The sequence below is a fragment of the Micromonospora sp. RHAY321 genome, assembly GCF_023896955.1.
GTDB lineage: Bacteria > Actinomycetota > Actinomycetes > Mycobacteriales > Micromonosporaceae > Micromonospora.
Genome location: NZ_JAMHIW010000006.1, coordinates 1 through 111,554 on the forward strand (window position 1 = coordinate 1; position 111,554 = coordinate 111,554).

General features: G+C 73.0%; 114 protein-coding genes, 2 pseudogenes and 2 riboswitches. Of the genes and pseudogenes, 52 read left to right on the forward strand and 64 right to left on the reverse strand.

Annotated features, from left to right (window positions below; genetic code table 11):
• A partial coding sequence (locus M8C17_RS15455) for a UDP-N-acetylmuramate dehydrogenase (protein WP_308209436.1) occupies positions 1–1,046 on the reverse strand: 1,046 nt, incomplete at its 3' end.
• Positions 1,047–1,116: 70 nt separating this feature from the next.
• On the opposite strand from M8C17_RS15455, the gene M8C17_RS15460 reads away from it, so the two are divergent.
• From M8C17_RS15460 to M8C17_RS15485, 6 genes are all read left to right on the forward strand, one after another.
• Positions 1,117–1,875, forward strand: a complete 759-nt coding sequence (locus M8C17_RS15460) for a maleylpyruvate isomerase family mycothiol-dependent enzyme (RefSeq protein WP_252417162.1) — start codon at positions 1,117–1,119, stop codon at positions 1,873–1,875.
• A 197-nt stretch (positions 1,876–2,072) separates the two neighbouring features.
• A complete protein-coding gene (locus M8C17_RS15465) occupies positions 2,073–3,377 on the forward strand; it encodes an ABC transporter substrate-binding protein (protein WP_252417163.1) in 1,305 nt (434 codons plus the stop codon).
• 109 nt (positions 3,378–3,486) lie between these two features.
• Positions 3,487–4,482, forward strand: a complete 996-nt coding sequence (locus M8C17_RS15470; RefSeq protein ID WP_252417164.1) for a carbohydrate ABC transporter permease — start codon at positions 3,487–3,489, stop codon at positions 4,480–4,482.
• The gene (locus M8C17_RS15475) at positions 4,479–5,312 is read left to right on the forward strand and encodes a carbohydrate ABC transporter permease (RefSeq protein WP_252417165.1); all 834 of its coding nucleotides are present in this window, start codon (positions 4,479–4,481) and stop codon (positions 5,310–5,312) included. The genes M8C17_RS15470 and M8C17_RS15475 overlap by 4 nt, the downstream gene beginning before the upstream one ends.
• Complete coding sequence (locus M8C17_RS15480; protein WP_252417166.1) at positions 5,309–6,691, forward strand: GH1 family beta-glucosidase; 1,383 nt, start codon at positions 5,309–5,311, stop codon at positions 6,689–6,691. Before M8C17_RS15475 ends, M8C17_RS15480 begins: the two co-directional genes overlap by 4 nt.
• Before the next feature lie 19 nt (positions 6,692–6,710).
• Positions 6,711–7,718, forward strand: a complete 1,008-nt coding sequence (locus M8C17_RS15485) for a LacI family DNA-binding transcriptional regulator (protein ID WP_252417167.1) — start codon at positions 6,711–6,713, stop codon at positions 7,716–7,718.
• A 73-nt stretch (positions 7,719–7,791) separates the two neighbouring features.
• Here the strand turns inward: M8C17_RS15485 and M8C17_RS15490 are convergent, their stop codons facing one another.
• On the reverse strand, positions 7,792–8,469 hold the full coding sequence (locus M8C17_RS15490) for an LPXTG cell wall anchor domain-containing protein (protein ID WP_252417168.1): 678 nt from the start codon (positions 8,467–8,469) through the stop codon (positions 7,792–7,794).
• A gap of 175 nt (positions 8,470–8,644) precedes the next feature.
• Here M8C17_RS15490 and M8C17_RS15495 point away from each other — a divergent pair, with 175 nt between their 5' ends.
• A complete protein-coding gene (locus tag M8C17_RS15495; RefSeq protein ID WP_252417169.1) occupies positions 8,645–9,058 on the forward strand; it encodes a RidA family protein in 414 nt (137 codons plus the stop codon).
• A gap of 1 nt (position 9,059) precedes the next feature.
• Complete coding sequence (locus M8C17_RS15500) at positions 9,060–9,956, forward strand: GNAT family N-acetyltransferase (protein WP_252417170.1); 897 nt, start codon at positions 9,060–9,062, stop codon at positions 9,954–9,956.
• Between the two features lie 21 nt (positions 9,957–9,977).
• Here M8C17_RS15500 and M8C17_RS15505 read toward each other — a convergent pair whose 3' ends face one another.
• A complete protein-coding gene (locus M8C17_RS15505) occupies positions 9,978–10,493 on the reverse strand; it encodes an O-acetyl-ADP-ribose deacetylase (RefSeq protein WP_252417171.1) in 516 nt (171 codons plus the stop codon).
• Between the two features lies 1 nt (position 10,494).
• Complete coding sequence (locus M8C17_RS15510) at positions 10,495–11,286, reverse strand: EI24 domain-containing protein (protein ID WP_252417172.1); 792 nt, start codon at positions 11,284–11,286, stop codon at positions 10,495–10,497.
• Between the two features lie 198 nt (positions 11,287–11,484).
• Here M8C17_RS15510 and M8C17_RS15515 point away from each other — a divergent pair, with 198 nt between their 5' ends.
• From M8C17_RS15515 to M8C17_RS15535, 5 genes are read left to right on the forward strand one after another with little or no spacing between them, the layout of a single operon-like run.
• Positions 11,485–12,393: an ABC transporter ATP-binding protein gene (locus M8C17_RS15515; RefSeq protein WP_252417173.1), complete on the forward strand. Its 909-nt coding sequence runs from the start codon at positions 11,485–11,487 to the stop codon at positions 12,391–12,393.
• A gap of 11 nt (positions 12,394–12,404) precedes the next feature.
• On the forward strand, positions 12,405–13,139 hold the full coding sequence (locus M8C17_RS15520; protein WP_252417174.1) for an ABC transporter permease: 735 nt from the start codon (positions 12,405–12,407) through the stop codon (positions 13,137–13,139).
• Positions 13,140–13,149: 10 nt separating this feature from the next.
• Positions 13,150–14,421, forward strand: coding sequence for a sensor histidine kinase (locus M8C17_RS15525; protein ID WP_252417175.1), 1,272 nt, complete (start codon positions 13,150–13,152; stop codon positions 14,419–14,421).
• Positions 14,418–15,059, forward strand: coding sequence for a response regulator transcription factor (locus M8C17_RS15530; RefSeq protein ID WP_305884697.1), 642 nt, complete (start codon positions 14,418–14,420; stop codon positions 15,057–15,059). Before M8C17_RS15525 ends, M8C17_RS15530 begins: the two co-directional genes overlap by 4 nt.
• A 23-nt stretch (positions 15,060–15,082) precedes the next feature.
• A complete protein-coding gene (locus tag M8C17_RS15535) occupies positions 15,083–16,051 on the forward strand; it encodes a YafY family protein (RefSeq protein ID WP_252417176.1) in 969 nt (322 codons plus the stop codon).
• On the opposite strand, the gene M8C17_RS15540 is transcribed toward M8C17_RS15535, so the two are convergent.
• Positions 16,042–16,956, reverse strand: a complete 915-nt coding sequence (locus M8C17_RS15540; RefSeq protein WP_252417177.1) for an SDR family oxidoreductase — start codon at positions 16,954–16,956, stop codon at positions 16,042–16,044. The two genes, M8C17_RS15535 and M8C17_RS15540, sit on opposite strands and share 10 nt — an antisense overlap.
• An 84-nt stretch (positions 16,957–17,040) precedes the next feature.
• The gene (locus M8C17_RS15545; protein WP_252417178.1) at positions 17,041–17,490 is read right to left on the reverse strand and encodes a VOC family protein; all 450 of its coding nucleotides are present in this window, start codon (positions 17,488–17,490) and stop codon (positions 17,041–17,043) included.
• Positions 17,491–17,557: 67 nt separating this feature from the next.
• On the opposite strand from M8C17_RS15545, the gene M8C17_RS15550 reads away from it, so the two are divergent.
• Complete coding sequence (locus M8C17_RS15550) at positions 17,558–18,181, forward strand: ABATE domain-containing protein (protein ID WP_252417179.1); 624 nt, start codon at positions 17,558–17,560, stop codon at positions 18,179–18,181.
• Positions 18,182–18,227: 46 nt separating this feature from the next.
• Here the strand turns inward: M8C17_RS15550 and M8C17_RS15555 are convergent, their stop codons facing one another.
• The 5 genes from M8C17_RS15555 to M8C17_RS15575 form a co-directional block, all read right to left on the reverse strand.
• Entirely contained in the window at positions 18,228–18,965 is a 738-nt protein-coding gene (locus M8C17_RS15555) for an alanyl-tRNA editing protein (protein ID WP_252417180.1), read from the reverse strand.
• Between the two features lie 11 nt (positions 18,966–18,976).
• Positions 18,977–19,864, reverse strand: a complete 888-nt coding sequence (locus tag M8C17_RS15560; protein ID WP_252417181.1) for an alpha/beta fold hydrolase — start codon at positions 19,862–19,864, stop codon at positions 18,977–18,979.
• Positions 19,861–20,175: a DUF2516 family protein gene (locus tag M8C17_RS15565; RefSeq protein WP_030327754.1), complete on the reverse strand. Its 315-nt coding sequence runs from the start codon at positions 20,173–20,175 to the stop codon at positions 19,861–19,863. Before M8C17_RS15565 ends, M8C17_RS15560 begins: the two co-directional genes overlap by 4 nt.
• Positions 20,176–20,246: 71 nt before the next feature.
• Positions 20,247–20,966 (reverse strand): hypothetical protein, encoded by a 720-nt coding sequence (locus M8C17_RS15570; protein ID WP_252417182.1) that lies wholly within the window; start codon positions 20,964–20,966, stop codon positions 20,247–20,249.
• Positions 20,963–21,589 carry a helix-turn-helix domain-containing protein gene (locus M8C17_RS15575; RefSeq protein ID WP_252417183.1) on the reverse strand — a complete coding sequence of 209 codons (627 nt, stop codon included), beginning with the start codon at positions 21,587–21,589 and terminating at the stop codon, positions 20,963–20,965. The genes M8C17_RS15570 and M8C17_RS15575 overlap by 4 nt, the downstream gene beginning before the upstream one ends.
• A 112-nt stretch (positions 21,590–21,701) precedes the next feature.
• Here M8C17_RS15575 and M8C17_RS15580 point away from each other — a divergent pair, with 112 nt between their 5' ends.
• Complete coding sequence (locus tag M8C17_RS15580; RefSeq protein ID WP_252417184.1) at positions 21,702–22,499, forward strand: alpha/beta fold hydrolase; 798 nt, start codon at positions 21,702–21,704, stop codon at positions 22,497–22,499.
• Between the two features lie 55 nt (positions 22,500–22,554).
• Here M8C17_RS15580 and M8C17_RS15585 read toward each other — a convergent pair whose 3' ends face one another.
• The 4 genes from M8C17_RS15585 to M8C17_RS15600 all read right to left on the reverse strand — a co-directional run bounded on the left by M8C17_RS15585 (position 22,555) and on the right by M8C17_RS15600 (position 25,997).
• The gene (locus M8C17_RS15585; RefSeq protein ID WP_252417185.1) at positions 22,555–23,514 is read right to left on the reverse strand and encodes an asparaginase; all 960 of its coding nucleotides are present in this window, start codon (positions 23,512–23,514) and stop codon (positions 22,555–22,557) included.
• Between the two features lie 94 nt (positions 23,515–23,608).
• Positions 23,609–24,436 (reverse strand): 3-keto-5-aminohexanoate cleavage protein, encoded by an 828-nt coding sequence (locus tag M8C17_RS15590; RefSeq protein ID WP_252417186.1) that lies wholly within the window; start codon positions 24,434–24,436, stop codon positions 23,609–23,611.
• A 23-nt stretch (positions 24,437–24,459) separates the two neighbouring features.
• On the reverse strand, positions 24,460–25,572 hold the full coding sequence (locus tag M8C17_RS15595) for a folate-binding protein YgfZ (protein WP_252417187.1): 1,113 nt from the start codon (positions 25,570–25,572) through the stop codon (positions 24,460–24,462).
• Positions 25,569–25,997 (reverse strand): Fur family transcriptional regulator, encoded by a 429-nt coding sequence (locus M8C17_RS15600; RefSeq protein ID WP_252417188.1) that lies wholly within the window; start codon positions 25,995–25,997, stop codon positions 25,569–25,571. The genes M8C17_RS15595 and M8C17_RS15600 overlap by 4 nt, the downstream gene beginning before the upstream one ends.
• Before the next feature lie 74 nt (positions 25,998–26,071).
• Here M8C17_RS15600 and M8C17_RS15605 point away from each other — a divergent pair, with 74 nt between their 5' ends.
• Positions 26,072–26,947 carry an aminotransferase class IV gene (locus tag M8C17_RS15605; RefSeq protein ID WP_252417189.1) on the forward strand — a complete coding sequence of 292 codons (876 nt, stop codon included), beginning with the start codon at positions 26,072–26,074 and terminating at the stop codon, positions 26,945–26,947.
• Positions 26,948–26,950: 3 nt separating this feature from the next.
• Here the strand turns inward: M8C17_RS15605 and M8C17_RS15610 are convergent, their stop codons facing one another.
• Both M8C17_RS15610 and mtfM read right to left on the reverse strand, forming a co-directional pair.
• Positions 26,951–27,541: an FABP family protein gene (locus tag M8C17_RS15610; RefSeq protein ID WP_252417471.1), complete on the reverse strand. Its 591-nt coding sequence runs from the start codon at positions 27,539–27,541 to the stop codon at positions 26,951–26,953.
• Between the two features lie 5 nt (positions 27,542–27,546).
• Positions 27,547–27,651, reverse strand: coding sequence for a small membrane protein MtfM (mtfM, locus tag M8C17_RS32035; RefSeq protein WP_030327764.1), 105 nt, complete (start codon positions 27,649–27,651; stop codon positions 27,547–27,549).
• A 12-nt stretch (positions 27,652–27,663) separates the two neighbouring features.
• Here mtfM and M8C17_RS15615 point away from each other — a divergent pair, with 12 nt between their 5' ends.
• From M8C17_RS15615 to M8C17_RS15625, 3 genes are all read left to right on the forward strand, one after another.
• Entirely contained in the window at positions 27,664–28,038 is a 375-nt protein-coding gene (locus tag M8C17_RS15615) for a DsrE family protein (protein WP_252417190.1), read from the forward strand.
• A gap of 81 nt (positions 28,039–28,119) precedes the next feature.
• Positions 28,120–28,503: an SCP2 sterol-binding domain-containing protein gene (locus tag M8C17_RS15620; RefSeq protein ID WP_252417191.1), complete on the forward strand. Its 384-nt coding sequence runs from the start codon at positions 28,120–28,122 to the stop codon at positions 28,501–28,503.
• Positions 28,500–30,551, forward strand: a complete 2,052-nt coding sequence (locus M8C17_RS15625; RefSeq protein WP_252417192.1) for a glycogen debranching N-terminal domain-containing protein — start codon at positions 28,500–28,502, stop codon at positions 30,549–30,551. The genes M8C17_RS15620 and M8C17_RS15625 overlap by 4 nt, the downstream gene beginning before the upstream one ends.
• 12 nt (positions 30,552–30,563) lie before the next feature.
• Here M8C17_RS15625 and M8C17_RS15630 read toward each other — a convergent pair whose 3' ends face one another.
• The 7 genes from M8C17_RS15630 to M8C17_RS15655 all read right to left on the reverse strand — a co-directional run bounded on the left by M8C17_RS15630 (position 30,564) and on the right by M8C17_RS15655 (position 35,696).
• Positions 30,564–31,427, reverse strand: a complete 864-nt coding sequence (locus M8C17_RS15630) for a hypothetical protein (protein WP_252417193.1) — start codon at positions 31,425–31,427, stop codon at positions 30,564–30,566.
• Positions 31,428–31,515: 88 nt separating this feature from the next.
• Positions 31,516–31,974 (reverse strand): winged helix-turn-helix domain-containing protein, encoded by a 459-nt coding sequence (locus tag M8C17_RS15635; protein WP_252417194.1) that lies wholly within the window; start codon positions 31,972–31,974, stop codon positions 31,516–31,518.
• Positions 31,975–32,185: 211 nt separating this feature from the next.
• On the reverse strand, positions 32,186–32,506 hold the full coding sequence (locus M8C17_RS15640; protein WP_252417195.1) for a DUF1416 domain-containing protein: 321 nt from the start codon (positions 32,504–32,506) through the stop codon (positions 32,186–32,188).
• Between the two features lie 2 nt (positions 32,507–32,508).
• Positions 32,509–33,357: a sulfurtransferase gene (locus M8C17_RS15645; protein ID WP_252417196.1), complete on the reverse strand. Its 849-nt coding sequence runs from the start codon at positions 33,355–33,357 to the stop codon at positions 32,509–32,511.
• A gap of 208 nt (positions 33,358–33,565) precedes the next feature.
• The gene (locus tag M8C17_RS32295; RefSeq protein ID WP_310503780.1) at positions 33,566–33,643 is read right to left on the reverse strand and encodes an Ms5788A family Cys-rich leader peptide; all 78 of its coding nucleotides are present in this window, start codon (positions 33,641–33,643) and stop codon (positions 33,566–33,568) included.
• A gap of 106 nt (positions 33,644–33,749) precedes the next feature.
• Positions 33,750–34,538, reverse strand: coding sequence for a DUF2993 domain-containing protein (locus M8C17_RS15650; protein ID WP_252417197.1), 789 nt, complete (start codon positions 34,536–34,538; stop codon positions 33,750–33,752).
• Positions 34,539–34,640: 102 nt separating this feature from the next.
• Complete coding sequence (locus M8C17_RS15655) at positions 34,641–35,696, reverse strand: hypothetical protein (RefSeq protein ID WP_252417198.1); 1,056 nt, start codon at positions 35,694–35,696, stop codon at positions 34,641–34,643.
• Between the two features lie 243 nt (positions 35,697–35,939).
• Between M8C17_RS15655 and M8C17_RS15660 the strand changes: the two genes are divergently transcribed.
• The 7 genes from M8C17_RS15660 to pstB all read left to right on the forward strand — a co-directional run bounded on the left by M8C17_RS15660 (position 35,940) and on the right by pstB (position 43,094).
• Positions 35,940–36,659, forward strand: coding sequence for a response regulator transcription factor (locus M8C17_RS15660; protein ID WP_179781168.1), 720 nt, complete (start codon positions 35,940–35,942; stop codon positions 36,657–36,659).
• Positions 36,660–36,812: 153 nt separating this feature from the next.
• A complete protein-coding gene (locus M8C17_RS15665; RefSeq protein WP_252417199.1) occupies positions 36,813–37,679 on the forward strand; it encodes a polysaccharide deacetylase family protein in 867 nt (288 codons plus the stop codon).
• A gap of 51 nt (positions 37,680–37,730) precedes the next feature.
• Positions 37,731–38,657 carry a mycothiol synthase gene (mshD, locus tag M8C17_RS15670; protein WP_252417200.1) on the forward strand — a complete coding sequence of 309 codons (927 nt, stop codon included), beginning with the start codon at positions 37,731–37,733 and terminating at the stop codon, positions 38,655–38,657.
• Between the two features lie 320 nt (positions 38,658–38,977).
• Positions 38,978–40,084, forward strand: coding sequence for a phosphate ABC transporter substrate-binding protein PstS (gene pstS / locus M8C17_RS15675; RefSeq protein ID WP_252417201.1), 1,107 nt, complete (start codon positions 38,978–38,980; stop codon positions 40,082–40,084).
• 39 nt (positions 40,085–40,123) lie between these two features.
• Positions 40,124–41,215 carry a phosphate ABC transporter permease subunit PstC gene (gene pstC / locus M8C17_RS15680; protein ID WP_252417202.1) on the forward strand — a complete coding sequence of 364 codons (1,092 nt, stop codon included), beginning with the start codon at positions 40,124–40,126 and terminating at the stop codon, positions 41,213–41,215.
• Entirely contained in the window at positions 41,212–42,300 is a 1,089-nt protein-coding gene (gene pstA, locus M8C17_RS15685) for a phosphate ABC transporter permease PstA (protein WP_252417203.1), read from the forward strand. The genes pstC and pstA overlap by 4 nt, the downstream gene beginning before the upstream one ends.
• A 17-nt stretch (positions 42,301–42,317) precedes the next feature.
• Positions 42,318–43,094, forward strand: coding sequence for a phosphate ABC transporter ATP-binding protein PstB (gene pstB / locus M8C17_RS15690; RefSeq protein ID WP_252417204.1), 777 nt, complete (start codon positions 42,318–42,320; stop codon positions 43,092–43,094).
• A gap of 69 nt (positions 43,095–43,163) precedes the next feature.
• Here the strand turns inward: pstB and M8C17_RS15695 are convergent, their stop codons facing one another.
• Positions 43,164–43,997 carry an NUDIX domain-containing protein gene (locus M8C17_RS15695; protein ID WP_252417205.1) on the reverse strand — a complete coding sequence of 278 codons (834 nt, stop codon included), beginning with the start codon at positions 43,995–43,997 and terminating at the stop codon, positions 43,164–43,166.
• A 189-nt stretch (positions 43,998–44,186) separates the two neighbouring features.
• Between M8C17_RS15695 and M8C17_RS15700 the strand changes: the two genes are divergently transcribed.
• Entirely contained in the window at positions 44,187–45,155 is a 969-nt protein-coding gene (locus M8C17_RS15700; RefSeq protein WP_252417206.1) for a Gfo/Idh/MocA family protein, read from the forward strand.
• A gap of 70 nt (positions 45,156–45,225) precedes the next feature.
• On the opposite strand, the gene M8C17_RS15705 is transcribed toward M8C17_RS15700, so the two are convergent.
• From M8C17_RS15705 to M8C17_RS15715, 3 genes are all read right to left on the reverse strand, one after another.
• Entirely contained in the window at positions 45,226–46,233 is a 1,008-nt protein-coding gene (locus M8C17_RS15705) for an inorganic phosphate transporter (RefSeq protein WP_252417472.1), read from the reverse strand.
• 10 nt (positions 46,234–46,243) lie between these two features.
• A complete protein-coding gene (locus M8C17_RS15710; protein ID WP_030327784.1) occupies positions 46,244–46,870 on the reverse strand; it encodes a DUF47 domain-containing protein in 627 nt (208 codons plus the stop codon).
• A 129-nt stretch (positions 46,871–46,999) separates the two neighbouring features.
• Complete coding sequence (locus M8C17_RS15715) at positions 47,000–47,941, reverse strand: PPK2 family polyphosphate kinase (RefSeq protein WP_252417207.1); 942 nt, start codon at positions 47,939–47,941, stop codon at positions 47,000–47,002.
• A 144-nt stretch (positions 47,942–48,085) separates the two neighbouring features.
• Here M8C17_RS15715 and sigJ point away from each other — a divergent pair, with 144 nt between their 5' ends.
• A complete protein-coding gene (sigJ, locus tag M8C17_RS15720) occupies positions 48,086–49,051 on the forward strand; it encodes an RNA polymerase sigma factor SigJ (RefSeq protein WP_252417208.1) in 966 nt (321 codons plus the stop codon).
• 22 nt (positions 49,052–49,073) lie between these two features.
• Here the strand turns inward: sigJ and M8C17_RS15725 are convergent, their stop codons facing one another.
• Positions 49,074–49,580 carry a DUF402 domain-containing protein gene (locus M8C17_RS15725; protein ID WP_252417209.1) on the reverse strand — a complete coding sequence of 169 codons (507 nt, stop codon included), beginning with the start codon at positions 49,578–49,580 and terminating at the stop codon, positions 49,074–49,076.
• Positions 49,581–49,683: 103 nt separating this feature from the next.
• On the opposite strand from M8C17_RS15725, the gene M8C17_RS15730 reads away from it, so the two are divergent.
• Positions 49,684–51,873: an ATP-dependent DNA helicase gene (locus tag M8C17_RS15730; RefSeq protein WP_252417210.1), complete on the forward strand. Its 2,190-nt coding sequence runs from the start codon at positions 49,684–49,686 to the stop codon at positions 51,871–51,873.
• 4 nt (positions 51,874–51,877) lie between these two features.
• Here the strand turns inward: M8C17_RS15730 and M8C17_RS15735 are convergent, their stop codons facing one another.
• Complete coding sequence (locus M8C17_RS15735; protein ID WP_252417211.1) at positions 51,878–53,230, reverse strand: AI-2E family transporter; 1,353 nt, start codon at positions 53,228–53,230, stop codon at positions 51,878–51,880.
• A gap of 105 nt (positions 53,231–53,335) precedes the next feature.
• Here M8C17_RS15735 and M8C17_RS15740 point away from each other — a divergent pair, with 105 nt between their 5' ends.
• Complete coding sequence (locus M8C17_RS15740) at positions 53,336–53,674, forward strand: co-chaperone GroES (RefSeq protein ID WP_089018760.1); 339 nt, start codon at positions 53,336–53,338, stop codon at positions 53,672–53,674.
• A 93-nt stretch (positions 53,675–53,767) separates the two neighbouring features.
• Positions 53,768–53,935, forward strand: coding sequence for a hypothetical protein (locus tag M8C17_RS15745; protein ID WP_210912563.1), 168 nt, complete (start codon positions 53,768–53,770; stop codon positions 53,933–53,935).
• Between the two features lie 12 nt (positions 53,936–53,947).
• Here the strand turns inward: M8C17_RS15745 and M8C17_RS15750 are convergent, their stop codons facing one another.
• Entirely contained in the window at positions 53,948–55,429 is a 1,482-nt protein-coding gene (locus M8C17_RS15750; protein WP_252417212.1) for a PrsW family intramembrane metalloprotease, read from the reverse strand.
• 22 nt (positions 55,430–55,451) lie between these two features.
• Positions 55,452–55,572: riboswitch (SAM riboswitch) on the forward strand.
• Positions 55,573–55,618: 46 nt separating this feature from the next.
• Here M8C17_RS15750 and M8C17_RS15755 point away from each other — a divergent pair.
• Entirely contained in the window at positions 55,619–56,884 is a 1,266-nt protein-coding gene (locus tag M8C17_RS15755) for an aminotransferase class V-fold PLP-dependent enzyme (RefSeq protein ID WP_374558460.1), read from the forward strand.
• A 21-nt stretch (positions 56,885–56,905) separates the two neighbouring features.
• Here the strand turns inward: M8C17_RS15755 and M8C17_RS15760 are convergent, their stop codons facing one another.
• Positions 56,906–58,141: an aromatic acid exporter family protein gene (locus tag M8C17_RS15760; protein ID WP_252417213.1), complete on the reverse strand. Its 1,236-nt coding sequence runs from the start codon at positions 58,139–58,141 to the stop codon at positions 56,906–56,908.
• A gap of 105 nt (positions 58,142–58,246) precedes the next feature.
• Between M8C17_RS15760 and M8C17_RS15765 the strand changes: the two genes are divergently transcribed.
• On the forward strand, positions 58,247–58,903 hold the full coding sequence (locus M8C17_RS15765) for a metal-dependent phosphohydrolase (protein ID WP_252417214.1): 657 nt from the start codon (positions 58,247–58,249) through the stop codon (positions 58,901–58,903).
• On the opposite strand, the gene M8C17_RS15770 is transcribed toward M8C17_RS15765, so the two are convergent.
• Positions 58,875–59,159 carry a DUF4031 domain-containing protein gene (locus tag M8C17_RS15770; RefSeq protein ID WP_252417216.1) on the reverse strand — a complete coding sequence of 95 codons (285 nt, stop codon included), beginning with the start codon at positions 59,157–59,159 and terminating at the stop codon, positions 58,875–58,877. The two genes, M8C17_RS15765 and M8C17_RS15770, sit on opposite strands and share 29 nt — an antisense overlap.
• A gap of 69 nt (positions 59,160–59,228) precedes the next feature.
• Between M8C17_RS15770 and M8C17_RS15775 the strand changes: the two genes are divergently transcribed.
• On the forward strand, positions 59,229–60,629 hold the full coding sequence (locus tag M8C17_RS15775) for an FAD-binding oxidoreductase (RefSeq protein ID WP_252417217.1): 1,401 nt from the start codon (positions 59,229–59,231) through the stop codon (positions 60,627–60,629).
• Positions 60,630–60,662: 33 nt separating this feature from the next.
• On the opposite strand, the gene M8C17_RS15780 is transcribed toward M8C17_RS15775, so the two are convergent.
• Both M8C17_RS15780 and M8C17_RS15785 read right to left on the reverse strand, forming a co-directional pair.
• On the reverse strand, positions 60,663–61,202 hold the full coding sequence (locus tag M8C17_RS15780; protein ID WP_252417218.1) for a hypothetical protein: 540 nt from the start codon (positions 61,200–61,202) through the stop codon (positions 60,663–60,665).
• A gap of 88 nt (positions 61,203–61,290) precedes the next feature.
• Positions 61,291–63,108 (reverse strand): glycerol-3-phosphate dehydrogenase/oxidase, encoded by a 1,818-nt coding sequence (locus M8C17_RS15785; protein WP_252417474.1) that lies wholly within the window; start codon positions 63,106–63,108, stop codon positions 61,291–61,293.
• An 80-nt stretch (positions 63,109–63,188) separates the two neighbouring features.
• Between M8C17_RS15785 and M8C17_RS15790 the strand changes: the two genes are divergently transcribed.
• From M8C17_RS15790 to M8C17_RS15800, 3 genes are all read left to right on the forward strand, one after another.
• Positions 63,189–65,759: a S8 family serine peptidase gene (locus tag M8C17_RS15790; RefSeq protein ID WP_252417219.1), complete on the forward strand. Its 2,571-nt coding sequence runs from the start codon at positions 63,189–63,191 to the stop codon at positions 65,757–65,759.
• 15 nt (positions 65,760–65,774) lie between these two features.
• Complete coding sequence (locus tag M8C17_RS15795) at positions 65,775–66,710, forward strand: GNAT family N-acetyltransferase (RefSeq protein WP_252417220.1); 936 nt, start codon at positions 65,775–65,777, stop codon at positions 66,708–66,710.
• A gap of 86 nt (positions 66,711–66,796) precedes the next feature.
• On the forward strand, positions 66,797–67,039 hold the full coding sequence (locus M8C17_RS15800; RefSeq protein WP_252417221.1) for a hypothetical protein: 243 nt from the start codon (positions 66,797–66,799) through the stop codon (positions 67,037–67,039).
• Positions 67,040–67,095: 56 nt separating this feature from the next.
• Here the strand turns inward: M8C17_RS15800 and groL are convergent, their stop codons facing one another.
• From groL to M8C17_RS15815, 3 genes are all read right to left on the reverse strand, one after another.
• A complete protein-coding gene (groL, locus tag M8C17_RS15805; RefSeq protein WP_089018750.1) occupies positions 67,096–68,718 on the reverse strand; it encodes a chaperonin GroEL in 1,623 nt (540 codons plus the stop codon).
• Between the two features lie 268 nt (positions 68,719–68,986).
• The gene (locus M8C17_RS15810; RefSeq protein WP_252417222.1) at positions 68,987–70,060 is read right to left on the reverse strand and encodes a hypothetical protein; all 1,074 of its coding nucleotides are present in this window, start codon (positions 70,058–70,060) and stop codon (positions 68,987–68,989) included.
• Positions 70,061–70,160: 100 nt separating this feature from the next.
• Positions 70,161–70,364, reverse strand: a complete 204-nt coding sequence (locus M8C17_RS15815; protein WP_007073263.1) for a cold-shock protein — start codon at positions 70,362–70,364, stop codon at positions 70,161–70,163.
• A 223-nt stretch (positions 70,365–70,587) separates the two neighbouring features.
• Between M8C17_RS15815 and M8C17_RS15820 the strand changes: the two genes are divergently transcribed.
• The gene (locus M8C17_RS15820; RefSeq protein WP_252417223.1) at positions 70,588–71,181 is read left to right on the forward strand and encodes a GNAT family N-acetyltransferase; all 594 of its coding nucleotides are present in this window, start codon (positions 70,588–70,590) and stop codon (positions 71,179–71,181) included.
• 171 nt (positions 71,182–71,352) lie between these two features.
• Here the strand turns inward: M8C17_RS15820 and paaN are convergent, their stop codons facing one another.
• On the reverse strand, positions 71,353–73,026 hold the full coding sequence (gene paaN, locus M8C17_RS15825) for a phenylacetic acid degradation protein PaaN (protein WP_252417224.1): 1,674 nt from the start codon (positions 73,024–73,026) through the stop codon (positions 71,353–71,355).
• Between the two features lie 123 nt (positions 73,027–73,149).
• Between paaN and M8C17_RS15830 the strand changes: the two genes are divergently transcribed.
• Complete coding sequence (locus M8C17_RS15830) at positions 73,150–75,342, forward strand: hypothetical protein (protein WP_252417225.1); 2,193 nt, start codon at positions 73,150–73,152, stop codon at positions 75,340–75,342.
• Positions 75,343–75,350: 8 nt separating this feature from the next.
• Here the strand turns inward: M8C17_RS15830 and M8C17_RS15835 are convergent, their stop codons facing one another.
• From M8C17_RS15835 to M8C17_RS15845, 3 genes are all read right to left on the reverse strand, one after another.
• On the reverse strand, positions 75,351–76,370 hold the full coding sequence (locus M8C17_RS15835) for a GNAT family N-acetyltransferase (protein WP_252417226.1): 1,020 nt from the start codon (positions 76,368–76,370) through the stop codon (positions 75,351–75,353).
• 310 nt (positions 76,371–76,680) lie between these two features.
• Positions 76,681–77,967: a threonine synthase gene (gene thrC / locus M8C17_RS15840; RefSeq protein ID WP_252417227.1), complete on the reverse strand. Its 1,287-nt coding sequence runs from the start codon at positions 77,965–77,967 to the stop codon at positions 76,681–76,683.
• An 11-nt stretch (positions 77,968–77,978) separates the two neighbouring features.
• A riboswitch (SAM riboswitch) is annotated at positions 77,979–78,114 on the reverse strand.
• Positions 78,115–78,134: 20 nt separating this feature from the next.
• Positions 78,135–79,118 (reverse strand): DMT family transporter, encoded by a 984-nt coding sequence (locus M8C17_RS15845; RefSeq protein ID WP_252417228.1) that lies wholly within the window; start codon positions 79,116–79,118, stop codon positions 78,135–78,137.
• A 91-nt stretch (positions 79,119–79,209) separates the two neighbouring features.
• Here M8C17_RS15845 and M8C17_RS15850 point away from each other — a divergent pair, with 91 nt between their 5' ends.
• Both M8C17_RS15850 and M8C17_RS15855 read left to right on the forward strand, forming a co-directional pair.
• Entirely contained in the window at positions 79,210–79,515 is a 306-nt protein-coding gene (locus M8C17_RS15850) for a helix-turn-helix transcriptional regulator (RefSeq protein ID WP_252417229.1), read from the forward strand.
• A 316-nt stretch (positions 79,516–79,831) separates the two neighbouring features.
• Positions 79,832–80,524: a DUF4232 domain-containing protein gene (locus M8C17_RS15855; protein ID WP_252417230.1), complete on the forward strand. Its 693-nt coding sequence runs from the start codon at positions 79,832–79,834 to the stop codon at positions 80,522–80,524.
• Between the two features lie 9 nt (positions 80,525–80,533).
• Here M8C17_RS15855 and M8C17_RS15860 read toward each other — a convergent pair whose 3' ends face one another.
• Both M8C17_RS15860 and M8C17_RS15865 read right to left on the reverse strand, forming a co-directional pair.
• On the reverse strand, positions 80,534–81,430 hold the full coding sequence (locus M8C17_RS15860) for an ABC transporter permease (protein WP_252417231.1): 897 nt from the start codon (positions 81,428–81,430) through the stop codon (positions 80,534–80,536).
• Positions 81,430–84,294: an alpha/beta fold hydrolase gene (locus M8C17_RS15865; RefSeq protein ID WP_252417232.1), complete on the reverse strand. Its 2,865-nt coding sequence runs from the start codon at positions 84,292–84,294 to the stop codon at positions 81,430–81,432. Before M8C17_RS15865 ends, M8C17_RS15860 begins: the two co-directional genes overlap by 1 nt.
• 373 nt (positions 84,295–84,667) lie before the next feature.
• On the opposite strand from M8C17_RS15865, the gene M8C17_RS15870 reads away from it, so the two are divergent.
• The 8 genes from M8C17_RS15870 to M8C17_RS15905 all read left to right on the forward strand — a co-directional run bounded on the left by M8C17_RS15870 (position 84,668) and on the right by M8C17_RS15905 (position 94,137).
• Positions 84,668–85,855, forward strand: a complete 1,188-nt coding sequence (locus M8C17_RS15870; protein ID WP_252417233.1) for a hypothetical protein — start codon at positions 84,668–84,670, stop codon at positions 85,853–85,855.
• Positions 85,842–88,562, forward strand: a complete 2,721-nt coding sequence (locus M8C17_RS15875) for a nitrate- and nitrite sensing domain-containing protein (RefSeq protein ID WP_252417234.1) — start codon at positions 85,842–85,844, stop codon at positions 88,560–88,562. Before M8C17_RS15870 ends, M8C17_RS15875 begins: the two co-directional genes overlap by 14 nt.
• The gene (locus M8C17_RS15880) at positions 88,559–89,035 is read left to right on the forward strand and encodes a roadblock/LC7 domain-containing protein (protein ID WP_252417235.1); all 477 of its coding nucleotides are present in this window, start codon (positions 88,559–88,561) and stop codon (positions 89,033–89,035) included. The genes M8C17_RS15875 and M8C17_RS15880 overlap by 4 nt, the downstream gene beginning before the upstream one ends.
• Positions 89,032–89,505: a DUF742 domain-containing protein gene (locus M8C17_RS15885; RefSeq protein WP_252417236.1), complete on the forward strand. Its 474-nt coding sequence runs from the start codon at positions 89,032–89,034 to the stop codon at positions 89,503–89,505. Before M8C17_RS15880 ends, M8C17_RS15885 begins: the two co-directional genes overlap by 4 nt.
• Positions 89,483–90,244 (forward strand): ATP/GTP-binding protein, encoded by a 762-nt coding sequence (locus M8C17_RS15890; protein ID WP_252417237.1) that lies wholly within the window; start codon positions 89,483–89,485, stop codon positions 90,242–90,244. Before M8C17_RS15885 ends, M8C17_RS15890 begins: the two co-directional genes overlap by 23 nt.
• 38 nt (positions 90,245–90,282) lie before the next feature.
• Positions 90,283–90,813: a hypothetical protein gene (locus M8C17_RS15895; RefSeq protein WP_252417238.1), complete on the forward strand. Its 531-nt coding sequence runs from the start codon at positions 90,283–90,285 to the stop codon at positions 90,811–90,813.
• A gap of 36 nt (positions 90,814–90,849) precedes the next feature.
• Positions 90,850–93,096, forward strand: a complete 2,247-nt coding sequence (locus tag M8C17_RS15900) for an AAA family ATPase (RefSeq protein WP_252417239.1) — start codon at positions 90,850–90,852, stop codon at positions 93,094–93,096.
• Positions 93,097–93,201: 105 nt separating this feature from the next.
• Positions 93,202–94,137 carry an SMP-30/gluconolactonase/LRE family protein gene (locus M8C17_RS15905; protein WP_252417240.1) on the forward strand — a complete coding sequence of 312 codons (936 nt, stop codon included), beginning with the start codon at positions 93,202–93,204 and terminating at the stop codon, positions 94,135–94,137.
• A gap of 49 nt (positions 94,138–94,186) precedes the next feature.
• Here the strand turns inward: M8C17_RS15905 and M8C17_RS31875 are convergent, their stop codons facing one another.
• The 19 genes and pseudogenes from M8C17_RS31875 to M8C17_RS16000 all read right to left on the reverse strand — a co-directional run bounded on the left by M8C17_RS31875 (position 94,187) and on the right by M8C17_RS16000 (position 106,628).
• Positions 94,187–94,540 carry a gas vesicle protein K gene (locus M8C17_RS31875; RefSeq protein ID WP_252417241.1) on the reverse strand — a complete coding sequence of 118 codons (354 nt, stop codon included), beginning with the start codon at positions 94,538–94,540 and terminating at the stop codon, positions 94,187–94,189.
• Positions 94,537–94,749, reverse strand: a complete 213-nt coding sequence (locus M8C17_RS15915; RefSeq protein WP_252417242.1) for a gas vesicle protein — start codon at positions 94,747–94,749, stop codon at positions 94,537–94,539. The genes M8C17_RS31875 and M8C17_RS15915 overlap by 4 nt, the downstream gene beginning before the upstream one ends.
• Positions 94,746–95,573, reverse strand: coding sequence for a GvpL/GvpF family gas vesicle protein (locus tag M8C17_RS15920; protein ID WP_252417243.1), 828 nt, complete (start codon positions 95,571–95,573; stop codon positions 94,746–94,748). The genes M8C17_RS15915 and M8C17_RS15920 overlap by 4 nt, the downstream gene beginning before the upstream one ends.
• 166 nt (positions 95,574–95,739) lie before the next feature.
• Positions 95,740–95,892 (reverse strand): annotated as a pseudogene (gvpJ, locus tag M8C17_RS32300) (gas vesicle protein GvpJ); the annotation flags it as partial.
• Between the two features lie 49 nt (positions 95,893–95,941).
• Complete coding sequence (locus M8C17_RS31880) at positions 95,942–96,289, reverse strand: gas vesicle protein (RefSeq protein ID WP_252417245.1); 348 nt, start codon at positions 96,287–96,289, stop codon at positions 95,942–95,944.
• 5 nt (positions 96,290–96,294) lie between these two features.
• Positions 96,295–96,654: a gas vesicle protein GvpG gene (locus M8C17_RS15935; protein WP_252417246.1), complete on the reverse strand. Its 360-nt coding sequence runs from the start codon at positions 96,652–96,654 to the stop codon at positions 96,295–96,297.
• Between the two features lie 3 nt (positions 96,655–96,657).
• Positions 96,658–97,434, reverse strand: coding sequence for a GvpL/GvpF family gas vesicle protein (locus M8C17_RS15940; protein ID WP_252417247.1), 777 nt, complete (start codon positions 97,432–97,434; stop codon positions 96,658–96,660).
• Between the two features lie 209 nt (positions 97,435–97,643).
• A pseudogene (gene gvpJ / locus M8C17_RS32305) lies at positions 97,644–97,829 on the reverse strand (gas vesicle protein GvpJ); the annotation flags it as partial.
• A 35-nt stretch (positions 97,830–97,864) separates the two neighbouring features.
• Positions 97,865–99,118 (reverse strand): SRPBCC family protein, encoded by a 1,254-nt coding sequence (locus tag M8C17_RS32040; protein WP_305884698.1) that lies wholly within the window; start codon positions 99,116–99,118, stop codon positions 97,865–97,867.
• Positions 99,119–99,120: 2 nt separating this feature from the next.
• Positions 99,121–99,540 (reverse strand): hypothetical protein, encoded by a 420-nt coding sequence (locus tag M8C17_RS15955; RefSeq protein WP_252417249.1) that lies wholly within the window; start codon positions 99,538–99,540, stop codon positions 99,121–99,123.
• A gap of 276 nt (positions 99,541–99,816) precedes the next feature.
• On the reverse strand, positions 99,817–100,326 hold the full coding sequence (locus tag M8C17_RS15960) for a GNAT family N-acetyltransferase (RefSeq protein ID WP_252417250.1): 510 nt from the start codon (positions 100,324–100,326) through the stop codon (positions 99,817–99,819).
• Between the two features lie 141 nt (positions 100,327–100,467).
• Entirely contained in the window at positions 100,468–101,301 is an 834-nt protein-coding gene (locus M8C17_RS15965) for a hypothetical protein (protein WP_252417251.1), read from the reverse strand.
• Positions 101,302–101,325: 24 nt separating this feature from the next.
• On the reverse strand, positions 101,326–101,979 hold the full coding sequence (locus M8C17_RS15970) for a DUF3618 domain-containing protein (RefSeq protein ID WP_252417252.1): 654 nt from the start codon (positions 101,977–101,979) through the stop codon (positions 101,326–101,328).
• A 20-nt stretch (positions 101,980–101,999) separates the two neighbouring features.
• Positions 102,000–102,395: a phage holin family protein gene (locus M8C17_RS15975; RefSeq protein ID WP_252417253.1), complete on the reverse strand. Its 396-nt coding sequence runs from the start codon at positions 102,393–102,395 to the stop codon at positions 102,000–102,002.
• Positions 102,392–103,054, reverse strand: coding sequence for a hypothetical protein (locus tag M8C17_RS15980; RefSeq protein ID WP_252417254.1), 663 nt, complete (start codon positions 103,052–103,054; stop codon positions 102,392–102,394). Before M8C17_RS15980 ends, M8C17_RS15975 begins: the two co-directional genes overlap by 4 nt.
• Before the next feature lie 135 nt (positions 103,055–103,189).
• The gene (locus M8C17_RS15985; RefSeq protein ID WP_252417255.1) at positions 103,190–103,594 is read right to left on the reverse strand and encodes a DUF3263 domain-containing protein; all 405 of its coding nucleotides are present in this window, start codon (positions 103,592–103,594) and stop codon (positions 103,190–103,192) included.
• Positions 103,595–103,698: 104 nt separating this feature from the next.
• Positions 103,699–104,715 (reverse strand): ABC transporter permease subunit, encoded by a 1,017-nt coding sequence (locus M8C17_RS15990; RefSeq protein ID WP_252417256.1) that lies wholly within the window; start codon positions 104,713–104,715, stop codon positions 103,699–103,701.
• Positions 104,712–105,722 (reverse strand): ABC transporter ATP-binding protein, encoded by a 1,011-nt coding sequence (locus M8C17_RS15995; RefSeq protein ID WP_256482782.1) that lies wholly within the window; start codon positions 105,720–105,722, stop codon positions 104,712–104,714. Before M8C17_RS15995 ends, M8C17_RS15990 begins: the two co-directional genes overlap by 4 nt.
• Before the next feature lie 120 nt (positions 105,723–105,842).
• The gene (locus M8C17_RS16000; RefSeq protein ID WP_252417257.1) at positions 105,843–106,628 is read right to left on the reverse strand and encodes a DeoR/GlpR family DNA-binding transcription regulator; all 786 of its coding nucleotides are present in this window, start codon (positions 106,626–106,628) and stop codon (positions 105,843–105,845) included.
• Between the two features lie 200 nt (positions 106,629–106,828).
• On the opposite strand from M8C17_RS16000, the gene M8C17_RS16005 reads away from it, so the two are divergent.
• From M8C17_RS16005 to nagA, 3 genes are read left to right on the forward strand one after another with little or no spacing between them, the layout of a single operon-like run.
• Complete coding sequence (locus M8C17_RS16005) at positions 106,829–107,758, forward strand: SIS domain-containing protein (protein ID WP_252417258.1); 930 nt, start codon at positions 106,829–106,831, stop codon at positions 107,756–107,758.
• Positions 107,755–108,726, forward strand: a complete 972-nt coding sequence (locus M8C17_RS16010) for an ROK family protein (protein WP_308209441.1) — start codon at positions 107,755–107,757, stop codon at positions 108,724–108,726. The genes M8C17_RS16005 and M8C17_RS16010 overlap by 4 nt, the downstream gene beginning before the upstream one ends.
• Complete coding sequence (nagA, locus tag M8C17_RS16015; protein WP_252417259.1) at positions 108,723–109,832, forward strand: N-acetylglucosamine-6-phosphate deacetylase; 1,110 nt, start codon at positions 108,723–108,725, stop codon at positions 109,830–109,832. The genes M8C17_RS16010 and nagA overlap by 4 nt, the downstream gene beginning before the upstream one ends.
• Before the next feature lie 416 nt (positions 109,833–110,248).
• Here the strand turns inward: nagA and M8C17_RS16020 are convergent, their stop codons facing one another.
• Positions 110,249–111,460 (reverse strand): DUF4032 domain-containing protein, encoded by a 1,212-nt coding sequence (locus M8C17_RS16020; protein WP_374558480.1) that lies wholly within the window; start codon positions 111,458–111,460, stop codon positions 110,249–110,251.
• Between the last annotated feature and the right edge of the window lie 94 nt (positions 111,461–111,554).

Below are 111,554 nucleotides of genomic sequence, written 5' to 3' on the forward strand. Positions count from 1 at the left end.
AGGGTCACGCCGAACCGGGCGTGCACGGTGTCGCGGATGTCGGCGGCGAGGGCGAGCAGGTCGGCGGTGCGGGCCGTGCCGCTGCGGTTGGTGAGGGCGAGGGTGTGCTTGCTGGAGATGGCCACTCCGTCCGGGCCCGGGTGACCCTTGGCGAAGCCGGCCTTGTCGATCAGCCAGGCCGCGCTCACCTTCACCGTGTCGTCGACCCCCGGCCAGGCCGGTGGCTCGCCCAGCTCGGCGGCGCGCTCGAGGAGCAACTCGTACGTCGCCCGGTCGAGCACCGGGTTGGTGAAGAAGGAGCCGACCGAGCGGGTGTCGGGGTCGGTGGCATCGAGCACCATGCCCTTACCGGCGCGCAGCCGCAGCACCGCCGAGCGGGCGTCGGCCAGCGGGACCCGCTCCCCCACCTCGACGCCGAGCGCCCGCGCCAACTCGGCGTAGCGCACCGGACCGGACAGCGGGGACCGGGCGAGCCGGAAGTCGACGGAGAGCACCACCCAGCGGTCCCGGTACTTGAAGATGCTGCCCCGGTAGGCGAACCCGCAGTCGGTGGCGGGAACGACCTGGCGGGTGCCCTCGACCCGGTCGTACACCTCGACCCCGGTGATGGTCTCGGCGACCTCCTGGCCGTACGCGCCGACGTTCTGGATGGGGGTGGCACCGGTCGAGCCGGGGATGCCGGAGAGGCACTCCACGCCGGCCCAGCCGTTGGCCACCGTGGCGGCGACCAGGTCGTCCCACGGCTCGCCGGCCTCGACCCGTACGGTGACCGACCCGGCGTCCTCGGCGACGACCCGCAGGCCACGGGAGCGGACCAGGACGACGGTGCCGGGGAAGCCGGCGTCGCCGATCACCACGTTGCTGCCGCCCGCGAGGATCAGGACCGGCTCGTCCCCGGCCTGGACCGCTCGAATGATCTCGTCGGCACTGTTCGCGGCCACGATCCGCCCGGCCGGCCCGCCCATCCGCAGCGTGGTGTAGCTGGCCAGTGGACCAGGGATGGCACGATCGGCTTCGGTTGTCGACTGGGCGTAGGCGTCTGACACGTCTTTCACCTTAGGCTGAGGGGTAGCCGTGGCACCCACTGGTCGCCCGGCACCCCCGGGAGGATGGCAGATGAGCAGACTGCAGGGCAGCAAGGATTTCTGGATCGGTGCGCTCCGGACGGAGGGTCCGGCCTTCGCCGCAGCGGTGGCCGAGGCGCCGCCGGAGACACCGGTGCTGTCCTGTCCGGGCTGGACGGTCAACGATCTCACGCTGCACCTCGCCGGCATCTACCACTGGGTTTATTCGTTCGCCGGCTCCGGTGTGACCACCGCGCCGGCCCCCCGGGACCGGTCCGGGGCGGGCACGGGTGTCAGTGCTCTCCAGTTCTGGCAGCAGGGGTACGACAAGCTGATGGTCCTCCTCGACGGGCTCGACCCGGAGGCCCCGGCGTGGAACTGGGCCCCGCAGCCGAAGAGGGCCGGCTTCTGGCCGCGTCGGATGGCGCACGAGACGGCGGTGCACCGCTGGGACGCCCAGCTCGCCATCGCCGCCGGTGACCCGGTGGAGTCCAAGCTGGCGGCCGACGGGGTGAGCGAGGTGCTGGACACCTGGCTGCCCGCAGGCAGGCGGCAGGTGGCGGGCGACTGGCACGGGGTGGTGCAGCTGTCGGCGACCGACGCGGCCCAGGACTGGTACCTGCGGCTGCGCGGCCAGGGTGTCGCGCTGCTCGACACCGCGACGATCTTCGACCACGACGACCACCACGCCCGGGCACAGGTGAGCGGCACGGCGAGCGACCTGCTGCTGGCGCTCTGGGGCCGGATCAGCTTCGAGACGCTGGACGTCGCCGGCGACCGCACCCTGCTCGGCGGCCTGCGTACCGGCTGACCGCCAACCGGACATTCGTCGAGGGCGTCACCCCACCGGGGTGGCGCCCTCGTTTCGCGTCGATGTCCGACGGCCAAGAACGAAAACGAGAGAGCGCTCTCTTGACAGCGCGGAAGCGACCGGACACCCTGTCGTGAGAGCGCTCTCCCAGCCACTCCGAACACCACCCGACCACCTTGAGAGGGGTCCGAATTCCCATGGCTGTCTTCCCGCGCCGCCGCCTCGCCGCGGTGGCTCTCGCCGCCGCCACCGCCCTGCTCGTCACCGCCTGCGGCGGCGCCGACGAGGCGGACGGGGACGGACCGGTCACGCTGACCGTCGACGTCTTCGGCCAGTTCGGCTACGAGCAGCTCTACCAGGAGTACATGACCGCGCACCCCGACGTGAAGATCGTCGAGCGCGGCACCGGCACCAACCTCGACGAGTACTCACCGAAGCTCACACAGTGGCTGGCCGCCGGCCGGGGCGCCGGCGACGTGGTGGCCATCGAGGAAGGGCTGATGGTCGAGTACAAGGCCAACCCCGGCAACTTCGTCAACCTGCTCGACCACGGCGCCGCCGACCTCAAGGGCAACTTCCTCGAATGGAAGTGGAACGCCGGGCTGACCGCCGACGGCAAACAGCTGATCGGCCTCGGCACCGACGTCGGCGGCATCGCCATCTGCTACCGCAAGGACCTCTTCGAGAAGGCCGGCCTGCCCACCGCGCGGGACGAGGTCTCCAAGCTCTGGCCGACGTGGCAGGACTACATCGCCACCGGAGAACGGTTCGTCGCTGCGAAGACCGGGGCGTCCTTCCTCGACGCGGCCACCAACACCTTCAACACCATCCTGCTCCAGACCGCCGGCAACACGACCGGCTACAGCTACTACGACACCAGCGGCAACCTGGTCGTCGACAGCAACCCGGCGGTACGGCAGGCCTATGACACCACCATGGACATCATCGACTCGGGCCTCTCCGGGAAGTACGGCTCCTGGTCCGAGGAGTGGGTCTCCGCCTTCAAGCAGTCGAAGTTCGCCACCATCGCCTGCCCCGCCTGGATGACCGGCGTCATCGAGGGCAACGCCGGCCCGGCCGCCCAGGGCAAGTGGGACATCGCCCGGGTGCCCGGCGACGGCGGCAACTGGGGTGGGTCGCACCTCGCCGTGCCCAAGCAGAGCAAGCACCAGGCCGAGGCGATCGAGCTGGCCAAGTTCCTGACCAGCGCCAAGGGCCAGATCGGCGCGTTCAAGGCCAAGGGCCCGCTGCCCTCCTCGCCCCAGGCGCTCGACGACCCGGCGATCGCCGGCGCGACCAACGCGTACTTCTCCGGGGCACCTGTCGGCGCGATCTTCGGCACCGGCGCGAAGAGCCTGAAGCCGGTCTACATGGGCCCGAAGAACCAGGCCGTCCGCACCGAGGTGGAGAACGCCGTACGGACCGTCGAGCTGGGCCAGCGCAACCCCGAGCAGGGCTGGGCCGACGCGGTGGCCAACGCGAAGAAGGCCGCCGCCAAGTAGCCCCTTCCCACCCCGCCGATCCAGGGCGAACCGTCGTGACCGGAGATGAGCTGGCCGCGACACGCCCTGGATCGGCGCGGGACGGGAGGCCGGAAAGGAGCTCTCGGGCATGACCGTTCAGCTTGACGCCCGGCCGCCGGTCGCACCGGCGGCCGGTGGCCATCGCCGATCGTCGGGGCGGCTCAGCCGGCTCGACACGCGCTACTCGCCTTACCTCTTCGTCGCACCGTTCTTTCTGCTCTTCGCGGTGTTCGGGGTCTACCCGCTGATCTACACGTTCTGGGTCTCGCTGCACGACTGGGACCTGCTCGGCACCGACCATCCGTTCGTCGGCGCGGCCAACTACACCCAACTGCTCGCGGACGGCGACTTCTGGCACGCGGTGGTCAACACGCTGGGCATCTTCGTGATCTCCACCGTCCCGCAGCTGCTGGCCGCGCTCTGGCTGGCCAACCTGCTCAACCGGGGGCTGCGGGCCCGCACCGGCTGGCGGATGGCGGTGCTGGTGCCCAACGTGACCTCCACCGCCGCCGTGGCGATCGTGTTCGGGGTGATCTTCGGCCGCGAGTTCGGCATGGCGAACTGGCTGCTCGACATGGTCGGCCTGGACCCGATCGCCTGGAAATCCGACCGGGTCGCCTCCTGGGTGGCCATCTCCGCCATGGTCGACTGGCGGTGGACCGGCTACAACGCCCTGATCCTGCTGGCCGCGATGCAGGCCATCCCCCGCGACCTCTACGAGTCGGCCTCGATTGACGGCGCCAACCGGGTCCGGCAGTTCTGGTCGATCACCGTGCCGCTGCTCAAGCCAACGATCATCTTCTGCGTCATCATCGCCACCATCGGCGGGTTGCAGCTCTTCACCGAGCCCCGGCTGTTCCACTCCGGCACCAACCCAATCCGCGGCGGATCGCTGCGGGAGTCGCAGACCGTGACGATGTACATGTTCGAGAACGCCTTCGCACCGCACTACAACTTCGGGTACGGCTCGGCCGTGGCCTGGCTGCTCTTCGCGCTCATCGCGCTCGTGGCGGCGGTCAACGTGCTGGTCCTGCGGCGGCTGGGCGGGTCGGGCATGGGGCCCGGGAAGGGAGCGGACCGATGAGCCGGCTCTGGCGGGCGAGCCCGCTGACGTACCTGGCCCTGGTGGTCGCCGCAGGGATGTCGATCTTTCCGATCTGGTGGATGTTCGTGGTGGCCAGTCGGTCCAGCGACGCGATGGGTCAACTGCCGCCACCGGTGACCCCCGGCGGCAACCTGGGGGCCAACATCGCCCGGCTGTTCGACAACACCGACGCGTACTTCCTGACCGGACTGATCAACTCGACGATCGTGGCGGTCACGGTGACCGTGTCCGTGGTGTTCTTCGCCAGCCTGGCCGGGTTCGCCTTCGCCAAGCTCCGGTTCCGTGGCCGCAACGCGCTGCTGCTGACGGTCATCGCGACGATGATGGTGCCGACCCAGCTCGGCGTGATCCCGCTGTACATGCTGATGACCCGGCTGCAGTGGAACGACCGGCTGCCCGCGGTGATCGTGCCGGCGCTGGTCACCGGGTTCGGGGTGTTCATGATGCGGCAGTACGCCGGCCAGGCGGTCAGCGACGAGCTGATCGAGGCCGCTCGGATGGACGGCTGCGGCACCCCCCGGATCTGGTGGCACGTGGTGGTGCCCGCCCTGCGGCCGGCCGCCGCTGTGCTCGGCCTGCTCACGTTCATGACCACCTGGAACGACTTCCTGTGGCCGTACGCTGTGTTGAACGACCCGGCGAACCCGACCGTGCAGCTCTCCCTGCGAGCGCTGTCGGACGGGTACTACCAGGACATGTCGCAGGTGTTCACCGGGACGGCCATCGCGACGCTGCCCCTGCTGCTGGTCTTCGTCCTGTTCGGTCGGCAGATCATCGGCGGGATCATGGAAGGTGCGGTCAAGGCGTGAATGAACTGCGGTTTCCCGAGCACTTCCTCTGGGGAGCGGCCACCGCCGCTTACCAGATCGAGGGCGCGGCCAGCGACGACGGACGCGGCCCATCCATCTGGGACACCTTCAGCCGCACACCGGGGAAGGTGTACCAGGGCCACACCGGCGACGTCGCCTGCGACCACTACCACCGCTACGGCGACGACGTCGCGCTGATGGCCGAGCTGGGGCTGCGGGCGTACCGGTTCTCGGTCGCCTGGCCCCGGATCCAGCCGGACGGCACCGGCCCGGTCAACCCGCGTGGGCTGGACTTCTACGACCGGCTCACCGACACACTGCTCGACCGGGGGATCGACCCGATCGTCACCCTCTACCACTGGGACCTGCCGCAGGCCCTGGGCGACCGGGGCGGCTGGACCAACCGGGACACCGCCGAGCACTTCGCCACGTACGCCACGGCGGTGTACGCCCGGCTCGGCGACCGGGTGGACGTCTGGACCACGCTCAACGAGCCGTGGTGCTCGGCCTACCTCGGCTACGGCAACGGGGTGCACGCCCCGGGTGAGCAGGATCCGGCGGCCGCCTTCACCGCCGTACACCATCTGCTGCTCGCGCACGGCCTCGCGGCGCGGGCGTTGCGGTCGGCCGGCGCAGGCAGCGTGGGCATCACCCTCAACCCCGCGGACGTGCAGCCGGCCGATCCGCAGAGCGCGGCCGACGCCGCCGCGGTCCGCCTGGTCGACGGCCTGCACAACCGGATCTTCCTCGACCCGCTGCTGGCCGGTGGCTACCCGGACGACGTGCGGGAGCACGTGGCGCGCATGGTCGAACCGACGTTCATCCGGGACGGCGACGAGAAGCTGATCGCCGCCCCGATCGACCTGCTCGGCATCAACTACTACCAGCCCAGCTACGTCGCCGGGCGCCCCGACGGCGCGGGTGGCGGTGGCGCCTACCCGGGCACCGAGGGTGCGGTGCAGTTCCTGCCGCCGACCGGGCCGCTCACCGACATGGAGTGGATGATCGAGCCGGCCGGGCTGACCCGGCTGCTGGAGCGGATCGCCACGGACTACCCCGGGGTGCCGCTGCTGATCACCGAGAACGGCGCGGCGTTCCCCGACAAGCCGGGCGCCGAGTCGGCCGACGGGCCGGGGCAGGTGATCGACACCGACCGGATCGCCTACCTCGACGGGCACCTGCGGGCCGCACACGAGGCGATCTCCCGGGGCGTGGACCTGCGCGGCTATCTCGTATGGTCATTCCTGGACAACTTCGAGTGGGCGGAGGGCTACCGCAAGCGGTTCGGGATCGTGCACGTCGACTACCTGACCCAGCGGCGCACACCGAAGGCCAGCGCCCGGTGGTACCAGGAGGTGATCTCCCGGAACGGGCTGTGACGAGCGGGGGGAGGGCGCGATGACGACGGCGCAACGGCCGACGCTCGAGGCGGTGGCGGCGCGGGCCGGGGTGTCCCGGGCCACCGTGTCACGCGTGGTCAACGGCTCCACCACCGTCGCCGAGCCGATCCGGGAGGCGGTCAACCGGGCGGTCGCCGAGCTGGGGTACGTGCCCAACCTCGCCGCCCGCAGCCTGGTCACCCAGCGCACCGACTCGATCGCCCTGGTCATGCCGGAGGCGGCCACCCGGGTCTTCTCCGACGACCAGGTCTTCCCCGGCATCATCCGGGGCGTCAGCCAGGAGTTGGAGGCCGCCGACAAGCAGTTGGTGCTGATGCTGGCCGGCTCACCGGCCGGGCACGACCGGGTCGAGCGGTTCACCACGGGCCGGCACGTCGACGGGGTGCTCTTCGCCTCGCTGCACGGCGCCGACCCGTTGCCCGGAACGCTGGCCCGCCTCGGCATCCCGGTGGTGTGCAGCGGCCGTCCGCTCGGCGACGTGCCCGTGCCGTACGTGGACGTCGACCACGTCGGCGGGGTGACGGCGGCCGTACGGCACCTGATCGACAGCGGTCGCCGACGGATCGCCAGCATCGCCGGCCCGCAGGACATGGTGGCCGGGATCGAACGGCTCGCCGGCTACCGCAGCACGGTGGCCGCCGCCGGGCTGCCCGAGTTGGTCGCGGTCGGCGACTTCACCCGAGAGTCCGGAGCCGCGGCGATGCACCGGCTGCTCACCGAGCATCCCGACCTGGACGCCGTCTTCGCCGCCTCCGACCTGATGGCGCACGCCGCTCTGCGGACGCTGCGCGAGGCCGGCCGGCGTGTGCCGGAGGACGTCGCGGTGGTCGGCTTCGACGACATCGAGACCGCCGCGTACACCGAGCCGCCGCTGACAACGGTCCGGCAGCCGATCGTGGAGATCGGCCGACGGATGACCCGGCAGCTGCTCCGGCTGGCCGCCGGCGAGTCCATCGAGCCGGCGGTCATGCTCCCCACCGAACTGATCCTGCGCGACTCGGCGTAGCCCGGGGCCCTCCTCGACGAGGAGGGCCCCGGGGACACGGCCGGAGGGTCCGTGTCCGCTGCGGTGCTGACGATCAGCCCTCCGCGTCCCGGCGACGGCGTACGGCAATGAACGCGGCACCGAGCGCCACCGCACCCAGGCCGAAGATGGCCATGGGCAGCAGACTGCCCGCCGACGTGCCGGTGATCGGCAACTCGCTCTTCGTCGGGGTGGCCGTGGGCGGCGCGGTGGTGGTGGGCGGCGCGCTCGTCGGCGGCTGGGTGGTGGGCGGCGGCGTGGTCGGCTGACCGCTGGCGGCACAGGTTTGGGTCAGCACGAAGAACCCGGCCTCCCCGGTGATCACCGCACTGGCGTCGGTCAGCGTCCAGCCGGCAGGCAACCGGATCCACGCCTTGCTGGTGCCCATGTCGTTGACGATCGCACCGCCGTCGACCGGTATGGTCCGGCTCACGGTGCCGTTGTTCGGGATGCTCCAGGTGCCCGTGACCGTGAGGAACTGACCGGAGGTCTGCGGGTTGCCCGGCAGGTTGAAGACCCACACGTCCTGGTTCGGGAACGGCCCGCCCCCGAGGTTCGGATCGCAGTTCTGCGTGAAGGCGGCCGCTGTCGTGGGGACGTTGCCGGGGTTGATGTCGATCGTGCTGGGCGGGGGCGGCTGGGTCGGCTGGGCCTGGGCGGCGCTTGCCGCCCCGGTCAGGAACGCACCGGCTGCTACACCTGTGGCGACGAGCTTGACGAGTGCTGCTCTCATGTCTCCTCCATGATTTGTTGCTGATAGAGACGTTCGTACCGACTATGAAAGTTAGTCAGGACCTGGCCGATAAGTGCGTGATTCGGCTGTTTTGCGTAGGTCGACCGCATCACGGCTAGGCTCCCGGCCGGTTAATGCGTCGCCCAGGCACCCGATCGTCGCTAGCGTCGCCGGCATGCCGGATCCCGTCGCGCTGCTGCATGTCCCTGCCCTCTCCGATGTCGCCGAGTACGCGTACGCGGCCACCGTCGAGCCACCCGCCCGGCTGGTGTTCACCGCCGGCGCGTGCCCGCTCGACGCGGAGGGGCGAACCGTTGCGCCGGGCGACCACGCCGCGCAGGCCCGGCAGGTGATGGCGAATCTGGAGACCGCACTCGGGGCCGCCGGTGCCCGGCTGACCGACGTGGTCAAGACCACGGTGTACGTGGCGTCGTCCGACCAGGCCGATCTCGTGAAGGTCTGGGAGGTGGTCCGGGACTCCTTCGGCGACCACGACCCGCCGAGCACCCTGCTCGGGGTGGCCGTGCTCGGCTACACCGACCAGCTCGTCGAGGTCGAGGCCGTGGCCGCCGTACGGATGGCGGCCTGACATGCGGATCCGTGTGGCGCAGCCCGACGACGCCCCGGCCGTGGTGGCGCTGCGGGCACTGGTGTACCCGTACCTGGTGCGCGGGGTCGAGTCGACCCGGAAGATGATCGCCGAACCGCCACCGGAGGAGGGGTGGACCGCCTTCGTGGCCGAGGTCGACGCCCAGGTGGTCGGCTGGGTGTCGGCTCAGCGCGTCGGCTGGACCTCGACCGCGGACGTCGGCGACATCTCCCTGCTGCACGTGCACCCGGAGCACCGGCGACGCGGAATCGGCACCGCGCTGCTGACGGCCGCGACCGGTCACCTCGCCCCGCTGGGGATCCATCGACTGCGCACCTGGGCGCAGCCGGACGCCTTGCCGTTCGCCCACAGGCACGGCTTCCAGTCCAGCCGCGAGGTGCGCTACTCGGCGCTCGACCTGGATCCGGCGCCCGCGTCACCCGAGCCGCCGCCGGGCGTACGGCTGCGTCCGATCGCCGAGCTGGACCCGCACCTGCTGTACGAGGCGGACGCCGCCTCGGCGGTCGACGAGCCCGGCGACGTGCCGGTCGACTCGATCAGTTACGAGAGCTGGCAGTACGACGTCTGGGACAACCTCGGCCTGGACAAGCAGGCCAGCACGGCCGCCGAGGTCGACGGGCAGATCGCCGCGTTCAGCCTCGTGAAGCGCGACGGGGAGCGGATGTGGTCGGACTACACCGGCACCGTCCCCGCGTACCGGGGTCGTGGGCTGGCCCGACTGGTCAAGACGGCGGCGCTGCACCGGGCCGCCGCCGGCGGCGTCCGAGTCGCGTACACGTCGAACGACGAGGCCAACGCGCCGATGCTGGCGATCAACGCGCGGCTCGGCTACCGGCCGGTCGCGGCACAGTGGTCCTGCCTGGCCGAGCTGACCTGATCAGCCGGGCGTCGGGTCGGGTCAACCGGCGTCGAGGACCTGGCGCGCCGTGGCGTGGGTGTCCGCCCCGAAGAGCACCAGCCGGGCCTCGGTGACGGCGGCCGGCGAGGCCGCGCGCAACACCGACAGTGCCTGACGGACCGCGTCGTCGACCGGCCAGCCGTAGACGCCGGCCGAGATCAGCGGGAACGCCACGGTGGCCACGCCCAGCTCGTCGGCCACCCGGAGGCTGTTGGCGTAGCAGTCGCGCAGCAGCGGCGAGCGGTCCTCGGTGGCCGACCAGACCGGCCCGACGGTGTGGATCACCCAGCGGGCCGACAGGTCTCCAGCCGTGGTCGCCACGGCCTGCCCGGTGGGCAGGCCCCGGCCGTACCGCGATGCCCGCAACGCCCGGCACTCCGCGAGGATGGCCGGCCCGCCGCGCCGGTGGATCGCCCCGTCGACTCCGCCGCCGCCGAGCAGGGACGAGTTGGCCGCGTTGACGATCGCGTCCGCCCGCTGCGCGGTGATGTCCCCCTCGACCAGGGTGATATCCATGTCAGCGCTCCTCGATCGGCTGGCCGAGCGAGCGGCGGGCCAGCAGGGTGGCACCGGCCACCGCCGCCGGCATGACCAGCACGGCGCCGAGCGGGATCAGGAAGCAGAGGAACACCGCCACCCCGAAGCCCAGCGCGGCGGGCCGGTCGGCCTTGAGGATCGACCGGCGCTCCGGCAGCCGCATGCCGCGCCGGTAGAACGGGGCGCCGACCAGCTCCACGGCCAGGAACCAGCCGCCCACCGCCGCCCCGATCACCGGGACCACCGTCTGGCCGACCACCGGGATGAAGCCGGCGAGGAAGAGCGGGATGCCGACCAACGCCGTGAGGGCCACCAGCCGTACCGAGTCGGCGAGGCTGCGGCGCAACGACGACCAGAAGGAGACCTCCACAGCGCCGGGAGTGCCCCCCAGCCGTTCCTCTACCCGCTCGGAGATCTTCTCGTAAAACGGGTCGCCGATGACCAGGGTGACGGCGGTGAAGCTGACCACGGCGAGCAGGCCGCCGAGGCCCAGGAAGGCCAGCCCGGCGATCACCCGGAGCAGGTTGCGGGCGGTGGTCGACCAGTCGTCGGCGAACGGGGTGACCAGGGCGGCGATGTCGTCCACGAAGTACACCAGGGTCGCGAACGCGGCCACGAAGAGCACACCGGAGATCAACGCCGGCACGATGCCGAACAGCATCAGCTTCGGGCTGCGCACGTAGAGGCCGAGCCCGCGCAGGAGCAGGCCGACCCCGGCGAAGAAGCGTCCGACGACCCCGGTCACCGGGCTGGCGATTCTGCTGGCGTCCACGACCGAGCAGCCTAGCGATCACCGCGGACCGCCGCCGGGCGGCGCGTCAACAGCAGTGCCATCCCCGGCACATCAACCGGTTGGTGGATCGCCGGGGTCAGCCGCCGCCGCGAACGATCATCAACGGCTGGTCGATCCGCCGCCGAGCCGACACCCCCAGGCTGAGGAGGCACAGCTACGACGGCGGAGGGCGGCACCATGCCGGTCATTGAGGTGACCAGTCTGCACAAGCGGTACGGCGACCTGGTAGCCGTGGACGACGTGTCGTTCACGGTGGCGGAGGGGGAGATCTTCGGGGTCCTCGGCCCCAACGGCGCCGGTAAGACCACGACCGTCGAGTGTGTCGCCGGGCTCCGCGTCCCGGACGGGGGCGGGGTGTCGGTCCTCGGGCTCGACCCCCGCCGGGACGCGGCCCAGCTCCGCCAGCGGGTTGGCGTGCAGCTCCAGGAGAGCCAACTGCCGGACCAGCTACGGGTCGCCGAGGCCCTGGATCTGTACGCCTCGTTCTACCGCGACCCGGCCGACCCGGCGCACCTGATCGACACGCTGGGTCTGGGCGACAAGCGGAACACCGCGTACAAGAAGCTCTCGGGCGGCCAGAAGCAGCGGCTGTCGATCGCGCTGGCGCTGGTCGGCAACCCGAGGGTGGCGATCCTGGACGAGCTGACCACCGGGCTGGACCCGCAGTCCCGGCGGGACACCTGGACCCTCATCGAGCAGGTCCGGGACAGCGGCGTGACGATCGTGCTGGTCACCCACTTCATGGAGGAGGCCGAGCGGCTCTGCGACAGGGTCGCCGTGATCGACCGGGGACGGGTCGTCGCACTGGACAGCCCGGCCGGCCTGGTGTCGACGGTGGCTCCGGAGCAGCGGATCCGGTTCCGGCCGTCCGCCTCGATGGACGACCGGCTCCTCACCGACCTGCCCGAGGTGACCGCCGTGCAGCGCACCGGCAGCCAGGTGGTGGTGACCGGCACCGGTGACGTGCTGCACGCGGTCACGTCGGTGCTCGCCCGCAACCAGATCGTCGCCGCCGACCTGCGGCTGGAGCAGTCCACCCTCGACGACGCGTTCGTCGAGCTGACCGGGCGCCGGCCCGCCGAGTGAGAGGGAGCGACATGCACGCCTTCGGGCAGATCCTCAAGATCGAAACGAGACTCTTCCTGCGGGACTTCGGCTCGCCGCTCACCACCGTCGTGTTGCCGCTCGCGCTGCTGGTGGTGTTCGGGCTGATCCCGGCGGGGCGCCAGCCAGAGGAGCAGTTCGGCGACCTGTCGTTCATCCAGTACTTCGCCCCCTCGCTGCTGGTGATCACGCTCGCCATGTCGGCGGTGAACATCCTGCCCACGGTGCTGGCCACCTACCGGGAACGTGGGGTGCTCCGCAGGCTCGCCACCACCCCGGCCAGCCCGGCCGCCCTGCTGGCCGCCCAACTGGTCATCTCGCTCGCCACCATCCTGGTCAGCGCCGTGCTGCTCATCGTGGTCGGCCGGTTGGCGTTCGACGTGCCACTGCCCCGGCGTCCGCTGGGCTTCACGCTGGCCCTCGTCCTCGGTACGGCCGCCCTGCTGGCGCTGGGCCTGCTGGTGGCGGCGGTGGCGCGGACGGCCAAGTCGGCGCAGGGGTTGGCCGTGCCGTTGTTCATGGCGGTCATGTTCTTCGGCGGCGTCTACGTGCCCCGGTTCCTCCTGCCGGACTTCCTGGTGCGGATCGGCGACTACACGCCACCCGGGGTGCAGGCGCTGCTCGACGCCTGGACCGGGACGTCACCACACCCACTGCACCTCGGGATAATGGCCGTGGTCGCGTTGGCCGCCGGTGCGACCGCCTCGAAACTCTTCCGTTGGGAGTGAGCGAAGACCGATGACCAGCATCGCCGAACAGGTCGACCGGCTGGCCGTGTGGGAGGCGCGCGAGGCGAGCGTCTACCGGGTCGCGCCCTTCCTCGGGCTGCTGGTCGGGACGGTGCTGGCACGCTTCGCCCCGGCCCCGGGCAGCCTGCCGTTCCCGCCGACCCTGGCCGTCGCCGTGGTGGCCGGCTGTTGGGTCGCCTGGTTCATCACCCTGCACCCCGGGTGGATCACGCGGCAGGCGTTGATGGCGGTCTACTACGTCGGGCTGCTCGTCTCCAGCGCCGTGCTGGTGGTCGCCAGCCCGTGGTACGGCTTCTTCGCCTGGGTCGGCTTCGTGCACGCGTTCCTCGTGCTTCCCGGCCGATGGCGGTTCGCCGGGGTGGCCGTGACCGGCGTGCTGGTCGCCACCGCGCAGAGCGCGGGCCCACCGTCCTCGGCGGCGCACTGGCTGCTCTGGTCGGTGCTGGTGCTGTTCAACGCCGGAGCGGCCGGCGCCGTGAGCTGGTTCGGCACAGTCACCGAGCGGCAGAACGCCAACCGCAAACTGCTGGTGGAGGAACTGGCCGAGGCCAACCGGAGGCTCGCCGACACCGCCCGGGAGAACGTGGGGCTGCACGCCCAACTGCTCACCCAGGCCCGGGAGGCCGGCATCCTGGACGAGCGCCAGCGGATGGCCCGGGAGATCCACGACACCCTGGCCCAGGGGTTGACCGGCATCATCACCCAACTGGAGGCGGCCGAGCAGACCCGCGACCGTTCCGCCGACTGGCGCCGGCACGTGGACAACGCCATCGCCCTCGCCCGGGAGAGCCTCACCGAGGCCCGCCGCTCGGTGCGCGCGGTCCGCCCGGAGCCGCTGGAGACGGCCCGGCTGCCGGACGCCCTCGCCGAGCTGGGTGGCCGCTGGTCGGCCCTCAACGGTGTACGCGCCGAGGTGGCCACCACCGGCACGCCCCGTCCGCTGCACCCGGAGGTCGAGGTGACCCTGCTGCGGGCCGCCCAGGAGGCGCTGGCCAACGTGGCCCGGCACGCCGCCGCGTCGCGGGTGGGGCTGACCCTGTCGTACATGGAGGACGTGGTCACCCTGGACGTCCGCGACGACGGGACGGGATTCGACGTCACCAACCAGCCGGCGTCCCGGGAGCCGGGCGGCGGGTACGGGCTGACCGCAATGCGGCAACGGGTGACCCGGGTTGGCGGTGAACTGGCCGTCGAGTCCGAGCCGGGCGGCGGCACGGCGGTCTCGGCGTCCGTCCCGGCGCTTGCCGGGGGTGCCGGTTGACCACCCCGGTCCGGCTGCTGATCGTGGACGACCATCCGGTGGTGCGGGACGGGCTGCGGGGGATGTTCACCGGCGACCCGGGGTTCGACGTGGTGGGCGAGGCCGCGGACGGGGCCGAGGCGTTGGCCCTGGTCGAGACGCTGCGTCCGGACGTGGTGCTGATGGACCTGCGGATGCCCGGGATGGACGGGGTGACGGCCATCGGCCGGTTGGCCCGTTCCGGCAGCGCTGCCCGGGTGCTGGTGCTCACCACGTACGACACGGACGCCGACGTGCTGCCGGCGATCGAGGCCGGCGCGACCGGCTACCTGCTGAAGGACGCGCCCCGCGAGGACCTCGTCCGAGCGGTACGGGCCGCCGCCCGGGGTGAGTCGGTGCTCGCGCCGAGCGTGGCCGGCCGGCTGATGGGACGGCTGCGCGCCCCGGCCGAGGAGCCGCTCAGCCACCGCGAGTTGGAGGTGCTGACCCTGGTGGCCCGGGGCGCCTCGAACCGGGAGGCGGCGGCCCGCCTGTTCATCAGCGAGGCCACGGTCAAGACGCACCTGCTGCACGTGTACGCCAAGCTCGGGGTCAACGACCGGGCCGCGGCCGTGGCCACCGCGTACGACCGGGGCCTGCTCACCCCCGGCGGGCGGTGAGTGGGACCGGGCAGGATGGGCGGGTGCGCGCCTCCCGACTGATCTCGCTGCTGTTGCTGTTGCAGGCGCGCGGGTCGATGACGGCGGCTGAGCTGGCGCGGGAGCTGGAGGTCTCCGAGCGCACCGTCTACCGGGACGTGCTGGCGCTCTCCGCCGCCGGGGTGCCGGTCTACGCCGACCGGGGTCGGGCCGGCGGTTACCGACTGCTCGGCGGCTACCGGACCCGGCTGACCGGGCTGACCCGGGACGAGGCGGAGGCGCTCTTCCTCGCCGGACTGCCCGGTCCGGCCGGTGACATGGGGCTCGCCGACGCGGTCGCCGCCGCCGAGTTGAAGGTCCTCGCCGCGCTGCCGCCCGCACTGCGGGACGCGCCGGCCCGCGCCGGACAGCGGTTCCACCTGGACGTGCCGGGCTGGTTCCGGGAGACCGGACCGCCGCCCTGGCTGGCCGAGCTGGCCCGGGCGGTCTGGCGGGACCGGGTGGTGCACCTGCGCTACCGGCGCGGCGACCGGGAGGTGACCCGCCAGGTCCGGCCGTACGGGCTGGTGCTCAAGAACGCGGTCTGGTACCTGGTCGGCCTGGTCGGCGACGACGCGCGCACCTACCGCGTGGACCGGGTGACCGGGGTCGAGGTGGGCGAGGAGAGCTTCAACCGGGACGAGGACTTCGACCTGGCCGGATACTGGCGTGAGCAGGCCGGGTCGTTCCTGCGGACCATGCTGCGGGCCGAGGTCACCGTCCGGTTCAGCCCGGCCGGCCTGCGCCAGCTCCGGCACCTGGTGGACGCCCCCTTCGTGTACGACGAGGTGGTCGCCGCCGCCACCCAGCCCGACGGGCAGGGCTGGGTGACGGCCCGACTGCCGGTCGAATCCGTCGCGGTGGCGTACCACCAACTGCTCGGACTCGGCCCCGAGGTGGAGGCCCTCGACCCGCCGGAGCTGCGGGAGATGTTCGCCGAGGCGGCCGAGCGGTTCCGCGCGCTCTACCGGTAGCCGGTGACGTCGGCCGGCTTACCGGCGTCGACCACCTCCGTGATGTACCGGAATGCCTCCGGCTGGCTGCCGTCGACGTCGGTGAACCCGTACACCTTGGACAAAGTGCCGGCGTCGACGGACATGCCGTTCCAGCGGGCCTTCTCCTCGTCCGCGGCGAGCGCGGCCACCGCGCGTCCGACGAAGGCCGGGGTCTCCGAGATGAGGAAGTGCGGGTCGGTTGCGGCCCCGTCGCGCCAGTTCTCCTCGGTCACGCCGAAGTGCTCCAGCATGGCCTCCGAACGGATCCAGCCGGGGGTCAGCGCGACGGCGGTGCCGCCGTGCGGCTTCAGCTCGTGCCCCTGGCTGAAGCCGAGCCGGTTGACCGAGGTCTTGGCCAGGTCGTAGAAGACCGAGAGACGGTAGTTCTGGTCGTTGTACGCCTTGGTGCCGTCGCCGATCTCCACGACCAGGCCGCCGGGCCTGCGGATCAGCAACGGCAGCGCGAAGTGGCTCGTGATGATGTGCGTGTCGATGGCCAGCCGCAGGGTGCGGAAGCCGGCGTCGAGCGGCTGCTCCCAGACCGGCTTCTCCCAGGTGACCAGCGGGTCGCCGCCCCAGATGTCGTTGACCAGCACGTCGAGGCGCCCCTGCTCGGAGTCGATGCGGGCGACCAGGTCGCGGACCTGCTCGGGCACCAGGTGGTCGACCCGGACCCCGATGCCGGTGCCGCCGGCGGCGGTGACCAACTCGGCGGTCTCCTCGATGGTCTCCGGCCGGTCCATCTCCGAGCGGCCGGCCCGGCTGCTGCGGCCGGTGGCGTAGACGGTGGCCCCGGCCGCGCCGAGCTGGACCGCGATCTGCCGCCCCGCGCCCCGGGTGGCGCCGGCGACGAGCGCGATCTTTCCTGTCAGCGGTTGTGTCATGCCTCCGAGGCTGTCAGCCATACCTGACAGCCCCCGTCCGATTTTACGAATCCGGTGCTGCCCGGCCCGGTGGCCGCCCGGGTGTCACTGCACGTCGAACTCGTTGCCCTCCGGGTCGACCATCGTGGTGTGCCGGCTGCCCCGGTCGGCGACCTCGCGCAGCACGGTCGCACCGAGCCCGACCAGCCGCTGCACGGTCGCCTCCCGCTCGTCCGGGCCGGCGTGCAGGTCGATGTGCAGCCGGTTCTTGACCTGCTTGGGCTCCGGCACCGCCTGAAACAGCAGCCGGCGGCCGAGACCGATGCCGCTGACCGGCTGGACCGGGTCCTCGGGGTGACGGACCGCCGCGAGCTCCCGGAACGCGAGGCGACCGTCGGTCTCGACGTACGCCTCCGGCCCGATCGCCCCGGACGTGGCCAGCTGATCGATCAGGGCGCTGTTGTCCTCGACCTCGTAACCGAGCGCGGCCGCCCAGAACCGGGCCAACGCGATCGGCTCCGCGCAGTCGACGACGAGCTTCCATTCCAGAGCCATCGGGTTTCCTCACCTTCGTGACGACCGCGCCATGCGGACGGGTCCTGTAACCGTTTATAGTGGTTACGTGACCGACGTCGCAAGTGGAATCACCCTGGTGTCGCTGAGAGGGACCAGCTTTCTCTTCGATCCCGGCGCACTCTGCCTGGAATTCCTCACCACCGGCGGGCCGGGCATCGGCGCCCGCTACGAGGTGATGCACGCTCCGGCGGATCTCGCCGACTGGTTGGCGCGGTCCCGCCTGCGCCTGGACCCGGCTCAGGTCGACGTCCAACCGGCGGAGCTGGCCGACGCCCGGCGGCTGCGGGACGCGCTGTGGCGACTGGTCTGCGCCCGCACCGGCACCCGGCCACCCGCCGAGACACCCACCGACTTCGACGCGACGCCCGACGACCTCGACATCCTCAACGAAGCGGCGGCCGCCGCGCCGCTGGCCCCCCGGCTCGACCCGGACGGCACGCGGCGCTGGGTGCTCCCGGCCAGCGGCCGACAGGCCCTGGCCAGCATCGCCCGGGACGCGGTCGAGCTCTTCAGCGGGCCGTACGCCGACCGGATCCGGGAGTGCGGCGCGCACAACTGCTACCTGGTCTTCGTGGACACCTCACGCCCCGGGCGGCGCCGCTGGTGCTCGATGGAGCGCTGCGGCAACCGGCACAAGATCCGATCGCTGCGCGCCCGCCAGGAGAGCTAGTCCGCCAGGCGACAGCGCCGCCTAGTCCGCCAGGCGACAGCGCTACCTAGTCCGCCAGGCGGACGCGGACCCGGCGATTGGCCCGGCCCTTGCTCTCGACCTTGACCACCTGCACCTTGCCGATCTGGGCGGTGGACGCGACGTGGGTGCCGCCGTCGGCCTGCACGTCCAGGCCGACGATGTCGACGATCCGGACCTCCTGCTCGTCCGGCGGAATGAGGTTGGACTGGGTGCGGATGATGTCCGGCAGGGACAGCGCCTCGGCGCGCGGCAGCACCCGGACGGCGACCGACCGGTCGGCGGCCACCTCGGCGTTGACCAGCTCCTCGATCCGGCTCTTGAAGTCGGCCGGCACCTCGGGGAGGTTGAAGTCCATCCGGGCCTCGCCCGGTTCCATCGAGTTGCCCGTGACGAGTGCGCCGAAGTCGCGGAACACCACCCCGCAGAGCACGTGCAGCCCGGAGTGGGTGCGCATCAGTCGGGTGCGGCGCTCGTCCTCCACCGCGCCGACGACCTCGGTGCCGGCCGGCGGCAGTGGATCACCCTCGGCGGGGATCAGGTACGGGTCGTCGCCCTTGCGGGTGCCGACGATCCGGGTCTGCACGCCCTGCCAGAGCAGCACGCCGTGATCCGGCGGCTGACCGCCCCCGCCCGGGTAGAAGGCCGACCGGTCCAGCACGATGCCCTGCTCCGGGTCGGCGTGCAGAACCGTGCAGGTCCACTCGCGCAGGGTCGGGTCGGCGAGGTCCAGCCGGTGCGTCCGGCCATGCTGTGTGACACCCATGGCAGGGGACGTTACTCGTTGAGGAAGCTGGACACGCGCTCCCGCAGGTCGGCGCGTTCCGTCCAGAGCACGCCGGGCCGGTCGTACACGTGCAGGGTGGCCTGGGGCAGCGCGGAGGCGAGCTGCTCGGCGACCTCGACCGGGTGCAGGTCGTCGCCCGCACAGCCGATCACCAACGCCGGTGCGGTGACCGCCGCCAGGGCGGAGGCGTCGCGCAGCGGCGCCTGCTCCGGGAGAGTGGCCAGCCCTTCGGCCAGACCGTCGCGGAGCAACTGGTCGAGCCGCTGCCGCAGGTACGCCCAACCGGCCGGGGTGTTGCGGACCGCCGTCGGCAGCTCGAGCGAGACGACGTCGGCGACCGCCGAGGCGTCACCGCTCTCCACCGCCTCCAGCAGGGCCGTGACGCGTTCCCGGGCCACCGGCCCGCGCGGCTGGTCGAGCACCGCCGGCAGGAAGAAGACCAGCTTCTCGAAGCGGTCCGGGCTCTCGACCAGCAGCCGGCACAGCGCGCCGGCGCCGAGGCTCGCCCCGAACGCCCGGCTGGCACCGCCGAGATCCGCCACGGCGCGCAGATCCCGGGCCAGGTCGAGATAGCTCCACGGCCCGGCCGGCGCGTCGGATCGGCCGTGCCCGCGGAACTGGAAGAACACCTTGCGACCGGTCACCCCGCTGCCGAACGGGCGGGTGGTGGCGATGCCGTTGCCCAGCCCGTGCGCGAAGACGGTGACCGGCTCACCGGTGCCGGTGACCAGCCGCTCCAACCGCACGCCGTGCGGCGTGGTGATCAGCTCGGTCTCCGGTTCCGGCAGCGCCGGCCGGCCGGTACGCGGACCACCCGGACCGGGCCCCCAGGTGCGGGGCCCGCCGTCCGGTGGAGGCGGCCAGCGGAAACCCCTCACCAGAACCCTTTGCCGTCACTCAGGTCGCGCAGGCCGACCCGGACGTCGAGCAGGTAGATGAGGGCGGCGGCGATGCCGATCAGTCCGAAGAGGCTGATCGGACCGAAGCCCAGCAGGGTGAGCACGAGGCAGACCGCCAGGATGGCGATCCAGCCACCCTTCGGCAGCGTCCCGATGGCGGGGAAGGCGTCGGAGCGCTGCGTGACGGCGTGCACCAGCGCGACACCCTGGATGATCAGCGCGAAGACGAGCAGGATCAGCTCGATCACGTAGCGGACTTCGAACGCGAAGATCGGCGCGGCGTTGGCCATGCCGGCAAGCTTATGTCCACGACCCCGACTACGTCCGACAAGGACGCCGCCGGGGTCGTGGACAGCACGAACTACTCGGCCGCCGGGCGGGTCCGCTTGGTGGCCCGGGGCAGCTTCGCCGACGGGGTCGAAGCCGGCTTGGCGGCCTTCGGCGCCCGGGCGGCCTTCTTGACGGCGACCGGCTTGGCCTCGGCGATCTCGGCGACCTCGGCCGGGCTCGGCACGTCGGCCGGGCTGGCCGGGGCGGTGGCCTCGGTCGGAGCGGCCGGGGTGGCGGCCTCGGTCGGGGCGGCGGCCGGCGTGACAGCCTGGGTCGCCTCGATGTCGGCGTTGACCGTCTCGGCGGCCTCCAGCACGCCAGCGCCGACGACCCGCTCACCGCGGGCGACCAGCGCGCCGTACGCGGCGAACGCCCGCTCCTGGGCGGCCTGGGCACCGGCGACCACCACGGCGGCGTTACGGGTCGCGGCGGCGCGCAGCCGGTCCAGGTCGGCGACCTCGCGGAGCTTGGCCAGGTCGGCCGACTCGCGGAGCTTGGCCAGGTCCAGCTCGGCCTGGGCCCGGCCGCGCAGGCTCTCGGCGGTCTCGTTCGCGGTACGCAGGGTCTCGGTGGCCTTCTGGCGCAGCTCGAAGCCGGTCAGCACGGCCCGGCCACCCAGATCGGCGACGACCCGGGTGCCGAGGACGCCGACCACGCTCGGCAGCTTGCGCAGCTGCTGGAGGGCCAGCTCCCCGGCGCCGGCGGCGGCGTAGATCGGGGCGGGGATGCGGTTGGTCTTCGGCTCGGTCATGAGGTTTCCTCCTCGGCCGCATCGGCGGCCTTCCGGACCGCCGGACCGGCGGCCTTCTTCTCGGGGGTGTTGGTGCTGGTCGGGGCGGGGGTGGAGCCCGCCTCGGTGACGGCCACCGACTCGAGTACGGCCTCGGTCGGGGTGCCGCCCGCGGTGGTGGGGCCGGTCGCGGCCAGGTTGGCCACATCGGCCGGCTCGTCGGCGACGTCGGTCGGGGTGGTGATCCGGGCCCCGCCGCCGGTGGTGTCGATGTCGGTGTTGGTGCCCTCGGCCTCGGCCAGGCGGACGTTCTCCCGGCGGAAGGTCTCGTAGATCTGGCTGAGCGACTGCTTCTGGGCCATCGTCAGGTCGGCGTCGACCGCGATGGCGGCGAGCACACCGTGCCCCTCCTTGTCGTCGAGCAGCCCGGCCCGCAGGTACATCGCCGGGGTGGACACCCGCAGGGCGCTGGCGAGCTGCTGGAGCACCTCGGCACTCGGCTTGCGCAGGCCGCGCTCGATCTGGCTGAGGTACGGGTTGCTGACCCCTGCCTGCTCGGCGAGCTGCCGCAGCGAGATTTTCGCGTTGCGCCGCAGATCGCGGATGAACCCGCCGACGTCGGGGAGGTCCTTCGGTGTGGCCATGACGCTGACGCTAACCGGCGTTGCTAACTCCTGCAAGCAAAACGCTAGCCAGAGTTAGCAAGGTCTCAGCATCCTGTTTGCGCGTCGCCCGCTCGATCCGTACCGTCCGTCCGTGCACAAGATCGCAGTCAATGGAGCAGTCATCGCGTACGACGAGGCCGGCACCGGATCGCCCGTCGTGCTGCTGCACGCCGGCATCGCCGACCGACGGATGTGGCGGGGGCAACTGCCCGCGCTCGCCGCCCGGCACCGGGTGATCGTCCCGGACCTGCGCGGCTACGGCGACTCGGAACTGCCCCCGGCCCCGTTCGCGCACCACGACGACGTGGCCGGCCTGCTGGACGCGCTCGACATTCCCCGAGCCGCCCTGGTCGGCTGCTCCTTCGGCGGGTCCGTCGCCATCGACACCGCGCTGGCCCACCCCGACCGGGTGAGCGCGCTCGCGCTGTTCGACACGGCCGTCTCCGGCAACGAGTGGTCCGAGGAGGCCAACGACCTCTGGGACGATCTGGTCGGCGAGGTGGACCCGGACGACTTCACCGCCGGGGCGGCCGGTGAGGTGCGGTTCTGGGTGGTCGGCCCGGGCCGCCAGCCGGCCGACGTCGACCCCGGCCTGATCGCGTTCGCGCAGGAGATGGACCAGCGCGCGCTCGCCGCCGAACTGGCCCTGGGTGCCGTCGAGGTGGGCGAGCTGACGCCACCGGCGATCGAGCGCCTCGGCGAGCTGCGGGTGCCCGTCCTGGTCACCGCCGGCGCCGCCGACGTGCCGGACATCCGCCGGCTCGCCGACCGGATCGCCGCCGAGGTGCCCGGCGCGGTACGGCTGCCCGACGTGCCGGACGCCGCGCACCTGCTGCCGCTGGAGCGTCCCGAGCCGGTGAACGCCGCCCTGCTCGACTTCCTGAGCTGACCCTGCCGAGAAGCCCCTCAGTGGTGTCGGGCGGACGATCGGGGCCAGCCGCCACTCACCAGAGCGGACGGACCGCGCCGACCGGAACGCCGCCGCCGAAGAGCGGCACCTCGGCGTACTCGGCCAGCACCGGGGCGTCGACGCCGAGCCGGCGCAGCGCGGAGACCAGCACCGGCATCCGGGCGCGGTCCGCGCCGTCGTCGATCTTCAGTGCCACCGCGCCGACGCCCGGCAGTCCCACCGCGATCACGCCCTCGGCGCCGACCTTCGCCAGCAGTCCCGGAACGCCGCGCATCAGCCGGGTGTCGTCGGCCCGCGTGCCGCCCACGATCTCCGGGTTGGCGCGCATGGCGTCGGCCACCGTGCGCGGCACCGAACCGGGCTCGGCGTCGACCAGCCGGAGGTACGCCCCGGCCAGGCCGGTCAGCGACACCGCGAGCACCGGGGCGCCGCAGCCGTCCACGCCCACCGCCGCCGCCTGTTCGCCGGTGAACTCCTCGATGGCCGCCCGCAACCGCTGCTGCAACGGGTGCTCCGGCCGCCAGTAGCCGTCCAGCGGCCACCCGGCGGCCTGGCAGGTGAGCAGCATCCCGCTGTGCTTGCCGGAGCAGTTCATCTGCACCCGGGTCGGACCGCCCCCGGAGCGCAGCACGGCCTCGCGTGCCGCCGCGCCCACCGGCAGGTCGGGCGGGCAGTGCAGGGCCGAGGCGTCCAACCCGGCCCGCCCCAGCAGCGCGCCCACCCGGGCCAGGTGGAAGTCCTCACCCGCGTGGCTCGCCGACACCAGTGCAAGGTCGGCCGGGTCGGTCAGCGGCAGGCCGGCGCGGAGCATCCCGATCGCCTGCATCGGCTTGCTGGCCGAGCGGGGAAAGATCGGAGAGGTCACATCCCCGGCGGCGGCCACCGGCGCACCGGTCGCGTCCAGCACCACCACCGAGCCGCGGTGCGCACCCTCCACGAAACCGGACCGGACCACCTCGGCGAGCGGCGCGCCGCCCTCGTACGTCTTTCCCACGTGCTGGACGGTACCCACGCCCCTGGGCTGCCCGACGGCGGGGTGACCAGGTCGTCCACCGCCCGGGTGACAGGGGCGCCGGACAGAGCCGGCCTTACAGCCCGAGCAGCTCGCGCGCCTCGGTGGTGGTCAGCGGCGGACGCTGGGCGAGCTGCGCGAAGCCGACCGCGCGGGCGACCAGCTGCATGTTGGACTCCACCGGCCGCCCCTTGGCGTAGGTCACGGTGTCCTCCATGCCGACCCGCAGGTGCCCACCGGTCGACAGCGAGGCCAGCATGACCGGAATGGTGCTGCGGCCGATGCCGGTTGCCGAGAAGGTGGTGCCGTCCGGCAGGTCCCGCAGCATGCGGTGCGCCGCAACCAGCGTCTCGGTGGTGCCCGGCATGCCGCCCGGCACACCCATCACGAAATCGACGTGCACGTGCCCGCCGGCCGGCAGCCCGTACTTGCCGAGCAGCCGCTGCAACGCGGCCAGGTGGCCGAGATCGAAGATCTCGTACTCCGGCACGATCCCGCGTTCCTGCATCCGGGTGTGCAGGTCGACGATGAACTCCCAGCGGTTGAGGAAGACGTCGTCGCCGAAGTTGACCGTGCCCATGGTGCACGAGGCCATGTCCGGCTGGGCGTCGAGCACGGCCAGCCGGGACGCCTCCGGGTCGGTCACCGCGCCGCCGGAGGAGAGCTGCACGATCAGGTCGGTGCCCTCCCGCAGCGCCGCCACCGTCTCCCGCAGGCGCACCGGGTCGAGGCTGGGCCGCGCCGCGTCGTCGCGGATGTGAACGTGGATCACGGCGGCGCCGAGCGCCTCGCACTCCTTGGCGGTGAGCAGCAGCTCGTCGAGCGTCACCGGCAGCGCCGGCACCTCCGCCTTGGCCGACTCAGCGCCGGTCGGGGCCACCGTGATCAACGTCCCTGTCGTCATGCCGGCGATCCTAGACGGCCCGGTCAGGACGGGTCGATCGCCGCCGCGGTCTCGCCGATCAGCAGCACGGCGTCCTCCGGGACGTTGCGCTTCAGCACCGCCAGGGCGATCTGGCCCAACTCGTGGTGCAGCACGGCGGTGCCGACGAAGCCCACCGTCCGGCCGTCGAGGGTCACCGGCGTACCGGCGGTCGGCGGCTGGTCGGTGGTCACCCCGTCCAGGTGCAGCAGCACCAGACGACGCGGCGGCCGGCCCATGTTGTGCACCCGGGCGACCGTCTCCTGCCCCCGGTAGCAACCCTTGTCCAGGTGCACGGCCGGGCCGATCAGGTCCACCTCGGCCGGGATGGTCCGGTGGTCGGTGTCCACCCCGACCCGGGGCCGCCGGGCGGCCACCCGGATCGCCTCGTACGCCCAGAGACCGGCGACCGGCACACCCGCGCCGCGCAGCTCCGCGACCACCTGCTCCATCGCGCTCCGGGGCACGAGCAGGTCGATCCCGAGCGGGCCACGGCGAGCCCAGCCGCCGGTCGGCAGTGGCCGTACGTCGTACCGAACGGTCGCCCGGGGCGGCACGGCGCCGGCGGCGAACTTCGGACCCGGCACGGCGATCAGGTCCGGTGCGGCCAGCCCGGTCACGCCGAGCGTGCCCAGCGCGTCCGTCGCCGCCGGCCCGACCAGCGACAGCAGCGCCCGCTCGGCGGTGGCGTCGCGCGGCTCGACCTTGCTGAAGAACCGCATCTTCTCCAGGTACGCCAGCAGGCCGGTGGTCGCTCCGGGCTCGGTGTCCAGCCAGGTGGTCTCGCCGTCCTCGGCGACCACGGCGTGCTGCTCGACGTGCCCGTGCGGGGAGAGCACCAGCAGCTCGGTGCCCTCGTCGGCGGCCAGCGTCGCCAGGTGCTGCGAGGTGATGGTGTGCAGCCAGCCGGCCCGCTCCTCCCCCGGCACCGCGATGACGCCCCGGTGCGACCGGTCGACCAGGCCGACCTCGGTGTCCAGGATGCGCTGCTCGCGCAGCGGGTCGCCGTAGTGCGCGGCGACCCCCCGCACCCCGGCCGCGACGTGCGCCGGCTCCGGCTGGTCCCGGCTGGCCTCGTCGATGCTTTCGACGGCCACCGCACCCGCGATGTCGATCATTTGTGGTCCCCGTTCTGGCAGCGTTCGCAGACACCGAAGAGCGACACGTGCCCGATGTCCACCCGGAACCCCCGCTGGGCGGCCAACTGGTCGGCGAGCGGGCGGAGCAGCTCCGGATCGATCTCGTCGATCGCGCCGCACTCCCGGCAGACCAGGTGGACGTGCTGGTGTTCACCGGCCGCGTGGTAGGTCGGCGAGCCGTGCGAGAGGTGGGTGTGGGTCACCAGGCCGAGCCGTTCGAGCAGCTCCAGCGTGCGATAGATGGTGGTGATGTTGACGCCGGCGGCGACCTCCCGGACCGCGGTGTGCACCTGCTCCGGGGTGGCGTGGCCCAGATCGAGCACCGCCTGGAGGACAAGCTGCCGCTGGGCCGTCAGCCGCAGCCCACGGGCCCGGAGCATTTCCGCGAGGGAGGATTCGGACACCGTCCGATCATAGTTCGACAACCGTGCCGGTCTCCGCGCGCTGCGGACCGCCGCTACGCTCGACGGTCATGGTGATGTCGTCCGTCGAAAAGGTCGCGGCCCATCCGACCGCGCGGATCGCCGTGCTCGGGCGCGGCCCGGTGCCAGCCGGCGAGCCCGTCCTCCGCGCTGACGACCTCGGCGTTCTGCGCGGCGACGGCCTCTTCGAGACCATGCACCTGCGCCACGGCCGGCCGTGGCTGCGCGACGAGCACCTGGCCCGGCTGGCCGCGGCGGCCACCGCCTTCGAGCTGACCCTGCCCCCCACGGCCACGCTGATCGAGCTGCTCGACAACCTGTGCGAGGGCTGGCCGGCGCAGGTGGAGGGGGCGCTGCGGCTGGTCTGCACCCGGGGCCCGGAGGTCGGCGGCCCGCCGACCGTCTACGCCACGCTGACCGAGGTGCCCGCGTCGTCCCGGGCGGCCCGCCGCGACGGCATCACCGTGGCCACGCTGCCGCTGGGGGTGCCCGCCGACGCGCGGACCGGGCTGGACTGGCTGCCCGCCGGAATCAAATCCACCTCGTACGCGGTCAACAGCGCCGCCCGCCGCTGGGCCGGCCGCGCCGGGGTCGACGACGTGCTCTGGATCTCCTCCGACGGGTACGCGCTGGAGGGCCCGACCGCCAACGTGGTGTGGCTCACCGGCGGCACGCTCTGCACCGTGCCCGCCGCCACCACCGGCATCCTGCCCGGCACCACCGTCGCGTGGCTGCTCGGTCACGCGGGCGAGCTGGGCCTGACCGCCGACGAGCGGATGGTCACCCCGGCCGAGTTGCACGCGGCGGACGGCGTCTGGTTCAGCTCGTCAATGCGGGGGATCATCGAGGTCCACACCCTGGACGGGGTGCGCCGCGACCGAAGCCCGCGCACCCCCGTCCTGCAAGCGCTGCTGGGCTTCCCCGTCGTCTGAACGTCAGCCGCCGACCCGGACGAGCCGGGCGGAGAGGTGCGGGCTGAGCGGGTGCCCCATCGCGGCCATCTCCTGGGCGTAGAGCAGCGCGCCCTCGACGATGCCGAAGAGCCGGTGCCCGCCGGTGACCTCCTTGGCCGTCGCGGGCCGGACCACCGCGTCGGTGGCGAACTCCACCTGGGTGCCGGTGCGCTTGCCGAGATGCAGCTCCATGATCCCGGTCGGGGTGGTCAGCAGGGCCTCCAGCTCGTCGGTGGCCCGGCCGTCGACCAGCACCGGCCGCCACCAGCCGACCTCACGCCCGGCGGGGCGGACCGGCTTGCTCTCCTCGTCGAGGATCCAGGCACGGGACTCGTAGTGCAGAAACGGTCGGCCGTCGTGGCTGATCCGGATCTCCTGGGCGTAGTCGAAGTCCTCGATGGTGGGGAAACCACCCTTGCCCCGGCCACGCCACAGCCCGATGTACGGCAGCAGGCCGTCCAGCGCCGGGTGCAGCTTCGGCCCGACCCGCAGGTCGTGGCTCTCCTCGAACGGGTACGGCTCGACCGGCGGCGCGTTCAGCCACGGGGGCTGCAGCGGGTTCTCGTCGCTCACCAGCGTCACCAACGTCCTCTCGATATGCGTACGGCGAGGTAGACCAGGCCACCGGCGAGCCCGCCCAGGCCGGCGACCAGCAGGCTGACGAACCCGATCTCGGTAACCATCCGGACCATCCTATGCTGGGCCCCATGGCCCGCAATCTCGTCGTCAAGGCCACCGCGGGGGCGGACGCCCCGGAGCGGTGCGCGCAGGCGTTCACGGTCGCCGCCACGGCGGTCGCGGCCGGTGTCGACGTGTCGCTCTGGCTGACCGGCGAGTCGACCTGGTTCGCGCTGCCCGGCCGTGCCCAGGAGTTCGAGCTGCCGCACTCCGCGCCGCTGGCCGAGCTGCTGCACGTCATCCTGACCAGTGGCCGGGTGACCGCCTGCACCCAGTGCGCGGCCCGGCGGGATATCGGCCCCGACGACGTGCTGCCCGGCGTCCGGATCGCGGGCGCCGCAGCCTTCGTCGAGGAGGCGCTGGCCGACGGCGCGCAGGCCCTCGTCTACTGAGGCGACGGCGGTTGCCGCGGCCGGTACGGGCGGAGTACCGATACCGACCCGACATCTCGGACGACTGCCTACGATTCGGATGTGACCGAGGCGGCGGAGAGGTTCTTCGAATCACTGCCGGCGCGCGCCCCGGAGGTCCTGCGCGGCCTGGTCGCCGGAACCCTGCAGATCGACCTCGCCACCGATGAGCAGACGACCGAGCACTGGCTGGTCCGGATGCGCCCGGGGACGGTGGAGGTCAGCCGCAACCGCGGGCCGGCCGACGCCATCTGGTACAGCAGCGCCGCCCTGTTCGACCGGCTGGTGACCGGCGAGGCCCAGGGGGTCGCGGCGGTGCTGCGCAACGAGAGCACGTTCAGCGGCAACGTGGTGCTCTTCCTGGCCTTCCGCCGGTTCTTCCCGAACCCGCCGGGCACCCGCGACCCTCGTGAGGTCGCCCGGAGGCAGGCCGGGCGGCCGACGTGAACGACCTGGTCAGCATCCTGGACGGCAACACCTTCCTGGTCAGCGACCGTACGGGCGACATCGAACCGTCCTACGACTTCCCGACCGGGCTGTTCTCCTTCGACACCCGCTTCCTGTCCAACTGGGTGCTCAGCCTCAACGGCAAGCGGCTGCACGCCCTGTCGATGGACACCTCCGAGTCGTACCGGACCAAGTTCTTCCTGGCCCCCGGAGAGCCGACGCACTACCTGGACGCCAAGGCGTCGGTGATCCGCAGCCGCGCGATCGTGGGCAGCTTCGAGGAAGAGCTGACCGTGCTCAACCACAGCGGCGAGGACGTCGAGTTCACCGTCCGGATCGAGATGGCGGCCGACTTCGCCGACCTGTTCGAGATCAAGGACGCCCTGCAGAAGCGGGGGCAGACGACGGTCACGGTGGCCGACGACCAGCTGCGGCTGACCTACCGCCGGGAGGCGTTCCACCGGGAGACGCTGATCACCTCCACCGCGCCGGCCATGGTCGACGCCGGCGGGATGACCTTCCAGATCCGGATCGCGCGCAACAGCGAGTGGAGCACCCGGCTGCACGTGTCCACGGTCGTCTACGGGGCGCGTGGGGAGGACATCCGGGCCACCCTGCCGTACGGCGGCAGCCGCAGCGCGGACGCCATCCGCGCCGAGCAGCAGGAGCTGATCGACCGGGCACCGAAGCTCGGCTGCGACTGCCAGCCGCTGGCCGGGGCGTACCGGCGCAGCCTCAACGACCTGGCCGCGCTGCGCTACGAGTCGATCGCCCTGGGCGTACGGCTCATCGCCGCCGGACTGCCCTGGTTCATGACCCTGTTCGGTCGGGACAGCATCATCACCTCGTTGCAGGTGCTGCCGTTCCTACCGGAGCTGATCCCGCCGACCATCGTGATGCTGGCCGGCCTGCAGGGGCACCGGGTGGACGACTTCCGGGACGAGGAGCCGGGCAAGATCCTGCACGAGCTGCGGTACGGGGAGACGGCCGGTTTCGAGGAGCAGCCACACTCGCCGTACTACGGGTCGGCCGACTCCACACCGCTGTTCATCATCCTGCTCGACGAGTACGAGCGCTGGACCGGCGACGTCGAGCTGATCCGGCGACTGGAGCCGCAGGTGCGCGCGGCGCTGGAGTGGATCGACACCTACGGCGACCTGCTCGGCACCGGCTACCTCTGGTACCAGACCCGCAACCCGCAGACCGGCCTGCAGAACCAGTGCTGGAAGGACTCCTGGGACGCCATCTCGTACGCCGACGGCCGGATGCCCGACTTCCCCCGGGCCACCTGCGAACTGCAGGGCTACGCGTACGACGCGAAGATCCGCGCCGCCCGGCTGGCCCGGACGTTCTGGAACGACCCGGCCTTCGCCGACCGCCTGGAGCGGGAGGCCGCCGCGCTCAAGCAGCGGTTCAACCACGACTTCTGGATCGCCGACCGCGAGTACTACGCGCTCGCCCTGGACGCCGACGGGAAACAGGTCGACGCGCTGTCGTCGAACATCGGCCACCTGCTGTGGAGCGGGATCGTCGACGAGTCCCGGGCCGGCAAGGTGGTCGAGCACCTGCTCGGGCCACGGCTCTTCTCCGGCTGGGGGGTGCGGACCCTCGCCGAGGACCAGAGCCGGTACAACCCGATCGGCTACCACGTGGGCACCGTCTGGCCGTTCGACAACTCGATCATCGCCTGGGGTCTGTGGCGGTACGGCTTCCGGGACGAGGCCGGGCTGATCTGCGACGCGATGCTGGCCGCGTCCCACTACTTCGACGGGCGGCTGCCCGAGGCGTTCGCCGGTTACGCCCGCGACCTCACCGACTACCCGGTGGAGTACCCGACCGCGTGCAGCCCGCAGGCCTGGTCGACCGGCACGCCGCTGCTGCTGCTGCGGGTGATGCTGGGGCTGGAGCCGCAGGGCGAGCATCTGATCATCGACCCGGCGGTGCCACCGGGCATGGGTCGGGTCGAGCTGCTGGACATTCCCGGTCGCTGGGGCCGGGTCGACGCGCTGGGCCGCAGCCGTGGCCCGGAGGAACAGCAGGGCAGCTGACCGGCGCCCGGCTCAGCCGGGGCAGCCGACGGTGGCGGCGAGCCGGGCGGCGTCCGGGGTGATCTCGGCCAGGACGGTGACCGGGCCGGTGCGGTACGCGTACACCGGTGGGTTGTCCAGTAGCGGGTTGCCGGCGGCCAGCGGGACGAGCCCGCCCTCCGACGCGGCCGGGCCGGGACCGGCGGCGGACCGCGCGGTACGGGCCAGCGCGCCGCCCGGACAGGGCGCGGTCACCAGCTCCGGCGCGGCGTCGGCCGGCCGGCCGAGCGCCCGCAGTGCGGCCGTCAGGGCGGCGGCCTCAGGGTCCCCAGCGGTGGACGGGGCCGGGGTGTAGCCGGAGCCGACCGGTCGGCAGCCGGTGTCGACGCTCAACCGGATCCGACCGTCCCCGGTCGGCCGTCCCTGGACGGCGACGAACTCCCCGGCGTCGGCGCGCAGCACCGGGCCGTCCCGCCCGGGCCCGACCCCGGCCCGCCAGCTGGCCGGAAGCCGCTCGGCGATCCCGGCCAGGACGGTGCGTTCGGTGCCGGCGGGCGCGAGCACACCGACCTCCCGCCGCAGCGTGGCACCGTCCGCGAGCGGGGTGACCCGGCAGCCCGACCCGACTCGCGGTGGGCTCAGCTCCAGCAGCGCGGCCGCACCAGCCGCCCGGGCCAGCTCGCCGACCGCGCGGTCGACCACCGGGCCGGCCTGGTCGAGGGAGCGCTGCTCCCGCACGGTCGGTGGATCGTCGCGGACCGACGTCCAGACGAGCAGGGCCAGCAGCACGGCCCAGACCACGCTCCCGATCAGCAGCCAGTGCCGCCGTCGCCGCGTGGGTGCCGGCTCGGCGGGACCGGTCGACGGGGCCCACCCCGTCCGGACAGCACCGCTCACCCGGCCATGGTGTCACGGGCGATCAGCCGGCCCGGCGGCGACCGGCGCCCGCGGCGGCGGCCGGACGCGCGGGCCGGCGGGCGGTGGGTCAGGCGGGCGGGGGTGGCGGGTCCAGCCGGTAGCCGACCCCGCGCACGGTGTGCACCTGCGGCCCGCCCGGCAGGCTGCGCAGCTTGTGCCGGAGCCGCCTGATCGCCGAGTGCAGCGTCGCGGTGTCGCCCCGGTGCGTGCCGTTCCAGACGGCGGAGAGGAGCTGCTCGTAGCTCCACACCACCAGCGGTGGGCCGATCAGCCGGGCGAGCAGCTCCCGCTCGGTGCGGGTGAGCCGGAGAGGGTCACCGCACCAGGTGACCCGGTGTCCGGCCGCGTCCACGACCAGGTCGCCCCAGGTGACCGGCCCCTGCGGCGCCGACGCTCCGATCGGCGGGTCGGACGGGGCCGAGCCGCCGGGCGGCGACGGGAACAGCATCGCCCGCAGTTCGGTCAGGTCGGCGCAGCTCAGCACCGGGCCGACCCCGTCGAGCTGGCGTACCACCCGCTCCCGCACCGAGACGTCCGCGCTGACGCAGACGACGATCGGGACCTCTTCATCGGATACGGCGCCTCCACCGGCACCAGCCGTACTGACCGTGACTACCACCCGACGATAGTGACGTACGCCGATGGATTTCGGGGGGCGGCGCATCCGATCCGCCCGGAAACGACGGGGCCGGTCACCCGCGAGGGTGACCGGCCCCGGTCGATCGTCCGGTGGGCTGTCAGGCGACGGTGACGCTGACCTCGTTGATGCCCCGGCCGGCGGTGACGGCGGTGTCGCCGTTGCCGTGGCGGGACAGCGCGCGCAGCGTCCAGGAACCCGGCGCGGCGAAGAACCGGAACTGCCCGGCCGCCGAGGTGACCACCTCGGCGGTGAACTCACCGGTCGAGTCGAGCAGCCGGACGTACGCGCCCGACACGGCCTCGTCCCCGGCGGAACGGACGATGCCGGTGATCACGGTTTCCTTCTCCAGGTCGAGGCTGGCCGGCAGCGGCGCGGCCTGGTCCGGTGCGGCGCAACCGGCAGCGGTGGGAGCGGTCATGGTCAGGCCTCCCCGGGCTCGTCGCCGAGCGCGACCGGCACGCCGACCAGCGAGCCGTACTCGGTCCAGGATCCGTCGTAGTTCTTCACGTTGCGGTGGCCGAGCAGCTCCTGGAGCACGAACCAGGTGTGCGAGGAGCGCTCGCCGATCCGGCAGTAGGCGATGGTGTCCTTGCCGTCGTCGAGCCCCGCGTCGCCGTAGATCCTGCGCAGTTCGTCGTCGGACCGGAAGGTGCCGTCCTCATTGGCCGCCTTGGACCACGGGACGCTGATCGCGGTGGGGATGTGACCGGCCCGCTGCGCCTGCTCCTGTGGCAGGTGGGCGGGGGCGAGCAGCCGGCCGGCGAACTCGTCGGGGCTGCGCACGTCGACCAGGTTCTTGGTGCCGATCGCGGCGACGACCTCGTCGCGGAAGGCCCGGATGGAGGTGTCCGGCTCCTGCGCGACGTACTGCGTCGCCGGGCGGGTCACCGTGTCGGTCACCAGCGGACGGGCGTCCAGCTCCCACTTCTTGCGACCGCCGTCGAGCAGCTTCACGTCGCGGTGGCCGTAGAGCTTGAAGTACCAGTAGGCGTACGCGGCGAACCAGTTGTTGTTGCCGCCGTACAGGATGACGGTGTCGTCGTTGCTGATGCCCCGCTCGGAGAGCAGCGCCTCGAACTGGGTCTTGTTGACGAAGTCCCGGCGGACCTGGTCCTGCAGGTCGGTCTTCCAGTCGATCTTGATGGCACCGGCGATGTGGCCGGTGTCGTAGGCCGAGGTGTCCTCGTCGACCTCGACGAAGACGACGCCCGGGGCGTCGAGGTTCTTCTCGGCCCACTCGGCCGAAACGAGTGCGGTGTCGCGACTCATCGAATCACTCCCTGGTGAGGATGGATGGTGAGCCAACGCGCGAATATCGATGTCTTTAACTGTCGCACCGCGCGCGGGACCCAGCGGAAGGACGGGATCACGGGTTCGTGCGACGGCGCCGCTGCCGGGCGTGCGGTGGGATCACCGGAGGTTACGAGAACCCTGCGTGCCGGTGGCCGCCGTCAGGCGGCCGGAAACAGCCCCGCCGTCAGATGACGGGGCGACACAGGCAGGTGGCCACGCGGCACAGGTCGACCGCGCGCCGTTTGGTGAGGTGGGTCCCCATGGCCACGGAGCCTACCAGCCAGTGACCGTGCTGCCACCGGGCCGACCAGCATCCGGGAATCGACGACCGACGGGCGTTCCGCCGCGCCGGTCTACTGGTCGGCCGCTCAGCCGGCGGAGTTGATCGGCACGTTCTTCGCGTCGGCGGTGACCGCCAGCCCTTCGGGCAGCGGCCGGACCTCCCGCACGGCGAGCTGGAACGGCAGGTCGGGCAGGGGCACGTCGACGGAGATGCCCTTGGCGTAGTTGTTGAGCACAGCGCGGGCCAACGGCAGGTTCGGCAGGCCCGCGGCGTCCAGGTCGTTGAAACGCAGGGCGACCGCACCACTCTTGGCGACCGTCACGTCGGCGGTGCCGCTGACGGTGAACTTCTGGCCGAGGACGTCGACCGGTGCGGTGACGGCCAGCTTGCCGCCCTGCTCGCCGAGGGTGAGCCCGGGCCGGTCCAGCAACGCGGCGAGGCTGTCGTAGCTGATCGTGCCGGTGCCGTTGACCGTGTCCGCGACGACGTCGCCCTGCCCGGTGCGCAGCGTGTCCAAGGAGGCCCGCACGTTACGGGCGTCCACGTCGAGCACGGGCAGCCGCACGGCGTCGCCCTCGACCGAGGCCTGCACGTCCCGCAGCTTGATGGAGATCCGCTCGTAGCGGCCGTCGAGCACCTGGGTGAGGAACGGGGTCCCGCCGACCTCCACATCGGGCGCGGCGGACTGCGCCCCCTGCTTGGTGACCTCCTGGCTGACCCGGTCGGCGATGGCCCGCTCGGCCACCCCGACGGCCACCCTGTCGGCGACCACCAGCAGCACCCCCACCAGCAGGAGCAGAACGACCAGGCCGATCAGCAGCTTGCGACCGCGGCGTCGGGGCCGGACCTCATCCGCCGGATACTCCTGCGTCACGCCGCCTCCTGTCTCCGCCCGCCGCGTACGACGGGTCGTCCGTGCCGGTGCCGCAGCGCGGCGCACCCTAGGTACCCGACCGGTCCCGGGCTCAAGCGTGGCTCAGAGGAACAGCATGCACATGGCGTACGCGGCCGGGGCCGCCAGGGCGAAACCGCCGAGCGGACCCTGCATGTGCCGGGCGACCCACATGGTGGGCGGCTCACCGGCCATCAGCCGGCCCGCCTCCGCGTACCCGACGGCGAGGTCGGAGAGCACGGCGGTGACGGCCGCGACCAGACCGATCACCGCGGCGCGGGTCGGCGTGAAGGGTGCCACGAGGTAGCTGCCGAGGACCGCGCTGACCAGCGTGCCGACCATCGCGCCGGCGACCACGCCGGCGGCGCCCCGGGGGACCTGCGGGGCCAGACGGGGCCAGGGCAGCACCGCGTCGGTGAGTCGAGCGACGGTCAGCGCGACCCCGCTCGCGGTCAGGCAGACCGTGATCGCCTGGGTGCCGGCCGGGATCCTGCTGAGCACGATGAGGGTGCCGAAGGCCACCACGCCGACCACGATGAGCAGCGTGGCGCCGAGCGAGTCGGTGACACGGACCCGGTCGACCCGGCGGACCAGCTGACCGAGCACCGCGGCGAGGAACCCGCCGGCGGCCAGGTAGCCCAGGGGCGCCAGGCCGGCGATGTCGGTCTGCACCGCCGCGATGTCGGCGAGCGCGGCGACCGCGGCGCTGATCCCGGCGACGAGCAGCAGCGCCGGTGGGCGCATGGCCATCGTCCAGGCGAGCACGAACAGCAGTTGGACGCCGAAGATGATGAAGGCGAACGGCAGCCGGTGGCCGGGGCCCGAGGTCTGCGCGCCGAGCACCAGGCCGACGCCGAGCAGGGCGGCGAAGCCGGCGATGGTCAGCGCCAGCGGGCGGCGCACCTCGACCGGGGGTACGACCTCCTCCTCCGGCTCGTCGATGTCGTCCTCGGAGCGGCGGGCCGGCTCACCGGCGCGGCGTGCCCGACGGGGCCCGCCCCGTTCGCGGCGGTCGCCGTCGGTGGCCGCCGGGCCGGTGCGCGGCGCGGGCGGGTGGCCACGGGTCGGTGCGGCCGGGCCCGGACGGGGCCCGTCGGGCCACGATTCGCGGCCGGCGTCGGCCGAGGTGGAGGAAAACACGCCCCGATCGTGCCAGACCGACCCCCCGACGCGGTGGTCACGGGTTTCAGCAACGTTAAAACCTGGGCCACGATCAGGGGCAAGCTGGACAAACGGGAAATGGCCCGGAGGCGCGGCGAGGGCGATCGGTTACGCTCAACCCGTTACCCCGCCCGTCAGCGACGCCGGGACCACGCAATTTCTCAGCGCACTCCCCTCACGAGTGTGTCTGGTCGCGCGCGGCCACGTGCCGCCGGGACGGAGGTGATCGTGGAGATCCTGTTGCTGGTGACCGCACGCGCAGGGGAACCGTCCGCTGTGCTGCCGGCACTCGACCTGCTGCCGCACTCGGTCCGCACCGCGCCGCGCGATGTCCGCACCCTGGTCGCCGGCCCCAGCCCGGACGCGGTGCTGGTGGACGCGCGGTCGGAGCTGAGCGAGGCCCGGGCGACCTGCCGGATGCTGCACGCCACCGGGCTCGGAGTGCCGCTGGTCGCGGTGGTGACCGAGGCCGGCCTGATCGCCCTGAACGCCGACTGGGGCGTCGACGACGTCATCCTCGCCTCGGCCGGCCCCGCCGAGGTGGAGGCGCGGCTGCGGCTGGCGGTGGGCCGCCTGAGCAACGCGACCGCCGGCGCCGGCGGCTCGATCCGGGCCGGCGAGCTGACCATCGACCCGGACACCTACGCGGCCAAGCTGAAGGGACGCCCGCTCGACCTCACCTACAAGGAGTTCGAGCTGCTGAAGTTCCTGGCCCAGCACCCCGGCCGGGTCTTCACCCGGGACCAGCTGCTGCGCGAGGTGTGGGGTTACGACTACTTCGGCGGCACCCGCACCGTGGACGTGCACGTCCGACGCCTGCGCGCCAAGCTCGGCTCCGAGTACGAGTCGATGATCGGCACGGTCCGCCAGGTGGGTTACAAGTTCGTCGTACCGCCGTCGCGGTCGCTGCCCGAGGCGGAACACGCACCGCTGCCCGTCTGATCCGCACCAACCGGGGACGATTCCCCATATGCCCTTTTTGCGCAGCTCGTCGGTTCTATTCTGACTGCCGGGTTTGTCGGAGAAGGGGGCGACGGTGCGCGCAGTGACCACGGGGACCACGGGCCGGCGTGACCGGTCAGCCGGGCGAAAGCCGTGACGCGGGTCAACTCGACCGCCCGAGCGGCGGGGATCGTGGTGTTGGTGGTGACGGCACTGCTCGGCTCGGCGTACCTGCTGGGCCGCAGTCTCATCCCCGACCAGCCCCAGCGGCAGACGACCGGGGTCAACGCGAACGCCGACGGGCCGTACTACGCCGACCAACCGACCGACGACACGCCGAGCGGCGCCCCTACCGCCACTGGTGGCGGCCCCACCGAGGGCGGTCAGGACGGATCGCGGCGCGACGCCGAGGGCGACAAGCTGTTCGGCGCGCACTCCACCACCGGCACACCGCGAATCGCGCTGACCTTCGACGACGGGCCGGATCCGCGCTACACCCCGCAGGTCCTCGCCACGCTGCGCGAGTTCGACGTCAAGGCCACCTTCTGCGTGGTCGGCGAGAACGCCCAGAACCATCCCGACCTGATCCAGGCGATCGTCGGCGACGGACACACCCTGTGCAACCACTCCTGGCACCACGACATCACCCTCGGCACCCGTTCCGCGGAGACGATCCGCGCCGACCTGCTGCGCACCAACGAGGCGATCCGCGCAGCGGTGCCGGACGCGCCGATCGTCTGGTACCGCCAGCCCGGCGGCGCCTGGACCTACCCCGTGGTGTCGGTGGCGCAGCAGCTCGGCATGACCCCCCTGCACTGGTCGGTGGACCCGTCGGACTGGGAGGCCCCGGGCGCCGGCAAGATAGCCGCGGCGGTGGTCACGCAGGCCGAGCCGGGCTCGGTGGTGCTGCTGCACGACGCCGGTGGGGACCGGCAGGGCACGGTGGACGCGCTGCGCCGCATCCTGGTCGACCTGACCGAGCGGTTCGAGCTGGAGGCGTTGCCCACCGACCCGACGTGAGCCGGTCGGGGATCCGGGCCGACCGCCGCCACCGGCGGCTACGGTGACGGGATGAGCAGCGCGGAGCCGACCAGCGACCAGGTGACCCGGAGAGACCGACTGGCCCCGGCGGAGATCGCCGACGTGCTGGCCCTGGCCCGTTCCGCGGGTGACACCGACGGGGCGGACCCGCTCGACGAGCACGTCCTGCTCCGGCTGCGTGACCCGGACGCCCCGGCCGTGCACCTGATCGCCCGCGCCGACGACGGCACCCTCACCGGGTACGCGCACCTGGACACCACCGACCAGGTCGGCGGGATCGGGGTGGAACTGGCGGTGCATCCGGCGTACCGGCGGCGGGGCACCGGTCGCGCACTGGCCAGGGGCGTGCTCGCCTCGGCCACCGGCCCGCTACGGGCGTGGGCGCACGGCGACCACCCGTCGGCCGCCGCGCTCGCCGTCGACCTCGGGTTCACCCGGGCCCGGGTGCTGTGGCAGCTGCGCCGGCCACTGGCCGCACCGCTGCCCGAGCCCCGGCTGCCCGACGGGGTGGCGCTGCGCGCGTTCCAGCCGGGCGCGGACGACGCGGCCTGGCTGGCCCTCAACGCCCGGGCCTTCGCCGAGCACCCCGAGCAGGGCCGGTGGACGTCGGACGACCTGCGGGTCCGGCTTGCCGAGCCGTGGTTCGACCCGGCCGGCTTCCTGCTCGCCGAGGAGACCGCGACCGGCCGGCTGCTCGGCTTCCACTGGACCAAGGTGCACGAGCGCCCGGGATCGGCACGGATCGGCGAGGTGTACGTCGTCGGCGTGGAGCCGACCGCACACGGCGGCGGGCTCGGCCGGGCGCTGACCACCGCCGGGCTGGCCTACCTGCGGGACCGGCGAGGGCTGGACCGGGTGATGCTCTACGTGGACGACTCGAACACCGGCGCGGTGGCGCTCTACGAGCGGCTGGGCTTCGCCCGCTGGTCCGCGCACATCAACTACCACCTCGGCTGAGCGACAGCGCGGAGCGGGCGGCCGTCCGTCCGGGGCTGACCGCCGCGGCCGGGTCACCGGCGGATAACGCCCATGCGTCGGCGGGATAACACCCTACCGGAAATATGCCCATACTTCCGACAGGCGTACCCCGGTTCACTTAACGGACAACTCGCCCTCAGCGAGCGGTCACCTCGGGGGCCGTACGTGTTCACCTCGCGTTCACTTGCGACCGGCGAACCGGCTACCTGGCACTTCTAACTTTCGTGTCAGCCGGTCAGTGCCGGTCCTCGGCCCCCGGGATCGGGGCGCCAAGTCAGACGCGAAGGGAAACCCCTCAGGTGAAGCTCCAGCGGTACGGCACTATTGCCTGCCTCGCTCTCGCCGCGACGCTCGGCCTCAGTGCATGCGGCTCGGACAACAACGAGCCCACTCCCGGCGCCAACGCTTCGGGCTCGGCCGCCGCGGTCGACTGCGCCACCGGCACGCTGAACGCCCAGGGCTCGTCGGCCCAGAAGAACGCCATGGCCGAATGGATCAAGGCGTACCAGCAGAAGTGCCAGGGCACCACGATCAACTACGAGGCTTCCGGCTCGGGCGCCGGTATCCAGGCGTTCACCGCCGGGACCGCCGACTTCGCCGGCTCCGACTCCGCCCTCAAGCCGGAGGAGCAGCCGCTGGCCGACGCCAAGTGCGTCGGTGGCAAGGCCATCCACCTGCCGATGGTGATCGGCCCGGTGGCCGTCGCCTACAACGTCAGCGGCGTGGACAACCTCCAGCTCAAGCCGGCCACCCTGGCGAAGATCTTCGCCGGCAAGGTCACCAAGTGGGACGACGCCACGATCAAGGCCGACAACCCGGACGCCAAGCTCCCGGCGACCACGATCCAGACGGTTCACCGTTCGGACGAGTCGGGCACCACCGACAACTTCACCAAGTTCCTCTCCAAGACCGCCGAGGCGGACTGGACGCTGGGCAACGCCAAGGCCTGGAAGGCCCCGGGCGGCACCGGCGCCAAGGGCTCGGACGGCGTGGCCAGCCGGGTCAAGGGCGCCGACGGCTCCATCGGCTACATGGAGTGGTCGTTCGCCGAGAACGCCGGCCTCAAGATGTCCAAGATCGGCAACGGCAACGGCGAGTTCGCCGCGCTGACCGCCGAGGCGGCCGGCAAGACCATCGCCGGCGCCAAGGTCGAGGGCCAGGGCGACGACCTCAAGCTGTCGATCGACTACAACACCAAGGAGGCCGGGGCCTACCCGATCGTCCTGGCGACGTACGAGATCGTCTGCAGCAAGGGCCTCGCGGCCGACAAGCTGAAGCTGGTCAAGGGTCTGCTGGGCTACGCCGCCAGCACCGAGGGCCAGAACTCGCTGACCGACCTGGGCTACGCCCCGCTGCCGGAGACGGTTCGCACCAAGGTCGAGACCGCGGTCAAGAACCTCTCCTGACCCGACCCCACCACCTCAGCAACCGAATCGAGCGAGCAGATGGGTGAAACCCCTCACCGCTCGGCCGACGCCGGCACCGGCGGGACGCGCGTGACCCAGAGTCACGAGTGGCCCGCCGGTGCCTCGGCGCGTGTGGCCGAGGCACCAGTCAGCACCCGTTCCCCGGGCGGCGCCGGACTGGGCGGCGGCGGCGCGCTGCCGCGCAGCCGCAAGTTCGGGGCCGAGCGGGCCTTCCGCGGTCTCACACTGGCCGCCGGCACCGCCGTTCTGGTCATCATCGCCGCCATCGCGATCTTCCTGGTCGCCAAGGCGGTACCGGCCCTGCGCGCCAACACCGAGAACTTCTGGTCCTACGAGGGCTGGTCCCCCAACGACCCGGAGCCGAAGTTCGGCATCGGCACCCTCGCCTTCGGCACCGTGCTCAGTTCGGCGCTCGCCCTGCTGATCGCGGTTCCGGTGGCGCTGGGCATCGCGCTCTACCTCTCGCACTACGCACCGCGCCGGCTGGGCACCGCGCTCGGCTTCCTGGTCGACCTGCTGGCGGCCGTGCCGAGCGTGGTCTTCGGCCTCTGGGGGCGGGACGTCTTCAGCAGCCCGGTGCGGGACTTCTCGATCTGGCTCAACCAGCACTTCGGCTGGATCCCGCTCTTCGGCGGCGACGGCCCGTTCGGCGCCTCCATCATGCTGGGCGCCCTGGTGCTCGCGATCATGGTGCTGCCGATCATCACCTCGCTCTCCCGTGAGGTGTTCCTCCAGACGCCGACCGCGAACGAGGAGGCCGCCCTCGCCCTGGGCGCCACCCGCTGGGAGATGCTCCGCACCGCGGTGCTCCCCTACGGCCGTCCCGGCATCATCGCCGCGGTGATGCTCGGCCTGGGCCGCGCCCTCGGCGAGACCATCGCCCTGGCGCTGACCCTCGGCATCACCTTCGGCATCTCGTTCAACCTGATCCAGAACGGCGGCAACACGATCGCCGCCAACATCGCCAACGCGTTCGGCGAGGCGAACGAGACCGGCCGTGGCGCTCTGATCGCCTCCGGCCTGGTGCTCTTCACCATCACGCTGATCGTCAACATCACCGCCCGGGCGATCATCTACCGTCGCCGGGAGTTCACGGAGTCGGCCGCATGACCACCACCGTCACCTCCCACCGCACCCGTCCGCCGGCCCAGCCCGCCACGCTGCGGGCGCGGCGGCTGCCCTGGTACGCCGCACCGGCCATCGCCGTGGCGGCCCTGGCGCTCTCCGCCGTGATCGTCTACGGCACCGACATCGGCGGCCCGGTCCTCGTCGTCGTCCTGGCCGCGGTGCTCTACCTGGTCGGGCTCTTCGCCGCCGCCAACGCGGTCGAGGGGCGCCGGTCGGCTCGCAACCGCACCTGGAGCGCGCTCATCCATTCCGCCTTCGTGCTGGCGGTGCTGCCGCTCGTGTCGGTGGTCTGGACGCTGGTCAGCAAGGGCGCCGAGCGGCTGGACGTCAACTTCTTCCAGACCTCGATGAACAACATCGGGGCCCGCGACGCGAACGGCGGCGCGTACCACGCGATCCTCGGCACGCTGGAGCAGGTCGGCATCGCCACCCTGATCACCGTGCCGCTCGGCATCCTCTGCGCGATCTACATCGTCGAGTACGGGCGGGGCAAGTTCGCGTTCGCGATCCGGTTCTTCGTGGACGTGATGACCGGCATCCCGTCGATCGTCTCCGGCCTCTTCGTGCTGGCGTTCTGGGTGCTGATCGTGTCGCCGTGGTTCAACGACGGCCGGCCGAGCTTCTCCGGCTTCGCCGCCGCGCTGGCACTGAGCGTGCTGATGCTGCCGACCATCGTCCGGTCCACCGAGGAGATGCTCCGCCTCGTCCCGCCGCCACTGCGCGAGGGTGCCTACGCGCTCGGCGTACCCAAGTGGAAGACCATCCTGCGGGTGGTGCTGCCGACCGCGCTGCCCGGCATCGTCACCGGCGTGATGCTCGCCATCGCCCGGGCGGCCGGCGAGACCGCGCCGGTGCTGCTGGTCGCTGGCGGCGGTGCGGCGATCAACACCAACCCCTTCGAGAACAACCAGTCGTCGCTGTCCCTCTTCGTCTACCAGCAGGCCGGTGACGCGTCGAGGTACGCGCCGGCACGGGCGTGGACGGCGGCACTCACCCTGGTCGCCCTCGTGCTCATCCTGACGATCGCGGCGAAGCTGCTGGCCCGCCGTAACCGGCTCAGCCGATGAACCCCGGAGGTACCACCATGGCCAAGCGCGTCGAAGCCTCGAACGTCACCGCCTACTACGGCAGCTTCAAGGCGATCGAGAACATCAACCTGACCGTCGAGCCGAAGACGGTCACCGCCCTGATCGGCCCGTCCGGTTGCGGCAAGTCCACCTTCCTGCGGTCGATCAACCGGATGCACGAGGTGCTGCCGGGTGCCCGGGTCGAGGGCAACCTGACCATCGACGACCAGGACATCTACGACCGGGACGTGGACGTCACCGCGGTCCGGCGGATGATCGGCATGGTCTTCCAGCGGCCGAACCCGTTCCCCACCATGAGCATCTTCGAGAACGTGGTGGCCGGGCTGAAGCTCAACGGGGTCCGCAAGAAGTCGATCCTGGAGGATGCGGCCGAGAAGGCGCTGCGCTCGGCGAACCTGTGGGACGAGGTCAAGGACCGGCTGGGCAAGCCCGGCGCGGGCCTCTCCGGCGGTCAGCAGCAGCGGCTCTGCATCGCCCGGACCATCGCGGTCGAGCCGCAGGTCGTGCTGATGGACGAGCCCTGCTCGGCCCTGGACCCGATCTCCACGCTGGCGATCGAGGACCTGATGTTCCAGCTGAAGGACAAGTTCACGATCATCATCGTGACGCACAACATGCAGCAGGCCGCGCGCGTGTCCGACCGGACCGCCTTCTTCTCCATCGAGAAGACCGGCGACCCGGGTCGGCTGATCGAGTACGACAACACCCAGAAGATCTTCAGCAACCCGAGCGTGAAGAAGACCGAGGACTACATCACCGGCCGCTTCGGCTGAGCCGGTGGCTCCGGTCCGCGAGGGGCGTCGGTCGACCTGACCGGCGCCCCTCGGCGTACCCCGGCTCGCTCAGCCGAGCACGAAGCGGGGCTCGCCGTCCGGCGGGAGGTCCAGGCGTGGGGTGATCGGGGTGGCGGCGTCCCGCTCGGCAGCCGCCTGCGCCATTCCCGCCAGATCACCGGCCGCCGCCACCTGGGCCAGCGTCACGAGGGTGGGCGGCAGCATGGTCAGCTCGCCCGCCTTGGCACGGGCCAGCGCGTCCGCCGGCCGGATCCACAGGGTGTGGTCGGCCTCGCCGGAGACGTCCCGGGTCCGCTGCCCCTCCGGCAGCAGGGCGACGAAGAAGTACGTGTCGAAGCGGCGTGGCTCGAACTCGGGAGTGATCCACCGGCTCCACGGCAGCAGCAGGTCAGACCGAAGGGTGAGCTGGCGGTCGGCGAGCAGGGCGGCGAAGCCGAGCCGGCGCCCCTCCAGGTCCTGCCGGGCGGCCTCCCAGTCGTCGCCGCTGACGTCGCCCACCACCGTCGCCGGGTCCGGGCCGGCGAGCAGCACGCCGGCCTCCTCGAAGACCTCCCGGGCGGCGGCGCAGACCACCGCCTGGGCGGCATCCGGGGCCACCCCGAGCCGGCCGGCCCACTCGCTCGGCACCGGGCCGGCCCAGTCCAGGTGCGCCTCGGAGTCGGAGCGGTCCACCCCGCCGCCGGGGAAGGCGTACATCCCGCCGAAGGTCATCGCGGCGACCCGGCGGATGACGTACACCTCGAAGTCGGCGCCGGTCGGACGCAGCAGCAGCACGGTGGCCGCGACCCGCGGCACCGCCGGGGTGCCACCCTCGGCCTGGAACCGGCGGGCGTGCTCGACCAGGGCGGCGGGGGCGGCGAAGCCGTCGCTGTCGATCGTCATGCCGCGAGCCTAGTTCCCTCGACCGGGGGGCCGGCTGGTGTGCCGGGCACCTCCGCTCGGCCGCCCGACCACACCCAACCGCGTGCGCAGGCGTGGCGGACAACCGAGCGGCACAGCGGTCCGGCGGATGAGCCCTCGGGCGACGGGCCGGGCAGCGGGCGGTTCACCTGGCTCGGCTAGCGTGCCGGCATGACTCGTTGGGGCATCCTGGCCACCGGCCACATCGCCAGCCGTTTCGCCGAAGACCTCCGGCTGGTGCCGGACGCCGAACTGGTCGCGGTCGGCTCCCGCGCCGCCGACAGCGCGCAGCGCTTCGCCGACAAGCACGGCGCGAAGCGCGCGTACGGCTCGTGGGTGGAGCTGGCGGCCGATCCCGAGGTCGACGTGATCTACGTGGCCACCCCGCACGCCGCGCACTACGAGGCGGCGATGACGTGCCTGACCGCCGGGCGTGCCGTGCTGCTGGAGAAGCCGTTCACCCTCGACCTGGCCACCAGCACCGAGGTGGTGGACACCGCCCGGGCGGCCGGGGTCTTCCTCATGGAGGCCATGTGGATGCGGACGAACCCGATGATCCGGCAGGTGGCGCAGCTGATCGCGGACGGGGCGATCGGCACGGTGAGCAGCGTCCGGGCCGATTTCGGGGTGTCCGGGCCGTTCCCGCCGGAGCACCGGATGCGCAACGCGGCGCTGGGCGGGGGCGCCCTGCTCGACCTGGGGATCTACCCGATCAGCCTGGCCCACCTGCTGCTCGGCGTGCCGCAGCACATCCGCTCCTGGGCGCAGCTCGGCCCGGAGGGGACGGACGAGAACACCGGCATGCTGTTCGGCTACGACACCGGAGCGCTGGCAACCCTGAGCTGCGGCATGGTCGGGTTGAGCGGGCAGACCGCCTCGATCACGGGCACCACCGGGCGGATCGACCTGCCGGAGCCGTTCTTCCGGCCAGGTTCCGTGACCCTGCACCGGGACGGCGCGGAGCCGGAGACGATCGTCACCGACGGGGCCGGCAACGGCTACCAGTACGAGGCGATCGAGGTGCAGCGCTGCCTGGCCGCCGGGCTGACCGAGAGCCCGCTGGTGCCGCACACCACCACGCTTGAGGTGATGGCCCTGCTGGACGCCGTCCGTGAGCAGATCGGCGTGCGGTACATCTGAGGCCGGTTGGCGAACGGCCCCGGCCACCGCGGTCACGCGGGAGCCGGGGCCGTCGACGAGCCCGGTCGGGTCAGCCGAAGAGCGGCCGGACCAGCAGGTAGGTGACGCAGGCGATCAGCGCGGCGGCCGGGAACGTGATGATCCAGGCGATCACGATGTTGCCGGCGACGTTCCAGCGGACCGCGGAGAGCCGCTTGGTCGCGCCCACACCCATGATCGCCGACGTGATCGTGTGGGTGGTGGAGATCGGCGCCTTGAGCACCAGGGCGTTGAAGTAGAGCACCGCGCTGGCGACCGTCTCGGCGGCGAAGCCCTCCGGCGGCCCCAGGTCGATGATCTTGCGCCCGAGGGTCCGGATGATCCGCCAACCGCCGGCGTACGTGCCGAGGGCCAGCATGGTCGCCGAGGTCCAGAACACCCAGCCGGGGATGTGGGTCTTGCTCTCCTGGAAACCGCCGGTGTAGAGCGCCAGCACCACGATGCCCATGGTCTTCGCGGCGTCCTGCATGCCGTGGCCGACCGACATGGCGGCCGCCGAGGCGGTCTGCGCCCAGCGGAAGCCCCTGTTGAGCTTGCCCGGCTGACCCTTCCGGAACAGCCAGAGGATGGCCAGCATCAGCAGGTAACCGAGGGTGAGGCCGACGATGGGCGACAGCACCATCGGCAGCAGCACCTTCACGCCGATGTTGCCCCACTGCACGATGCCGCCAGCGGAGAGCAGGGTCGCGCCGACCAGGCCGCCGAAGAGCGCGTGCGAGGACGACGAGGGCAGACCGAAGTACCAGGTGATCAGGTTCCAGGCGATGGCGCCGAGCACCCCGGCGAAGACCACGCCGAGACTGCTCACGCCGGTGGGCAGGGTGACCAGGCCGTCGCCGACGGTCTTGGCCACTCCGGCGCCGAAGTGGGCACCGATGAAGTTGCCGACCGCGGCGAGGAGCAGGGCGATCCGGGGTGTCAGCGCCCGGGTGGAGACGCTGGTCGCGATCGCGTTGGCGGCGTCGTGGAAGCCGTTGGTGTAGTCGAACGCCAGGGCTACCCCGATCACCGCCAGCACGGCGATGAGTTCGGGTGTCACAGTCACAGGATCAGGACTCCTTGACCGCGATGGTCTCGACCGTGTTCGCCACGTGCTCGAAGGCGTCACAGGCGGCCTCCAGCTCGTCGGCGACCTCCTTCATCTTCAGCACCGTCAACGCGTCGTACTCGCCGGAGAAGAGGCGCACGAGCAACTGCCGGTTGATCCGGTCGCCCTCGTTCTCCAGCCGGTTGCACTCGATCCAGTAGTCCTCGAGGTCCTTCATCGACTTCAGGCGCGGCATCGCGTCGGCGGTCAGCTTGGCCTGCTGGTCGAGCACGTTCACCATCTCGTGCAGCTCCCGGGGCAGCGCCGGCAGCTCGGTCAGCCCGTACAGGTAGAGCAGGTCGCCGACCGCCTCCAGGTGGTCCATCACGTCGTCCAGCAGCGAGCCGAGCCGGTAGATGTCCTCCCGGTCAAACGGCGTGATGAACGTAGAGTTGATCTTCTTGTACAGCTCGTGCGTGATCTGGTCGCTGTCGTGCTCGACCTCGGTCAGCCGCTCGCTGACCGACTGCACGTCGACGCCGGGCAGGGCCAGCTCGTTCAGCAGGGCGGTGCCCCGGACCAGGTTCTGCGCGGCCCTGGTGAAGAGCTCGTAGAAGGCGCCCTCGGTGGGGCGGAAGGAAAACTTCACAGCACAGACCTCGTCGCGTCGGTGGAAGGGTGGCGGCGCCCGTGGGGGTACCCGCCCGGTGAATGCTAGGAAACGGCGGAACAGCGAATTCGTCGGCCCACCCCTGGTCGGGCCTCATTCACCGTTCGTTCACCTGCCGTTCATCTCGGGCGTCCCATCCGCCCCCACGCCCCCAGCACACAGCCGCTCCCGCTCGTGCGCCACGTCGAAATCGGCAGCCGGATACCCCAGATCAAGCGTGTCGAACGTCTCTCGCAGCAGGTGGGCCACCGCCCAGTCCCGGTACCACTTGCGGTCCGCCGGCACCACGAACCAGGGTGCGGCGTCCGTGCCGCACCGGCTCAGCGCCTCGGCGTACGCGGCCTGGTAGTCGTCCCACCGGGCCCGGGAGTCGACGTCCGACGGGTTGTACTTCCAGTGCTTGCGGGGATCGGTGAGCCGCTCCAGCAGCCGCTCGCCCTGCTCGGCGTAGGAGATGTGCAGCATCACCTTGACCAGGGTCACGCCGTCCTCGACCAGCTCACGCTCGAAAGAGTTGATCTCGTCGTAGCGGGCCCGCCACGTGGTCTCCGGCACCAGCGAGCCGACCCGGGCGATCAGCACGTCCTCGTAGTGCGAACGGTTGAACATCCCCACGTACCCCGGCGGCGGCAGCGACCGGCGGATCCGCCACAGGAAGTCGTGCCGCAGCTCCTCGGGGGTCGGCGGGCCGAACGAGCGGATGTGCAGGCCCAGCGGGTTCATCGCGCCCGCCACCCGCTTGATCGTGCCGTCCTTGCCGCCGCAGTCCATCGCCTGGAGCACCAGCAGCACCCGGCGCGCCGGCCGGCCCGACCCGGCCTTGGCCATCGCGAAGAGCATCTCCTGCTGCCGGCCCAACTCGCCGCCGACCAGCTCCACCTGCTCACGGGCCCAGGCCTTGCGCTGCTCCCCGGTCACCTCCACGTCGGGCAGACCGGGCGTGGACCGCGGGCCGATCGCGCCGAGATCCACCGGTGCGGTGACCCGCAGCAACTCCCGCACGGAACCGCCGACCGGCGCCACGATCTGCGCTTGCTCGGGTTCGCTCATCCTCGGATCATCACCCACCCGCGGACCATCCGCCCGCCGAGCGCCCTCCGCGACGGGCCGGCTGTCACGTTCGGGGCAACCGGCGCGTCCAGTTGGCAGGAGGATGTACGCCGGGACGGTGCCGGCCGGGAAGGATGGTGGGTCGTGCGGGACCTGGCGACGGAGTTCGAGGCCGAACGGGGCCGCCTGCTCGCGGTGGCCCACCGGATGCTGGGCAGCCGCAGCGAGGCCGAGGACGCGGTGCAGGAGACCTGGCTGCGCTACGCCGGCGCCCTCGCCGACCCGGCGGCCCGCGCCGAGATCCGCGAGCTGTCCGCCTGGCTGACCACCGCCTGCGCCCGCATCTGCCTGGACGTGCTGCGCTCGGCCCGGGTCCGCCGGGAGGCGTACCCCGGGGAGTGGCTGCCGGAGCCGGTGGTGAGCCCGCTGGGCACCGCACCGCCGACCGACGGGTACGCCCCCGACCCCGCGGAGCGGGCCGTACGCACCGACCAGCTCGGCACCGCGCTGCTGGTGGTGCTGGAGCAGCTCGCCCCGGAGCAGCGGGTCGCCTTCGTGCTGCACGACGTGTTCGCGGTGCCGTTCGCCCGGGTCGCCGACGTGCTCGGCACCACCGAGGTGGCCGCCCGGCAGCTCGCCTCCCGGGCACGGCGGGCGGTCACCGCACCGGACCTGCCCCGGCACACCGCCGACGCGGCCGAACAGCGCCGGGTGCTCCAGGCGTTCGTCGCCGCCACCGAGTCCGGTGAGCTGGACCCGCTGCTCCGCGTGCTCGCACCGGACGTGGTCTTCATCGGCGACTCGGGCGGGCACTTCCCGGCCGCCCGCCGGCCGGTGGTCGGCGCCGACAAGGTGGGCCGCTTCGCGCTCGGCCTGTTCGGCCGGGCCGGCCGGTACGCCCAGCGGGTGCTGGCCCGACCGGTGCTGGTCGACGGCGTGCTCGGCCTTCAACTGGAGACGGTGTACACCGACGGCCGGCCGATCCGCATGGTGACCTCGTTCGCCGTCGACCAGGGCCGGATCACCGGCCTGTTCAACCAGCTCAACCCGGAGAAGCTGACCGACGTGCCGCCGCTGGGCGACGACGACCCGTGGCCGCCCCGCTGGTGAGCCGGCCCGGGGCCGCGCGGGCTCAGACCACCAGGGCCAGCCACTTGCGGTACGAGGTGGCGAACGGCTCGGTGCCGTCGCCGAGCGCGCCGTACAGCCAGCGGGCCGCCGCCTCGGCTTCGACCACCACGTCCTCCGGGTAGCCGTACCGCACCCGGTGCTCGGCGAACTCGTCCTCGTCGAGCAGCTCCACCAGGCCGGTGGCCCGACGCCGCACCACGTCCAGGTCCAGGTCGATGAGGTGGACCGTGTCGTCGGACTCCCAGCGGGCCGGAGTGGCGATGTCGCAGTAGACCTCGCTGGTGCGCGGCGGCGGGTTGAACATCCCCGTCCACCAGGCGTGGTGCGGCACCAGCAGGACGAACGGGATCTTCTCCACCGACGGGCGGCCGTGGTAGACCGACTCGGTGCCGGCGGGGACGCCGAGCCAGATGCCGAGGTCGTCCTCGGCGAGCCGGCGGGCCGGGTAGTCACGGTGGGCGCTGCCGTCGTACTTGCGGTAGATCACTCGGACCACGTCGCTCGGCATGATTCGCACCCTAACCGATACTGCCCACGCGTCGTAGCGCGGCCGTAACGGGACGGCGTGGACCGACCGGGCGAGGAGCGACGGCGCCGCGCCACGCGGGCGGATGGGCGCAGCCGGTGTCGGGCGCGACGGGTACCGTCGCACGGTGACTCCGCCCCGCACCGCCACCGGTTCCGCCACCCCGTCGGCCCGTGGCGGCAGCCGGCGGCGGGGTGCCCGGCCCAGCGGCACGGAGCTTCTCGCGGCGGCGGTCGGCGCGGTGCCCGGCGGCGCGGCGCGCCCCGGCCAGCAGCAGATGACCACGGCCATCGAGGAGTGCGTCACCAGCGGCGAGCACCTGCTCGTCCAGGCGGGCACCGGCACCGGCAAGTCGCTGGCCTACCTCGCGCCGGCGCTCACCGTGGACGGCCCGGTGGTGGTGTCCACCGCCACCCTGGCGTTGCAGTCCCAGCTCGTCGACCACGACCTGCCCCGGCTGGCCGACGCGGTCGAGCCGCTGCTCGGCCGCCGCCCCACCTTCGCGGTGCTCAAGGGCCGCCACCACTACCTCTGCCTGGCGCGACTGGACAACTCCACCGAGGAGGAACCGGAGGACACGCTCTTCGACGCCCCGGCCGCCCGCCCCGGCGGCGGGACGAAGTGGCTCGGCGAGGCGGGCCGGATCGGCAAGCAGATCGAGCGGCTGCGCGACTGGGCCGAGCGGACCGCCACCGGCGACCGGGACGAGCTGGACCCGGGCGTCGACGACCAGGCCTGGCGGCTGGTGTCGATGCCGGCCAGGGAGTGCGTCGGTGCGACCCGCTGCCCGTTCGGGGCGGAGTGCTTCGCCGAGGCGTCGCGGGCCCGGGCCCGCGAGGCCGACATCGTGGTGACCAACCACAGCCTGCTCGCCGTCGACATGCTGGCCGACCGGCACATCGTGCCGCCGCACAAGCTGCTCATCGTGGACGAGGCGCACGAGCTGGCCGACCGCGTCTCCTCGGCCGCGCAGGCGGAGCTGGTGCCGGAGTCGATCGACCGGTCCACCCGGCGGGCCCGCCCGTTGCTGCGTCCGGAGACCGCCGAGGCGCTCACCGCGGCCGGCGACGCCCTCGCGGTCGGGCTTGCCGAGGCGCCGGGCGGGCGGATCACCGCCGGGCTGCCGGGGCCGCTCCGCGAGGCGTGCACGCTGCTCGACGCGGCCACCCGCGCCGCGTTGGACGCGATCGGCGAGGTCAAGTCCGACGATCCCGACCCGGTCCGCAAGCAGCAGGCCAAGGCGGCGCTGGACGAGCTCTCCACGACCGCGCAGCGGCTGCTGGAGGAGGCCGACCACGACGTGGCCTGGGTGGAGAAGAACGACAGCGGTAGCCGCCGGGCTCTGGTGGTCGCGCCGTTGTCGGTGGCCGGCACCCTCGCCACCCACCTGTACGACGAGCGCACCGTGGTCGCCACCTCGGCCACCCTGGCGCTCGGTGGCCGCTTCGACACGGTGGCCCGCGCCCTCGGGCTGGACGCCCCGCCGGTCCCGGCGTCCCCGGCCGCCGCCTCGCTGGCGGCCCGCACCGGCCCGGGTCGCCCGGCCGCCGAGACGCCGGGCCGCCGGCTGACCGACGTCGCCACCGTCCCGGCGACGGAAGGCCCGGGCTGGCGGTCGCTGGACGTGGGGTCGCCGTTCGACTACGCCCGGCAGGGCATCCTGTACGTCGCGGCCCACCTCCCCCGGCCCAGCGTCTCCGGGCTGCCCGAGGCGGCCGGAGAGGAGCTGCTCGCGCTGGTCGAGGCGCTCGGTGGGCGTACTCTCGGGCTCTTCTCGTCCCGGCGGGCGGCGCAGCAGGCGGCGGAGCTGCTGCGCGCGCGCACCGACCTGCCGGTGCTGTTGCAGGGTGAGGAGGCGTTGCCGCTGCTGGTCCGCCGGTTCCGTGAGGAGCGCGCCAGCTGCCTGTTCGGGGTGATGTCGCTCTGGCAGGGGGTGGACGTGCCGGGCGATGCCTGTCAGCTCGTGGTCATCGACCGGCTGCCCTTCCCACGGCCGGACGAGCCGCTGGCGGCGGCCCGCGCCGCCGCCGTGGACGCGGGCGGCGGCTCCGGCTTCGCCGCGGTGAGCGTGCCGATCGCGGCGGTGCGGCTGGCCCAGGGCGTGGGCCGGTTGATCCGGGCCACCGGTGACCGGGGCGTGGTCGCGGTGCTCGACTCCCGGTTGGAGACCGCCCGCGGCTACGGGCCTTTCCTGCGTCGCTCGCTGCCGCCGTTCTGGTACACGACCCGCCCCGAGGTGGCCCGCGGCGCGCTGCAACGCCTCGCGGGCTCCTGACGGGTCAGGGAGCCTGTGCGGCGACGACCACGGCGTCGGGCGGGGTGTCCGGGACCGTCCGGGCGGCCAACCGGCGGACCGCGGTGTTCAGCACCGCGATCAGCGGCACGGACACCAGCGCGCCGGTGATCCCGGCGAGCACCACACCGGCGGCGATACCGATGATCACCGCGAGCGGGTGGAGGGCCACCGCCCGTCCCATGATCAGCGGCTGGAGCACGTGCCCCTCCAGCTGCTGCACGCCGATCACGGCGCCCAGGATGATCAACGCGGTGACGGGGCCGCTGTCGACCAGCGCCACCAGCACCGCCACGCCGCCGGAGAGCGCCGCACCGACGATCGGTATGAACGCGCCGAGGAAGACCAGCGCCGCCAGCGGGAAGGCGAACGGGATGTCGAAGACGACCAGGAAGATGCCGATGCCGACGGCGTCGATGAAGGCCACCAGGACGGTCGCCCGGACGTAGGCGCCCAGCGTCTGCCAGGAGGCCCGGCCGGCGTCGTCGACCTTCCAGCGGGCGGCCACCGGCAGCAGCCGGACCAGGAAGCGCCAGATCCGGTTGCCGTCACGCAGGAAGAAGAACGTCGCGAAGAGCACCAGGATGGCGCCGGTCAGCACCTCGGCGAGCGTCGCGGCGGTGCTCAGCGCGCCGCTCGTGAGATCGCGGGTGTTGTTTTCGATCCAGCCCTGCGCCTCGTCGATGTAGCGGTCGAGCTGGGTGTCGGAGAGGTGCAGGGGGCCCGTCTTCAGCCAGTTCTGGATCTGCCGGACGCCCTCGGAGGACTTCTCGCTCAGCTCCGGCACCCCCCGGATGAACTCGTTGACCACCAGGGTGAGCGTGCCGATCACCGCCGCCAGGCCGCCGACCAGCACCACCGCCGTCGCCAGCGAGCGGGGCAGCCGAGCGCGCAGCAGCCAGCCCACCGCCGGAGCGAGCAGCGCCGAGAGCAGCAGCGCGACGGCCAGCGGGATGATCACGATCTTGACCGTGCCGACGATCCGGAGCAGCGCCCAGGCCACCACGCCGATCACGATCAGCCGCCAGCACCAGGCGGCCGCGATCCGCAGACCGTGCGGGACGTCCGCGTCGTCCCGGCTGGAGGTCGAGGTGTGCAGATCCGCCGGAGGTTCCGCGCCGACGACCGTGGCCGTCGGTGACGCGACCGGTCCCGGCGCGGCGGGCGAGGCCACCCGGGCGGGCTCCGGAACGTCGTTCGGCTCGCTCTGGTCGGCCCGAACCGACTCCCGTCCTGACTGGTAGGCGCGGCGCAGTCGTCCGCGTACCCGCTCGAAGCGGCTCAAGCGCACCTCCTGGCAGAAGAATCGGTCCGCCCACGGCGACAGGTCGGACAGCATACGTCCGTCTCCGACACCGTAGGGCAGTTCCGCCACACATTGCCCGGGTCACCTCGCGCGTAACCACCGGCGGACGGCCGCCGCCGACACGGTAGCGTCTGCGGCGTGACCGCCGACCAGGATCTCGACGCCGGCCTGCCGATCCGCCTGCTGCACGACCGGGTGCTGGTACGCATGGAGGGCAGCGAAGGCGAGCGCCGCTCCACCGCAGGCATCGTCATCCCGGCCACCGCCGCCGTCGGCAAGCGCCTCGCCTGGGCCACCGCCGTCGGGGTGGGGCCGAACGTCCGCGCCATCGTCTCCGGCGACCGGGTGCTCTTCGACCCGGACGACCGCTCCGAGGTCGAACTGCACGGCCGCGGATACGTGCTGCTGCGGGAGCGCGACGTGCACGCCGTGGCCGCCGAGCGCATCGAGAACGACTCCACCGGCCTCTACCTCTGACAGCTCCCCCGGCCACACGCCCCCGGCGGCACGCCCGTTTGTCCCGGCGCACGACGGGAAGCCATCCGGCGACCGTGGCCCTGGGGAGGGACGATGCCGGTATTCGTGAAGAAGCTGTTGGCCTGGGGCAGCGTCGCGTTCCTGATCTACTTCATGGCGTTCCGGCCGGACGGCGCCGCGCAGATGTTCAAGGCGATCGGCGCGGCGCTGGTCGCCATGGCCCAGGGCCTCGGTGACTTCCTCACCACCCTGATGACCTGAGCCGCCAGCGCGTCAGGGTTGACCGGGCGGCCAGGGCGCCGCCGGCCGCAGGCCCTGCCAGCCGGGCGGCGCGTACCCCACCGGGGGCGGCGGCGCGGCCAGCACCACCGGGATCGGCACCACCGGCTCGTCCGGCGCGGCCACCGGACGCTGGGAACCGTCCGGGAAGCGCAGGTGGTAGCGACTGCCGTCCCAGACCCCGACCGGAGCCTGCGGGTCCCGACCCACGAAGAACGACCGGTACGAGGTGATCGCCTCCAGCAACTCCCGCTCCTCGCGGGCCGTCCGCTCCAGGTCGGCCGGCTTGCGGTCCAGGCCGCGCAGCGTCCCGTCGCGCAGCAGAGCCAACCGGGTGGCGGCGAACTGGTACCCCCGCATCGCCCGCACCCCGGCGTCCCCGGCCACGCGGCGCGCCCAGGTACGGGCCGCGTGCCGACGGCCCAGGCTGCTCAGCGCGGCCACCTCGGGCGGGCTCAGCCAGCCGGCGCGCACGTAGTCCGGCAGCGTCCGCTCGGTGAGCCGCCCCTCCCACGCCCGCAGCCACACCGCCAGCCCCACCATCCCGAAGAACACCGGCACCATCAGGCCCAGGAAGCCGTACAGCATGATCACCGCTTCGCCGGTGGCCTGGGTCAGGGTGGGCAGCAGGTTCCAGGTGCCGTGCAACATCATCGCCAGCAGCAGGCCGGCGACCGGAGCGAGCACACGGACCCGACGGTCGGCCGTCCGGGCCGCGACACCCAGGCCCACACCGGTCATCGAGGTGAAGAGCGGGTGGGCGAACCCGAACAGCAGGATCCGGACGATGAAGATGGCGATGACCTGCTGGGTGCCGGTGGCCGGGCCGTACCGGTCGGCACCGGCGGCGTAGCCGTACCCGCCCAGGTAGAGGATGTTCTCCACCATGGCGAAGCCAACCGCGGAGAGCCCGCAGTAGACCAGGCCGTCGGTGATCCCGGACCACTCACGGCGACGGAACACCAGCAGCAGGATCGGGCCGAGGGCCTTGGTCAGCTCCTCGATGAACGGCGCCACCAGCACGCCGGTGAGGGCGGCCGGCAGCCCCCAGTCGTCGAACCGCGCGGCGGCGAACTCGTTCACCGTGAGCGAGGCGGCGGTGGAGACGAACGCTCCCCAGGCGAAGCAGAAGATGAGGTACTTCAGCGGCTCCGGCTCGTAGCGGTCCAGCCAGAGGAAGCAGGCGACCAGCACCGGCACCGGCAGGACGGCGGCGACCACCCCGATCAGCAGCGCCCGTACGCCGAGCGACTGGCCGAGCGTGAAGACCATGAAGACCGCGCACGCGGCGATGAAGAGCACCACCCCGGCCAGCACCAGGAACCGCCGCCAGCCCAGTCGGCGCAGCGGCATCCGGGGCGCCTCGCCGGCGGACGGAGCCGCGGGCGTGGGCGGCGACGACGGCAGGGGTGCACCGGGCGGGGTGTCGGCCATGCGGTCAGCGTAGCCATCCGCCGCCGGCTGGTTCGGTCGCATCGGCAGCGCTATGCTGCCAGCAGGTCACGAGCGCCAGCGTCAAGCCCCGGCTTGCTGGCCGGCAACCCTCGTCGAGTTCGCGGTGGGGTGCCCCGGGTGATGACCGGGCCCAGCCCGATCGGCGTGCTGGGCAAGCGCGGACCCCGTCCCGACACCAGACCCGGGGTCCCTGACCCCGGAGGTTCCGGCGTGTCCGTCACCCTCGCACCCTCGCTTCCCATCCCGTCCGCCGTCGCGTCCGCGCCGGCGCCGCTCGACGTGCTCGGCGTGCCGGGCGAGATCAACCTCGACTACGCGGCCAGCGCGCCGTGCGCGCGGGCCGCCGCCGACGCGGTGGCCGAACTGCTGCCCTGGTACGCCAGCGTCCATCGCGGTGCCGGAGCGCTGTCCCGGCACTGCACGCTGGCCTACGAGCGTGCCCGGCAGACGGTCGGCGACTTCTTCGGCGCCCGCGCCGACGATCACGTGATCTTCACCCGCAACACCACCGACGCGCTCAACCTGCTGGCCCGGGCGGTGCCGGCCGGCACGACGGTGGTCACCTTCGCCGGCGAGCACCACGCCAACCTGCTGCCCTGGCCGCGCGGCTCGGTCCGGCTGCCGGTGCCCAGCGACCCCGCCGGGGCGGTACGCGCCCTCGCCGCCGCCCTCACCGAGCTGCGCCGGGACAGCAACCCGGCACAGCCGGTGCTGGTCGCGGTGACCGGGGCGAGCAACGTGACCGGCGAACGGTGGCCGGTCAGCGAGCTGGCCCGGGTGGCCCACCGGCACGGGGCACGGATCGCCCTGGACGCCGCGCAGCTCGCCCCGCACGCCCCGGTGGACCTGCTCGCGCTCGACGTGGACTACGTGGCTGTCTCCGGCCACAAGCTGTACGCGCCGTTCGGCGCCGGCGTGCTGATCGGCCGGGCGGACTGGCTGGACGCCGCGCCTCCGTACCTGGCGGGTGGGGGTGCCACCAGCCATGTCGGGCCGGCCACCCACGACGTGACCTGGGCGACCGGTCCGGCACGGCACGAGGGCGGCACCCCCAACCTGGTCGGCGCGGTGGCGCTGGCCGCGGTGTGCGCAGCACTGGACGACGCGGACCGCGCCGCGCTGGCCGCCCACGAGCAGGCGCTGCTGGCACGGCTGCGCACGGGCCTCGCCGCCCTGCCGCACGTGGTGGAACTGCGCACCTTCGGCCCGGACGCGCCCCGGGTCGGCATCGTCTCGTTCGTGGTCGCCGGGTGGGACTCCGCCGAGGTGGCCGCCCGGCTGGCCGCCGAGCACCGGATCGGCGTACGGGACGGGCTGTTCTGCGCCCACCCGCTGGCCCGGCGGCTGCTCAGCGAGGCGGCGGGGCGTACCGGCCGGCGGGACCTGCCGCCCACCGCGCTGCGCGCCAGCCTCGGCCTGGGCAGCACCCAGGCCCAGGTGGACCGGCTGCTCGCCGCGCTCGCCGCGTTGGGCTAGACCGGCAGGAGGCGGCCCCGATCAGCCGACCGGCGGAGCGGTGGGGGGCTTCGGCCCCTCGCCCGGCTCGACCGGTTCACCCATCGGCCGCTCCTGCTCCCCGAAGGCGGTACGGATCCACCGGTTCGCCTCCTCCTGTTCGATTCCGGAGGCCACCAGCAGGTCACTGGCCGTGGTCCGGATCTGGGCGATCACCACGCTGCCCGAGAAGCCGACCCCGGCGCCGTACGCCCGGCCGGCCTCGCTCACGGCCCGCAACGACCGTTCCCGGGCCTTCTCCGGCTCCTCGCCCGCGGCGAACTCCTGCTTGAGCAACCGGACCGACTCGGCGAGGTGGCCGACCCCGTCCGGCATCGGATCCGGCACCGGTTCCTCGTCCTCGATCAGCGTGACGGACCGGCGGATCAGCGTGCCGCTGTTACGCATGGCCCGGTCGATCGGCTCGGCGGCCTCCGCGTAGTGGGTCAGTTCGTCCCGCCGGTGCCAGCGGGCCGGGGAGAGGGTCGCGGTCTCCTTCGCGCCCTCGATCGCCTCGGCCAGCACGGCCAGTTCCTCCTTGTTGTCGCGCAGCCGCTCGAGCGCCCGCTGGATGGTGGCGCGGTCCCGGTTGCGCAGCCCGTCGGCGGTCATGTCGAGTTGGGCGGCGAGCAGGTCCAGCGCCGGCCGGGCGGCGCGATTGATCACCCGGAGCGGGTTCAGTGGCAGCAGTACCGCCGTCACCAGCAGCGCGATCCCACCGCCGAGGAACGCGTCCACGAAGCGTGGGATCTCCAGGTTCTGGGTCGACGGGCTCAGGGTGACGATCAGCACCGCCGTGGCCGCCGCCTGGATGACGATGGCCACGCTGGCCCCGGCGAAGATCGTGAGCAGGATCGCGACCGTCACCACCAGGCCGAGCTGCCACGCCCCGGTGCCGAGCAGGTAGATCAGGAGGTCGCCGATGGCCACCCCGATGCCCACCCCGACGATGAGTTCCACGGTCCGTCGGAACCGCTGGCCGACCGACGCGGCCAGCGTGCCGACCGCGGAGATCGGCGCGAACACCGGCTGCGGGTTGCCGAGCAGCCGGTGCGAGATGTAGTACGCCAGCCCGGCCGCCAGCCCGGCCTGCACGGCCAGCCCGCCAGCCATCCGCACCCGGTGCAGCCGGTCGTGCAGGGTGGCTCGGCCGCGGTGCCGCAGTTCCTCGGTGGCCTCCGCGATCCGGGCGCCGTCGACGTCGACCAGTCCTTCGCGCAGGGGGGCACGCCGCACCATCGGAGGTCGCTTGTCCCGGGCCACAGCCATGGGCGCGACTACCCGTGGCGGGGCCGCTGAATCCTGCCGTTCCCGCGCTGCGGTCGGATGCGGCAGACTCGGGCGGTGACCGATCTGCTGGACCGGTGGCGGGTGGCGGCCCGTGGCGTCGGGGCTGAGCCCGGCGCCGGCTCGACGCGGGCCGGGCGGCAGTTGCTCGCCCGCTGGCAGGAGCCGCACCGGCACTATCACACGGTGGCCCACCTGACCGCCGTGCTCGACGTGGTCGACGGGCACGCCGGGCTTGCCGACCGGGCGGACCTGGTCCGGCTGGCGGCCTGGTGCCACGACGCGGTCTACGACCCGCGGGCCGACGGCGACGCCAACGAACGGGACAGCGCCACGCTGGCGGGGAGCGTGCTCGCCGGGCTCGGGGTGCCGGCGCCCGCGGTGGCCGAGGTGCAGCGGCTGGTGCTGCTCACCGCGGGGCACGTGGTGGCCCCCGGTGACCGCGACGGCGCGCTGCTCTGCGACGCGGACCTCGCCGTGCTGGCCGCCCAGCCGCCGACCTACGACCGCTATGCGGCGGCCATCCGCCGGGAGTACGCGCACGTGCCGGAGCCGGCCTTCCGTGCGGGGCGGGCCGCAGTGCTCAGACATCTGCTGGAGCTGCCCGCCCTGTTCCGGTTGCCGCCGCTGGCCGACCGGTGGGAGCGGCCGGCCCGGGCGAACCTGCGCCGCGAGCTGGCCACCCTCAGCCCACCCGGGCCGCCGGCGCGCTGACCAGATGCTTCGGACGGCGCAGCCCTGCGTCCCGGAGCAGCCGGACCAGATCCCGGCTCGGCACCACCCGGGCACCGAGCCACACCGCCGCCGCGAACCGCTCGGCCGGAATGTCGTAGTGGTCCCGGTCGAAGCCACGCCGCGGCGCGCCCAGCGCCTCGGCGAAGGCGTGCAGCTCGGCGTAGGAGACGTCGCTGATCAGGTGCGACCAGAGCCGACCGCGCCACGGCCAGGCTGGCCGGTCCAGGTAGAGCATGGTGCCCAAGCTAGCCGGTCGCAGTCGATCATGTTGATGATCGGCGGTCGGCGACCTAGCCTCAGCTGCATGGCCCCCACCCCGCTCCTCGACGACCTGCGCGCCGCGCTGGGCGAGAACGCCGTGCTCACCGACCCGGACCTGCTGCGCATGCACCAGCGGGACGAGGCCGACCTCTGCGCCGCCGGCACGCCGCTGGTGGTGACCCGCCCACGCACCACCGAACAGGTGGTCGCCGTGGTCCGGGCGGCGGCGCGACACGGCGTACCCCTGGTGCCGCAGGGGGCGCGGACCGGGCTGGCCGGCGCGGCGAACGCGGTGGACGGCGCGGTGGTGCTCAGCACCGTCGCGATGGACGAGATCCGGGAGATCGACCCGGTGAGCCGGATCGCGGTGGTCCAGCCGGGGGTGGTCAACGCGGCGCTGGCCGGGGCGGTGGCCAAGCAGGGGCTCTGGTACCCGCCGGACCCCGGCTCCTGGGAGTCGTCCACCATCGGCGGCAACGTGGCCACCAACGCCGGCGGCATGTGCTGCGTCAAGTACGGCGTGACCACCGAGTACGTGCTCGGCCTGGAGGTGGTCCTCGCCTCCGGCGAGGTGCTGCGCACCGGCCGGCGTACCGCCAAGGGGGTGGCCGGCTACGACCTGACCCGGCTCTTCGTCGGCTCGGAGGGCACCCTCGGGGTGATCACCGAGGTGACCGTCGCGCTGCGCCCCGCTCCGGCCGACTCGCTGACCCTGGTGGCGGTCTTTCCGTCCACGGCGGCGGCCGGCGCGGCGGTGGCCGAGATCGCCGCCCGGGGGCTCACCCCCAGCCTGCTGGAGCTGCTGGACCAGACGCACCTGCGGGCGATCGAGGCGTACCAGCCGATGGGGCTGCGGACCGACGCGCAGGCCCTGCTGCTGGCCGCCGCCGACACCGGCAGCCGGGCTGCGGACGACCTGGCCGGCCTGGCCGAGGTGTGCGAGGCGGCCGGTGCCGACGAGGTGTACGCGGCCACCGACGCGGTGGAGGCGGCGGCGCTGCTGCAGGCCCGGCGCCTGGCCCACCCGGCCATGGAGAAGTTCGCCGCCGACGCGTACCCGGGCGGCAACGGCGGCCTGGTGATCGACGACGTGGCGGTGCCCCGCGGTTCGCTGGCCGCGCTGCTGGACGGCGTGGCCCGGATCGCGGCGGAGTGCGACGTGCCGATCGGCGTGGTGGGGCACGCCGGGGACGGCAACATGCACCCGAACATCGTGGTCGACCGGGCCGATCCGGCGAGCGTGGATCGGGGTCGGCGGGCGTTCGACGAGATCATGCGGCTCGGCCTGGACCTGGGCGGCACCTGCACCGGCGAGCACGGGGTGGGGTTGCTCAAGCGGGACTGGCTGGCCCGGGAGATCGGCCCGGTCGGCGTCCGGGTGCACCAGGCGATCAAGTCGGCGCTGGACCCGGACGGCCTGCTCAACCCCGGTAAGGTGCTCTGACCTCGGGGCCGCACCGGCGGCGCCCGGCGGGGGTCAGCCCTTGACCTCGGCCGGGGTCGCCTGGGTGAGCAGCAACAGGATCTCCCCGGCGACCGGCGGGCGCTCCTCGCCCGGGCAGTCCTGCGAGGTGACCAGCCCGGCGGAGGTGAGCAGGCTGGAGGTCAGCGCGTCGATGCATGTCGGCCGGTACTGCCGGTTCTGATCGGTCTCCTTGGCCAGCGTCGGGTCGGCGAGCAGCACCTGGAGCCGTTCGGTCAGCTCCGGAGCGAGAGTGCCCCGGGAGGTGACCCCGTCGCCGGCACAGTCGATGCACTGCCACGCCCCGTTGCGCTCGACGCTCAGCGTGCGCAGCGGGCCGTCGGCGCCGAGCCGCTGGAGCAGGCTGACCTGCCCGGCGGCGACGGTGGTGGGAACGTCGAGTGCCTGACCGCCGGCTGCGGCGCCGGCCGACTGCGCCGCCGGTGGAGGCGTGTCGCCGCCGTCCTGGTCGAGCAGCGAACACCCGGTCAGGGCGCTGGCGAGCGCTACGGCGAGAACGGGAACGAGGAGACGGAAGCGCGCGCGGTAAAGCACGCGCGGAAACCTACCCCACCGTAGGTAGCGACGGAAACCACCAACCGGGCCGCTATCGATAGTTACCCTTCGGTAACGTCTCTTTTCGTCACCGATTGGACGGGCGCAACTCAGCCTGATCGTCGTCCCCGCCCCGGTCGGCCGCGTAACCCCGCACGTCCGGAGCGCCGAGCCGGGCCGCGTCCGCGGCGGCGTCGTCCGGCATCAGCTGAGACTGCCGCTCCGCCTCCACCCGGGCCCGGTAGTGCTCGACCTCACGGGCCCGGGTGGCCGCGTCCCAGCCGAGCACCGCGCCCATCAGTTCGGCGGTGTGCTCCGCCGACTCCAACCCCCGGTGGCTCGTCTCGAAGGAGATCCGGGTCCTCCGGGTCAGCACGTCCTCCAGGTGCAGCGCACCCTCGGCCCGCGCCGCGTACGTGACCTCGGCGGCCAGGTACTCCGGGGCTCCGGCCAGCGGGGAGGCGAGCAGCGGATCGGCGTCGATCAACGCCAGCAGGTCCAGGGTGAGCGTGCCGTACCGCTCCAGCAGGTGCTCCACCACGCCCACCGGCACGCCGTGCCGGCGGGCCAGGTCGGCCCGGTCCCGCCACATGGCCGGGTACCCGTCGGCCCCGAGCAGCGGCAGGTCGGCGGTGCGCGACGGGCGCGCGCCGCCCAGTCTGCGGGCGGCCCGGTCCACCACGTCGGAGGCCATCACCCGGTACGTCGTGTACTTGCCGCCGGCGACCAGCAGCAGCCCGAGCATCGGCTCGAAGACCGCGTGCTCCCGGGACAGCTTCGAGGTGGAGTCGGCCTCGCCGGCGAGCAGCGGGCGCAGCCCGGCGTACACGCCTTCGATGTCCGCGGTGGTCAGCGGGCGGTCCAGCACGGCGTTGACCTGCTGCAACAGGTAGTCGATGTCGCGGGCCGAGGCGGCCGGGTGGGACCTGTCCAGTCGCCAGTCGGTGTCGGTGGTGCCGATGATCCAGTGCCCACCCCACGGGATGACGAAGAGCACCGACGTCGCCGTCCGCAGGATCAGCCCTGTCTCACCGGTGATCGCCGAGCGGGGCACCACCAGGTGCACCCCCTTCGAGGCGCGCACCCGGACGCCGGGCCGCAGCCCCACGTCGTTGAGCATCCGGGACATGTCGTCGCTCCACACACCGGTGGCGGCGATGACGGTGCGGGCCTGCACCTCGAACTCCGCGTCCGGTGAGCCGGCCGGCGCCTCCAGGTCGCGGACCCGGACGCCGGTCACCTCACGCGCCTGCCGGATCAGCCCGACCGCGCGGGTGCTGCTGACCACCGTGGCGCCGAGGCTGGCCGCGGTGCGGGCCAGGGTGACCACCAGCCGGGCGTCGTCGACCTGCCCGTCGTAGTACCGGATGGCCCCGGCCAGCGCGTCGGCCCGCAGGCTCGGGAAGATCCGCCGCGCGCCCTCCCGGGTCAGGTGCCGGTGCAGAGGCATGCCCCGGCCACCGCCGAAGATCCCCGCGAAGGCGTCGTAGGTCGCCACGCCGGCGCCGTAGTACGAGCGGCGGAAAACCCGCGCGGGCAGGCCCCGCAGACCCCGACCGGCCGGCAGTGGCACGAGGAACGGCACCGGGCGGACCAGGTGCGGCGCGAGCCGGGTCGCCAGCAGGCCGCGCTCGGTCAGCGCCTCGTGGACCAGGTGGAACTCCAACTGCTCCAGATAGCGCAGGCCGCCGTGGATGAGCTTGCTGGACCGGCTGGAGGTGCCCGAGGCGAGATCACGGGCCTCGACCAGGGCCACCTTCAGGCCCCGGGAGGCGGCGTCCAGGGCGGCACCGGCACCGGTCACACCACCCCCGATGACCAGCACGTCGAAGCGCTCGGCGCGGAGCCTGCGCAGGTCGGCGGCGCGGCGGACCGGCGAGAGCTGCCCGGCGACGGATCGGGAGATATTGGGGTCGCGCACCTGTCCACCGTATCCGCCGAGGCCATGGTGTCGACATGCGCCGCCCGCCCCGTACTGTGCGAGTCATGCAGGCCGGCTTCCCGTCACCCGCTGGTCAACCATGGCCTCACCAGCCGTCGCCGCCGGGCCGGGCCAGTCCGTGGCCGGTGGTCGCGGCCGTGCTCGCCGGCTGCTGGACGGTGGCCGTCACGGTGGCGACCCAGGCGGGTGGCTGGCTCACCGACCAGGTCCTGCTGGGCTTCGGACGGGACCGGGTGGGCTGGCTCTGGCCGGTGCTGGGCCTGGCCACCGTCGTGCTGGTGGGCACGCCCGCGCTGCTGCTGGCCGCGCTGCCCCGGTCGGCCGCGGTCCGCGCCACCGGCCGGGCCTGGCTGGGCGCGGCGCTCGCGCTCGGCGTACTCACGCTGCTGCGGGTCGTGCCGCAGGTGCACCACGAGGCGTACCTGGCCGCGCTGGCGGCCGCGGCGGCGCTCACCGCGCTCGTCGTGCGGTGGTCGGCACGCCGGTCGGCGCCCGCCACGTCGGTGGGCGGAGGGCCGGTCGGCGCGGTGCCCGGCGACGACAGGGCCGCGCCGCCGATCGGGGTTACCGCGTCCGGCGGCATCGAAGGCGGCTCGGCAGGCCGCGGACGGAGGGCGTTCCGGTCGGGTCCGGTGCCGCTGCTCGCGGTGGCCGCCGGGCTGGCGCTGCTGCTGCCGTGGGTGTGGCTGGGCGCGCTCGGCGGGCCGCTGGAGACGGTTCTCGCCCTGCTGGCGGCGGCCGCGCTCGGTGCGTTGGCCGCGACGCTGCTGGACGCCGCCTTCTGGTCCCGGTTCGCGATCGGCCGGCCCCCACGGCCGGCCCGTCTGGTGCTGCTCGGCGGCCTGGTCGCCGGGGTGGCGCTGCTGCTGCTCGCCGCGGGCACGGGCCAGTCCGGGGCGCAGCTACCCATGCTGCTGACCCTGCCACCGGTGGGCTTCACGCTGGCCGCCCTGTGGGCCGCCATCTGGCGTCCGACCGCTGACGGGACGGCGGAGTCCGAGCGCCAGGCCGCGGCCGCGGTGCGCGCCGGCCGGGCGGCGACCGGCTGGCTGGTGGGTCTGGCCGCGCTCGGCCCGCTGGCCTTCACCGACCCGGAAGAGATCAGCCTGCTGCTGGTCGGCACCCGCGACGTGCCGTTCTGGGTGGCGGCCGCCGCCGGCGTCGGGCTCGCCGTCGCGGTCCTGGTCGCCACCGGGTACGCGGTGCTGCTGGCCCGGCGTGCGGCCCGTACGCCCAGCCGGCGGGTGGCCGCGCTGGCCGCGGTGGTGCTGCTGGTGGGGGTCGGCGTCGTCGACGCCGGTCCCGGTCAACCCGGCCTGCACGGCGAGCGGCTGCTGGTGGTGCTGCGCGAGCAGGCCGACCTGACCGGCCTTCCGGCCGGCGCACCGGGCCGGGCCGGGCGCGACGCCCGGGCGGCGGAGGTCTACCGGCGACTGGTGACCACCGCCGACCGGAGCCAGGCCGACCTGCGTCGGGAGTTGACCCGGCTGCGACTCAACCCGGTGCCGTACTACCTGGTGAACGCGATCGAGGTGGACGGCGGTCCGGCGGTGCGCGCCTGGCTCGGCAGCCGACCGGGCGTGGCCCGGGTGCTGGTCAGCCAGCGGCTGCGGCCACTGCCGGCCCCGGCCGGGCAGAGCCGGGGCACCGCGCCCGCGCCCACCGGCCCGGAATGGAACATCCGCCAGCTCGGCGCCGACCAGGTCTGGTCGCAGCTCGGGGTGACCGGCGCGGGCATCGTGGTGGGCAGCTCCGACTCCGGGGTGGACGGCACCCACCCGGCGCTGCGGGCCGGGTTCCGCGGCGGGGACGACAGTTGGTTCGACCCGTGGGACGGCGCCCGGACCCCGACCGACAAGGGCGGGCACGGCACCCACACGGTGGGCAGCGCCGTCGGGCGGGGCGGCATCGGGGTGGCGCCGGACGCCCAGTGGGTGGGCTGCGTCAACCTCGACCGCAACCTGGGCAGCCCCGGGCACTACCTGGACTGCCTCCAGTTCATGCTGGCCCCCTTCCCCACCGGCGGTGACCCCTTCACCGACGGCCGGCCCGAGCGCGCCCCGCAGGTGCTGACCAACTCGTGGGGCTGCCCGGCGATCGAGGGCTGCGACCCGGGTGTGCTGCGGCCGGCCACCGCCGCGCTGGACGCAGCCGGGATCTTCGTGGTCGCCGCCGCCGGGAACACCGGCCCGTGGTGCGCGTCGATCGACGACCCGCCCGCGCCGTACCCCGACGTGTTGACCGTGGGCGCCGTCGACGCGCAGCGACGGGTGGCCGAGTTCTCCGCCCGGGGGCCGGTGCCGGGCGGCCTGCACAAGCCGGACGTGTTGGCGCCCGGCGTGGGCGTGGTGTCGGCCATGCCGGGTGGCGGTTACGCCGCGCTCGACGGCACGTCGATGGCGACCCCGCAGGTGGCCGGCGTGGTGGCGCTGATGTGGTCGGCGAACCCGGCGCTGGTCGGCGACCTGCCCCGGACCCGGCAGATCCTGCGGGACACCGCGACGCCCGCCGAGCCGACCTACCGCAACCCGGCGGACGCCTGCGGCGGCCCGGCGAACGTCACCGGCGCCGGCCAGGTCGACGCTCTGGCCGCCGTCCGCGCCGCCCAGCGGTGATCTAGGGTCGCGACCATGGACGCCGAGATCACCATCACCGAGCTGACCCTCGACCTGACCCCCGCCGTCGTACGACTCTGCGAGCAGGCGCTCGACCTGCCGGAGGACGCCACCGAGGCGGGTCCCGTGGTGGACGCCCTCTGGCCCCGGGCCGCCCCCGAGCGGCTGGTGGTCGGGCTGGGCGCGTACCGGGGTGCGGACCTGGTCGGTGTGCTGCTCTGCTCGGTGTCGTCGACCGACCCCGGTCTCGGGCACGTGGACCTGGTCGCGGTGCTCCCGGAGCACCGTCGCCGGGGCGTCGGTCGGGCCCTGCTGGCGCGGGCCGAGCGGGTGCTCGCCGAGCGGGGGGTGGCCGAGGTGCTGCTGGCCGGGAACCCGCCGTACTACGCCTGGCCGGGCATCGACGTGCGTTACACGCCAGCCGTCTGTGCCGCCGTGGCCCTGGGCTACCAGCAGGACCGGACGGCCTGGAACATGACCGCCGACCTGTCGTACGACGGGTCGCCGGCGCTGCGTTCCACCGAGGCGGCGGAGCAGCGGCTGGCCGGGCAGGGCATCACGGTACGCCGGGCTGAGCCGGGCGACCTGCCGGCGCTGACCGCGTTCGCCCGGTCCACCTTCGGCGGTACGTGGGACGGCGAGCTGGCCGAGTCGGTGGGCCGCGCGGGCGCCGGCTGTCACCTGGCGGAGCGGGCCGGCGAGCTGTTGGGCTTCGCCGCCTACGGCTCGTCCCGGCCGAGCTGGTTCGGGCCGATGGGCACGGCGCCGGCCGCCGAGGGTTCGGGCATCGGCGGGGTGCTGCTGCGTCGCTGCCTCCGCGACCAGCAGGCGGCGGGCCTGGACCGGGCGCAGATCGGCTGGGTCGGGCCGGTGCCGTTCTACTCGGGCAGCGCGGGTGCCCGGATCGAGCGGGTCTTCTTCCTGTACCGCCGGACACTCAACGCTGAATAAGGGCGAATAGGATATAGACCTAGATAACGCCATTCACCCTGCCTTGGGCATCGACGCCCCCTACCGTTTCGGTAGAGGAGGCAGCCATGACCACGGATGACGACCAGACCGAGGACGGCCCGCCCGTGACCTGGAAACCGGTCGGCGAACTCCCCGGCCAACCGCCGTTCGACCGGCTCGACTACGGCGACGCCGAGCAGTTGGCCGAGATGACCGCCGGTGAGCCGGTGATCGAGGAGCCGCAGGAGATGGTGGACGCACCCATCCAGCTGCCACCGCCGTACGACCGGGCACAGAAGCGGCGCAACCAGCGCCCGCTACCCACGTGACGACGAACGGGGCGGACCGCGTCAGCGGCCCGCCCCGTTCTGTGTTGGAACTGGACTCAGAAGTCCATGTCCCCGCCACCCGGGCCAGCCGGGGCAGCCGGGGTCTTCTCCGGCTTGTCCGCGACGACGGCCTCGGTGGTGAGGAAGAGCGCCGCGATGGAGGCGGCGTTCTGCAGCGCCGAACGAGTCACCTTGGCCGGGTCGATGATGCCCGCGGCCAGCAGGTCCACGTACTCGCCGTTGGCGGCGTTGAGGCCGTGACCCGCTTCGAGGTTACGGACCTTCTCCACCACGACGCCGCCCTCGAGGCCGGCGTTGACGGCGATCTGCCGCAGCGGCGCGTCCAGCGCCACCTTGACGATGTTGGCACCGGTCGCCTCGTCGCCGACCAGGTCCAGCTTGTCGAAGGCGGTCTTGCCGGCCTGCACCAGCGCGACGCCACCACCCGGGACGATGCCCTCCTCGACGGCCGCCTTCGCGTTGCGAACGGCGTCCTCGATGCGGTGCTTGCGCTCCTTGAGCTCGACCTCGGTGGCCGCGCCGACCTTGATCACCGCAACGCCGCCGGCCAGCTTGGCCAGCCGCTCCTGCAGCTTCTCCCGGTCGTAGTCGGAGTCGCTCTTGTCGATCTCGGCCCGGATCTGGTTGACCCGGCCCTGGATCTGCTCGGCGTCACCGGCACCGTCGACGATGGTGGTCTCGTCCTTGGTCACCACGACCTTGCGGGCGCGGCCCAGCATGTCGAGGCCGACGGCGTCCAGCTTGAGGCCGACCTCCTCGCTGATGACCTGGCCACCGGTGAGGATGGCGATGTCAGCGAGCATGGCCTTGCGGCGGTCACCGAAGCCCGGCGCCTTCACGGCGACGGACTTGAAGGTGCCCCGGACCTTGTTGACGACCAGGGTGGCCAGAGCCTCGCCCTCGATGTCCTCGGAGATGATCAGCAGCGGCTTGCCCGACTGCATGACCTTCTCCAGGATCGGGAGCAGGTCCTTGACCGACGAGATCTTGCTGTTGACGATCAGGAGGTAGGGGTCGTCGAAGACGGCCTCCATGCGCTCCGGGTCGGTCATGAAGTAGGCCGAGATGTAGCCCTTGTCGAAGCGCATACCCTCGGTGAGCTCAAGCTCCAGGCCGAAGGTGTTGCTCTCCTCGACGGTGATGACGCCTTCCTTGCCGACCTTGTCCATCGCCTCGGCGATGATCTCGCCGACGGTGCTGTCGCCAGCGGAGATGGAGGCGGTGGAGGCGATCTGCTCCTTGGTCTCGACGTCCTTGGCGAGCTTGGACAGCTCCTCCGAGACGCTCGCGACCGCGGCCTCGATGCCCCGCTTCAGGGCCATCGGGTTGGCGCCAGCGGCCACGTTGCGCAGGCCCTCGCGAACCAGGGCCTGGGCCAGGACGGTCGCCGTCGTCGTGCCGTCACCGGCAACGTCGTCGGTCTTCTTGGCGACCTCCTTGACCAGCTCGGCGCCGATCTTCTCGTACGGGTCCTCGAGCTCGATCTCCTTGGCGATGCTCACACCATCGTTGGTGATGGTGGGGGCACCCCACTTCTTCTCGAGCACGACGTTGCGGCCCTTGGGGCCGAGGGTCACCTTTACGGCGTCAGCGAGCTGGTTCATGCCTCGCTCGAGGCCGCGGCGCGCCTCTTCGTCGAACGCGATCATCTTGGCCATACGGCGTTGTCCTCCTGGACACTCACGGGCCACCCGAGATGTGCCCCGGATGGGCCGCCTGGTGTACGCACCTTGGGACGTCGCCACCTGGCGACGACGACGTCCTTCGGCCGGGCCGGATAGCCCGCGACGACCGGCCATGCCGCCCCGGCGTCTCCACGCCGGTGCAACCTGGCCCCACCGTCCCGACCATTGGCACTCGCGGTATGCGAGTGCCAATACCTTGTTTAGCACTCTCCCCTGCCGAGTGCAAGCACGACCGCCGTCGTCAGCCGAGTTCCGCAACCAGTCCGGGGCTGTTCACCGGCCTCTCATGAACCCGCTGCTCGGCGTACGTCACCAGCAGCCCCACCAGCTGTGCGAGATGGGCGGGGAGGGCCAGCACCGCGCTGAGGGCGATGACCAGCACCACGCCGACGGCGGAACCCGGGGTGGCGAGCGGGTCGACGCCGAACGGAGCGGTTCCCACGCCCTCCAGCACGCCGGCGACCACGCTGACGACGATCACCGCGGCCGCCACCAGCGCCACCCGACCCAGCAGCAGCCCCAACCGGTCGTGGAACATCCGGAACGACCGCCCGATCGGGTTGTACCGCTCGAAGAGATACACCGGCCCGGCCATGCTGAGCGCGAAGGCGAGGTAGATGCCGGGCAGGACGCAGAAACAGACGCCGAGGCCGACGATCACGCCGACCAGAAGCGTCCAGCCCCAGAGCCCGAGCGCCCGGCGCAGACCGAAGCGCAGCGCGTCGCCCAGGTTCACCGGCTCGCCGGCCGCCTGCCGGGTGATCACCCAGGTGCCGGCGGCCCAACCCACGGCCTGCACCAGCCCGATCAGCAGGCTGCCGCCGATGAGCACCAGGAACATGGAGGCCAGGTCGGTGAAGAAGGTGTCGGGCAGCGCGGTCGACTCGTCGATGGCGCCGGTCTCCCAGTCCGCGCTCGGGTCCAGCCCGAGCGAGAGCACCGACAGCACCGCCGCCGGCAACACCTGGGTGAGCAGCAGGATGGGCAGCAGCAGACGCCAACCGCGCTGGACCGCGCCCGCGCACCGCTCGAACCAGCCGCTCAACCCGGCGCCGGGCGGGGTGACCAGCCGGTCGGACGGGTCGACGCCCGGCGGGTACCAGCCGGCGGCCGGCGGTCCCGGATACCAGGGCTGCCCGCCGTACGGACCGGCACCGACCGGATAACCGCCGGTGGGTGGGAACACCCAGCCCTGCGGCGGCGGCCCGGGGGGCGGCCCCCAGGCAGGTGGCACGGTCGGATCCCAGCCAGGCGGAGGGCCGGACGGATCGGGCTGGCCCGGTGGCGGGACGGCCGGGGGCGGCTGGTCGGACATGAACCCTCCTCAGCGACGGCTGGAATGGTTCACGATCTTCCAGGGTCCGGCCGCGCGCCGCTGCCCCGGGCCGGCAGCGCACTCAGCGGCGGCGTCCCGCTCAGGCGACGACGCGTACCCGCTCCGCCTGCGGACCCTTCTGGCCCTGGGCGATCTCGAACTCCACCCGCTGACCGTCGTCCAACGCCTTGTAGCCGTCCATCTCGATCGCGGAGAAGTGGACGAACACGTCCTGACCGCCGTCGACGGCGATGAAGCCGTAGCCCTTTTCGGCGTTGAACCACTTCACGGTGCCCTGTGCCACGGTGCACTTCCTCACTCTGCGCGGCGTTCCCTGCCCCGGCGCGCGGCACGGCCGAGCGCCATCGGACCACCACCCCGGCGATCGATGACGGCCGCTGAAGCAGGTGACCGAAATCGCACGCTACACGAGGAGTGACGGCCGCGCACGACCACAAACCGGGCATATTTCGGGTCCGTGACGGGTGCTGCGGGATTGTCAACCATCGCTGTGATAGGTATGCGGCATGAACAGCGCGCCCAGCCGGGCGGACGGCAGCGGCACCGACAGCAGCGCGCCCGAACGGCGCGACGGCGCCGGCGGCACGGTGGGCACGGCGCCACGCGCCCCGATCCGGCGGGTACGTCCGGCGGACGCGGCCCGGATACGCGCGCTCCGGCTGGAGATGCTCGCCGACGCCCCGCTGGCCTTCCTGGAGACGATCGCCGACGCGGCGGCCCGACCGCACGCCGAGTTCGCCGCCCGCGTGGCGTACACCTCACGCGGCTCGGAGACCGCCCAGTTCGTGGCGGATCCCGGCGGCCGGTTCGTCGGGCACGCCGGGGGCACGGTCGCGCCACGCGAGGCAGGGCTGACGGTGATCTACGCGGTCTACGTCACGCCCGCGTGGCGGGGCACCGGGCTGCTCGGCGACCTGATCGACGAGGTGGCCACCTGGTCGCGCGCCTGCGGCCGGCCGGAGTTGCTGCTGGAGGTGGTGGTCGGCAACGACCGCGCCTACCGGGCCTACCAGCGGCTGGGCTTCACCGACACCGGCGTACGCGTCCCCCACCCCACCATCCCCGCACTGACCGAACTCCAGATGCGCAGACCCGCCTGAACCAAAGACACCCTCCCAGGGCAGAACCCCCATGATCCACACCCGAGACCCGGACGGTCGCAACCAGCGCGACCCGGGAGGGTTTCCGGGGCAGCCCGCCCCGCGCAGGGATCAAGCCTGACCGCCCGGAGCGGGGCGGGCTGCCCCGGAAACCCCAACCGCAACCAAGGATCAGACCGGCCGCCGCGACTGCACGATCCGGAACCGGTTGGCCACGTACGCCCCATCGGTCAGCGCCGAGTTGGCCGCCGCGTTGGCGCCGCTGCCGTGGAAGTCGGAGAAGGCCGCCGACTGGTTCACGAAGACCCCGCCGGTCAGGTTGCAGGACAGGTGCACACCGACCTCGACAGCCACCGCCTCGGTGGCGTCCAGCACCGACTCGTCGGTGGAGTAGACCCCCGCGGTGAGCGCGCCCTTCTCGCCGACCGTCCGGCGCAGCAGTTCCAGGCTGTGCGCGGTGGACTCGGTGGCGATGGCGAACGAGATCGGCCCGAACCACTCCCGGCCGTACGTCTCGGCGTCGTCCGCGCCCAACTTCACGATCGTCGGGGTACGCACCACCGCGTCCGCGTACGCCGGGTGCGTCACGGCCCGCGACTCCAGCACCGGCTCGCCGACCTTGGTCACCTCGGCCAGCCGCTCCAGCACGCCGTCGTTGACGATGGCGCCGGTCAGCTCCACGCCCCGGGCCGGGTCGGCGGTCAGCTTGCCGACCGCCGCGGCGATCCCGCCGGCCACCTCGTCGAAGCTCTTGTGCCCCTGGTCGGTCTCGATGCCGCCCGCCGGGATGAGGATGTTCTGCGAGGTGGTGCACATCTGGCCGCTGTAGAGGGTCAGCGTGAAGCCGAGGTTGCGGCACATGCCGGCGAAGTCGTCGGTGGAGTCGATGACCACGGTGTTCAGGCCGGCCTTCTCGGTGTAGACCGCCGCCTGCCGGGCGTGCGTCTCCAGCCAGTCGCCGTACTCGGTGGAACCGGTGAAGTCGACGATCTTGACGGACCGGTGCAGGGCCAGGTCGCTGGCGAGCTTCTCGCCGGGCGCCTCGGCCGCCAGCATGATGAGGTTCGGGTCGAAGCCGGCCTCGGCGAGCACCTCCCGGGCGTACTTCACGGTGATGGCCAGCGGCAGCACCGCACGGGGGTGCGGCTTGACGAGCACCGGGTTGCCGGTGACCAGCGAGGCGAACAGCCCCGGGTACGAGTTCCAGGTCGGGAAGGTGTTGCAGCCGATCACCAGCGCCACACCGCGCGGCACCACGTGGAACGTCTTGGTCATCCGCAGCGGGTCACCCTTGCCGGCGGACTTCTCCCAACCGGCCGTCGCCGGGTGCCGGGTCATCTCGGCGTACGCGTACGCCAACGCCTCCAGCGCCCGGTCCAGAGCGTGGGCGCCGCCGGCCTGGAAGGCCATCACGAACGCCTGCCCGCTGGTGAACTGCACCGCGTTGGCCAGCTCGAAGATGTGCTTGTGCAGCCGGTCGAGGATTTCCAGACAGACCCCCACCCGGGCCTGCGGGCCGGCGTCGCGCCAGGTCGGCAGCGCCGCGGAGGCGGCGGCGACCAGCTGGTCGGCGCCGGCGTGCGGGTACCGCACCGCCAGCTCAACGCCGAACGGGCTCGCCTCGGTGGCGACCCGGTCGCCCGTGCCCGGCTGGTCGAGGGGGAAGTCGCCACCCAGGTACGCCTCGAAGGCGGCCTTGCCGTCGGCGGCCGCGGTCTCGCCGTACACACGGGGGCTGGGGGACTCGGGATAGGCGGACCAGTAGCCCCGCTCCGTGATCGCGGTCAGCGCACGGTTGAGGGTGTCGGCGTGCCTGTCGTACAGGGGATGCGGGGTCTCCGTCATGCCCGCCATCATGCCTGAGCCACGTCGTGCAGCAGTAGCGCCGATGTCCGACCGTGCGGGCGGGGCGGGATTGCCCGGGGCGGCAGCGGGTACCCGCGAGCCTCCGGCCAGGGAGGGCGACGGGTGGGGATCACCGAGATCCGCGTGCACGGGGTCGCCGACAGGGGACCCGAGGCGATCCTCGACCGGCCCATCGTGGTGCGGGTCGCGGGAGACGACAACGCCGGCTTCTACCGGCCCCGGCCCGGCTACGGCGACGCCACGGACCGGGGTGGGGCGACCCTTGAGGCGTACCGCTGGAGCCGGCTGGCCGGCGGCACCGCGACGCGGACGTTCTCCCTGGTCCTGCTTCTGCCGTTCATGCTCAGCAACATCGCGGTCTGGATGCTGCCGGTTCCCGGCCGCGGGGGTGCCGCCGCGCGGGCGCTGTGCCGCCTACTGGCCGCGACGATGACCGCGATGTACGTGCTCTCCACCGTCGGGGTGTCCCTCGACCTGATCGCGTGGCAGTGCGCGGCCTACCCGAGGTGCATGGACGGACGCCGGGAGATCTCCTGGCTGGGCGGCGTGCCGCCGGGCCAGCGCCTCGCGCTGCTGGCCGTACCGCCGATCATCGCGATCGTCGTGATCTGGCGGCTCGGTGCCCGGACCTGGCAGCTCCCCGAGGATGGCGCCCCCGTGCCGGGGGTGGGCGCGGACCGGCTCGACTCACCCGCCTTCTGGGACACCCGTTCGCTGCTGCGCCGGCTGCGCTCGGTCCACGTCGCGGTGGCGTTGGGCACGCTCGACGTCGCCCTGCTGCTGGCTCTGGCCCCGCACGACGCCGCCCTGCCCGGCTGGCTGCTGCTGGCCGCGGACGTGGTGCTGCTCGCCGGCGCGGTGGTGCTGCTCTGCCGCCCGGCCATCGAGCGGCGCGGCGAGCAGGAGCATGTGAGCGCACGGGGTGTCCGGTGGGCGGCGATCGCGCTCACCGCACTGACCCTGGGGTACGCGCTGGCGCCCCGGCCGCCGTGGTCGGCCGAGGGGACGCTGCCCGGGTACGGCGTGCTGGTGGCCGGCCTCTTCGCCGGGCAGTTGGTGCTGCTGGCGGTGCTGGGCCTGGTGGTCGGGGTGCAACGCCGCCACCTGCCACGGCCTCGGTTCCTGCTCAGCGGGCTGGGCGCACCGGTGCTGATCTCCGTCGCGATCGGGCTGGGCGTGGCGTACTCCTCGGGCCTGACCTACGGGCTCGCCGAGTATCTGGACCGTGGTTCCAGCCCGACCCCGGCCCGGCCGCTGCCGCCCGGCGCGCCACCGCTGTCGCCGCCGGTCGCCTACCGCTGGGTCACGCTGGGGTTCTCCCTGGCGGTGCTCGTGGTGGTCGTGACGGCGCTGCTCGTCCCCCGCATCCAGCGCGCCCGCCGTCGCCGCGCCGCCGAGGAGCTGGTCCGGCGGGACTACCCGGAATCGTCACAGGTGCCCCCTGAGCGGGTCCGGGCCGTCCGCGACGCGATCGTGCGGGCCGGGCTGACGGAGCGGCTCGGGCGGCTGTTGTCCACCGCGTACGTGGTGTTGGTGCTGCTCACCCTGGCGGCGGCCGGACTGTCGGTCACCGGCCACGGGCCGGGTGTGCTCGCCCTCTGGCTCGGCGGCCAGTCACTGGCCCGTCCGGTGATCTTCGTGACCGACCTGGGCGCCCTGCTGATCGGCCTGTTCGCCCTGGTCCTCGCCGTGCTGGGACTGGTCGCCTACCGGTCCGGTGCGATCCGGCTGGTCGGGGTGCTCTGGCAACTGGCCACCTTCTGGCCACGCGCCGCGCACCCGCTCGCCCCGCCCTGCTACGTCGAGCGGGCGATCCCCGAGCTGACCCGCCGGATCAGACAGCTCACCGCCGACGGGAACGGGGTGGTGCTCTCCGGGCAGAGCCACGGCAGCGTGCTGGCCGCGGTGACCGTCCTCCAGCTTCCGGACGACTGCCGCCGGAGGGTCGCCCTGCTCACCTACGCCACCCCGCTCGGGAACCGGTACCGCCGCGTCTTCCCCGCCTACGTCAGCGACGAGATGTTGGGCGAGGTCGGCAACCGGTTGTCCTGGCGGTGGATCAACCTCTGGCGCTACACCGACGCGATGGGTGGGCCGGTTTTCGCCCCGTTCCCCGGCGGACCCGACGACCCGGCCGCCCGGGTCGACCGTCGGGTACGGGATCCGAAGGGCCTGCTCATCCCGCCGACCGACACCGTGCCGCCCCCGGTGAGGGGCCACTCGTTCACCCCGGACGAGGACTTCCACGCCGCGGTCAGCGAGCTCATCGGGCGGCTGGACCGGCCGGACGGCTGACCGGCGGGTCAGAGCGTGAGCTGCCAGTTGTTCCAGGAGTCCACGGGGCGGAAACCGAGCCGCTCGTTGATCGCCACCATGTAGCTGTTGCTGGCCGCGTTGAACGTGTCGATGACGCGGACCTCCTGCTCGTGGGTGAGCAGATGGTGCAGGTTCTCAATCTTGGCGAGCAGGCCGAGCCGGTGCCCACGGTGGTCCGGGTCGACGATGGTGATCTGCTGGAACGCGTGCCAGTCGGCGGAGGCACCCACGTCGAGCAGCGCCCAGGCGACCAACCGGCCGGACTCCTCGTGCCGTACCCCGAGGTGGTAACGCCGCCGGCCCCTGGCGTCCAGAGCGCGTTCGGTGCCGCGGATCCGCTCGGCGTCCACCTGCTCCGGTTCCCACTGCACGTCTCCCATGGGCGCGTCCATCAGCAGCCGGCCGTCCAGGTAGGCGACGTCTGCCACGTACTCCTGCGGGGTCGCGCCCTGCCAGCAGACCGACTGGTAACCCTCTGCCAGCGCGTGGGCCTCGGCCAGGGCCGCCCTCAGCGCGACCCGGTCGATGGCGGCGACCTCCAGCCGGCGACGCACCTCGGCCAGCGCGGAGTGGGCTCCGGTCGCGGCGGCGAACGCGTCACCCGCCCCCGTCCGGGCCGGCCCGTCGGGCAGCGCCGAGACGGTCATGGCGACCACCCGCTTGCGCCCGTGCTCGCGCAGCAGGCGCACCCCGTACTCGTGCAGTGCCCGGCCGACGCCCCGCCGCCGCAGCTCGGGATGCACCACCAGCTCGGCGGTGGCGTTGTCGGTGTTGTCGAGCTGGGGCAGGTCCAGCTGGAGGTAGCCGGCCGGGACGCCGTCGAGCCGGGCCAGGGCCCAGAGCGTGGCGGTGCCGGGCATCGGCGTGTGGAAGAACGCGTCGAAGCGCCGCCGGCAGAACGGCGGGAAGTCCGGCAGGTCGGCGTCGTTGGCCGCCGCGCCGATCCGGTACGCCTCGTCGACCGCGGCCCGGTCGGCGCCGTCGAACGACGCGATGGTGATGCTCATGCCGCCGAGCGTGCACCGGGAAAAACGATCGGGCCAGCGAATTATTCGCTGGCCCGATCGGACGTGGTCGGGAGGGGCACTCGCACAACGCCTCCGGCGTTGGGTCGCAAGAACTTCAAAAGTCTTCGGCGAAATGCCCTCCCGCACGGAGCATCTTGCGCCGTCCGGTTCCTGTCGTCAAGTCCAGAGCGGCGGGTTTTCCACACTCAACGCGAAAAGCCAGTTACCCGGCGGATCGGCCCGATCCCCCTTCCGGGTGATCCTCCCTCGTCCGTCGAGCCCGCTGACCCGTCGCGGCGGACAGGTGCGGTCAGCCGAGGAGGCCGGCGTCGCGAGCGGCGCGGAGGGAGGGCTTGATGTGGTGGGTCGGGCCGACCTGCCCGGCTACCGCGTCGATGGTCTTCAGGCCCTCGCCGGTGTTGAACACGACGGTCTCCGCCGCCGGGTCGAGCCGGCCGGACTCGACCAGCTTGCGCAGCACCGCCACGGTGACGCCGCCAGCGGTCTCCGCGAAGACGCCGGTGGTCCGGGCCAACTGGCGGATGCCGGCGCGGATCTCGTCGTCGTCGGCGTACTCCATCCAGCCGCCGGTGCGGCGGACGGCCTCCAGGGCATAGAGGCCGGCGGCCGGGTCGCCGATGTTGAGCGACTTGGCGATGCCGGTGGGCTTGACCGGGGTGATCGTGTCGGTGTCGGCGTGCAGGGCCGTGGCGATCGGGTTGCAGCCGGCGGACTGGGCGCCGAAGACCTTCCAGCCGCCGGCCGGCGCCTCGACCAGACCGATCTCGACCAGCTCGGAGAACGCCTTGTCAATCTTGGTGAGCAGCTCGCCGCTGGCCATCGGGATGACCACCTGCGCCGGGATCCGCCAGCCGAGCTGCTCGGCCACCTCGTAGCCGAGAGTCTTGGAGCCCTCCGCGTAGTACGGCCGGACGTTGACGTTCACGAACGCGGTGTCCTCGAACTCGTCGGTCTCCACCAGCTCGCCGCAGAGCCGGTTCACGTCGTCGTACGAGCCGTCGATGGCGACCAGCTCGCCGCCGTAGACCGCGGTGGTGATGACCTTGCCCTGCTCCAGGTCACTGGGGATGAAGACCACCGAGGGCACCCCGGCGCGGGCGGCGTGCGCGGCCACCGAGTTGGCCAGGTTGCCGGTGGAGGCGCAGGCGAACCGGTTGAAGCCGAGCGCCCTCGCGGCGGTCAGCGCCACCGACACGACCCGGTCCTTGAACGAGTGGGTCGGGTTGGCGCTGTCGTCCTTGACCCAGAGCGGCGCGGTGATGCCCAGTTCGGCGGCGAGGTGCGGGGCCGCCACCAGCGGGGTGAGCCCCGGGTTGAGGGTGACCCGGGTGGACGGGTCCTGACCGGCGGGCAGCAGAGCGGCGTACCGCCAGATGTTGTCCGGGCCGGCCTCGATCTGCTCACGGGTGACGGTGGCCAGGGCGGCGGTGTCGTAGTCGACCTCCAGCGGGCCGAAACACTCGTAACAGGCGTGCTGGGCGGCGAGCGGGTAGCGGGCCGAACAGGCGCGGCAGACCAGGGCGCGGGCGGGGCTGGCGGAGGTGTCGATGCCGGAGGCGGCGAACGTCGACGTCATGTCGAGGAGTCCTCTCATCTTTCCCCGCATCGCACGGTGCGGCGGGGACGGAATTGGCACCTGCCCCGCGGGTCGCTCAGCGGTGAGCGCGCGGGGTGGTTGCCGGGGCGTCGTCGGGCCGTATCCCTCAGCCCCTCTGGATGAGGTATGCAGTTGTGCCGTCGAGTCTAGGCAACGCCGCGCGCTGTGGCCACCACGGCTGCGGGGTCGACCACCGCCACCGGGTCCGTGACCGCGGTCGGTTGGGGCAGCGACGGGGCGCCACTGCGGACCCGGGTGGCGAGGTTCGCGGCGACCAGCGCGGCGATGGTGACGGCGGCCCCGACCAGCTCGACCGGCTCCGGCCGGTAGCCGCGGGCGATCTGCACCGCGAACGTGGTCACCGGGACCAGGTTCATGAACAGGGCGGCGTTGGCGGCTCCGAGCCGCTGCACGCCAGTGTTCCAGGCCAGCACCGCGATGACGGCGGCCACGATCACGGCGTACGCCAACTGCGGGGCGACCGCCACGAGGTCGGCGGCGGCCGGCGCGTGCTGCCATCCGATGCCGTCGGCCAGCACGCTCGCGGCCAGCATGGCGGCCGTGCCGGCGACGGCGGTCAGGGTGGTGTAGCGCAGCGGGGACCAGGTGCCGAACCGGCCGGCACCGTGGGTGTAGATGGCCCAGCCCAGCACCGCGCCGATCATCATCAGCCCGCCGACGCCGAACTGACCGAGCCCGGTCAGGCTCCCGCGCGTGATCACCAGTCCGACGCCGAGGAGCGCCACCAGGGAGAGGACCAGCAGGAGGGGCTTCGGGCGTACGCCGTCGCGTGCCCAGCGGACCAGTTGGGTGATCACCGGGGTGGTGGCCACGAACAGGGCGATCTGCTGCGGGGCCGCGTGTTCGAGCGCCAGGTTGGTGAGCAGGTTGAATCCGGCGAAGCCGACCACGCCGAGCACTGCCACCTCGACGGCCCGACCGCCGAGCCGCAGCGCGCCGGAGCCCTCCCGGATCAGCAGGATGGCGACCAGGACGAGGGCGGCCAGCAGGTAGCGGGCGGTGGTCAGGTTGAGCGGGTCCACCCGGGTCAACGCGCTGGCCAGCACGGGGAACATCACTCCCCAGCTCAGCGCGGCCAGCAGCGGAAAGGCGGCGGCACGGGATCGCATCGTCAGCTCCAATGTTCGAGTATCGTCGAACCAACGACACCGACCCTAGGGGGATGTTCGACGAATGTCGAACAACGGTTACACTGGTCACATGGAGCCGCACGAACCCGATCTGGCCGAGGTACCGGTCACCGCCGTGCTGGCCGCACTCGCCGACGACGTGCGGCTACAGATCGTGCGGGCCCTCGCCGAGGGCGGCGAGCGCTCCTGCGGCACCTTCGAGTTCGGCGTCTCCAAGGCGACCCGCAGCCACCACCTCAAGGTGCTGCGCGAGGCCGGCCTGACCCGCACCCGGGCCGCCGGCACCAGCCGTTACGTCCGGCTCCGCCGGGACGAGCTGGACCGCCTCTACCCCGGCCTGCTGAACGCCCTCCTCGACCCCCGCACCCCTGCCTGACGCCCCGTCAGGCTCGCCCGTGCGGCGACGGTCCTCGCGCTGCGCACCGTTGGGCAGCGACCATTCGCGTGCTGTGGAGCTGAATCGTTTGCGACATCGCCAGGGAACCGGAGCGACTTCCCGACCCGCTACGCCGCCTCGCTCGCATGATCCACTCCTTGTCAGCGATGTTGCGCGTTCAGGTGACTGGGACACCGCGACGGCCGCGCGGAAGCGGATCACCAGGCGAGCGATGTCCCAGGCGATTCAGCTCCAAAGGCCCCACCGGAGCCGGGCTGGACGGCGGTGGGACGCTCACGTCGGCGATGATCGGCAGGTGATTTCTCGAGGCACGGCAGCACGGCGACGCACGATCCCCGGCGCGGCGGTCGCGATGGCACTCCTGCTCGGCGCCTGTGCTCCCGCCGACCACCGAGGCCAGGCCGGGGACGCCAGGAGCCCGCTGCCCGGGCGCACAGCCGCGTCCAGCCCGACGCCCTCGGCGTACGTGAGCCCGCCGTTCTGGTGCCCGGAGTCGGGCGTACGGATCCGGTCGAGGGGATCGGACGCCGCCATGGGGCTGCGCGCACTCGGCCTGGAGCTGGTCAACTGCGGCGACCGCCCGTACCGGATCAAGGGACACCCGTCGCTGCGCGTGTTGGACGAGGACCGCAAGCCGATCATCCTGCGCGTGCTGCCCGGGGCGAAGGAGATCACCGCTGGCTTCGACCAGCCGCCCCGCGAGGTCGTCCTCGGTCCTGGTGAGCGGGCCGTCGCCACCGTCCTCTGGCGCAACCTCGTCACCGAATCGGCCGTGCCGGCCACCAACGGAACGTACCTGCGGGTCGCCCCCGCTGCCGGGCAGCCAGCCGAGGACGTCGACCCGGACGGGCCCATCGACGTGGGCAACACCGGCCGGATCGGCGTCAGCGCCTGGAAGAAGGACGACCAGTCGGCGCCGGTGCCGGCTCGGCCGCCGGTGCCGAGCGCGGTGCCGTCGTCGGTGAGCCCGCCCGACAGCCGGCTGTGAGGCCGCCAGCTACGACGTGATGTCCTTGCGGGTGAAGCGCCAGAAGGCCAGCCCCCAGAACAGCGTCGCGTAGCTGATCGCCGAGATGCAGCCGCGGACCACGTCGTCGGTCTGCACCGGGGTGGAGAGCAGCCCCAGCCAGGCGGTGCTGAAGTGGGTGGGCAGGAAGTCACGCAGCGCACCGAGGGCGGTGATCTGGTCCAGGATGCTGGACAGGATCCACAGCAGCACCGCGCCGCCCACCGCGCCCAACGCGGCGTCGGTGGTCACCGACAGCAGGAACGCCAGACCGGCCACCACCAGCAGAACGACCGCCAGGTAGCCGAGTACCGCCAGCAGCCGCAGCAGCCCCTCGGTCGGCTCCAGCTCGGCGGCGACCGTGCTCCGCAACGGCGACCAGCCGTACCGGAGGGTGCCGGCGACCAGGGCGGTACCGGCCAGCAGCAACAGGGCCAGCCCCGAGTACGCGAGCGCGACCACCAGCTTCACGGTGAGCAGCCGGGCCCGGGGCACCGGGATCGCCAGCAGGTACCGCAGGCTTCCCCAGCTCGCCTCGCTGGCCACCGTGTCGCCGCAGAACAGCGCGACGACCACCACCAGCAGGAACGATGCCGACACGAAGATCGAGAACAGGGTGAAGTTGAGCCCGCCGGAGGTGGCCAGGTCGACCAGGCTGGCGAACTCGTTGTTGCCGTTGTCGTCGTCGCCGCCGGAGTTGAACTGGAAGGCGACCAGGATGATCAGCGGCAGCAGCACCATGAACCCGAGCGCCAACTGGGTCCGGCGCCGCGACGCCTGACGGCGGAACTCCGCGCCGAACGGCAGGGTGGCCGACGGCCGGTAGCCCCGGGCCGCACCGGACGGGTCGGCGACGCCCACCGGCGCCTCGACGGAAGAACCAGCCATCACCGGTCACCGCTTCCCCGAGAGTTCTCGCCCACCAGGGCGAGGAACGCGTCCTCCAGGCGCCGCCGGGGCACCACCCGGTCCACTCCGATGCCGGCACGCACCAGCTCGGCCACCACCTCGCTGCGGGCCGTGCCGTTGGTGTCGACCACCAACTGGCCGTCGCTCTCCGGCAACACCCGGACCCCGTGCAGCCGGTCCAGCACCGCCCGCGCCGCCACCGGATCGGTGACGTCGAAGAGCACGCTGGGCGACTCGCCCACGATCTCCCCCACCGGCCCGGACGCCACGATCCGGCCCTTGTTGACCACCACCGCGTGCGTACAGGTCTGCTCCACCTCGGCCAGCAGGTGGCTGGAGACCAGCACCGCCCGACCGTCCGTGGCGTACCGCTGGAGCACCCGGCGCATCTCGGCGATCTGCGGCGGGTCGAGCCCGTCGGTCGGCTCGTCCAACACCAGCAGTTCGGGGAGACCGAGCATGGCCTGGGCGATGGCGAGGCGCTGGCGCATCCCGTGGCTGTAGTTCCTGATCTTCCGGTGTACGGAGTCACCCAACCCGGCGATCTCCAGGGCCGCGTCGAACTGTGCGTCCTCCCACGGGCGTCCGGTGGCCCGCCAGTACGCCTTCAGGTTGTCCAGGCCGGACAGGTGCGGCAGGAAACCGGGCCCCTCCACCAGCGCGCCGATCCGGGAGAGCACCGGCGAGCCGGGCACCAGTCGGCGGCCGAAGACGTAGATCTCCCCGGCGGTCGGCTGGGTCAGCCCCATCAGCACCCGCAGGGTGGTGGTCTTGCCCGCGCCGTTCGGCCCGAGCAGGCCCACCACCTGACCCGGGTGCACCTCGAAGTCCACGTTCGACACCGCGACGAAGCCGTCCGCGTACTCCTTGCGCAGCCTGCGCACGGCCAGCGGCGTGTCCGCGTACTCCGGATGCACGGAGCGGTCCTGCCGGCGGTGCCGGCGGCGGACCACGGCCACGACCACGACGAGGCCGATCGCGATGGCGGCGAGCAGACCGGCCAGCACCCAGCGCCACAGCGTCGCCGCGGTCGGAATCGGCTCGCCGCTGATCGTGGGCAGGCTGACCGCGCCGTCCGCCGCCACCGTGTAGACGGTGGGCTGGGCCGGTGTCGTGTACGCCTGGTCGGAGCTGGCCACCACCAGCCGCAGCCGGTGGCCGGCCTCGACCCGGCGGACGATCCCCGGCAGCGTCACGGTGACCGGGCGGGCGTCCTGCACCCGCTGCGGCAGGCCGGTGAGCCGGACCGGGGCGACCAGACCGTTCGGCAGGGTGGCCGCGCCCTCCGGGTCGACGTCGTAGAGCTTGACGAAGAGCACCGCCTCGCCGGTCGGCGACGCGGCCCGCAGGGTGACGGTGGGCGCGCCCGCCACGTCCACCGCGTCGGTCAGCGGCGCCGACTCGAACCGGGCGTGCTGGCCGGGCACGTCGCCGGCCACCCCGTCCAGCAGCGAGGCGAGCCCGCCGGCGAACGGGATGGAGGAGATGGCGGCCGGGTTGCCGTTCGGCGGGTTCGCGATCGGCTGTGCCGGGCCGGCGACCGCGACCTCCTGGCGGGCGTTACCGGTCAGGCCGGGGTAGTCGGCGCGGCGGAAGCCGGTGGCGACCAGACCCCGGTCGAGCGCGTCGAAGCCGGCGATCCGCGACCAGGTGAAGTCGTCGCCGGGAGCCCTGCCCTCGCCCTTGACGTAGTGGTCGAGCCACTGGACGGTCAGGAACTTCACGCGGTCCGAATCCGAGCGGGGGCCAGCGCCCCCGTCGTGCCCGCCGGTGAACCAGGCGACCCGCACCGGAGTGCCGGCAGCGGCGATGCCGCGCGCGTTGGCGTCCGCCTCGCCGAGCGGGAAGAGGGTGTCCGCCTCGCCCTGCACCAGCAGGGTGGGTGCCGTGATCCGGTCCAGTACGCCCGCCGGGCTGGAGCGGCGCAGCAGGTCCACGGCCGCCTGGTCGGCCCGCCCGGTGGTGGCGATCCGCAGGTACGCGGCGCAGACGTCGGCGGCGAACCGACCGCAGGACGGGTCGGCGGCGCCGGCCGGGGCACCACCTGGACCCGTGCCCGGGCCGGAGCCCGGCCCGGGGCTGGGCGGGCCGGCGGAGGCCGGTGCGCCCTGCGGCTGGGCGGCGGTCCCTCCGGAGATCCCGGCCGGGCCGGTGCCCACGTTGCCGCCTCCACCGAAGAAGAGGCCGGCCCAGCCCTTCTTGAACACGCCCTCGGTCGGCGCCCCGCCGGTGCTCTCCGGCAGGAACGCCCGGGACAGGTCGTTCCAGGTGATCATGGGGACGATCGCGTCCACCCGACGGTCCTGGGCGGCCAGCAGCAGCGCCAACCCACCGCCGTACGAGCCGCCGACCACGCCGACCTTCGGGTCGCCGGCCGCGTCCGTACGCACCTCCGGCCGGGCTGCCAGCCAGTCCAGCAGGCGCTGCGCGTCGCGAACCTCGTAGTCGGGGCTGTCCAGGTGGATCTCGCCGCCGCTGCGGCCGAAGCCCCGCGCGGTCCAGGTGAGCACCGCGTAGCCGCGCCCGGCGAACTCCTCCGCGTCGGACCGCACCGACTCCTTGGTGCCACCGAACCCGTGTGCCAGCAACACCGCCGGCACCTTCCGGCCGGACGACGCGTCGTCCGGCAGGTAGAGGGTGGTGTCCAGGTCCACCGGCTGGTCACCGGCCGGTCCGGAGCGGACGGTCAGCATCGCGCTCTCGGTGCGTACGCCCGGTCCCTGCGGCCACACCGCCCAGGTGACGGCGGCCGCCAACAGCACGACGACCACGGCTGCGGCGATCGCACGGCGGCGGGTGGGCAGTGCACGCCGGAACCACGCGGCCGGCGACGGCGATCTCATGCGGCACACGGTACGGGCCACAGCCTGAGCGTTGGCTGAGATCCGCCGTACGTCCGTCCGGTTGCCCCGATCGGCGACCGTACGGCTGCGACCGCGCACCGTCCGACGCGGCCCAGTGAGTTGAGTTCGCATCACGTGAATTCCGATCTTCGGCGGATATCCACCTCGATCCCTTCATGTCACACCCGCCGATGGAACACAGCGTGCCGGCAACACGGACGAATAGTGACATCGCTCGAACTGACGCAAAACTGACTCACCGACGACCGGTTGGCCAACGGAGGGTTCGGTTAGTTTTCCGGTCCGGTGCACGGGACTCATCGGCGAAACCCGACACCGCGCGACCCCCTGCCCGACGCCGGAGGAGACACACATGACAGTCCCCGCGCCGCGGGTCCGTCGACGGCCGTCCATGGTGGGTCGGCTGCTGCCGCTGCTGCTGATCACGGCGCTGCTGGCGCCGGTGGGTCTGCTCCTCACGCAGACCTGGCGGCAGACCGGCGACGACCGGGACCTGGCCGCCCGGGAACGGCTCGGCGTGCAGTACCTCCGCGCCCTCGCCCCGGTCACCGGCGCACTGGTGGACGCCCAGTCCGCCGCCGTCGGCGGCCGTCCCGTCTCCCGGGAGGCGCTGACCCGCGCGGTCGAGGAGGCCGCCGCGGTGGACGGCCGGATCGGCGCCGAGCTGCGCAGCCAGGAACGGTGGGCCGGGCTGCGGGCCAAACTGGAGGCGCTGCGCGACCGTGTCCCCACCGACCCCGAGTCCGCCTACACGGCGTACGGCGAGGTCAGTGACCTGCTGCTGGCCCTGCACCGCAAGGTTCGGGAGAGTTCCGGGCTGGTGCGTGACCCGGGCGCCGACTCCTTCTTCCTCCAGGACAGCGCCGGTCAGGAGCTGCCCGAGGCGGTGGTGTCCGCCGGCCGGCTCGCCGACCTGGGCACGCTCGCCGCTCGGCGTCCGGCGGACCAGCGGACCCGCAGCCTGTTGGAGCTGACCGGTCTGCGGGTTGCCGCCCTGACGCCCGCCACCGACCTGGTCGACAACCTGCGCGCCGCGGTGGACAGCTCGGAGAGCACGGACCTGGGCGCGAACGTGCTGACCCCGCTGGACACCTACCAGCGCTCGGTGGAGGCGCTGGCCGCCTCCTCCGCCCCGGCCGCCGGCACGCTGGACCCGGCCCGGCTGGCCGCCGCCCGGCTCGATGCCCACACCGCCGCCCTCCAGCTCCAGCCGGTCATCCTCGGTGAGCTGGACGCCCTGCTGGTCGAACGCATCGACGGGTTGGACCGGGACCGGTGGGTGACCATCGGCGCCGGGGCAGCCGCCGTGCTGCTGCTGGGTTGGCTCGGCGCACTGCTGACCGCAGCCACCCGTCGGGCCCGCCGCCGGGCCGCCATGCCCGCCCCGCCCGCGCAGAGCCGCGACAGTACGCCGCCGGGCGACCCCTGGCAGCCGCCGGTCGGCGCCGGCCGACCCGGCGACGCGCGGCCGTTGCAACCGGTGGGCGCGACGCACAACCCGGAATCCGCCCAGTGGGGGCCCTTCGATGCTGCTCGCTAGGCTCCGGATCCGGGGCAAGCTCGCGCTGCTCGTGCTGATCCCCCTGCTCAGCATGGTCGGCCTCGCCGTGCCCGTGGTCCTCGACCGGGTGGCCGCGGCGCAGCGCGCCGACGACATCGCCGAGCGGGTGCGGCTCGCCAGCCGCGTCGGCAGCCTGGTGCAGGACCTCCAGCAGGAACGCATCCTGTCGGTGGGCTTCCTGCTCGGCCGGGTGGAACGCGCCGAGCTGATCCGCAAGACCGCGGACGTGGACGACCGGGTCGCCGACCTGCGGGCCGCGGGAAGCGACGCGCTGACCGACCGGATCGACCACGCCCTGTACCGGGTTTCCAGCCTCGTCGACCTGCGGACCGCCGTGCTCGCCCGCTCGGCGAGCCCGACCCAGGTGATGGACGCCTTCGGCCCGGTCAACCGGGGAATGATCGAGTCGCTGCGGCTGCCGTTCAGCGTGGACACCGACACGCGGCCGGGCCGCCAGGTGCTGGCCCTGGACGGGCTGCTGCGGGCCGACGAGGGGCTGGGCGCCTGCGCCACCCTGATCGTGCTGGTCAAGGCGACGGACAGTCCACAGGCCAGCGCCGCGTACGTGGCGTGCATCGCCGCCCTCCAGGTGGACAGCCAGCGCTTCCGCGCCCTCATCACGCCCGAGCAGTTGACGGTGGCGCGGCTCAACGACGTGGCGGTGGCCGCCCGTACGAGCCCCGACTTCCTGGTCAGCAGCTCCCGGGACCCGGCCGGCGCGATCCGCGACGTGCCGCTGGACGCTCTCTTCCCGTCCGTCCGCTCCATGATCCGGCTCGGCCAGTTCGTGGAGAAGAAGCTGGTCGCCGACGTACTGGCCGAGGTGACCGCCGAACAGCGGCGGGCGCTGACCGCCGCGTACCTGGTCGGAGGCGCGGCAGCGCTGATCCTGGCGATGGTGGTGCTGCTCAGTGCGGTGGTCGCCCGGACGGTGGCCCGGCCACTGACCCGGCTCACCCTCTCGGCGGACCGGGTCGCCCGGCTCGCCGAGGCGGAGCTGGTCCGGGTAGCCGACGACGAGACGGAGATCGCCCAGCCGGTCCGGCTGGATCCGGTGGACATCCGCGCCCGCGACGAGATCGGGGACCTGGCGCGGGCCTTCGACCGCGTGCAGAGCACGGCGGCCCGGCTGGTCGAGCGGCAGGTCGCCGGCCGGCGCAACGTGGCGCAGATGTTCGGCCACGTCGGCCGCCGCACCCAGAACCTGGTGGGTCGGCAGATCGCGCTGATCGATCGGCTGGAGCAGCAGGAGGCCGACCCGGGCCGGCTGGAGCACCTCTACCGGCTCGACCACATCTCCAGCCGTCTCCGGCGTAACGCCGGCAGCCTCGTGGTGCTCTCCGGCTCGGCCGGGGCCGACGCGCACACCGCGCCGGTGCCGCTGGCGGACGTGGTCCGGCTGGCGCTCGGCGAGATCGAGGACTACACCCGGGTGGAGGTGCGGGTGCCGGCGGGCATCTCGGCCGCACCGGCGGTGGTCGGCGACCTCGTGCTGGCGATGGCGGAGCTGATGGAGAACGCCACGGTCTTCTCCCCGCCGCACACCCGGGTGCTGGTGGTCGGCGAGTCGTCCGGGCTCGGTGCACGGATCACGGTGGTGGACAACGGCATCGGCATGAACGAGCAACGGTTGGCCGAGGAGAACGCCCGGCTCACCCGCCGGGAACGCCTCGACCTGACGCCGACCGAGGTGCTCGGTCTCTTCGTGGTGGGTCGGCTGGCCCGCCGCCACGGCTGGACGGTGAACCTGGCCGCCACCCCCGGTGGCGGGGTGACAGCCCGGCTGGAGATCCCGCCGGCGTCGCTGGTGCTGCGACCTGCCGACCGGGCCGGGGTCACCGTGGCACGGGCCGCGGTACCGGACCGGGACCGCCGCTCGCCGGCCGCGCACGACCGCGACCGGGGTACGCGGTCCCTCACGCCGGCCGCCCCAGCGGCTGCCGCCGGCTTCGACTCGGACCTGCTCAGCCGTGCCAGCCGCAGCCTGGAGTCGGGCAGGTCGTGGGACGCGTTCGGTGCCGGCGCCTCCGTACCGCGGCAGATCGGCGCGCCCGCCGACGCCTCGGCGGCGCCCGCCCCGGTCGACCTCCCGGCAACCGACTCGGGCCTCCCCCGCCGACCGGCGCGTGGCACGGCCGGCGGCCCGGGTATCGCCGGTGCCGGCATCGGCCAGCCGGGCCGTACAGGGCCGGGACGCCCGGAACCAACGGGTACGGCCGGCCCACGGGTCCGGCAGCGGGTGCCCGGCGCGAGCCTGCCCACCACCGTCGCGCCGGTCGGGCCGGTGGACGCCACCAACGCCGACCCGGCCGCCGCCCGCGCGCTGGTCGAGGCGTTCCAGGCCGGCGTGCGACGGGCCGAGCGGAGTGTGCCGACGGCCGGAGCCGGATCGGCGGTGGTGGTGGACCCGGGCGTGACCCTCGACCTGCCGGCCACGCCGGGCGGTCTCGGCCCCACGGCGGCGGACACCGACGGCTCGGCCGGGGCCACCTCGGGCCGGCCCCGGCTGAGCCGTCGGGTACCGGGAGCCAACCTCACCGTCACCCCGCCCTGCCAGGCGGCCAGCTCGCACCTCGGGGACCCGGCCGAGGTCCGCGATCTCATCAGGGAGTTCGAGGCGGGCGTCGCCCGTGCTCTGCGCGAAGTCAGCCCAGACCGTCGGAACGAAGAAGGATCATCACGGTGACCAGCCCCTTCCTGCACGACAACGTCGACCATCAGAGCCAGTCCGGCGCCGTCGGTGACCTCAGCCCGGAGGCCCGCACGTTCAACTGGCTGCTGGACTCCTTCACCTCCAGCACGGCCGGCGTGCTGGAGGCGATCGCGGTCTCCTCGGACGGGTTGCTGATGGCCATGTCAGCGATCAAGGACCGCTCCAACGCCGAGCGGCTCGCCGCCGTCGTCTCCGGCATGACGAGCCTCGCCGGCGGCGCCGCCAGTTGGTACGCCCTGGGCGGCCTGAACCGGGTCATCGTCGACATGGCCGACGGCTACCTGCTGATCAGCGCGATCAGCAGCGGATCGGTCCTCGGCGTGGTCGCCGACCGGTCGGCGAACCTGGGCACCGTGGCGTACGAGATGACGCTCTTCGCCGGACGGGCCGGTGGCGCCCTCACGCCGCGCTTGATCGTCGAGCTGAAGAACGCCGTCCAGCAGTGACGCCCGACGTCGCCGGCGAGGATCCGGATCCGGAACCCGGGGTTCGGATCCGCCCCTACCTGCGTACGCCGCCCACCGGTGGCGGCGCGTCGGCGGCGCTGCCCGAGCCGGGCGGTGAGGGGCCGGGCGGTCCCCGTCCGTTCGTCCTCACCTCCGGGCGGGTGTCCGGCGCTGATCCGGCGATCGGCCTGGAGACGCAGGTGACCGCCCGCGCGGACGGCGGCTGGTGGGCCGGCGCGCCGGCCGCCCTGCTGGCACCGGAGCTCCAGGCGATCATCGCGCTCTGCGTCGACCCGATCTCGGTGGCCGAGATCTCGGCCCGGACCCGGCTGCACTTCGGCGTGACCCGGGTCCTGGTCGGCGACCTGCGGGCCGCCGGGCACCTGGACGTGCACGTCACCGACGCCGACGACGCCTACGACCCCGACCTCATCCTGCGAGTGATTGATGGACTCCGTGCGATCTCCTGAATGGCCGGTCGCCCCACTCGGGGGGCTCGCCGGCAACAGCGCCGCCGCCCGCTACGGCACCTCGCCGGTGCCCGCTCCCGCGCTCGGACGCACCGACCAGCCACCGGCCGCGCCAACACCGCCGTACGGGCAACCGACCGGTGCCGGGTCGCCGCCTCGGGCCGGCCGGCCGCCGGCCGCGCCTCCGGTCCCGGTGAAGATCCTGATCGCTGGCGGGTTCGGGGTGGGCAAGACCACCACGGTCGGCGCGATCTCCGAGATCGCACCGCTGACCACCGAGGCGGAGATGACGACCGCCGGGATCGGTGTGGACGACCCGGGCAACCGGTCGACGAAGACGACCACCACGGTGGCGATGGACTTCGGTTGCGTGACCATCGACCGCAGCCTGAAGCTCTACCTGTTCGGAACGCCGGGGCAGACCCGGTTCGGCTTCATGTGGGACGACCTGGCCCGGGGTGCGCTCGGCGCCCTGGTCGTCGTGGACAGCGCCCGGCTGGACGACTGCTTCCCGGCGATCGACTTCTTCGAGCGGGCCGGGCTGCCGTTCGTGGTCGGGGTCAACGCCTTCGACGGGCGGCTGGCCCTGGAGCTCGCCGAGATCCGGTGGGCGTTGGCCATCGGGGATCATGTACCCCTGGTGCAGTTCGACGCCCGGGACCGGCTTTCGGTACGGGACGCCCTGCTGGTCGTCCTGGACCGTGCGCTGGACCGGGCCACCCGGGACAGGAGGGCCTGAGCCGACCGGCTCCGGCCGTGACGGGAAGGGGTGATCTGGTGAGGGGTGACCTGGACGAGACGCTGGCCCGGTTGGCCCGGCGCGAGGAGGCGCTGCGCCGGCGGGCCAACGACCGTGACGACAGCGAGCCACCGCCGGGTCCGGTGGGTGGGCCGGTCCAGCCCGCAGCCGGCCGGACCGACGCCCGCAACGCCGGGCCGGGCCGGCACGACGCCCGGCACGCGGGACGGGAGACCCAGGAGCTGGCCGGGTGGGGTCCGGTCGAGGAGGTGGCCGAGGCGGTACGGCAGGTCGTCGGCGCCCACCCGGGGCTGGCGGTGACCGTCCGTGTCGAGCACGCCGGTCGGACGTACCCGCTGCGGGTCTCCTGGAACGGTCCGGACGTCACGGTCGGTCCGGAACCCTCGGCGGCCCCGGTGGCACCCCCGCCGGCCTGGCCGCTGTCGGGCCGGACGGTGCCGGCCTGGGCGCCCGGCCCGGACGGGCTGACCCCTGATCCGGCGGCCCGGCTGGCCGAGCTGATCCGGCGGGACCCGTCGCTGTTGGACGAGCTGGATCCCCGGCGGTGACCGGCGGGGCTGGCCGACGGCGCGTACGGTCGGGCGGTGGCGCAACCTGACCTGACCCTGACGGCGAGCCTGCGGCCGGCGGCGCTGGACGCCCGCCGGGGCATCGTGCGGCTGCACCCGGAGGTGCTGGCCGCGCTCGGGCTGCGGCCCGGCGATCCGGTGCGGCTGGCCGGCCGCCGGGAGACGGCCGGAATCGTGGCGCCGGCCGAGCCGGGCGCGGGCGCCGCCCTCCTGTACGCCGACGATCTGACGCTGGGCAACCTCGGCCTCCGGGACGGCGGTCAGGTGCGGGTGACCCCGGTGCCGTTGACCCCGGCCAGCCGGGTCACCCTGGCCGGGCCGGTGGAGGTCGTCGCGGCGGTCGGTCCGGAGATGCTCCGGCTCGCCCTGCTGGGCAAGGTGGTCACCGCGGGCGACGACGTGTCGCTGCTGCCGCAGGACGTGCTGCCGGACGCCTCGGTACGCGCGCTGATCGAGGCGGCCCGGCGCAGCCTCGCCAACACGGTCGGGTTCGCCTGGACCAGCACCCTGCTCACCGTCGTGGCGGTCGAGCCGGCCGGCGGCGCGCTGGTCACCATGGACACCCTGGTCGGCTGGGAGCACGGCCCGGTCACCCACGGCTCGGTCCCCGGCCGGCTCGCGCCGGCGGAGCGGCCCCGCGGGGATGCCGGCGGGTACCGGCCGGCCGCTGCGGCTGCGGCGGTCGACCCAGTGGACGACGACGCGCCCGACGTGGAGGAGCTGCCCGGCCTGCGGGCCCAGGCCGAGGAGTTGACCGAGCTGCTCGACCTCGGCTTCCACCACCGGGAGGTGCTGGGCCGGCTGGGCACCACCATCTCGTTGGGAGTGCTGCTGAGCGGGCCGGCCGGCTCCGGCAAGTCCGCGCTGGTCCGGGCGGTCGCGGCCCGGGTCGGCGCCCGCGTCCACCCGCTCTGGGCGCCGGAGGTCGCCGCACTGGCCAGTCAGACTGCCGCCGACCGGTTGCGCGCCGCGGCCACGGCGGTCCGGGCGGGCGGGCCGGCCGTGCTGCTGGTGACCGACGTGGAGGCGCTCGCTCCGGCGGACGAGCCCGCCCCGGTGGCCACGGTGTTCCGGCAGGTGCTCGCGGAGACCGTCCGGGCCGGCGTCGCCGTGGTCTGCACCACCGGCCGGCCCGAGGCTGTCGACCCGGCCCTGCGCGCGCCGGACCTGCTGTCGCTGCGGATCAGCATCCCGCTGCCCGACCCGGCGCTGCGCCGCGAGCAGCTCACCGTGCTGACCCGGCAGGTGCCGCTCGCCGACGACGTCCGGTTGGACGAGGTGGCGGGGCGTACCCCCGGATTTGTCGCGGCGGACCTGGCGGCGCTGGTCCGGGAGGCCGGGGTACGGGCGGCGCTGCGGCAGAAGTCGGCCGAGACGCCGACCGTGTCGATGGCCGACTTCGCGGCAGCCCTGGAGGTGGTCCGGCCGACGACGATGGCCGCGTCCACGCTGGAGCTGGCCTCGGTGACCCTCGACGACGTGGGTGACCTGGTCGAGGTGAAGCAGACGCTGACCGAGTCGGTGCTCTGGCCGCTGACGTACCCGGACACGTTCGCCCGGCTGGGCGTGCAGCCGCCGCGCGGCGTGCTTCTCTACGGGCCGCCGGGCTGCGGCAAGACGTACCTGGTCACGGCGCTGGCCGGCTCGGGGCGGGCGAACGTGCTCTCGGTGAAGGGCGCGGAGCTGCTCTCCAAGTGGGTGGGTGAGAGCGAACGGGCCGTCCGCGAGCTGTTCCGGCGGGCCCGGGAGGCGGCCCCCACGCTGATCTTCCTGGACGAGGTGGACGCGCTGGCGCCGGTCCGTGGCCAGGCCAGCGACGGGGGCACCACGGATCGGGTGGTCGCCGCGCTGCTCACCGAGCTGGACGGGGTGGAGACGCTGCGCAACGTGGTGGTGGTCGGCGCGACGAACCGGCCGGACCTGGTCGACCCGGCGCTGCTGCGGCCGGGCCGGCTGGAGCGGCTGGTGTACGTGCCGCCGCCGGACGGCGCGGCCCGCGCGGAGATCCTGCGCGCCTCCTCCCGGAACGTGCCGCTGGCACCGGACGTCGATCTGGCCGCGCTCGGTGGGGAGCTGGACGGCTTCTCCGCCGCCGACTGCGCGGCGCTGGTCCGGGAGGCGGCACTCGCCGCGATGCGGGAGTCGTTGACCGCCGCCACGGTGACCGCCGCGCACGTGGCCGCGGCCCGACGCCGGGTTCGTCCGTCCCTGGACCCGGCGCAGGTCGCTGCGCTGGCGGCGTACGCCGCCGGCCGGTCGTGATCCACGAAAACTGATCCAGGAGTCAACCTTTCGCGACGGCCAGAGTGTTCCTACGACGTCAGATTCCCCAGTGGAGACATCCACGACGACGTCAGGCGGTGCTTCTTGCGCAAGCTGCTCGCTCTTCTCGCCGTTCCCCTGGTGGCGGCGGCCACCCTCGCCACGGTCGGTTCGCCCGCGACCGCCCATCCGGCGAAGCCGTTTCCGGCCCGGATCGCCCTGCCCGACGGGTTCACCCCGGAGGGACTGACGATCGGACACGGCACCACCACCGTGTATGTAGGGTCCATATTGGACGGTGCGGTCTGGCGGGGTGACTTACGCACCGGACGCGGCTCGGTGCTGATCCCGGGCGTGCCCGGCAAGGACAAGGCCGGCCTCAAGCTCGACCAGCAGGGCCGGCTGTGGACCGCCGACTTCTCCGGCGGCGGCGCCAGCGTGTACGACGCGGAGACCGGCGCCGAGCTGGCCCACTACCAGTTCACCGACGAGCCGGGCAGCTTCGTCAACGACCTGGTGATCACCAAGCGGGCGGTCTACTTCACCGACTCGGCCCGCCAGGTGCTGTACGTGGTGCCCCTGGGCCCGGGTGGCCGCCTGCCGGCCGCCGGCAACTTCCGGGTCCTCCCGCTCACCGGCCCGGCCGCCACGCCGGACGTCTACCACAACGGGATCGTGGCGCTGCCGGACGGCGATCTGCTGGTCGCGCAGATGCTGCCCGGCCGGCTGGTCCGCATCGATCCCCGCACCGGCGGCAGCCGCCTCGTCGACCTCGGTGGTTACTCGGTGGAGCGGGCCGACGGGCTGGTGCTGCGCGGGCACACCCTCTACGTGATCCGGAACCTGACCAGTGTCATCGCGGTGGTCCGGCTGAACGCCGGTTACACCGCCGGTGTGGTGCAGCGGGAGATCACCGGCCCGCAGTTGCGGGTGCCGGCGACCGGTGACCTGCTCGGCTCGTCGCTGTACGTGGTGAACGGCCGGTTCGACGTCGAGTCGACGCCGGACACCGACTACGACATCGTCCGGGTGCCGGCCTGATCCACGCGGTCGGCGGCGGCCCTCTCGGGTTGCCGCCGGCCGGGTCGGGTCAGTCCGTGGGCAGCAGCGGACCGAGTGGGCCGAGGTCCAGGTTCAGGTCCTCCGGGGCGAGGCCGAAGTGCTCGCGCAGCCCGGCCATCTGCTCCTCCAGCGCCATCAGCGTCACCCCGATCCGTTCGACCTGCTCCTCGGTCAGGTCACCGAGGTCGACCCGGCGCAGCGCCTGCCGCTCCATCAACTGCCGCAGCAATTCGACGACGGTGAGCACCAGGCTGGCCAGCCCCCGCTCGACCGACTCCCGGTCCACGGCGATCCGGGCGTCCAGCGGGGTGACCCGGGGCGGTTGCCACGACTCCGCGCCCAGCGCGGCGGTGAGCTCCGCCGCCTCGTCCCGCCCGCTCACGCCGCGTCCTCGGGCGGGGCCAGCGCGCCGACCGAGGCGACCAGCGCACGCAGCGAGATGCGGACGAGGTCCACCTCGGCGATGGCCAGCGTGATGTCGCCGCTGATCACGACCCCGGTGGCGAGCACCCGGTCGAGCAGGTCCACCAGCGCGACCGGGCGGTACGCCAGCGGATCGTCCGCGCTGCTCGGCGCGAGCGCCGTGGTCACCACGGCTCCCGCACGGTGAGCGCCGGCTCCGGCCGTTCCGCCACGAAGGAGTACGCCGGCCACGGCCCGGTCAGCTCCAGCCGGATCTCGGGGTGCCGGTCACTCAACGCGCGGACCAGGTCGGTGAAGGCGGGCAGCGCCGCGAGGTCCAGAAGGTACGCCCCGTTGAGCACCATCGGGGTCGCCACCCCGGACAGTCGCCGGTCCTGCGGGGCGTGCCGCCGGCCCGCCACGGCCAGCTCGCACAGGGAGGCGTGCACCGCCTCGGCCGCCGCACTGGCCGCCTGCTGGCCCTCCTCCCGGGCGGTCAACTGCGCCCGGCGGCGGCGCAGGTACGCCGTCCCCACCCCTCCGCCGCCGACCGCCGCGGCGCTCGCGGCGGCCGCACCCGGCACCAGGTAACCCTTCACACCCCACTCGCCGCGCCCGGTGAGGCGATCCAGGGTGGCGACCAGTTCGGCCCGACGGGCGGCGAGTGACTCGGCCACCCGGCTGTCGTCGGTGTGCACGGTGGCGAGGCGGGCGGGCACCACCGGCCCCTGGCGGGCCAGCGCCTCGACCACGGCGTGATGCGTACGGGCCGCCCGCTCCAGCCAGGCCAGGTCCTCCAGGTTGCGGCGCAGCGGCTGCTCGCCGTACTCGTCCAGCGGCGCGGTGCTGACCACGGCGACCAGCCCGGCCGCGGAGACGGTACGGACCGGAGCACCGTCCATTCCGGGGATCGCCGCCAGCGCCGCCGGATCGGCGTCCCGGACCACACCGTGCAGCCAGGCCCCGGCGGCCGGGGCGGCCCGGTCGGCGGCCAGCTCAGCCGTCGAAGTCATCCCACTCCTCCAGTTCGGCGTCCCGGCGTCGCGCCCGGGCCGCCACCCGCGGCCGGCGCTCCGCCTCGACCTGCTCCGGGTCACGCGGTCCCGGCTCCAGCGGAGGCCGGGCCCGCGAGCTGAGCCAAGGGTCGTGCTCCCACCAGTCGATGCCGATCTGCCGCGCGGTGTCGACCGACGCGATGACCAGCCGCAGTTTCAACGTCAGCAGCTCGATGTCGAGCAGGCTGACCCGGATGTCACCGGCGATCACGATGCCCCGGTCGAGCACCCGCTCCAGGATGTCGCCGAGATTGGCCGGCTCGTGGCCGGCGGGCAGGACCTGCCCGGAGTTCTGCACGACCGACGGAGCCTGCGGTCTGGTCATCTCACCCCACCTCGCCCTTCCCGCGCTGGTAGCGCCGCACCCGTCGGTAGCCGAGCAGCCCGCCCTCGATGTCGAGTTCGACCTCGTAGAGGCCGAGCAGATCGGTCGACGCGGGAATCCGGTGATCCTCGACCACCTCGACCCCGATCAGCCAGCCGTCGTCTGTGGCCTGGACCGAGGTGGCTCCGACCGGGTCCCGGCCGGACAGCTCGACAACCTGGCGCAGCCCCTCCCGGACCGCCTCGGCGGCCGACACGGGCTCGACGTACTCCTCCTCGTCGTACTGATCGGCGTCGTCGCCCTCCGGCTCCCGCCGGCGCGTGCGTTCGCCGTCGCTGCGGATTGCCACCTCGCTCACCTCCCCCGCCGCCGGTCCGGGTCACCCGGCCGGTCGGCACGCCGTCGCTGGCCGGTCCCCCGTGGCCCCCCGGAGCGGGCCGGGCGGTCACCCTCCCGGCCCGCGCCCGGGGCAGCGCTACGAGCGCCACCACCCGTGCCAATCAGCCGGTCCAGGACCTGCTGCTGTCTCAGGTCACGCTCCTGCGAGGTGATGTCGCCAGCGGCGGCCGCCGCGTCCAACTCCTCCAGCTCACGCCGGACGTTGGCCGGGTCGTACCGCTGCGACTCCGCCTCCCGCGCGATCACCTTCACCACGGCGGTCAGCCCTCGCATCGGGGCGTACGGCAGGGTCAGCAGCCCCCAGAGGATGTCCATGCGTCACTCCACCAGCTGATGGGCGCTGACGAAGTCGTACGGGGCGAGCGGCCCGAGCAGCCGCATCCGGATCAGGTCCCGGCGCTGCTCGGCGAACTCCTCCAGCACCCGCACGAACTCCTCCTCGTCGTCGGCGGCGACCAGGAAGGCGACGTTCATCGCGTCCAGTTCGCTGCTCGGTGGGCGCGGCGCGTGCGCCACCGCGTACGGGGTGAGCAGGTCGATCAGCGCCCGGTTCTCCGCCTCCCGGCGCAGCTCCACCCCCTGGCTGATCATCTCGCCGAGCCGGATCCGCTGTTCTCTGCTCTCCGCCTCCGGCCGGCCACGCACGTGGTCGGCGAGCGCGGCGGCGGAGGGGTTCTCGGCGAGGAAGTCGCTGATCATCTCCTCCTCGTCGAAGCGGCCGTGCACGGTGTACTGCAGCCGGTCCTCGAACTCGTCGAGGGCGGCGGCGAACCGGTCGTGGTGGGCCTCCAGCAGGTCCTGGACCGCGTCCGGCCCGGTCACCACCGTGCCGAACCGGACCGGCAGCACGGGGGCGACGGCCGCCGTCCCGTCCAGCAGCGTCTGGTACGCGGTCAGGTCGGCCGGGCGGCCCATCGGCTCCTCCAACCCGACCTCGCTGACCAGCGCGGCCAGGTCGCCGTGCCGGACCACGGTCACCTCGCCCGGCGGGTTGCCGACCCCTTCCGCGTCCGGGGTCGGCTCCACGTCGGACGGCACGATGCCGTAGATGAACAGCCCGGCCTCGCCGGCCGGCTGGGCCTGCTCGTCGGTCATCTTCACCGCTCCTCGTCCCGGCGTCGGCGTGGCCGATCCCGCCCCCGGTCGGAGCCGCGGTCGCTCAATGAGTCCGCGACCGCCCCGCTGATCTCCTGGGCCGCCTTGCCGAGGCCGGAGATCGCCTTGCCCTTGGTCGCCGCCCCGGCCGCGTCTCCCGCCAGGTCGGGCAGCCCCTTCGTGCCCTTGGGCACGATGCTCAGCCGGTCGACCGTCTCGGCGAACCGCAGGTACGTGTCGACGCTGGCGATCACGATCCGGGCGTTGATCTCCAACAGCTGAATGCCGACCACGGCGACTGACACCTGCGCGTCGATCACCACGCCCTTGTCCAGCACCGTCTCCACGACGTCGGCCAGAGTGCCCCCGCCGCCGCCTCCGCCGCCGCGCTCCAACGCGCCGCCCTGGCGTCCGCTAGTCGTCGCGATGCTCACTGGTCACGGTCCTCACGTCGACGGCGGACCACCGGCCGTCGTGGTGCCTCCGGCGCCCGACGGGCGGCGGGGCGGGGGCGCTGCGGCTCCTCGCGCGACTCCCGCTCCTCGAGCGACTCCCGTCCCTGCCGGGGTTCGCGCTCCTGGCGCGGCTGGGGGCGGCGGGCCCGCTCCGGCTGGCGCCGGCGCGGTGGAGGCTGCTCTTCCTCGGGCTCTTCCTCCTCGTACCCCTCGTCGTAGTCCTCGCCCTCGTCGTACGCCTCGTACTCCTCCTCCTCCGGGGGCCGGCGGCGCTCCGGCGGCCGACGGCGGCCGCGCTCGGTGGGCCGGCGCCGCTCCTCCTCCGACTGTTCCTCCCGCTCCTCCTCGGGCTCCTCCGCCCGGCCCTGCTCCTCGCGGGCCTCCTGCTCCTCGCGGAGCGCGGTCTCGTGGTCCTTGACCACCTGGGAGTCCTCGATCTCGCCGCGCCAGCCCTCGACCGAGTCCAGGTTCAGCACGGTAGAGGTCATCACGTGCCGGACGAAGTGCTTCAGCTCCAGCCGCACCCGCCGGCCCTGGGCGCGCCACAGGTTGCCGGTGTGCTCGAAGAGGCCCTGCGGGTGGTACTCCAGCACCACCAGGATCCGGGTCAGGTCCGGGGTGACCTCGTGGAAGCTGACCGTGCCGTCGACCGAGCCCTTCTCGCCCTTGGACCGCCAGTGGATGAGCTTGTCGGGCACCTGCCGGACGATGGTGGACTCCCAGGTCCGGTGTGACCAGAAGACCTGCGCCTTCCAGGTCAGCTTCTCGTCCGACGCGGTGTCGACGTTCTCGACCTTCTTCATGAAGCTGGGGAAGTCACCGAACTGCGTCCACTGGTTGTACGCGGCCCGCACCGGCACGCCGACCTCGATGGTCTCGACGATGTTGGTGACCTTCTGCTTCTTGCCGCCCTTGTCGCCGCCCTTCCCGCGTACGCGGCCGAGAGCCGACATCACCTTCTCCTTACCGCCGGCCATCCCGGCATGCACCATCGCCTTCATCGGTGACCCGCCCTCGGCGAGCTTCTGCGCGCCGGTCGCGGCGGCGATCAGACCGGGCCCGCCGCCCTGGCGCGCGTACTCGCTGAGGCGGCCGGTCGCGCCGGTGATCCGCTCGCTCACCACGCTCATCGCACGCTCGCCGATCGCACCGGCCAGGTTGCGCACCTCGTCGGCCAACTGGCCGCGGAGCTTGTCGCCGAGACCGCCCGGGTTCGTGTTCGGGGCCATGGTCACCGCCCCCGCCGCTGCTCGGCCGCCGCGTCGTCCCCGTCGGGCTGGTCGGTCGCGTCGCGGTCGCTGTCCCGACCCGCGCCGTCGTCGCCGGCACCGCTCTGGTGGCCGGAACGGCTGCGCAGGGCGTCGGCCGAGCCGCGCAGCCGACCGGTGAGGGCATCGACCCGGCTGCCGGCTGCGGCGGTGGCGGCGGCCTTGCCGGCGTTGACGAGCGGCCCGCCGAGGCGGCCCAGACTGCTCAGTTGGGGCGAGGCGTGCAGCACGTCGGTGCCCCGCTTCACCAGCCCGCCCGCGTCGCGGCTGGCCCGGCCGGCGGCGACCGCGGCGGCCAGGGTGAGCGCGGTACGCAGCTTGCGGCGCCGACCGAGTAGGTAGCCGAAGCCCACTGCCAGTCCGATTCGTGTTCCGGTCTTCATCAGCTCTCCTTCGCTCCCCGAAGGGTCCGGACGCCTGCCCGGTGGAGGCCGAGAAGGGCTACCGGGGAATTGCGCGAACGATTCCTTGGATCAGGCGTCCGTATCTGCGGACCCGGCGGGCAGTACCCGCCGACATTCCGCCGAAACCCTGTCGGCAATTCCCGTCAGGAAGCCGGAAAGGCCATCTGGAAATGCAGCACCAGACGGCTCAGATCGGACTTTCGGGCGACAATGAGCAGGGAGAACGACAGGAAAGGCGAAACCTCTGAATTAATGTCAGAGGGCCGGGGGCGTCGAATCGAGGCAGATTTCGGCGCGCACCTTGTCGCCATCCTCACGCAATTTCGCACCGCACTTCCTCAGCACGGCGACCGCCCCGACATTGTCCGGCGTCGTCTCGGCCACCACGGCGCGCATGCCGGCCCGGGCAGCGGCGTTCAGCAACTCCCGCAGGGCGGTCGCGCCGATCCCCTGCCCGCGCGCCGACCGCCCGAGCCACATGCCGGCCTCCACCGTGCCGGGCTCGTCACAGCGCGTCATGCGGACCATGCCCATGACCTCGCCGCCGACGAGGATGGCGTACATCTGGGAGCGGGTCGGGCCCGCCAGGCCGCCGAAGCTCGCGCGGTGGAACTCGCGGAAGGCCTCCCGACGGGCGAGCGACCAGCCGGCGGGAGCGTCGACCGGAGGCATGACGTCGCCCGGCTCAGCCTCGGCAGCCGCTACGGAGAGCAACGGCTCCAGGTTCCGCTCGTCCACCGGCTCCAACCGGACCGCACCCGCCACGTGCCGCAGTCTGCCGCCCTCATCGGCCGAAGTCCACCCCATTGGCCATCCACTGGCGGTCCGGTCACCGGTATCGGCCGGTCGGGCGGCCAGGGTGTTCCACCTCACGCTCCGTTGCCACCCGGCCGGTTGGGGCGGCGCTCAGACCGCCGGCCCGAACTCGCAGAACACCACCGAGGCGTCGTCGGTGGGCTTGTGCCGCCGCAGCCGGTCGGGGTGGTCGCGCTCGGCGTCCCGGACCCGATCGACCAACGCGCCCGGCCCGTCGGCGCTCAGCATGTCCAGCAGCCCGGCCCAGTCGGTCAGCCCGAACTGCTCGACCGCGCTGGACGCGCCGTCGCTGAGCAGCGCCGCCCGGCGCACCGCCGCCGGCCCCCGCTGCGGCAACGTCCCGGTCACCGCGTGGAAGGCCGCGTCCGGATCGGCCGCCGCCACCCAGTAGCCGTGTGTGCGGTTCATCCGCTCCCGCTGGACCCCCACGGCGTTGCGGAACCGGGTGACCGGGTCCGTACCGCCGGCCGGCACGGTGGCGACCGTACGGCGCAGCTCCGCCATCGCCGTCTCCAGCCGGTCGTCGGTCACCACACTGACCTGGCCGCCCGCGTCCAGCACCAGAGGGCTGTCGCAGAGCACCAGGTAGTCCACCTGATCGCCACAGTCCCGCAGCAGGCAGACCGTGCTGGACGGCGTACCCGGGTGGTCGAGGTCGCACTGCCCGCCGTGGTCGGCCCGAACGGCGAGGATGGCCGCGGCCAGGTTGCTGGTCAACCGGGCCGACGGGCGCGCCGCCTCGGCGACGCCGAGGCGGGCGGCCAGGTGCCGGACGTACCACTCCGGCCCGTGTACGCAGCCGGTGTCGAAGCCTTCCGGAACGGTGGCGCCGTCCAGGACGCCGACCAGCGGGCCGAACCGGAAGACCAGGTCCTCGTTGACGGGCCGGCCCGGGGCTGGCGCCGACGCGGAACTCACCCGCATCATCGGCGCCGGCCCCGGGTCACCTCAGCGCTGCCGGAGGTCGTCGGCGGCAGCATGCGCCTGCCCCTGTACCTGACCAGCGGCCGAGCGGCCCTGATCCCGGACGGCGGACACCCCCTGCTGGGCGGTGGACCGTACGGACTGCGCCGCCTGCTGCGCGGGCTCCCGCATGTTGTCCCGGACCTGGTTGCCGACCTGGCTCGCCTGCTCGCGCAGCTCACCGGAGTGCTCGCTCACCATGTTCCGGGCACGGCCGGCCATCTGCCGCTCCCGGCCGCTCGGCGGGACCAGCGAGGCCGCCAGCAGCCCCACGCCGAAGGCGACCAGGCCAGCCGCCAGCGGGTTGCCCTGCGCCTGCTCGCGGGACTGCTGTCCGAGCGAGCGGGCCTCGTCCCGCGCCGAGTACACCGCGCCCCGGGACTGCTGCCCCAGCGACCGGGCCTGGTCGCGTGCCGAACCGGCCATGTGCGACATCCGCTCGCTGGTCTCCTGCCCCATGTGACTCGAAGTGCCCATCACCTTCTCCTTCGCTCGGGTGAACGCGCCCCGGGCCTGCCCGACACGGTCACCGGCGATCCGACGCGGGTTGACCTTGTCGGTCAGCGCGTCGACGTCACTGCTCAACTCGTTGCGGGTGCTCTCGATCTCCCGCCGGATCTGATCAGGATCACTCGACATGACCGCTCCCTCCGACTCGTTCACCGGCCGCGCAGGGCGCCCGGCATCTCCCGGGCGGTCTGCTTCGTCCGGGGCAACACCGCACGTGCCCGGCGCAGCTCGTTTCGGGCGTTGACGAAGAGGCCAGCAGCCACGACGCCCCAGACGACCGCGACGATCAGCGCCGCCCAGCCCTGGTCCATCACGTTCGACAGCCCCCACCACGCCGCGAACGACACGAACAGGATGGCCAGGAACCCGGCCAGCCCCGCACCGCCGAACATGCCACCGGCCTTGCCGGCCTGGCTCGCCTCCTCGCGGAGCTCGGCCTTGGCCAGCTCGACCTCCTTACGCATCAGCGTGGAGAGGTCCCGGGTCACGTCACCCAGCAGGTCGCCGACCGATGCCTGTGTCCGCTCCTTCTCCGGGGCGCTCACAGTGCCACCCCGCCCGGTACGTCCGGGTCGCGGCGCCCGGCCGGCGAAACGTTCTGCGCCCGTGCGGTCCCGGTGTACGGCTGATCGGGCTCGTACGGCTGCGGCCCGGTCCCGGCTGCCTGGCCCTGCGGAGCCGGTGCACCGCCGGACATTCCGCCGCCACCACCACTGGTCAGACCACGGGTGAGCCGCCCGACCAGCAGACCGGCCACCGCCGCACCGGCCAGGAACGTCCCCGGATGCTGCCGCGCGTACGTCCGCACGTCCTCCAGCACCTCACCGGGCTCCCGTCCGTCCAGCCAACCGGCGGCCCGTTGGGCGGCGTCGGCCGCCCGGCGTACCGCCTGGCCGGCCATTCCGGAGTCGCCGTCCCTTTCGGCCATCGAGTTGAGCCCCTGCCCCAGATCGCGCAGCCCGTCAACGGCCCGTTGCTGTTGCGACCGGGCCTGCTCACGCAGCTGGTTGGTGGCCTCCCCGGTCAGGTGCCGCGCCTGCTGGCGCGCCTCGGTCGCCACCTGCCCGCCCTGCTCAGCGGCGGCGTGCGCAACCTGGCCGCCGGCCTGCGTGGCCTGCTGTCCGACCCGGGATGCTTCCTGCCGAGCCTGCTGCCCGGTTCCGGTCGCACCCTGCGATGGCCGGCTCGGGTTCATACCCGTCATAGCCCGCTCCCTTCCTCGGCCCGAAGCCGCGCGACAGCGACCCGGGACCCGTCCCGCCTACCCGTCGCACGCGGCGACATGCTTTCGCCGTTCGCGACGGGTCGGACACCGGGGACGGGCCTCTCAGACGGGCGGTCAGCGACGGCGGTTGCGGGCGCGGGACGACCGGAGCCGGCGGAGCCGGCCGATCAGCACGGGGTCGGCGGCGAGCGCCGCGGGATTGTCGAGCAGCGCGTTGAGCAGCTGGTAGTACCGGGTCGAGGAGACCCCGAAGGTGTCCCGGACGGCCTGCTCCTTGGCGCCGGCGTGCCGCCACCACTGCTGCTCGAAGGCGAGGATGGCGCGTTCCCGCTCGGTCAGCCCCGCCGCAGGGGCGGCCGGTTCGGCTTCGGCCCCGGCATCCGGGGCGGGATCAGCGGTGCTCTCGACGGACGGCGCCGGCCGGGGTGTCGGGACGGTCGGCCCACCACCGGTCGACACGGCGCCCGGACGAGCGTCGGTGGACGGCTCGGGGGCGGTCGGGGTGGTGTCGGCGGGCATGACGCTCAGCCTAACCAGGGACGACCCGGGTCGCAGCAGCCGACGCGGCCGGCCCCGCACCGCCGGGAACCCCGACGGCCGGGCCGGCCGCGCCGCACCACCGGTCAGGAGATGTCGCGTCGGCGGATCGCCCAGAGAGCGGCGCCGAGGATCACCACCAGGCCGACAGAGAGGAGCACGGAGGACTGCTGCCAGGTGATGTCCAGCGTGTCCGGCTTGCACTCCCCGTAGTAGTTGGCGTTGCAGGAGTTCCAGTCCTGCAACGTGATCTTCTTTTGCATCCAGGCGGCCGCGTACGTGGGCAGCAGCCACGCCTCGGTGAACCGGACGCTCGCCATCGACAGCAGGATGCCCAGGCCGAACTGGCCGACCACCATCACCGCCACCACGCCGCCGAGTGCCATCGCCGTGTGCCGGCCCAGCGAGGCCAGCGCGAAGCCGATGGTGGTGAGCACCAGCACCAGCACGACGCCGCGCAGCCCGGTGAGGGCGGACGACTGCCAGGCTCCGGCGGTCATCTTCTCGGTGCTGCCCCGGAACGAGGCGACCGCCCAGAACCCGGCGAACCAGAGCACCGCCGCGGGCAGCGTCACCGCCAGCATGCCGGTGAGCAGCGCGGCCAGCTTGGTGAGCAGCACGGTGAGCCGCTTCGGCCGCCAGAGCAGCAGGTTCATCATGCCGCCGGTGCTCCACTCGGCACCGACGAAGGACGCACCGACCACGAACCCGACCAGGGCGAGGATCGCGGCGAACGGGATCAGCGTCTCGTCGAACGTCTCCCGGAAGTTGAACGTGGAGGGCAGGAACCAGTCCGCCTGGATCTGCTCGCGGGGCGGCGGTGTGATCACCGAGCAGTCGTCGGGGTACCGGCCGTCGGTCGCCGTACCGGCGGTCTTGGCCTGCTCACACGCTGCGCGTTCCTGCTCGCTCCAGCGCACCTGCTCCTGGTAGCTCTGCTCGGCCTGGCGCTCGGCCTGGGCCATCTGATCGGCGCCGATCTTCTGGTTGGTGAAGAACACCCCGATCACCACGGCGGCCAGCACCAGCAGGCCGAGCAGGGACATGTAGCGGGTGAAGCGCCGCTTCGCCAGCCGACGCAGCTCCGTACGATAGAGGCTCACGCGCCCCACCCTCCTCCGGTGGCGCCGGGCTGCCCCGTCCCACCGACCTTCGTGGACTCGTCGACCTGCCGGTGCTGCCCCGGTACCGGCGCGGTGGCGGTCAGTTCGAGGAAGACGCTCTCCAGGTCGACGGCGATCGGGGCCAGCTCGCTGACGTAGAGGTTCTGCTCGGCAAGCAGCCGGGTGATCATGGCCGGCTTGTCGACGCCGGCCAGCATCAGGTGGTCCGGGTGACCGGTGACCCGGATCCCGGCCCGGGTGAGCGCCTCGGTGGCCGTCGGCAGGTCGCTGACCGCCTCCAGCCGGACCCGGACGGCGCCGGAGGAGTGCTGCGCGAGCACCTCGTCGACCGGGCCGAAGGCGACCCGCCGGCCCAGCGAGATGATGGTGACCGAGTCGCAGATCAGCTGGATCTCGCCGAGGATGTGGCTGGACAGCACCACGGTCATCCCGGATTCGGCGAGCGTCCGCATCAGCGTGCGCATCTCCCGGATGCCGCCCGGGTCGAGGCCGTTGGCCGGCTCGTCGAGGATGAGCAGCTTCGGGTTCTTCAGCAGGGCGGAGGCGACGGCGAGCCGCTGCTTCATGCCCAACGAGTACGTCTTGACCCGCTCGCCGGCCCGGTCGCGCAGCCCGACGAGCTCCAGCACCTCGTCGACCCGGGTGGCCGGCACCTCACCGGCACCGGCCAGCAGGGACAGCGTGTCCCGTGCCGAGAAGTGCGGGAAGAACTGCGGGCTCTCCACGATCGCGCCGACCTGACCGGCGACGGTGGGCAGCGCGGCGGGCACCTCGTGCCCGAGCAGCGTCATCCGGCCGCCGTCGGGACGGATCAGGCCGAGCAGGGTACGCAGCGTGGTGGTCTTGCCGGACCCGTTGGGGCCCAGGAAGCCGTGCACCTGCCCTGCGTCGACCCGCATGTCGAAACCGTCGAGCGCGTTGCGGGTGCCGCGTCGACGACTCTTGTACGTCTTACGTAGACCTTCGATCTCCAGGACAGCTGGCAAGCTGCACCTCCCCCGATGATGGGCGTGACAGGCGACACCATACGCGGTATGCAGCCGCGCGCAATACCGGGTATGCATCGACGCGCCGAACGAGGTCGTTGATCTACGGAGAGTGACCGGTCAGGCGCAGACGACCTGCACACCGGCGGCGCGGAACGCCTCCACCACCGCCGGGGCGGCGCCGGAGTCGGTCACCAGCGTCTCGACCCGCTCGACCGGGCAGATCCGGGCGAAGGCGTGACCGCCCAACTTGGACGAGTCCGCGATGATCACCACCCGCTTGGCGCGGGCCACCATCAGGTTGTTCATGGCCGCCTCGCCCTCGTGGTGGGCGGCGGCGCCGAGCTGCGGGTCGATCGCGTCCACGCCGAGCAGCGCGACGTCCAGGGTGACCTCACGCAGCAGCGCTCCGCCCAGCGGACCGACCAGCTCGAACGACTTGGGGCGCACCACCCCGCCGGCCACCACGACCTTCATCCGGGACCGGACGAGCAACTCGTTGGCGATGTTCAGCGCGTTGGTCACCACGGTCAGCTGGGCACCCTCGGCGCTGGTGTTCAGGTCCGGCCGGACGGCCAGCGCCCGGGCCACCTCGGTGCTGGTGGTGCCACCGTTGAGGCCGACCACGGTGCCGGGCGTGACGAGCGCGGCGGCGGCGGCGCCGATCCGCTGCTTCTCCGCTGAGTGCTTCGCCGTCTTGTAGCGCAGCGGCAGGTCGTAGGAGACCCCGTTGGCCACCGCGCCGCCCCGGGTCCTGGTGATCATCTGCTGCTGGGCGAGCTGGTCGAAGTCACGGCGGATGGTGGCCTGGGAAACGTCCAGCCGCTCGGCGGCCGCCTCGACGCTGACCCGACCGTTGTCGGTCAGCATTTCGAGCAGGGCGTTCCATCTGGCGTACCGGTCCACCTCGGGGGTCCTCCCAGTGACTGCACGGACGGTGATTGATTGCGTGCACACTAGTGCGCGAAACTAGGCTGGCGCAAAAGACCGGCCTGCGCGATCGGCCGGTCGGTTGCCACGGCCACCCGGGTTCGCGCAGAATGACGCGCGAAATACGGGTGTAACGAGCCGTATTGCGCACCGGTCGGCCCTGCGAGGAGTTTCCCATGGCGTACGTGGACGCGGAGATCGCGAGCCAACCCGACTGCTGGCGGGAGGCGGCCGACCTGGCCGGCGTCGTCCGTGGCGACCTGCCCCGCCCCGGCGAGCGGGTCGCCGTCGTCGGCTGCGGCACGTCGTGGTTCATGGCGATGGCGTACGCGGCCCGCCGCGAGCAGGCCGGCCAGGGCGAGACCGACGCGTTCCAGGCGTCCGAGTTCCCCGCCGGCCGCCGCTACGACCGGCTGATCGCGATCACCCGCTCCGGCACCACCACCGAGGTGCTGGAGCTGCTCACCGCGCTGCGCGGTCTCGTGCCCAGCACCGTCATCGTCGGCGACCCGGCGTCCCCGGCGGTCGACCTGGCCAGCGCCGCGGTGACCATGCCCTTCGCCGACGAGCGGTCGGTGGTGCAGACCCGCTTCGCGACGACCGCGCTGGCCCTGCTCCGCGCCCACCTCGGCGACCCGGTGCCCGCTCTCGCCGCCGACGCGGAGGTGGCCGTCCGCGCCCCGCTGCCGATCGATCCGGCCACCATCGAGCAGGTCACCTTCCTCGGTCGCGGGTGGACGGTCGGGCTGGCCCAGGAGGCCGCGCTGAAGTGCCGCGAGGCGGCCACCTTCTGGGCCGAGGCGTACCCGGCGATGGACTACCGGCACGGCCCCATCTCGATCGCCGCGCCCGGCCGCCTGGTCTGGGCGTTCGGTGAGCTGCCCGACGGGCTGCCCGAGGACGTGGCCGCCACCGGCGCGGCCTTCGTGCACAGCCGCACGCACGGCTGCCGCACCGTGCTGGGCAGCTGGGCCGCCGGCCGCACGCCCGTCGACCCGATGGCCGACCTGATCCTCGCCCAGCGCTTCGCGGTGGCGCTGGCGACCAGCCGGGGCCTCGACCCGGACGCCCCCCGGCACCTGACCCGGTCGGTGGTGCTGGCGTGAGCGACGGCGACGCTGTGGCCACCGACCGTGTGGTCGTCGCACTGGACGTCGGCGGCACCGGCATGAAGTGCGCCCTGGTCCGGCCGGACGGCGTCGTGGTCCGCTCCGAGCGGCACCCCACCGACGCCGCGCGCGGACCGGCCGCCGTGGTCGGCACCATCCTGGACATCGCCGAAGCGCTGGCCGGCAAGGCCCGCGCCGACGGGCTCACCCCGGTCGCCCTGGGCATCGCCGTGCCCGGGGTCGTGGACGAGGCGCGCGGCGTCGCGGTCTGGTCGGCGAACGTGGGCTTCCGGGACGTACCCCTGCGGGACCTGGCGGTGCGGCGGCTCGGCCTGCCCACGGCGCTCGCCCACGACGTACGGGTCGGCGGCCTCGCCGAGGCCCGGCTCGGCGCCGGTCGCGGCACCGGGCACGTGCTCTTCGTGGCGATCGGCACCGGCATCGCCGCCGCGCACGTGGTCGACGGCACGGCCGCCGTCGGCGCGCACGGCGCCGCCGGGGAGATCGGCCACATCCTGGTACGTCCCGACGGCCCGCGCTGCGGCTGCGGACGGCCCGGCTGCCTGGAGGCGGTCGCCTCGGCTGCCGCGATCGGCCGCCGCTACGCCGAACTGGCCGGTGGGACCCCCGACGGCCCGGTGACGGCGGCGGAGGTGGCCGAGCGGGCCGCGGCCGGCGAGCCTCTTGCCGGCCGGGTCTGGCAGGAGGCGGTCGAGGCGCTCGCCGACGGGCTGGCCTCCGGGCAGGCGCTCTTCGACGTGGCGACGATCGTGCTCGGCGGCGGCCTGGCCCAGGCCGGGGACCGGCTGCTCGTCCCACTGCGGGCCGCGATGCACGAACGGATGACCTTCCACCGGGAGCCGCGCCTGGTCGCGGCGGCCCTCGGCGACGAGGCCGGCTGCCTCGGCGCCGCCCTGCTCGCCCTGGACGCCGCGGGCGTCCTCGTCCCTCAGGAGAAGCGATGACCGTGCGGGTGAACGGCCGAGTGGTGACCCCGAACGGTGTCATCCGGCAGGGCTGCGTCGAGTGGGACGGCGACCGGATCACGGCGGTGGCCGAGTACCCGTCGGTGCGTGACGGGCACTGGATCCTGCCCGGCTTCGTCGACATGCACACGCACGGCGGCGGTGGGCACACCTTCACCACCGGCGACGCCGACCAGGCCCGCGCGGCGGCGGCCTTCCACCTCGGCCACGGCACCACCACCCTGCTGGCCAGCCTGGTCAGCGCGCCCTTCCCGCTGATGCGCGCGGCCACGGAGGCGTTCGCCCCGCTGGTCGACGAGGGTGTGCTGGCGGGCATCCACTTCGAGGGGCCGTACCTCTCCGCCGCCCGTTGCGGAGCGCAGAACCCGGAGTACCTGCGCGACCCGTCGACCGACGAGCTGACCGAACTGCTCGAGCTGGGCGGGGGCGCCATCCGGATGGTCACGCTCGCCCCCGAGCGGGACGGCGCCCTGGAGGCCATCAAGCTGCTCACCGCCCAGCGGGTGGTGGCCGCGGTGGGCCACACCGACGCCACGTACGACCAGACCCGCGCGGCGGTCGCCGCCGGCGCCAGCGTCGGCACCCACCTGTTCAACGGCATGCGGCCGGTGCACCACCGCGAGCCCGGCCCGGTGATCGCCCTGCTCGACGCACCCACCGTCGTCTGCGAGCTGGTGGCCGACGGGGTGCACCTGCACGACGGCACACTGACCTTCGCCACCGCGACCGCCGGCCCGGACCGGGCCGCTCTGATCACCGACGCGATGGCCGCCGCCGGCATGGCCGACGGGGAGTACGAGCTGGGCGGCCAGGCCGTCACGGTGGCCGACGGGGTGGCCCGGCTGGCCCGCGACGGCGCGATCGCCGGCAGCACCCTGACCATGGACGCCGCTCTGCGGCACGCCGTGGACGCGGGGATCCCGATCGCCGACGCGGCCCGGATGGTGGCCACGACCCCGGCCCGCGCCATCGGCCTGGGCGACCGGGTCGGCTCCGTTCAGGTCGGCCTCCGCGCCGACCTGGTGGTGCTCGACGATGACCTGAACGTGGTCCGGGTGCTCCGCGCCGGCTCCTGGATGGAGTGACATCCGTTCGCTGGTTCGAGCCGGCGGGTCCTGCGGCGCCGATCCCCGGCCGAGCACACCGCGGCCTGGCCGGCCTGGGTTGCACCCCCGGGCCCCTTTGGAGCTGAATCGCTTGTGACATCGCGCCGTCCGGCGGTGAGCTCCGGCGCCCGAAGGACGACTGGGGGGTGCCGCAGTCCGAGCGGCGGGCCAGACCGGACGGCCACCGGCTCGACGGCGACGGCCGACGGCTCGACGGCGACGGCCGACGGCTCGACGGCGACGGCCGACGGACCGATTGGCCCGACGTTGACGAGTGCGGTGCGCTGAATCGTTTGCGACATCAGCTCCAAAGGCAGCAGCCGCACCTACCCAGGGGGTCGGGAGGGCGGCGGGCGCAGGGCGCGCCGGCCCGGGCAGGCACCGCGACGCCCGGGTCAGCCGGCGGTGGGGACCTCGACGCCGAGCACGGCCTGCTCGTCGGGGCGGTGCACCAGCACGTCGGCCAGGTACGAGTGGACCGCGTGACGCATGCCGACGTCGCGGCCGGCCCGCTCGGAGAGCAGCCACTTGTGCTCGATGATCTGCGCGAACAACTCCTGCGGCTCCAGCTTGCGGCGCAGGTGCGCGGGAACGGCCCGGACCACCGGCTCGAAGACCTCGGTGAGCCAGCGGTGCGCCGCCTGCTGCTCGTCGGTCAGGTCGCTCTCGGCCCGGTACGCGTCCAGGTCGTTGAGCAGCTTGCGGGCCTGGTTCTCCTCGGCGTCCAGGCCGGTCAGCCGCAGCAACCGCCGGGTGTGGTAGCCGGCGTCGACCACCTTCGGCCGGATCAGGTAACGCCCGTTGTCGATGGTCGACATGGCCACCTCGGCCACGTCGAAGCCCAGGTCGTTGAGGCGGCGGATCCGGCCCTCGATGTCGTGCCGGGCCTCCCGCTCGACCGCCTGCTCGTAGGTGATCTCGTGCCAGAGCCGCTCGTAGCGCTGCACGACCTCCTCGCAGACCACCTCCGGGTCGATGGACTCGTGCAGCAGGCCGGCGGCCTGCAGGTCCAGCGCCTCACCGAAGATGTTGACCCGCGCGATCTCCAGGTCCTCGCCGCGCTGGCCGTTGGAGAGCGAGTTGTGCAACGCGCCCGTCTCGGCGTCCACCAGGTACGCGGCGAAGGCGCCGGCATCCCGTCGGAACAGCGTGTTGGACAGCGAGCAGTCGCCCCAGAAGAAGCCGGTCAGGTGCATCCGCACGATCAACGCGGCCAGCGCGTCGAGCAGCCGGCTCATCGTCTCCGGTCGCAGGGTGTGCGAGAAGAGCGCCCGGTAGGGCAGCGAGAACTGCAGGTGCCGGGTGATCAGCACCGATTCGAGGGCTTCCCCGTCCTCGGTCTGCCGGTCGGCGACGACCGCCACCGCCTCGACCGACGGGAAGTCGATCCGCTCCAGGGCCCGGAGCAGGTCGTACTCCCGTTCGGCGATCCGCTCGCGGGTCTCCTTGAACGCGTAGACGTAGTCACCCAGCCGGACGAACCGGACGATGTGTCGGGAGATGCCCTGCGGCAGAGCCACCAGGTGCTGGGCAGGCCACTCCTCCAGCGGTGTCGACCAGGGCAGGTCGAGCAGCGCCGGGTCCACGAGGGCAGACGTGATCCGCACGGGCACAAGCATGACTGGTCGCCCCCCGCATCCGCCTCCCATCGTGGCTGGGCACACAACGCCGGACATCCCTGCCTCGACCGGGGCCGGTAGC

Bases quoted from the DNA above. Each gene is read 5' to 3' on its own strand.
- M8C17_RS15605 (WP_252417189.1), top strand. From the start codon at position 26,072: ATGTCGTCCGTCGAAAAGGTCGCGGCCCATCCGACCGCGCGGATCGCC.
- M8C17_RS15790 (WP_252417219.1), top strand. From the start codon at position 63,189: ATGCAGGCCGGCTTCCCGTCACCCGCTGGTCAACCATGGCCTCACCAG.
- M8C17_RS15640 (WP_252417195.1), bottom strand. From the start codon at position 32,506: ATGACCGCTCCCACCGCTGCCGGTTGCGCCGCACCGGACCAGGCCGCG.
- pstA (WP_252417203.1), top strand. From the start codon at position 41,212: ATGACCACCACCGTCACCTCCCACCGCACCCGTCCGCCGGCCCAGCCC.
- M8C17_RS15470 (WP_252417164.1), top strand. From the start codon at position 3,487: ATGACCGTTCAGCTTGACGCCCGGCCGCCGGTCGCACCGGCGGCCGGT.
- M8C17_RS15565 (WP_030327754.1), bottom strand. From the start codon at position 20,175: ATGGCCAACGCCGCGCCGATCTTCGCGTTCGAAGTCCGCTACGTGATC.
- M8C17_RS15460 (WP_252417162.1), top strand. From the start codon at position 1,117: ATGAGCAGACTGCAGGGCAGCAAGGATTTCTGGATCGGTGCGCTCCGG.
- M8C17_RS15955 (WP_252417249.1), bottom strand. From the start codon at position 99,540: ATGAAGACCGGAACACGAATCGGACTGGCAGTGGGCTTCGGCTACCTA.
- M8C17_RS15615 (WP_252417190.1), top strand. From the start codon at position 27,664: ATGCTGGGCCCCATGGCCCGCAATCTCGTCGTCAAGGCCACCGCGGGG.
- pstC (WP_252417202.1), top strand. From the start codon at position 40,124: ATGGGTGAAACCCCTCACCGCTCGGCCGACGCCGGCACCGGCGGGACG.
- M8C17_RS15695 (WP_252417205.1), bottom strand. From the start codon at position 43,997: ATGACGATCGACAGCGACGGCTTCGCCGCCCCCGCCGCCCTGGTCGAG.
- M8C17_RS15810 (WP_252417222.1), bottom strand. From the start codon at position 70,060: ATGTCCGACCAGCCGCCCCCGGCCGTCCCGCCACCGGGCCAGCCCGAT.
- M8C17_RS15475 (WP_252417165.1), top strand. From the start codon at position 4,479: ATGAGCCGGCTCTGGCGGGCGAGCCCGCTGACGTACCTGGCCCTGGTG.
- M8C17_RS15865 (WP_252417232.1), bottom strand. From the start codon at position 84,294: ATGAGATCGCCGTCGCCGGCCGCGTGGTTCCGGCGTGCACTGCCCACC.
- M8C17_RS15860 (WP_252417231.1), bottom strand. From the start codon at position 81,430: ATGGCTGGTTCTTCCGTCGAGGCGCCGGTGGGCGTCGCCGACCCGTCC.
- M8C17_RS15490 (WP_252417168.1), bottom strand. From the start codon at position 8,469: ATGAGAGCAGCACTCGTCAAGCTCGTCGCCACAGGTGTAGCAGCCGGT.
- M8C17_RS15545 (WP_252417178.1), bottom strand. From the start codon at position 17,490: ATGGCTCTGGAATGGAAGCTCGTCGTCGACTGCGCGGAGCCGATCGCG.
- M8C17_RS15935 (WP_252417246.1), bottom strand. From the start codon at position 96,654: ATGGACATCCTCTGGGGGCTGCTGACCCTGCCGTACGCCCCGATGCGA.
- M8C17_RS15520 (WP_252417174.1), top strand. From the start codon at position 12,405: ATGCACGCCTTCGGGCAGATCCTCAAGATCGAAACGAGACTCTTCCTG.
- pstB (WP_252417204.1), top strand. From the start codon at position 42,318: ATGGCCAAGCGCGTCGAAGCCTCGAACGTCACCGCCTACTACGGCAGC.
- M8C17_RS15770 (WP_252417216.1), bottom strand. From the start codon at position 59,159: ATGCTCTACCTGGACCGGCCAGCCTGGCCGTGGCGCGGTCGGCTCTGG.
- M8C17_RS15700 (WP_252417206.1), top strand. From the start codon at position 44,187: ATGACTCGTTGGGGCATCCTGGCCACCGGCCACATCGCCAGCCGTTTC.
- M8C17_RS15750 (WP_252417212.1), bottom strand. From the start codon at position 55,429: ATGCGACCGAACCAGCCGGCGGCGGATGGCTACGCTGACCGCATGGCC.
- M8C17_RS15725 (WP_252417209.1), bottom strand. From the start codon at position 49,580: ATGCCGAGCGACGTGGTCCGAGTGATCTACCGCAAGTACGACGGCAGC.
- M8C17_RS15985 (WP_252417255.1), bottom strand. From the start codon at position 103,594: ATGCCCGCCGACACCACCCCGACCGCCCCCGAGCCGTCCACCGACGCT.
- M8C17_RS16005 (WP_252417258.1), top strand. From the start codon at position 106,829: ATGGCGTACGTGGACGCGGAGATCGCGAGCCAACCCGACTGCTGGCGG.
- M8C17_RS15515 (WP_252417173.1), top strand. From the start codon at position 11,485: ATGCCGGTCATTGAGGTGACCAGTCTGCACAAGCGGTACGGCGACCTG.
- groL (WP_089018750.1), bottom strand. From the start codon at position 68,718: ATGGCCAAGATGATCGCGTTCGACGAAGAGGCGCGCCGCGGCCTCGAG.
- M8C17_RS15795 (WP_252417220.1), top strand. From the start codon at position 65,775: ATGGACGCCGAGATCACCATCACCGAGCTGACCCTCGACCTGACCCCC.
- M8C17_RS15730 (WP_252417210.1), top strand. From the start codon at position 49,684: ATGGGCGCAGCCGGTGTCGGGCGCGACGGGTACCGTCGCACGGTGACT.
- M8C17_RS15850 (WP_252417229.1), top strand. From the start codon at position 79,210: ATGGAGCCGCACGAACCCGATCTGGCCGAGGTACCGGTCACCGCCGTG.
- paaN (WP_252417224.1), bottom strand. From the start codon at position 73,026: ATGACGGAGACCCCGCATCCCCTGTACGACAGGCACGCCGACACCCTC.
- M8C17_RS15590 (WP_252417186.1), bottom strand. From the start codon at position 24,436: ATGACGACAGGGACGTTGATCACGGTGGCCCCGACCGGCGCTGAGTCG.
- mshD (WP_252417200.1), top strand. From the start codon at position 37,731: ATGAGCAGCGCGGAGCCGACCAGCGACCAGGTGACCCGGAGAGACCGA.
- M8C17_RS15735 (WP_252417211.1), bottom strand. From the start codon at position 53,230: ATGCTGTCCGACCTGTCGCCGTGGGCGGACCGATTCTTCTGCCAGGAG.
- M8C17_RS15970 (WP_252417252.1), bottom strand. From the start codon at position 101,979: ATGTCGAGTGATCCTGATCAGATCCGGCGGGAGATCGAGAGCACCCGC.
- M8C17_RS15760 (WP_252417213.1), bottom strand. From the start codon at position 58,141: ATGGTGCGGCGTGCCCCCCTGCGCGAAGGACTGGTCGACGTCGACGGC.
- M8C17_RS15775 (WP_252417217.1), top strand. From the start codon at position 59,229: ATGGCCCCCACCCCGCTCCTCGACGACCTGCGCGCCGCGCTGGGCGAG.
- M8C17_RS15525 (WP_252417175.1), top strand. From the start codon at position 13,150: ATGACCAGCATCGCCGAACAGGTCGACCGGCTGGCCGTGTGGGAGGCG.
- M8C17_RS15485 (WP_252417167.1), top strand. From the start codon at position 6,711: ATGACGACGGCGCAACGGCCGACGCTCGAGGCGGTGGCGGCGCGGGCC.
- M8C17_RS15555 (WP_252417180.1), bottom strand. From the start codon at position 18,965: ATGGGTGTCACACAGCATGGCCGGACGCACCGGCTGGACCTCGCCGAC.
- M8C17_RS15940 (WP_252417247.1), bottom strand. From the start codon at position 97,434: ATGACCGACGAGCAGGCCCAGCCGGCCGGCGAGGCCGGGCTGTTCATC.
- M8C17_RS15875 (WP_252417234.1), top strand. From the start codon at position 85,842: ATGCTGCTCGCTAGGCTCCGGATCCGGGGCAAGCTCGCGCTGCTCGTG.
- M8C17_RS32040 (WP_305884698.1), bottom strand. From the start codon at position 99,118: ATGGCCCCGAACACGAACCCGGGCGGTCTCGGCGACAAGCTCCGCGGC.
- M8C17_RS15835 (WP_252417226.1), bottom strand. From the start codon at position 76,370: ATGAGCATCACCATCGCGTCGTTCGACGGCGCCGACCGGGCCGCGGTC.
- mtfM (WP_030327764.1), bottom strand. From the start codon at position 27,651: ATGGTTACCGAGATCGGGTTCGTCAGCCTGCTGGTCGCCGGCCTGGGC.
- M8C17_RS15500 (WP_252417170.1), top strand. From the start codon at position 9,060: ATGCGGATCCGTGTGGCGCAGCCCGACGACGCCCCGGCCGTGGTGGCG.
- M8C17_RS15890 (WP_252417237.1), top strand. From the start codon at position 89,483: ATGGACTCCGTGCGATCTCCTGAATGGCCGGTCGCCCCACTCGGGGGG.
- M8C17_RS15575 (WP_252417183.1), bottom strand. From the start codon at position 21,589: ATGGCCACACCGAAGGACCTCCCCGACGTCGGCGGGTTCATCCGCGAT.
- M8C17_RS15645 (WP_252417196.1), bottom strand. From the start codon at position 33,357: ATGAGTCGCGACACCGCACTCGTTTCGGCCGAGTGGGCCGAGAAGAAC.
- M8C17_RS15495 (WP_252417169.1), top strand. From the start codon at position 8,645: ATGCCGGATCCCGTCGCGCTGCTGCATGTCCCTGCCCTCTCCGATGTC.
- M8C17_RS15820 (WP_252417223.1), top strand. From the start codon at position 70,588: ATGAACAGCGCGCCCAGCCGGGCGGACGGCAGCGGCACCGACAGCAGC.
- M8C17_RS15980 (WP_252417254.1), bottom strand. From the start codon at position 103,054: ATGACGGGTATGAACCCGAGCCGGCCATCGCAGGGTGCGACCGGAACC.
- M8C17_RS15465 (WP_252417163.1), top strand. From the start codon at position 2,073: ATGGCTGTCTTCCCGCGCCGCCGCCTCGCCGCGGTGGCTCTCGCCGCC.
- nagA (WP_252417259.1), top strand. From the start codon at position 108,723: ATGACCGTGCGGGTGAACGGCCGAGTGGTGACCCCGAACGGTGTCATC.
- M8C17_RS15920 (WP_252417243.1), bottom strand. From the start codon at position 95,573: ATGACTTCGACGGCTGAGCTGGCCGCCGACCGGGCCGCCCCGGCCGCC.
- M8C17_RS15540 (WP_252417177.1), bottom strand. From the start codon at position 16,956: ATGACACAACCGCTGACAGGAAAGATCGCGCTCGTCGCCGGCGCCACC.
- M8C17_RS15570 (WP_252417182.1), bottom strand. From the start codon at position 20,966: ATGACCGAGCCGAAGACCAACCGCATCCCCGCCCCGATCTACGCCGCC.
- M8C17_RS15595 (WP_252417187.1), bottom strand. From the start codon at position 25,572: ATGATCGACATCGCGGGTGCGGTGGCCGTCGAAAGCATCGACGAGGCC.
- M8C17_RS32295 (WP_310503780.1), bottom strand. From the start codon at position 33,643: ATGGGGACCCACCTCACCAAACGGCGCGCGGTCGACCTGTGCCGCGTG.
- M8C17_RS15505 (WP_252417171.1), bottom strand. From the start codon at position 10,493: ATGGATATCACCCTGGTCGAGGGGGACATCACCGCGCAGCGGGCGGAC.
- M8C17_RS15965 (WP_252417251.1), bottom strand. From the start codon at position 101,301: ATGCGGGTGAGTTCCGCGTCGGCGCCAGCCCCGGGCCGGCCCGTCAAC.
- M8C17_RS15870 (WP_252417233.1), top strand. From the start codon at position 84,668: ATGACAGTCCCCGCGCCGCGGGTCCGTCGACGGCCGTCCATGGTGGGT.
- M8C17_RS15745 (WP_210912563.1), top strand. From the start codon at position 53,768: ATGCCGGTATTCGTGAAGAAGCTGTTGGCCTGGGGCAGCGTCGCGTTC.
- M8C17_RS15715 (WP_252417207.1), bottom strand. From the start codon at position 47,941: ATGAGCGAACCCGAGCAAGCGCAGATCGTGGCGCCGGTCGGCGGTTCC.
- M8C17_RS15845 (WP_252417228.1), bottom strand. From the start codon at position 79,118: ATGCGATCCCGTGCCGCCGCCTTTCCGCTGCTGGCCGCGCTGAGCTGG.
- M8C17_RS15800 (WP_252417221.1), top strand. From the start codon at position 66,797: ATGACCACGGATGACGACCAGACCGAGGACGGCCCGCCCGTGACCTGG.
- thrC (WP_252417227.1), bottom strand. From the start codon at position 77,967: ATGACGTCGACGTTCGCCGCCTCCGGCATCGACACCTCCGCCAGCCCC.